Origin of the sequence: Pseudomonas sp. NY15354 (genome assembly GCF_048068075.1) — a bacterium.
GTDB lineage: Bacteria > Pseudomonadota > Gammaproteobacteria > Pseudomonadales > Pseudomonadaceae > Aquipseudomonas > Aquipseudomonas guariconensis_C.
Genome location: NZ_JBLUPV010000013.1, coordinates 1 through 110,641, shown reverse-complemented (window position 1 = coordinate 110,641; position 110,641 = coordinate 1). Strand labels below are relative to the sequence as shown.

Genomic DNA, 110,641 nt, shown 5'->3' with positions numbered 1-110,641 from the left:
CTTGCCAGGTGTTCGTTACCACACCGTTCGCGGCTCTCTGGATACTTCGGGCGTTAAAGGCCGTAACCAGGGTCGTTCGAAGTACGGTACCAAGCGTCCGAAGTAATCGGTCGTTTGCAGACATCCATTTATTTGAGTCGATAAGAGTAAGGTCGGGCAGGGGTCGAAGACCCGCGTCCCGGGCTAACCTGAAGACCGTTTGAGGGCTTATCATGCCAAGACGTCGTGTAGCAGCAAAACGTGAGATTCTGGACGATCCGAAGTACGGATCCCAGATCCTCGCCAAGTTCATGAACCACGTGATGGAAAGCGGCAAGAAGGCTGTAGCCGAGCGCATCGTTTACGGTGCCCTGGATACCGTCAAAGCACGCAAGAACAGCGACCCCCTGGAAATCTTCGAGAAAGCTCTCGACGCCATCGCTCCGCTGGTCGAAGTCAAGTCCCGCCGTGTAGGCGGTGCTACTTACCAGGTTCCGGTTGAAGTTCGTCCATCCCGTCGTAACGCTCTGGCAATGCGCTGGCTCGTAGACTACGCCCGCAAGCGTGGCGAGAAGTCCATGGCTCTGCGCCTGGCCGGTGAACTGCTGGATGCTGCTGAAGGCAAGGGTGCTGCAGTCAAGAAGCGTGAAGACGTGCACCGTATGGCCGAGGCCAACAAGGCATTCTCGCACTACCGCTTCTAATTCAAGCATCAATCTTTTTGCGAGGGCTTTATGGCTCGTACTACAGCAATTAACCGCTACCGTAACATCGGTATCTGCGCGCACGTTGACGCGGGCAAGACTACCACTACCGAGCGGATCCTGTTCTACACAGGTCTGAGCCACAAAATGGGCGAGGTGCATGATGGCGCCGCGACCACCGACTGGATGGTGCAGGAGCAGGAGCGCGGTATCACCATTACCTCCGCTGCCGTTACCACCTTCTGGAAAGGCTCCAAAGGTCAGTACGACAACTACCGCGTAAACGTCATCGATACCCCCGGCCACGTTGACTTCACCATTGAAGTAGAGCGTTCGCTGCGTGTGCTCGACGGCGCGGTCGTCGTATTCTGCGGTACCTCTGGCGTTGAGCCTCAGTCTGAAACCGTATGGCGTCAGGCTAACAAGTACGGCGTTCCACGTGTTGTCTACGTGAACAAGATGGACCGTGCTGGTGCCAACTTCCTGCGTGTAGTTGGTCAGATCAAGAACCGTCTGGGTCATACCCCGGTTCCGATCCAGCTGGCTATCGGCGCTGAAGACGACTTCCAGGGTCAGGTCGACCTGATCAAGATGAAAGCCATCTACTGGAACGAAGACGACAAGGGCACCAGCTACCGCGAGGAAGAGATTCCTGCTGAGCTGGTCGACCTGGCCAACGAATGGCGCAACAACATGGTTGAGGCTGCTGCCGAGGCCAGCGAAGAGCTGATGAACAAGTACCTTGAAGAAGGTGAATTGTCCGTCGAAGAGATCAAGGCTGGTCTGCGCGCCCGTACCCTGGCGAGCGAGATCGTTCCTGCGGTCTGCGGCTCTTCCTTCAAGAACAAGGGTGTTCCCCTGGTTCTCGACGCCGTTATCGACTTCCTGCCAGCTCCAACCGAGATTCCAGCGATCAAGGGTATCCACCCTGACCTGGCTGAGACTCCGAAGGACGAGATCACCGAAGAGCAGTTCGATGAGCGTCACGCCGACGACAACGAGCCGTTCTCCGCTCTGGCATTCAAGATCGCTACCGACCCGTTCGTAGGTACTCTGACCTTCGTTCGTGTCTACTCGGGCGTTCTGAACTCCGGCGACTCGGTTATCAACTCGGTCAAAGGCAAGAAAGAGCGCGTTGGTCGTATGGTGCAGATGCACGCGAACCAGCGTGAAGAGATCAAGGAAGTTCGCGCTGGCGACATCGCGGCCCTGATCGGCATGAAAGACGTCACCACTGGTGAAACCCTGTGCGACGCCGACAAGCCAATCATTCTTGAGCGTATGGACTTCCCGGAGCCGGTTATTTCGGTAGCTGTTGAGCCGAAGACCAAGCAAGACCAGGAAAAGATGGGTATCGCACTGGGCAAACTGGCCCAGGAAGACCCGTCGTTCCGCGTCAAGACCGACGAAGAAACCGGCCAGACCATCATCTCCGGTATGGGTGAGCTGCACCTGGACATCATCGTTGACCGCATGAAGCGCGAGTTCAACGTTGAAGCCAACATCGGCAAGCCGCAGGTTTCGTACCGCGAGAAGATCACCAAGTCCAACGTCGAGATCGAAGGTAAGTTCGTACGTCAGTCGGGTGGTCGTGGTCAGTTCGGTCACTGCTGGGTTCGCTTCTCCGAGCCGGACGTGGACGCACAGGGCAACATCACTGAAGGCCTGGTGTTCTCGAACGAAGTCGTTGGTGGTGTGATTCCGAAGGAATACATCCCTGCGATCCAGAAGGGTATCGAAGAGCAGATGAAGAACGGCGTTGTTGCCGGCTATCCGCTGATCGGTCTGAAGGCCGCGGTATTCGACGGTTCGTACCACGACGTCGACTCCAACGAAATGGCGTTCAAGATCGCTGCTTCGATGGCAACCAAGCAACTGGCCCAGAAGGGTGGTGGCGTGGTCCTCGAGCCGATCATGAAGGTCGAAGTTGTAACTCCGGAAGACTACCTGGGTGACGTGATGGGTGACCTGAACCGTCGTCGTGGTCTGGTCCAGGGTATGGAAGATTCGGTCTCTGGCCGTGTCGTCCGTGCTGAAGTTCCGCTCGGAGAGATGTTCGGTTACGCAACCGACGTTCGTTCCATGTCTCAGGGTCGCGCAAGCTACTCCATGGAATTCTCCAAATACGCCGAAGCTCCGTCGAACATCGTCGAAGCACTCGTTAAAAAACAAGGCTAATCCCCTTTAGGCAAGAGGTTCACTGTCGTGGCTAAAGAAAAATTTGATCGTTCCCTTCCCCACGTTAACGTCGGCACCATCGGCCACGTTGACCACGGTAAGACCACTCTGACTGCAGCTCTGACTCGCGTCTGCTCCGAAGTTTTCGGTTCGGCCGTCGTTGAGTTCGATAAGATCGACTCGGCTCCAGAAGAAAAAGCACGCGGTATCACCATCAACACCGCTCACGTCGAGTACAACTCGAACATTCGTCACTACGCTCACGTTGACTGCCCAGGTCACGCTGACTACGTGAAGAACATGATCACCGGTGCTGCCCAGATGGACGGCGCGATCCTGGTTTGCTCGGCCGCCGATGGTCCGATGCCACAAACCCGTGAGCACATCCTGCTGTCCCGTCAGGTTGGCGTTCCGTACATCGTGGTCTTCCTGAACAAGGCTGACCTGGTAGACGACGCTGAGCTGCTGGAACTGGTCGAGATGGAAGTTCGCGACCTGCTGTCCACCTACGACTTCCCAGGCGACGACACCCCGATCATCATCGGTTCGGCTCGTATGGCTCTGGAAGGCAAAGACGACAACGAAATGGGTACCAGCGCTGTTAAGAAGCTGGTTGAAACTCTGGATGCCTACATCCCTGAGCCAGTTCGTGCCGTTGACCAGCCGTTCCTGATGCCGATCGAAGACGTCTTCTCGATCTCGGGTCGTGGTACCGTTGTTACCGGTCGTATCGAGCGTGGTATCGTCCGCGTTCAAGACGCTCTGGAAATCGTTGGTCTGCGTCCAACCACCACCACCACCTGCACCGGCGTTGAGATGTTCCGCAAGCTGCTGGACGAAGGTCGTGCTGGCGAGAACTGCGGCGTCCTGCTGCGTGGCACCAAGCGTGACGAAGTTGAGCGTGGCCAGGTTCTGGTCAAGCCAGGTTCGGTCAAGCCGCACACCAAGTTCACCGCAGAAGTCTACGTTCTGTCGAAGGAAGAAGGCGGTCGTCACACTCCGTTCTTCAAAGGCTACCGTCCTCAGTTCTACTTCCGTACCACTGACGTGACCGGTAACTGCGAACTGCCGGAAGGCGTTGAAATGGTGATGCCAGGTGACAACATTCAGATGACTGTCACCCTGATCAAGACCATCGCAATGGAAGACGGTCTGCGCTTCGCTATCCGTGAAGGCGGTCGTACCGTCGGTGCCGGCGTCGTAGCCAAAATCATCGAGTAATCACTCGGTCGATTGAAAAAGCCCCCGCTCAGCGGGGGCTTTTTTTATTGGGTTGACACTAAATTGGGGCGTCTATAGAATCACGCCTCCTTTTAACGGGCGTAGTGCGCCCGATGGGAACAGCCTGGAGTCTGAAATCCAATGCAAAATCAGCAAATCCGTATCAGGTTGAAGGCTTTTGACCATCGCCTGATCGACCAATCCACCCAGGAAATCGTGGAAACCGCGAAACGTACTGGTGCACAAGTGCGTGGTCCAATTCCACTGCCAACCCGCAAAGAGCGTTTCACCGTTCTGGTTTCCCCGCACGTCAACAAAGACGCGCGTGACCAGTACGAGATCCGCACTCATAAGCGTGTTCTGGACATCGTCCAGCCAACGGATAAAACCGTTGACGCGCTGATGAAGCTTGACCTTGCGGCAGGCGTGGAAGTACAGATCAGCCTCGGCTAAGACTTCGGTCTGAGTCGTGTAACGCTCTGAAATGGGCGGCCATAGCGGGTGAAAGCCCCGTACACTCATGAGGTTTACAACATGACTATTGGTGTAGTCGGTCGCAAGTGCGGTATGACCCGCATTTTCACCGAAGAAGGTGTCTCCATTCCGGTCACGGTCATCGAGATCGAGCCGAATCGTGTCACCCAGTTCAAAACTGAAGAAACCGATGGCTACCGTGCAGTGCAAGTCACTGTCGGCGAGCGTCGTGCTTCGCGTGTGACTGCCGCTCAGGCAGGTCACTTCGCCAAGGCTAACGTTGCCGCTGGTCGCGGTGTTTGGGAGTTCCGTCTTGAAGAAGGCGATTTCCAGGCTGGCGATCTGATCAAAGCTGAACTCTTCACTGCAGGCCAGCTGGTAGACGTAACCGGTCAGTCCAAAGGTAAAGGCTTCGCCGGTACCATCAAGCGTTGGAACTTCCGTGGTCAAGACAACACCCACGGTAACTCCGTATCGCACCGTGTCCCTGGCTCCATCGGCCAGTGCCAGACTCCTGGTCGTGTATTCAAGGGCAAGAAGATGTCCGGTCACATGGGCGCCGAGCGCGTGACTGTTCAGTCCCTGGAAGTAGTACGCGTAGACGCAGAACGCAACCTGCTGCTGATCAAGGGTGCCGTTCCAGGCGCTACTGGCGGCGACGTGGTTGTGCGTCCAGCTGTCAAGGCTCGCGGTTAAGGGGAAACTGACATGCAACTTAATGTAAATGACGCTCAGGCGATCGAAGTTTCCGAACTGACTTTCGGTGGCGAATTCAACGAGACGCTGGTACACCAAGCAGTCGTGGCCTACATGGCCGGCGGCCGTCAGGGCACCAAGCAGCAGAAGACCCGTTCCGACGTAGCAGGTGGCGGCAAGCGCCCGTGGCGTCAGAAAGGCACCGGCCGCGCTCGTGCCGGTACCACTCGCGGCCCGATCTGGCGCGGCGGTGGTGTCACCTTCGCAGCTCGTCCACAGGACCACTCGCAGAAGCTCAACAAGAAGATGTATCGCGCAGCTCTGCGCTCCATCCTCTCCGAGCTGGTACGTAGCGAGCGTCTGGTCGTAGTTCAGGACTTCGCTGTTGAAGCCCCGAAGACCAAAGACCTGCTGAACAAGCTGAACGGCATGGGTCTGAACGACGTACTGATCGTTTCCGACGCCGTTGATCAGAACCTGTACCTGGCTGCTCGTAACCTGCCGCACGTCGACGTACGTGACGTTCAGGGTTCCGATCCGGTCAGTCTGATCGCATACGAGAAAGTGTTGATCACTGTCTCGGCCGTGAAGAAATTCGAGGAGCTGCTGGGATGAACCAGGAACGCGTATTTAAAGTCCTCCTTGGCCCGCACGTTTCCGAGAAGGCTACCGTTCTGGCTGAGAAGAAAGGCCAGTTCGTATTCAAGGTTGCTACTGATGCAACCAAGCTGGAAATCAAGAAAGCTGTCGAAGGCCTGTTCAACGTAAAAGTTGAAAACGTGTCGACCGTTAACGTTCTGGGTAAAACCAAGCGTACCGCACGTGGTCTGGGCAAGCGTAATGACTGGAAGAAGGCGATCGTCTCCCTTCAGCCAGGCCAAGATCTCGATTTCAGCAGCAGTGCTGAGTAAGGAAGGGGTGCATCATGGCAATCGTTAAATGCAAACCGACTTCCCCTGGCCGCCGTTTCGTGGTCAAGGTGGTCAACAAGGAGCTGCACAAAGGCGCTCCTCACGCACCGCTGATCGAGAAGAAATCGAAGTCTGGTGGTCGTAACAACAATGGCCGCATTACCACTCGTCACGTTGGTGGTGGTCATAAGCAGCATTACCGTCTGGTTGACTTCCGTCGCAACGACAAAGATGGCATTCCTGCCACCGTCGAGCGTATTGAATACGACCCGAACCGTACTGCTCACATCGCCCTGCTGTGCTACGCAGACGGCGAGCGTCGCTACATCATCGCCCCTAAAGGCGTTGCTGCTGGCGACCAGCTGATCGCAGGTGCTCTGGCCCCAATCAAGGCCGGTAACTCCCTGCAACTGCGCAACATCCCAGTAGGTAGCACCATTCACGGCATCGAACTGAAGCCGGGTAAAGGTGCTCAGATCGCTCGTTCCGCTGGTGCTTCGGCTCAGCTGATCGCTCGCGAAGGCGCTTACGTGACCCTGCGTCTGCGCTCTGGTGAAATGCGTAAAGTCCTGGCTGAGTGCCGTGCGACCCTGGGCGAAGTCTCGAACTCCGAGCACAGCCTGCGTTCGCTGGGTAAAGCTGGTGCCAAACGCTGGCGCGGCGTTCGCCCAACCGTTCGTGGTGTTGCCATGAACCCGGTTGACCACCCGCATGGTGGTGGTGAAGGTCGTACCTCCGGTGGTCGTCATCCGGTATCGCCATGGGGCTTCCCGACCAAGGGTGCGAAGACCCGTGGTAATAAGCGTACCGACAATATGATCGTCCGTCGTCGCAAGTAACTAGAGGGATACGACAGTGCCACGTTCTCTGAAAAAAGGTCCTTTTATCGATCTTCACCTTCTGAAGAAGATCGAAGTGGCGGTGGAGAAGAACGATCGCAAGCCAGTTAAAACCTGGTCGCGCCGTTCGATGATCCTGCCACAAATGGTCGGTCTGACCATCGCGGTACACAACGGTCGTCAGCATGTTCCAGTTCTCGTGAACGAAGACATGGTCGGCCACAAACTGGGCGAGTTCGCCGGTACCCGCACCTATCGCGGGCACGTGGCTGACAAGAAAGCCAAGCGTTAAGGGGTAAGGAAATGGAAGTAGCCGCTAAGTTGTCGGGCGCTCGAATCTCCGCCCAGAAAGCCCGCTTGGTCGCCGACCAGATCCGCGGGAAGAAGGTGGGCGAAGCGCTCAACCTGTTGGCCTTCAGCAGCAAAAAAGCCGCTGAAATCATGAAGAAAGTCCTCGAGTCGGCCGTTGCCAACGCCGAACACAACGAAGGCGCAGACGTTGATGACCTGAAAGTCTCCACCGTCTTCGTCAACGAAGGGCGTTCGCTGAAGCGCATCATGCCGCGTGCCAAAGGCCGCGCTGATCGCATCGTCAAGCGGTCTTGCCATATCACTGTCAAGGTTGCGGACAAGTAACGGAGTCGATCAGATGGGTCAGAAAGTACATCCCACTGGCATTCGCCTGGGAATCGTCAAGGAGCACACCTCCGTCTGGTATGCAGACGGCGCTACTTACGCAGATTACCTGTTGAAGGATCTGAAAACGCGTGAGTACCTCCAAGACAAACTAAAAAGCGCGTCCGTAAGCCGTATCGATATTCATCGTCCGGCTCAAACTGCACGCATCACCATCCACACCGCTCGTCCCGGTATCGTTATCGGCAAGAAGGGTGAGGACGTTGAGAAGCTGCGTCAGGACCTGACCAAGCAGATGGGTGTGCCTGTGCACATCAACATCGAAGAGATCCGCAAGCCGGAACTCGACGCAATGCTGGTTGCCCAGAGCGTAGCTCAGCAGCTGGAGCGCCGCGTAATGTTCCGTCGCGCCATGAAGCGCGCCGTGCAGAACGCCATGCGTATTGGTGCCAAGGGCATCAAGATCCAGGTTAGCGGTCGTCTCGGCGGCGCCGAGATCGCTCGTACTGAGTGGTATCGCGAAGGTCGTGTGCCTCTGCACACCCTGCGTGCCGATATCGACTACAACACCTACGAAGCTCACACCACCTACGGTGTGATCGGTGTGAAGGTTTGGATCTTCAAAGGCGAAGTTATTGGTGGTCGCCAGGAAGAGCTGAAGCCTCAAGCACCAGCGCCTCGTAAAAAAGCTGCTAAGTAAGGGGTACGCCAAATGTTGCAACCAAAGCGTACAAAATTCCGTAAGCAGATGACCGGCCACAACCGTGGTCTGGCACTGCGCGGTAGCAAGGTCAGCTTCGGCGAATTCGCCCTGAAGGCTGTTGCTCGCGGTCGTCTCACCGCCCGTCAGATCGAGTCGGCACGTCGTGCCCTGACCCGTCACGTAAAACGTGGCGGCAAGATCTGGATCCGTGTCTTCCCGGACAAGCCGGTTACCAAGAAGCCTCTCGAGGTTCGTATGGGTAAAGGTAAAGGTTCCGTGGAATACTGGGTTGCCCAGATTCAGCCAGGCAAAGTCCTGTACGAGATCGAGGGTGTTTCTGAAGAGCTGGCGCGCGAGGCCTTCGCCCTGGCTGCTGCAAAGCTGCCACTCGCCACCTCCTTTGTTAAGCGGACGGTGATGTGATGAAAGCGAATGAACTTCGTGAAAAATCGGCACAGCAGCTGAATGAGCAACTGCTCGGCTTGCTGCGCGACCAGTTCAATCTGCGTATGCAGAAGGCAACTGGCCAGTTGGGGCAGTCGCACCTGCTCTCGCAAGTTAAGCGTGACATCGCTCGCGTGAAAACTGTGCTCAACCAGCAGGCAGGTAAGTGATCATGGCTGAAGCTGAAAAAACCGTCCGTACGCTGACTGGCCGTGTCGTCAGCGACAAAATGGACAAGACCATCACCGTTCTGATCGAGCGTCGCGTCAAGCACCCGATCTACGGTAAATACGTTAAGCGTTCGACTAAGCTGCACGCGCACGACGAGACCAATCAGTGCAAGATCGGCGACAAGGTTTCCATCCGTGAAACCCGTCCGCTGGCCAAGACCAAGTCCTGGGCACTGGTTGAAGTCATCGAACGCGCTGTTGAAGTCTAAGGGCGAAGGGTCGGAGAAATTTTATGATTCAGACTCAATCCATGCTCGATGTGGCCGATAACAGCGGCGCTCGTCGCGTCATGTGCATCAAGGTGCTCGGCGGTTCCCACCGCCGTTACGCCGGTATCGGTGACATCATCAAAGTTACCGTCAAGGAAGCAATTCCGCGCGGTAAGGTCAAAAAAGGCCAGGTGATGACTGCCGTTGTCGTTCGTACCCGTCATGGTGTACGTCGCGCTGACGGTTCCATCATTCGTTTCGACGGCAACGCTGCTGTTCTGCTGAACACCAAGCAAGAGCCGATCGGCACTCGCATCTTCGGGCCAGTGACCCGTGAACTTCGTACCGAGAAGTTCATGAAGATCGTCTCGCTCGCCCCTGAAGTGCTCTAAGGAGATCCGACATGCAAAAGATTCGTCGTGACGACGAGATCATCGTGATCGCCGGCAAGGACAAAGGTAAGCGCGGTAAGGTGCTGAAGGTTCTCGCTGACAACCGTCTGGTTGTTGGTGGTGTCAACCTGGTCAAGCGTCATACCAAGCCTAACCCGATGGCGGGCGTCCAGGGCGGTATCGTCGAGAAAGAAGCGCCTCTGCACGCTTCCAACGTTGCCATTTTCAATGGTGAAACCAACAAGGCTGACCGCGTTGGCTTCAAGGTTGAAGACGGCAAGAAAATTCGTGTCTTCAAGTCGACCCAGAAAGCGGTTGATGCTTGAACACTGCTAGGTAGAAGACAATGGCACGACTGAAAGAGATTTACCGGAACGAAATCGCTCCCAAGCTTAAGGAAGAACTTAAGCTGGCGAACGTGATGGAAGTTCCTCGCGTAACCAAGATCACCCTGAACATGGGTCTGGGCGAAGCGGTCGGTGACAAGAAAGTCATCGAGAACGCCGTTGCCGACCTGGAAAAGATCACCGGCCAAAAAGCCGTTGTGACTTTCGCTCGCAAGTCGATTGCGGGTTTCAAGGTTCGTGAAGGTTGGCCGATTGGCGTCAAGGTAACCCTGCGCCGTGATCGTATGTACGAATTCCTGGACCGCCTGCTGGCGATCTCCCTGCCTCGGGTTCGCGACTTCCGCGGCCTGAATGCCAAGTCCTTCGATGGTCGTGGCAACTACAGCATGGGCGTGAAAGAGCAGATCATCTTCCCGGAAATCGACTACGACAAGATCGATGCTCTGCGCGGTCTGGACATCACCCTGACCACCACTGCTCGTACGGATGACGAAGGTCGCGCCCTGCTGCGTGCTTTCAAATTCCCGTTCCGCAACTGATTGGAGTAGGAAAATGGCCAAGAAGAGCATGAAGAACCGCGAGCTGAAGCGTCAGCTCACGGTAGCTAAGTACGCTAAGAAGCGTGCAGAGCTGAAAGCGACCATCGTCAACCTGAACGCCTCTCCTGAAGAGCGTTTCGCTGCCGTAGTCGCTCTGCAGAAGCAGCCACGTGACGCCAGCGCCTCGCGCCTGCGTAACCGTTGCCGCCTGACCGGTCGTCCTCACGGTGTATACCGTAAGTTCGGCCTGGGCCGTAACATGCTGCGTCAAGCTGCAATGCGTGGTGATGTTCCAGGTCTGGTCAAGGCCTCCTGGTAATCGCTGCAGGTGTAGAACCGGCGGAAGGGGAGAGATCTTCCGACCGTCGGTAACCTCGCCAACGAACAAGCCCCTTCATGGGGCTTGTTTCGTTTCTGCCTTGTGTCTAGAATGACCGGCTCACCTGAGCCTGGGTTTTTTACCCTGCCCGCTCGGGTGGTTGTGATAGCCGCAAGGCTAATAATTCTTGTATCAGGAGCATCTAGCCCATGAGTATGCAGGACCCGTTAGCGGACATGCTAACTCGCATCCGTAATGCCCAGATGGCTGAAAAGTCCGTCGTAAGCATGCCTTCCTCCACCCTGAAGGTCGCGGTTGCCAAAGTTCTGAAGGACGAAGGTTACATCGCTGGCTACCAGGTAACTGGTGAGGCCAAGCCTTCCCTGTCGATCGAACTGAAGTACTTCGAAGGCCGTCCGGTCATCGAGGAACTGAAGCGCTCCAGCCGTCCAGGCCTGCGCCAGTACAAGTCCGTCGCAGAGCTGCCGAAAGTACGTGGCGGCCTGGGCGTGTCTATCGTCTCCACCAACAAAGGTGTGATGACTGATCGCGCTGCGCGCGCTGCCGGTGTCGGCGGCGAAGTTCTGTGCACAGTGTTCTAAGGGGAGATAGGCATGTCTCGCGTCGCTAAGAACCCCGTTAAGCTGCCAGCTGGCGTCGAAGTCAAATTCGCCGGCCAACAGCTTTCGGTTAAGGGTGCCAAAGGCACTCTCGAACTGAACGTTCACTCGTCTGTTGAAGTTACCGAAGAGTCTGGTGAGCTGCGTTTCGCCGCTCGCAACGGTGACCAGCAAGCCCGCGCCATGGCCGGTACCACCCGTGCTCTGGTCAACAACATGGTTCAGGGCGTAAGCCAAGGCTTCGAGCGCAAGCTCCAGCTGATCGGTGTTGGTTACAAAGCACAGGCCAAAGGCACCGTCCTGAACCTGGCTCTGGGCTTCTCGCACCCAGTGGACTACGAACTGCCAGCCGGCATCACCGCTGAAACTCCCAGCCAGACCGACATCCTGATCAAGGGTATCGACAAGCAGCTGGTTGGTCAGGTGGCCGCTGAAATCCGCGACTTCCGTCCGCCAGAGCCTTACAAAGGCAAGGGTGTGCGTTACGCGGACGAAGTAGTCCGTCGTAAAGAAGCCAAGAAGAAGTAGGGCCTAGCAAATGACCGACAAAAAAGTTACTCGACTGCGTCGCGCTCGCAAAGCACGCCTGAAAATGCACGAGCTCGAAGCCGTGCGTCTCTGCGTGTTCCGCTCCTCGCAGCACATCTACGCCCAGGTCATTTCGGCCGACGGCAGCAAGGTTCTGGCAAGCGCCTCGACCTTGGACAAAGAACTGCGTGATGGCGCCACCGGCAACATCGACGCGGCCACTAAGGTTGGCAAGCTGGTAGCTGAGCGCGCGAAAGCCGCCGGCGTTTCTCAAGTTGCTTTCGACCGTTCTGGCTTCAAGTACCACGGCCGCGTCAAGGCGCTGGCTGATGCTGCTCGTGAAGGCGGGCTGGAGTTCTAAGTTATGGCAAATAACGACCAAAAGCGCGACGAAGGCTACATCGAGAAGCTGGTTCAAGTTAACCGCGTTGCAAAAACCGTCAAAGGCGGCCGTATCTTCACCTTCACCGCGCTGACCGTGGTAGGTGATGGTAAGGGCCGTGTCGGCTTCGGCCGTGGCAAGTCGCGCGAAGTACCAGCCGCGATTCAGAAAGCCATGGAAGCTGCCCGTCGCAACATGATTCAGGTAGACCTGAAGGGCACCACCCTGCAGTACGCCACCAAGGCAGCCCACGGCGCCTCGAAGGTTTACATGCAGCCTGCCTCGGAAGGTACCGGTATCATCGCCGGCGGCGCAATGCGTGCTGTCCTGGAAGTTGCTGGTGTCCAGAACGTTCTGGCCAAGTGCTACGGTTCGACCAACCCAGTGAACGTGGTTTACGCCACCTTCAAGGGTCTGAAAGCCATGCAATCTCCTGAGTCCATTGCTGCCAAGCGCGGCAAGAGCGTTGAGGAGATCATCTGATTATGGCAACCGTAAAAGTAACGCTGATCAAAAGCACCGCCGGCCGCCTGCCTAACCACAAACTGTGCGTTAAGGGTCTGGGTCTGCGTCGCATCGGTCACACTGTAGAAGTCCAGGATACTCCCGAGAACCGCGGGATGATCAACAAGGCTTACTACATGCTGCGCGTCGAGGGTTAATCGATGAAACTCAATGATCTGAGTCCAGCGCCGGGTTCCCGTCGCGAGAAGCATCGTCCGGGTCGTGGTATCGGTAGCGGTTTGGGCAAGACCGGTGGCCGCGGCCACAAAGGTCAGACCTCCCGTTCCGGTGGTTCGATCGCTCCGGGCTTCGAAGGCGGTCAACAGCCGCTGCACCGTCGTCTGCCGAAATTCGGCTTCGTTTCCCTGAAAGCCATGGACCGCGCTGAAGTGCGTCTGTCCGAGCTGGCCAAAGTGGAAGGCGACGTGGTCTCCGTGCAATCCCTGAAGGATGCCAACGTGATCGGCCAGAACGTACAGCGTGTGAAAATCATGCTGTCGGGCGAAGTCACTCGCGCAGTCACCATCAAGGGTATCGCAGCCACCAAGGGTGCGCGTGCGGCTATCGAAGCAGCTGGCGGCAAGTTCGAGGAATAAATGGCTAAGCAAGGTGCTCTCTCTTCGCTCGGTAAGGGCGGGATGTCGGAACTCTGGGCTCGTCTGCGCTTTCTGTTCATGGCGATCATCGTCTATCGGATCGGCGCGCATATCCCGGTGCCTGGCATCAATCCGGACCGTCTGGCGGATCTGTTTCGGCAGAATGAGGGGACCATTCTTAGCTTGTTCAACATGTTTTCCGGTGGTGCGCTGGAGCGCATGAGTATCTTTGCACTGGGGATCATGCCGTACATCTCGGCATCGATCATCATGCAGCTCATGACCGCGGTCAGCCCACAACTGGAGCAGTTGAAGAAGGAAGGTGAAGCTGGCCGTCGCAAGATCAGCCAGTACACCCGCTACGGCACCGTTATCCTGGCACTGGTTCAAGCCATTGGCATGTCCATTGGCCTGGCCAACCAGGGCGTGGCGTTTTCTGTTGGTCTGAGCTTCTATGTTGTCGCCGTTGCCACTTTCGTGGCCGGCGCGATGTTCATGATGTGGCTGGGCGAGCAGATCACCGAGCGCGGTGTGGGCAACGGTATCTCGATGTTGATCTTCGCAGGTATCGTTGCCGGTCTTCCGAGAGCAATCGGGCAGTCTTTCGAGTCTGCGCGTACAGGCGATATCAACATTTTCGCCCTGGTCGCTATCGGTTTGCTGGCAGTAGCGATTATCGGCTTTGTGGTGTTCATTGAGCGTGGTCAGCGTCGTATCGCCGTTCACTACGCCAAGCGTCAGCAGGGCCGTAAGGTCTTTGCTGCGCAGACCAGCCACTTGCCGCTCAAGGTGAACATGGCAGGGGTCATCCCGGCTATTTTCGCCAGCAGCATTTTGCTGTTCCCGGCTTCGCTGGGTGCCTGGTTCGGTCAGTCCGAGGGTATGGGCTGGCTGCAGGACATCTCGCAGTCGATCGCTCCTGGTCAGCCGTTGAACATTCTGCTGTTTAGTGCAGGGGTCATTTTCTTCTGCTTCTTCTATACAGCGTTGATGTTCAACCCGAAAGACGTAGCGGAAAACCTGAAGAAGTCCGGTGCCTTTATTCCGGGTATCCGTCCTGGTGAGCAGTCGGCGCGCTATATCGATGGCGTTCTGACTCGTCTGACCATGTTCGGTGCTCTTTACATGATGGCCGTCTGCCTTCTGCCCCAGTTCCTGGTGGTGGCAGCAAACGTGCCGTTCTACCTTGGCGGGACCTCGTTGCTGATTGTGGTAGTGGTTGTGATGGACTTCATGTCCCAAGTACAATCGCACCTCGTTTCGCACCAGTACGAATCCCTGATGAAGAAAGCCAACCTGAAAGGCTACGGTGGCAGCGGTCTGCTGCGCTGATAGTCCCCTAAGGTTCGAGGAGTCGGTAATGAAAGTTCGTGCATCGGTGAAAAAGCTGTGCCGCAACTGCAAGATCATTCGTCGCGAAGGTATCGTGCGCGTGATCTGCAGCGCGGAACCGCGTCACAAGCAGCGCCAAGGCTGAGTGTGATCCGCGCTTCAAACCCAGCAGCTAGTGTGCTGCTGGGTTGATTATTCGTTTCTACAGCGATATTATCTCGCGCCCTATTTCTTGGCTTCCGGGGCGTAGGTAGCTGTCAATTGGAGTCCCACTGAATGGCCCGTATTGCAGGCGTCAACATTCCAGATAACAAGCACACTGTTATCTCGCTGACCTACATCTATGGTGTCGGTCGCACAACTGCACAGAAGATCTGTGCAGACGCTGGTGTAAATCCAGCCGCTAAGATCAAGGATCTGAGCGACGAGCAAATCGAAACCCTGCGTGGCGAAGTCGCGAAGTTCACCACTGAAGGTGACCTGCGCCGTGACATCAACATGAAGATCAAGCGCTTGATGGACCTGGGTTGCTACCGCGGCCTGCGTCATCGTAAAGGTCTGCCGGTTCGCGGTCAGCGCACCAAGACCAACGCACGCACCCGTAAGGGCCCGCGTAAGCCGATCCGCAAGTAATCGCCCAGGAATATAGACATGGCAAAACCTGCTGCTCGTCCTCGTAAGAAAGTCAAAAAGACAGTGGTTGATGGCATCGCCCACATCCATGCGTCTTTCAACAACACCATCGTGACCATCACCGACCGTCAGGGCAACGCATTGTCCTGGGCTACTTCCGGTGGTTCGGGTTTCCGTGGTTCGCGCAAATCCACCCCGTTCGCAGCCCAGATCGCTGCTGAGCGTGCTGGTCAAGCTGCGCTGGAATATGGCCTGAAGAACCTCGACGTCAACGTCAAGGGTCCAGGTCCAGGTCGTGAGTCCGCCGTTCGTGCACTGAACAGCTGCGGCTACAAGATCGCCAGCATCACCGACGTGACGCCAATCCCGCACAACGGGTGCCGTCCGCCGAAGAAGCGTCGCGTGTAATCAGGAGACAGATAAATGGCACGTTACATTGGTCCAAAATGCAAACTGTCTCGTCGTGAAGGCACCGACCTGTTCCTGAAGAGCGGCGTTCGCGCTCTGGAATCGAAGTGCAACATCGAAGCAGCCCCAGGTATCCACGGCCAGCGCCGTGGCCGTCAGTCCGACTACGGTACCCAGCTGCGCGAGAAGCAAAAAGTTCGTCGTATCTACGGTGTACTGGAGCGTCAGTTCCGCGGTTACTACCAGGCTGCCGCCTCGAAAAAAGGCGCTACCGGTGAAAACCTGCTGCAACTGCTCGAGTGCCGTCTGGATAACGTTGTCTACCGTATGGGCTTCGGTTCCACTCGTTCGGAATCGCGTCAGCTGGTTTCGCACAAGGCAATCAGCGTCAACGGCAAGACCGTAAACATTCCATCCTACCAAGTTCGTCCGGGTGACGTGGTCGCGGTTCGCGAGAAGTCGCAGAACCAGCTGCGCATTGTTCAAGCCCTTGAACTGTGCGCCCAGCGTGGCCGCGTTGAGTGGGTTGACGTGGATGCTGCCAAGAAGTCGGGCGTTTTCAAGAACGTTCCTGCTCGCAGCGACCTGTCCGCCGACATCAACGAAAACCTGATTGTCGAGCTCTACTCCAAGTAAGGGCTAGAAAATAGGTGCATCCATGCAGATTTCGGTAAATGAGTTCCTGACACCCCGCCACATTGATGTGCAGGTTGTCAGTCCGACCCGCGCCAAGATCACGCTCGAGCCTCTCGAGCGTGGTTTCGGCCATACCCTGGGCAACGCGCTGCGCCGCATCCTGTTGTCCTCCATGCCTGGCTGTGCAGTAGTCGAGGCCGAGATCGATGGCGTACTCCACGAGTACTCCGCGATCGAAGGTGTACAGGAAGACGTCATTGAAATCCTGTTGAACCTCAAAGGCCTGGCTATCAAACTGCACGGTCGTGACGAAGTTACGCTGACCTTGTCGAAAAAGGGTTCGGGGGTGGTTACCGCTGCCGATATTCAGCTGGATCACGATGTCGAGATCGTCAATCCCGATCACGTAATCGCGAACCTGGCGTCCAACGGCGCCCTGAACATGAAGCTCACCGTAGCTCGTGGTCGCGGTTACGAGCCGGCCGACTCCCGTCAAACCGACGAAGACGAAAGCCGCAGCATCGGCCGTCTGCAGTTGGACGCTTCGTTCAGCCCGGTGCGTCGTATCGCCTATGTGGTCGAGAACGCCCGTGTTGAACAGCGTACCAACTTGGACAAGCTGGTCATCGATCTGGAAACCAACGGTACCCTGGACCCTGAAGAGGCTATCCGCCGCGCCGCGACCATCCTGCAACAGCAGTTGGCCGCGTTCGTCGACCTCAAAGGTGACAGCGAGCCTGTTGTAGTCGAGCAGGAAGACGAGATCGATCCGATCCTGCTGCGTCCGGTTGACGATCTGGAACTGACCGTACGTTCGGCCAACTGCCTCAAGGCGGAGAACATCTACTACATCGGCGACCTGATTCAGCGTACCGAAGTAGAGCTGTTGAAGACTCCTAACCTGGGCAAGAAGTCCCTGACTGAAATCAAGGACGTCCTGGCCTCTCGTGGTCTGTCTCTCGGCATGCGCCTCGACAACTGGCCGCCTGCAAGTCTTAAGAAAGACGACAAGGCGACCGCCTGATCGTCGTAATCACCGAACGTAGTGTTTGGTAAGGAATGAATCATGCGTCATCGTAAAAGTGGACGTCACCTGAGCCGTACCAGCTCTCACCGCAAGGCTATGTTCCAGAACATGGCAGTGTCGCTGATCGAGCACGAGCTGATCAAAACCACCCTGCCGAAAGCCAAGGAACTGCGCCGCGTTGCCGAGCCGCTGATCACCCTGGCCAAGGAAGACAGCGTCGCCAACCGTCGTCTGGCTTTCGACCGTACCCGTTCGAAAGCTGCCGTTGGCAAGCTGTTCAACGACCTGGGCAAGCGTTACGCCACCCGTCAGGGCGGCTACCTGCGCATCCTGAAGTGCGGTTTCCGCGCTGGCGACAACGCGCCTATGGCGTACGTCGAGCTGGTTGATCGTCCGGTCGGTGGTGCTGTAGAAGCCGCCGAGTAAGACGTCAGTCTGCTACAAAGAACCGGGCCTAGTGCCCGGTTTTTTGTGTCCGGATGAATTGTTAATTTCTATTGATATGAGTCAATCAATGAATTAGTTCTTGTCATCAAGGTCGCCGATACTTGTCAGCACGCCGATCAGCGGCAGCCAAAGACTGATAAGGAGAGCCCATGAGCAAGATTCTCACCACCGCCAGCGGTGCCCCGGTAGCAGATAACCAGAACTCCCGTTCGGCCGGCCCTCGTGGCCCGTTGTTGCTCGATGACTTCCACTTGATCGAGAAGCTTGCCCATTTCAATCGGGAGAACATCCCGGAGCGCCGTGTACACGCCAAGGGTTCTGGCGCCTACGGCACCTTCACCGTCACCCGCGACATCACTCAGTACACCAGCGCCAAGCTGTTCGAGCGTATTGGCAAGGAAACCGAGACCTTCTTGCGCTTCTCTACCGTAGGCGGTGAACGCGGTTCTGCGGATACCGAGCGAGACCCGCGTGGCTTTGCGGTGAAGTTCTATACCGAGGAGGGCAACTGGGACATCGTTGGCAACAACACGCCAGTATTCTTCATTCGCGACCCGCTGAAGTTCCCGGACTTCATCCATACCCAGAAGCGCCACCCTCAGTCCAATCTGAAGAATGCCCAGATGATGTGGGACTTCTGGTCCCATTCGCCGGAGGCGCTGCACCAAGTCACCATCCTGTTCTCTGATCGGGGCATTCCGGATGGCTACCGGCACATGCACGGCTTTGGTAGCCACACCTACAGCCTGATCAACGCCAAGGGTGAGCGTACTTGGGTCAAATGGCACTTCAAGACCCAGCAGGGCATCAAGAACCTGGCGCCTGCCGAAGCCGCTCGCCTGGCTGGCACGGATCCGGACTACGCTCAACGTGACCTGTTCGAGGCCATCGAGCGGGGTGACTACCCGCGCTGGAGTGTTTGCATCCAGGTGATGAGTGAGGCCGAAGCGGCAGGTCGCGAAGAGAACCCCTTCGATGTGACCAAGACCTGGTCGCAGAAGGACTATCCGCTGATCGAGGTTGGGGTCCTGGAACTCAACCGCAACCCGCTCAACTATTTCGCTGAAGTCGAGCAGGCTGCCTTTGGGCCGAGCAACATGGTGCCGGGTGTTGGCCTCTCGCCGGACCGGATGCTGCAAGGTCGCGTGTTCGCCTATGCCGATGCTCACCGCTATCGCGTTGGCACCAACCACCAGCAGTTGCCGGTCAACGCGCCGCGTTGCCCTGTGCACAGTTATCAGCGTGATGGTGCGATGGCCTCCGGCAGCTATGGCGGCGCGCCGAACTACGAGCCCAACAGCTACAGCGATGCGCCCAAGCAGTCGCCGCGTCACGCCGAGCCGGCGCTGGCCCTGCAAGGTGCCGCCGATCGCTATGACCACCGCGAAGATAGCGACTACTACAGTCACGCCGGTGCGCTGTTTCGCTTGATGAGTGCAGAACAAAAAGCGCTGCTGATCAGCAACATCGCTGGGGCGATGGCAGGTGTCAGCGATGATGTGGTGCAGCGCCAGTTGCAGTACTTCTTCAAGGCGGATCCGGCCTATGGCGAGGGTGTCGCAAAGGCCTTGGGCGTGAATCTCGCCTAAGTCGAAGTGATAAGAAGAACCGCCCTCATTTGGGCGGTTTTTCAATGAATATCACTACTGTTTAACCGATTTTTTGCTTCTAATTGCGCCTTTGTCCGTGACCGCGAGCAAAACCTGGTTCACACTAGGAGCCATAAGCCGTTTTCACAGGGAGAAGCAGGGCGATGCAAGGTCACCCGGACGTAATCAACTACCTCGTCACGTTGCTGAAGGGCGAACTGGCAGCACGCGATCAGTACTTCATTCATTCGCGCATGTATGAAGACTGGGGCCTGTCCAAGCTCTACGAACGTATCAACCACGAGATGGAAGAGGAGACGCAGCACGCCGATGCCCTGATGCGTCGCATCCTGATGCTCGAAGGCACCCCGGACATGCGCGCCGACGATCTGGAAGTCGGCAGCACCGTGCCAGAGATGATCGAGGCCGACCTGAAGCTCGAGTACAAGGTGCGCGCCGCGCTGTGCAAAGGCATCGAGTTGTGCGAGCTGCACAAGGACTACATCAGCCGCGACATTCTGCGTGCGCAGCTGGCTGACACCGAAGAAGATCACACCTACTGGCTGGAGAAGCAGCAAGGTTTGATCAAGGCAATCGGCCTGGAGAACTACCTGCAGTCGCAAATGTAATTGCTCCACACCCTCCGCGAGGAGGTGGTGCCAAACAAAAAGCCCCTGGCATTTGCATGCCAGGGGCTTTTTTCATCACGCTCGATCGCGCTCCAGCAGCGGCTTGAGGTAATGACCGGTATAGGACTGTTTCATCTCGGCCAACTCCTCAGGTGTACCGCAGGCGATGATCTGGCCACCCTTCGAACCGCCCTCCGGCCCAAGGTCCACAAGCCAGTCGGCGGTCTTGATCACGTCCAGGTTATGCTCGATCACCACCACGGTGTTGCCGTGGTCGCGCAGGCGATGCAGCACATCGAGCAGTTGCTGAATGTCGGCGAAATGCAGGCCCGTGGTCGGCTCGTCGAGGATATAGAGCGTCTTGCCGGTATCGCGCTTGGACAGCTCGCGGGACAGCTTGACCCGCTGCGCTTCGCCGCCTGATAGGGTTGTGGCCGATTGCCCGAGCTTGATGTAGGAAAGCCCCACATCCATCAGCGTTTGCAGCTTGCGCGCCAGGGCCGGGACTGGGTCGAAGAATTCCCGGGCATCCTCGATGGTCATCTCCAGGATCTCGTGGATGTTCTTGCCCTTGTATTTGATCTCCAGGGTCTCGCGGTTGTAACGCTTACTCTTGCACACGTCGCACGGCACGTAGATATCCGGCAGGAAGTGCATCTCTACCTTGATCAGGCCATCGCCCTGGCAGGCTTCGCAGCGACCGCCCTTGACGTTGAACGAGAAACGCCCCGGGCCATAACCACGGGCGCGCGACTCCGGCACGCCAGCGAACAGCTCACGGATCGGTGTGAAGATGCCGGTGTAGGTCGCCGGGTTGGAGCGGGGCGTGCGGCCGATCGGGCTCTGATCGATGTCGACCACCTTGTCCAGGTGCTGCAGGCCGTCGAGGCTTGTGTGCGCGGCGGCCTCCAGGCTGCTGGCGCCATTGAGGGCTGTAGCGGCCAGGGGGAACAGGGTGTTGTTGATCAGGGTCGATTTACCCGAACCGGAAACCCCGGTGACGCAGGTCAGCAAGCCGATCGGTACCTCGAGGTCGACGCTCTGCAGGTTGTTCCCGCGGGCGCCTTTGAGCTTGAGTGCAAGTTTCTTGTTACGCGGCGTGCGTTTGGCCGGCACGGCGATCTTCTTGCGCCCGGACAGGTACTTGCCGGTGAGCGAGTCGGGGTGGGCCATGACCTCCTCGGGCGAGCCCTCGGCGACGATCTGCCCACCATGCACGCCGGCGCCAGGGCCGATGTCCACGACATAATCGGCCAGGCGGATAGCATCCTCGTCGTGCTCCACCACGATCACGGTGTTGCCCAGGTCTCGCAGGTGATTGAGCGTGGCGAGCAAGCGGTCGTTGTCGCGCTGGTGCAGGCCGATGGAGGGCTCGTCGAGAATGTACATCACCCCCACCAGGCCGGCGCCGATCTGGCTGGCCAGGCGGATGCGCTGGGCTTCGCCACCGGAGAGCGTTTCGGCGCTGCGATCCAGGGTCAGGTAGTCGAGGCCGACGTTGACCAGGAACTGCAGGCGCTCGCAGATTTCCTTGAGGATCTTCGCCGCGATTTCGCCGCGCCGGCCGGTCAGGGTCAGGTCGCTGAAATAGTCACTGGCTTCGCCGATCGGCAGATTGGTGACGGCCGGCAAGGTCTTCTCGCCCACCCAAACGTGGCGCGCCTCGCGGCGCAGGCGTGTGCCGCGGCAATCGGGGCAGGGTTGGGTACCCAGGTATTTGGCCAGTTCCTCGCGCACGGTGGCCGATTCGGTCTCGCGGTAGCGCCGCTCCAGGTTGGGCACGATGCCCTCGAACGGGTGCGAGCGCTTGACGATGTCGCCACGGTCATTGAGGTACTTGAAGTCGACGCTTTGCTTGCCGCTGCCGTGCAGGATGACCTTCTGGTGCTCGGCCGACAGCTCACCGAATGGCAGCTCGAGACTGAAGCCATAATGTGCCGCGAGCGAGCCGAGCATCTGGAAGTAATAGACGTTGCGCCGGTCCCAGCCACGAATGGCGCCCTCGGCCAGGGTCAGCTCATTGTTGACCAGGCGCTTGGTATCGAAGAACTGCTTGACCCCCAGGCCGTCGCAGGTGGGGCAGGCGCCGGCTGGGTTGTTGAAGGAGAACAGTTTCGGTTCGAGCTCGCTGATGGCATGTCCGCACACCGGGCAGGCGAAGCGCGCGGAGAAGATCATCTCTTCGCCGGTCTCGTCGTCCATCGGCGCTACCAAGGCAATGCCATCGGCCAGCTTCAGCGCCGTCTCGAACGATTCCGCCAGGCGCTGCTGCAAGTCTTCACGTACCTTGAAGCGGTCCACCACCACATCGATGCTGTGCTTTTTCTGTTTATCCAGTTTGGGCAGCTCGTCCAGTTCGTAGAGCTTGCCGTTGACCCGGGCGCGTACGAAGCCCTGGGCCCGCAGTTCATCGAACACCGCCAGGTGCTCGCCCTTGCGTTCACGCACCACCGGCGCCAGCAGCATCAGCTTGCTGCCTTCGGGGCGCTCGAGGACCAGGTCGACCATCTGGCTGATCGTTTGCGCCTCCAGCGGAATGTCGTGGTCCGGGCAGCGTGGCGTGCCGACGCGGGCATAGAGCAGGCGCAGGTAGTCGTAGATTTCGGTGATGGTGCCGACCGTGGAGCGCGGATTGTGGGAGGTCGACTTCTGTTCGATGGAGATGGCTGGCGACAGACCTTCGATGGTATCGACGTCAGGTTTTTCCATCATCGACAGGAACTGTCGGGCATAGGCCGACAGGGATTCCACATAGCGCCGCTGGCCCTCGGCATAGAGGGTATCGAACGCCAGGGACGACTTGCCGGAGCCGGACAAGCCGGTGATCACGATCAGCTTGTCCCGGGGCAGGGTCAGGTCGATGTTCTTCAGGTTGTGGGTGCGTGCCCCACGAATCAGGATCTTGTCCACTGCGGCCTCGCTCGGCGGGCATAAACAAGGGAGTATAAGGCGCGCTGCCAGTACGCGGCAAAGCGTCGCGTAGATGCCGTTACGCTGTCGGACTGATAGAATCGCCGCCGGTTCACACGAGGTTATTCCATGCACGACACGCACAACGAGCGCATGAGTGGTAGCGAAACCCGCGCCGCTGGCGGCCTGGCCCTGGTCTTTGCCTTTCGTATGCTGGGCATGTTCATGGTCCTGCCGGTGCTGGCGACCTACGGCATGGACCTGGCCGGCGCCACACCGGCGTTGATTGGCCTCGCCATTGGCGCCTATGGCCTGACTCAGGCTGTCCTGCAGATCCCGTTCGGGATGATTTCCGACCGCATCGGGCGCCGTCCGGTCATTTATCTCGGGCTGGTGGTATTCGCCCTCGGCAGCTTGTTGGCGGCTCAGGCGGACTCGATCTGGGGCGTGATCGCCGGCCGCATCTTGCAAGGCGCCGGTGCAATCTCGGCCGCCGTCATGGCGCTGCTGTCCGACCTGACCCGTGAACAGCATCGTACCAAGGCCATGGCCATGATTGGCATGAGCATCGGGCTGTCGTTCGCGGTGGCCATGGTCGTCGGTCCACTGCTGACCCGTGCCTTCGGCCTGTCAGGGTTGTTCCTTGCCACGGCAGGACTCGCCCTAGTGGGGATCGCGCTCATCGCCTTCGTAGTGCCCAGCGCCCACAGTGCGTTGCAGCACCGCGAATCGGGCGTCGCCCGCAAGGCCCTTGGCCCGACCCTTCGTCATCCGGACCTTTTGCGCCTGGATGTGGGTATCTTCATCCTCCATGCCATCCTCATGGCCAGCTTCGTCGCATTGCCCTTGGCCTTCGTCGAACGTGGCGGCCTGCCGAAAGAACAGCACTGGTGGGTATACCTGACCGCCTTGCTGATTTCATTTTTTGCAATGATCCCGTTCATCATCTACGGCGAGAAGAAGCGCAAGATGAAACGGGTGTTGCTCGGCGCGGTCAGTGTGCTGCTGGTGGTCGAGGTGTTCTTCTGGCAATGGGCTGACAACTTGCGCGGACTGGTGATCGGCACCGTGGTATTCTTTACCGCATTCAACCTGCTGGAGGCATCGCTGCCTTCGCTGGTGAGCAAAGTGTCGCCTGCTGGCGGTAAAGGGACGGCCATGGGGGTATATTCCACCAGTCAGTTCCTGGGTGCCGCTCTTGGAGGAATCATCGGTGGCTGGTTGTTCCAGCACGGTGGCCTTGGCATGGTGTTCCTCGGATGCGCAGGGTTGTGCGCCATCTGGCTGGGCACTGCATTGAGCATGAACGAGCCGCCCTATGTGACCAGCCTGCGCATGCCGCTGTCGCCCGAAGGCGTCCGGGAAGCCGGGCTGACCGAGCGTCTGTTGGCCGTGCCGGGTGTGACCGACGCCGTAGTGGTAGCAGAAGAAGCCGCCATCTATATCAAACTGGATACGAAAATTTTGGACCGTGCGACCCTCGAGCGTCTGGTGAACCCAGCCTCTTCGGCGTGCGAAGCCTAGGAGAACGTTATGGCCCGTGGGGTTAACAAAGTCATTCTGGTCGGTACTTGCGGTCAGGATCCCGAAGTCCGCTACCTGCCCAACGGTAACGCCGTGACCAACCTGAGCCTGGCCACCAGCGAGCAGTGGACCGACAAGCAGTCCGGCCAGAAGGTCGAGCGCACCGAGTGGCACCGTGTTGCCATGTTCGGCAAGGTCGCCGAGATCGCAGGCGAATACCTGCGCAAAGGTTCCCAGGTGTATATCGAGGGCAAGCTGCAGACCCGCGAGTGGGAAAAAGACGGCATCAAGCGCTACACCACCGAGATCATCGTCGACATGCAGGGCACCATGCAGCTGCTGGGCGGTCGTCCGCAAAACCAGCAACAGGGCGGCGATCCGTACAACCAGGGTGGTGGCAACTACAACCAAGGTGGCGGCCAGCAGCAATACAACCAGGCGCCACGCCAGCAGGCTCCGCGTCCACAGCAGGCGCCACAGCGCCCTGCACCGCAGCAGCCAGCTCCGCAACCGGCCGCTGACTTCGACAGCTTCGACGACGATATTCCGTTCTAGGATATAGCTGAGACATTTTTGTAAAGTTTTTTCTCCGAAAGCCCCAGGTGCTAGGCCCCTGGGGCTTTTTCTATGCCCAAAAATAAGTAAAAATTAGACGGTCATAATTGGCCGGGAGGATAGTTAGTCATGGTTGTAAAGAATTTAACAGTCACACCGGCCAGGGTGGCGAAGGTCAAAAACTTCACCTTCAGGGAGGGGGAGCGGTCCTGCGTCGTTATCGATGGAAAGGGGATGCCTCTCTACTATCCCAATCTGTATCTCACGACCCAGGTGAGGAACAGCAGCCGCTCGTCTTCAACGCTCACGAACTCCGCAGGTCACCTTTGTGCATTCCTCCAAGCCATGGACGAAGCAGGTGTGGACCTATTGGCTCGCATGTCGGCAGGGTACGTCCTGGAACCGTTTGAGGTAGAGGCGCTCAGAGGGACATTCCAGCGTCGATTGCTTGATCAGCCTGAAAAGAAGCATGGGATCTCTTTCTTCTCCAGTCGAGCACCGGTGTCGAAGGAGGTCATGCACGCCAGGGTTGGTGTGACTACCAAATACCTCGACTGGCTAGCGAAGCAATATCTGCGTGCACCCCGCGATCCAGATGAGCTGGCTCGTATCCTTCAGGCCTTGAAGGAACTCCGCCCAATCAATAAAAAACGGAACACTGTAAAAAGGAAAAGGGGTCTCAGTGATGTGGGTGTAGCGGCAGTAATCGAACTGCTTCGCCCTGGCTCAAGACTCAACATTTGGGAAGATCCTGCCACGCAGGTCAGGAACCGCCTCCTGTTCTCAGTCATGTACGAGCTTGGAATACGGCGAGGTGAGTTGCTGAATCTGAAAATTGAAGATCTGGACTTCGGCGCGAACCAACTCTCCGTAATGCGGCGTGCGGACGAGAAAGACGATCCTAGGCCCGATCAGCCACTGGTAAAAACCAATGATCGACTACTGCCTGTAAAGACCGTGCTGATGAATGAATTGCGTCGCTACATTACCGATTATCGACGCCACGTGCCGGGTGCCAAAAGACATGGTTTCGTCTTTGTGACGCATAAATCCGGGCCTACGCAGGGGCAGCCTCTTTCAATTGTAAATTATAAAAATATCGTCAACAGCTTGCGCGAGGCGGTCCCCCCACTTGCAGATTTCAGTGGTCACGATTTGAGGCATTACTGGAATGAGAGATTCTCCAGGCTTATGGAGACAGCCGGTGTGAGTGAGCCAGAAGAAGAACTCATGCGCTCCCAATTAATGGGATGGAAGTTTGGCAGTGGAAGCGCGAAACACTATATTCAAAGATACGTAGAGAAAAAGGCCAGCGAGCATAGCTTGAAGATGCAAGAAGAAAATATGAAGATTCCGGAGTTCAAATCATGATGCCAGTTGTCGCCACATCTGGCGTGAAAGAATCTCAAGCGGAACAGCAATCATTTTATGATCTGATTGCAAGTGAACGGACTACTCTTCGATCTGTTATGGACTGGGAGTTTTCCCCAAGCGCGCCTAGCTGGCAGCTCAGTAAAGACCATACGCTAAATTTAGACTTGATTATGAGTAGGACACCGCTGGAATATAGGGTGGCTGTCCGTAAAATGATGGCTCATTACGCCGCTACCTTTTCTGCTGCATCCACGATGGCAGTGGCAAACGCTTTATGGAAGTACTTCGAGTCTACTAATGGTCAGATTAATACTTCTCAGCTAATAAATTTCAAATCAGCACTTGGGGATAATCAAGAACATCTGCAAATGCTTCGCCCTTTCTTTAGGCGATGGCATACCTTTGGGATTCCCGGCGTAACGAAAGATGTCGTTACGATGATGGATGGCTGGAGGCTTCGCGGGCGCGAAAAGGGCTTGGCGATTAAGTCTATGGACCCTGAAAAAGGGGCGCTTTCAGATTTTGAATTTGCTGAATTCAATGATCGCCTGGTTTTTGGATATGAATCAGGCGCAATTGATCTTTATGACCTCTGTGTTTGTCTGATCCTTGCCTGCACAGGTCGCCGCCCAACACAGCTCACACATTTGAAGTGTGGGGATCTGATTTCCGTGCCTCTCGATGATGGAGGCCAAGACTACTTTCTCCACATTCCTAGGGCAAAGCAGGAGGGTGGGTCATTCCGGGACGAGTTTAAAACATATCAGCTAACAAGGTCCATGTGGGAGCTTCTGGAAAGCCATAAGCAAAAAGTCTGGCAGAGATTTGAAACGGCTGGATTCATGCTGACCGTTGAACAGCAGAAAATGCTTCCTTTATTCCCCACCAAGCGTGTACTGCCGGTTGCCACGAATGACGAACTGATTAGGGCCCTTCCTACAGATGTCTTGCATATTCGAACTCAAGTTTTTACTCAAACGCTTACCGCGACCGTAGAGAGTCTGGGTGTTATTTCGGAGCGAACTAATGATGCGCTGCATATTTTCGCTAAACGATTCAGGTATACGCTTGGCACTCGCGCAGCTCGCGAAGGTGTGAGTAAATATGTCATTGCTGAGCTTCTTGACCATAGCGACACGCAGCATGTTGATGTATACACCGAGAATGTCCCTGAACATCTTAAGAAAATTGATGAAGCTTTGGGGTTCCAGCTTGCGGTCTATGCTCAAGCCTTCGCTGGCACATTAGTGGATTCTGAGCTTGATGCTTTGCGTGGTTCAGATCCTTCGAGCCGAATTAAACATAAGAAGTGCGGGGTAGGCACGTGTGGTAATTTTTCCTATTGCGGAATGAATGCCCCCCGCCCGTGCTACACCTGTGTCAATTTTCAACCTTGGCTGGATGGGCCTCACGAAGAACTTTATATAGAGCTGATCGAAGAACGTGAGCAAATTCTTGCTGAGACGGGTGATTTAACTGTTGCTGCTGTGCTGGATCGCACGATCGTGGCAATTGCGGAAGTAATTCGTAAGTGTGACGAACGTAAAAGGTCTAAAGAAAATGAGTAATTTGTTTTATTTCACAAGCAAGGCGGAGCTTAGTGCTCAAGAAAATCTAAAGGAATTCATCAATAAATGCCGGGATGAATTAACGGTGTTTGGGAAGGAGTTGGATTTCGACGCTTGGCTATGGCCGAAGGCTGCTAATTTTACCAAATTAGGCTCCGGCTCTCGGTCTACGAGCATCGAAGACAAGATGGGGGAACCATTCATTTCCTTTGCCAAAGCCTATTTCAGGTATCAGCAAGGTCATAACCCAACCGGCACTAAAAATGAGAGCAAGGCACTTAAGGTATTAGAGAAGGTACTGACCGACTTGCACGGTCAGCCCGATATTTTAAAGTTAAATAGCTCTGTGCTTGATCAAGCTGCTCTAGTCGCAAGGGAGTATTACGTAGCTGCTGCGTACCAGTGTGGCCGTGAGCTTCAGCGACTAGCAAAATTTGTAAGCGATAACGATTTGGTTCCTACGTCTTGCTCAACGTGGGTGAACCCAATCCCCCGGCCTGAGGGCTCAGAGAAGACAGGAAAAAAGGCTGCTGAGGCAAGGGATAAAAAGCTTCCTCATCCTGATGCCGTGCTAGCGCTCGCGGACATTTTTGCCAATATAGGTGACGACCCAAGGGACATATTCACCACCAGTGTTTTTGCATTGCTGATGAGCGGTAGCGTTCGCATTTCTGAGGTTTTGCGTCTGCCGAATCGTTGCGAGCATCACGATGTTGATAAGTATGGTGATCCGGTTTATCGAATAGGCTACTTTTCTGGTAAAGGGTTCGGCGTAAACTTAAAACCTGTACCTACCGTTATGGTGCCAATTGTTCAAGAAGCTCTGAGACGCATTAGGACAATTACCGAAGAAGGCAGGGCTTTAGGTAAATGGCTAGAGGCAAATCCTGGCCAAATGTTTATTCATCCTGATTCCAGGCATAAAGATCGAACCAAGATCCTGAGTGAAGTGGAAGCCTGCGAAGCTCTGGGGTTCGGATTGCCAGCACATGAAGCTAAGCAGCGGATGTATCATCTCTATGGCTTTAAGAAAGGTGATGTTATTACGCTAGATACGCTGTGGGATAAGCTTAAGGATCGAGTTGATGAAAAATTCCCGGTGGTAAGTAAAAAGGCAGGCGTTAATTACGGCGATGCTCTTTTTGCTATGCAGCAGAACCGGCTGCACGCTCAGCGCGGAACGCTGCGGGTATTGCCCTGGCTGCCAAGTGTGAACATCGTAAATAACGATCTGTCTCCGCGAGAAAGCTTAGAGGAAGGGCAGCACACAAGTATCTTCGCTCGGTATGGATTCCGTCATTCAGATGGTTCGGAGATGAAGATCACGACGCACCAGATGCGCCATATGATCGACACGATGGGGCATCGGGGTGGCCTTTCGGAAGACGATATCGCTCGATTCGCAGGACGTGCTGATCCCAAACAGAACCGTGTCTACAATCACCTCACGCCGAAGGAGTTAGCTGCCAAATACGAGGCGGTGCAGCTTGCCGCTGGTTATGATCAGTCGGTCTTGATCCATTGTGAGCCGGTAAGCCGGGAAGCGTACGAATTAGCTCCGAAAGGGCCTGTGCATAGGTCGCGCTATGGATTCTGCCTTCATGACTTTGCAGCAGCCCCGTGCGGTCAATTCCGAGATTGCTTAAACTGCAATGAGCATCTATGTGAAAAACGGCCAGATACTAAAGAGGAGATTGAATCGCAATTGGCTGACATTGAGGAGCAGCTAGCTGCTTCGGAGGCCGCTATGCAGGAAGGGCATTACGGTGCTGATCGGTGGTTCGAACATCATAGCTTGTCTGCTGCGAGGATGCGGGAATTGGTCGGGATTTTAAAAGACGAAAGTGTGCCTGAAGGGTCTTTCATCAGGCTACGTCGAGAAAATCAGCCAAGTCATTCTGCACGTGCGCTTCGTGCACGTGGTGACATGCATACGAAATCGATTTCGGAAGAACCGAGTAACCGTTTGGCAAGTTTGATGGAGATGATGTAAATGGCCAAGCACCTGACCAAGGACGATATTCGCGCAATCGCTGACACCTTGTTGAGCTGGGAAGGTGCTTTAAATTGGGAGTTGCTTTGCGACAAAGTGGCTGGGCTGGTAGGGAAGCGTCCCACGCGCCAGTCACTCTCCTCTCATCTTGAAATTAAACGCGCTTTTGCCCAGGCAAAGAAGACAGCGACTGAAGAGGTCGTTCGAATTCCTACGCCTTCAAGTTTAAAAATCGCGGGGGACCGAATTGCCCGTTTGGAATCGGAAATCCAGGCGTTGAAGGCTGAGAACTCTCAACTGCTGGAAAAATTTCTAACGTGGCAATACAACGCATCAATTGCAGGCTTACATGAGTCGCAGCTGAACCGTCCGTTGCCACTCATAGATCGTGAGCGTTCTGATGCCCCAATACGCGCGAGGCCGAAGGTAGTGAGGTCGAAGAAATCATGAGCGTCGCCTACGGGCGGCCTTCTGAATATTTCTGCGTGATAGACCTGCTCCTAGAGCAGGAGGAGCCGAGCGGTGGGGTCTTCATGGCGGGAGCCTCGTCACTCCTCAGGTAACTGCCTGTGCAATGCTGAACTGAGGTTCCTCACTACAATTCACCTCAGTTTCTCGATCTAGAGGGTCTGTATGTGAAGTATGAACCTACCCAGCCTGGCAACCCCCACCGATTCACGATCAATCAGCATGTCTTCCCCAAAGCCAGTATCCAACGATTTGCAGGCATGGACGGCTCTGTGGAGGTTTTCTTAATCCCGCGCCAGAAGGTCATGCGACTCAAACCCAACAATCCGATTTTCTGTGCCCAGCGCGTGTGGGATCAGCGAACTGAGGCTGTGATAGGAAAGCGCATTGAGGACCGATTCCAAGCACTGGCTGATGCCATCGAGTGTGGGAGGGTGACCAAAATAGGGATTTGGGAAAAGCGAGTTGTTGAGGAATTTTTCTCTCTCTGGCGGACGCGTCAACGATTCCGGAATGAGGGTCTAGACGATGTGACACTCAACGGTGTGACCAGCGAGACACTGACGAAGGCTGAGCAAGAGGCGCTGGAGAGCAATCATACCCTGTACGCATCCGATGGAGTGATGAAGGGGCGGTTCTTGGCCGGCATCCATGTCTTCGGCTACCAGGACAACTTCATACAGGCGAACGAATCGATGCAGTGGGGAATCGTAAGGTCTCCCGTCCACCATTTTTTAGTACCGGATAGCTTCGAGGATATGATGATCGTCCCCGTGTCCCCTCAGGTGGCTATCGTCGCCGACATGCCTGATTGCGTGCTCACAGATGACGAGGTAGCGGTGATCAATCAAACCGCGATCACCCGTTCTACAAATTTCTACTTTGCTCGACAGCTCGCAAAGGCACCCATTATTCGCCGATCTGTTGTGTCCCCCTTCGGGAGCTTACTGCGCAGGCCATGACGCTGAGCGGGAATGCTGGAATGGGACGTAGCGATACCCGCTCCTGGAGCGGGATCATCCAGGGGTGGGTTTGGGGGCATGGATCGACTCGCCTGACCCGGACTGATCAACGTACGCCAGCCGTCATTCAGCACGATGAGCGGGACACGCCGGAGAGACGGAGAGTGCAACGCGAGGTCCGCTTGGTCATTGGGGCTGGCTGATCACATAGCCTAGCGTCCGAGGAACCAGAGCTACACCCAAGGGGAGCAACCTGCCGCTGGGTTCATTCGGCCTAAGGCCGGTGAACTGTGACAAGGCGTGTGGGGCCGCCCAAAGGACGGATGCAGGGAAGCATGGTGCAAAATCTGCACATTGCTCACTTGAGGCCAGTGAGTCCTCTGGCGCGGCACATCGTGATTGAGGCTTTCGTGGCTCAGTATCCACGGGCGCTCACAGCCGGGCTCGGCCCACGCATGCAGGGGCAGTCTGCCTAACAGGTCTTCAGGTCAGGTCTTGAGCAATGAGCGGAGATGGGAAATTGCACCTGACTTGACCAAGCGTTTGCGTTCCACTTGGCCGCCTGTTTGCATTCAGCTTGACCAGCCATTTGTATCGGATGTTACCAGTGCGCGAGTACGTTTTGATCGGCAGGTATCGATCCTAAGCTGCCGTTCGCTAACGGCAGAAATCGGCCATAAGCAGTCATCGGGCGTAGTGTTAGCGCTGCTGTTTATGCGAGCCGTTTAGACAGTGGAGCTAATTCGTGATAGGAATTGCCTCCCGGTCCGAGGCTAGCCACCTAGCGCAGGCGCAGAGTAATCGATGAGTTCTCGGATCGCGGTAATGCGCCCAATGGGTGTTGCGTCTTAAACAATTTCGCGGATGGGGTTAAGCAATGAAAGGGATGATCAGCCTTGTGGACTTCATCAAGGAGGTTAAACAGGAACTCCGTGCCGCTGTGGATAAAGAAGATCCATTTTTCGAAATGGGAGATGTGGAACTAGAGGTCACCTTCGCCTTAGACGCAACAGCTAAGGCAGGTGCAAAGTTGTTTGTCGTTGACATCGGCGGAGAGACCAAAGCCACCCAAACGCATAAGGTCAAGGTCATGCTTCATCCCTTTGTAGAGGATGATGCCCCCCAACAGATTCCGGCGCAGCACGCCAAAAAACGGTCTGAATTGGTAACTTCATATAAGAGTTCAAAGCAGAGAAAGGGTAAAACGACTGAACCACACTCGACTAGAGCACGTGTAGCACCTACAGCGCACAAGCCAAGCGTCCCTGCGACTCCCACCCCCGTTGCGCGACGTAGGCCCCCTGCTGGCTAATTTTATTGATCATCAACTCGAATTCATTGTTGTACTGCAAATATTCGACTAATAGAGCGGGTTCACCGGTCTGGTGGGCTAGCGACTCCACCAGCTCTGTATCGATTGCGGTTAGATGTGACAGGCAGAATAGGCCAAAAGCAGTCATTCGAGCGCGTCTATAAAATGCGGGGCGACTCAGTCGATAGCTACATGCCATACGAATAGGCTTCGCCCATCACGCCACTTGCACAAAGGATTTGAAATGCGCCGCTGCCGCCTTGCCTTGTCTCTGATGATCAGTCTCGCGATACCCGGCTTCGCCTCTGCCGCAACTGCCAAGAAGGGCACAACGAAGACTGAACTGCCTGATTGTTCAGCCGTAACGTTCGATGGGTCCAATCTCACAGAAGAAGAGAACGACTACTTTTTCTCTAACCAGAAGGATATTTCGACAGCACAGATTCTGCGCTTCGCACTTGGTAGAGATGCGATTTTGGCCGACTTCTACGCACGCCGGAAAGGCGCAGGCTTCAATGCCGATGTTCTGAAAATCAAGGATCTAGCTAAGCAGAAAGGGCTTGCATTGCAGATGGCCCATGACCTTACCGTAGCTGAAAATGCGCGCGTTGAGCAGAACAAGAACCATAAGTGGACCAAGGACACCGCCGATACTCTCTTCTGCCGTATAGACGCCATTGGCGACACCGCGACGAACAGCTACAACATCTATGCCACAAGCTACCTCAAAGGGCTTAAAGCGAAGCAGGAAGCCATGCATGGTCAAGTAGGCTACTTCGATGTGACGGTTAATGACTGCACCATCAGCAAATCTATCGACACCGGCAACCGCTACTCCGCCGTGAAGCCAGATCCTGATGCGCGATTCCTCACCGTGAACGCGACCTTCAAGAACACTGACAGCGAAGGTCGGCTACCACTCGAAGGCAGCTTGTTCATCAGAAAGGATGACAAAGATTTCAAGTTCGATACGACTGAAACCATCATGAGCGATGGCTATGGAATCCGTTTGCGGTCGCTGAACCCTCTCATCAAGCTCAACACGAAGCTCGTCTATAAGGTGCCTAACGAGTTGTCTGGCGAGGTTTATTGGAAGCCCGGTAGGAATGCCGAGGATAAGAAGCTCTGGTGTACCTACCTCCCGTCAACCTGATTCGTACCATAGCCAGCCATCTGTTGGTTACGGATTTATGTTTTCAATTTGGCAGGCTGCCGCTGGACGTGAGGGGCTACTCCGGGTCGAAAGCGGTCGCTCCTGATTACTCAAAGTTGTCCTTGGCGGGGCAGCTCGCGGCCAAAAACGGGCACCATTCACAGAACACAAAACAGGGAAATATTGAGCATATGACTGTGCCTGAGAAGTCTGAATGGCGCTGGCTAGAGACGGTGAAAGACCTGCTTAAAGAGTTGACCTCGCGAGTCCAGGACAGTGACTCAACAGCACTGTGTGATACATTCCCTTTCTTAGACTCGGCCAATGAGTCCCTAGAAACTCTAGAATGGCTCGTTAGTCACATGCGGCTGCGCGACGCATATGTGATATCGCGAGTGATTTACGAGACACTTCTTAACGCATGCTTCATCACTACTGACCGTCAAGTCCTAGGATTAAGAGCGCACACGCACGCTCAACAGAAAGCTCTTCGAGGACTAGTGCGGGCCATTGAAATTTCTGGCGAAAAAATATTTGAGCACAAGCCTGACGGCGTAGAGGAAATAATGAACATGCCATTGCATAAAAAATGGCTAGACGAGTTCACATCAAGATCTGGAAGAGAAGTAACCTCTTGGACTCCAGAAAATGTATCAAAGCGCTTGGAGGTAATTCACGAGGCGTTCGGTCTAAATAAAAGCCGGGGCTTTGCATTTGGCCTTTTGCTGTATAGGTACTCATCAGAAATAGCTCACGGCACTTTATTCGGAACAATGTTTTCATGGGGTGCGATGGAGATTGGAAAACCTTTATCTGGCCCAAAAGACATGGCTGTATTTAGAAAAAAGGAATTGCAGCACTTGATGAAGTTGCTTGCATACTCTATTGAGTCCGCGATAAAGATAATTTCAGCACTTCTTGGTGATGAAACCTTGTCTGACAGAGCAATACAAGCACGAGCCGACTTCTACGGTTCCCGAGAAGAAAAAAGCAGCTAAGCGAGTGGGACCTTTGGCTTGTGGATTCAACTGTCCGCCTCTAGCGCCCACTCGCTGGAGGGGGTTATGGCCATTGGAGCCCGTGCGAGAGGCTGCTTTGGGTCGAATCGCGACGGTCATACCTCGACCGTCGCAGGACGCTGTCAGACCTCCGTCTGCTCAGCCATCTCCAATGCGTCATCGACTTCAATGCCCAGGTATCGCACCGTGCTTTCAAGCTTTGTATGGCCGAGCAGGAGCTGAACTGCTCTCAGGTTCTTTGTCCTGCGATAGATCAGCGATGCCTTCGTACGTCTCATCGTGTGGGTGCCGTACATAGCTGGATCTAGCCCAATAGACTTTATCCACGCTTTGACGATTCGGGCGTACTGCCGGGTGGAGAGATGCACTGATGCGTGTAACCGGCTTGGAAAAAGACAATCCTCGCTGTGGAGCTGGGCTTGATGTATCCAGGCCTGTAAGGTCAGACGCGTTTGCTCTGTAATTTCAAACTGCACGGGCCGTTGGGTTTTCTGCTGCATCACTATTGCTCGCGATGACACGTGCTCCCCATGAGCAACGTCGCGTACGCGAAGCTTGGTCAGGTCGCAGGCTCGTAGCTTGCTGTCGATGGCCAGATCGAAGAGGGCTAAATCACGAATTTCCTCCGCGATTTGGAGCCTTACCCGAATGGCCCAGATATCTTTCAGTCGGAGCGGAGCTTTCTGCCCGACCAATTTTCCTTTATTCCAAGGCTGATGGCTGCTGGTTGTAATGGCGTTCATGGCTTGTCCTCCTTGTGAGGGAGGACAAGGATGGTCATCCCGACCCAGAGGCGCCAACCGACCCAAAGCGGACGGTGGCTGCTCGCAGCACAGCCTGGTAAATAACCTGCGCAATTGCTAATCGGGTGGCTATTGCGCCCTTTTTGGCGTGGTGCCATCATCGCGTTTTCATCCGTAAACCTGACTTGATGCCGCTTTAGCGGCTCAGCGTAGGACAATGGCAAGGGACTAGTTATGCAAGTTGCGACGGTAAGAACGAAGGAAGAGTTGACGACGGCACGATCAGGGGGCTATGACCAAATCGTGGTGGAAGGCGAACTGGCCGACAAGCTAAAACGCTCAAAGAAAGTGGCGCTCGCGGGCACGGTGACTCTGGGGATCTTGGGAGCTGCACTTGCTGCGGTCCCGTTTACCGGCGGTCTATCAATGGCCGCCGCCGTGCCCGTCGCTACGTTGACCGGGCTCGAAATCGCAGCAATCATCGCGGCTGCCTCAGTGGGGGTTGCCCTTATCGTCGCAGTATTCAAAGACTATGAGGAAATCTCTTACGGGAGCGGAAAAATGGTACTTAGAAAGAAACGGTCATGAGCAAATTTGTGCCTGGGCCGCCATACTTCTTCAAATGCAAAAGTTGCGATCACCGCTTTAATAAATCGGTAAAAATTGGTTTCATGTGCCCAAAGTGCAAATCAATTTGTGTCGTCCGTGATGATTCGGTTCGGAAATAGCTCCGGCGATACTCCAGACTGACCCACCGAGAGCTGATCTTGCATTAGTCCTGGAGAAGTTCTCAAAATGTTATGGAGGCTCTTCATGCCTGGCGTTGGACATGGCCTATAACCGACCGCTTCTGGCCGATTGCTGCCCTTCACAAGCGTCCGCTTTGGGTCGAAAGCAGTCTTTCATGACAGGCAGAGATAGACGGGATGGCAGCCTTGCCAAGACACTCGTATCCTTACCGGGCAAAGGATGGAGCTTAGCGATGAATGTCCACAGAGAGACGGCCAGCACATCGGCTAGCCCGAAATGCTGTACAACCTCGTAGCCAAGCCCAGCAAATGAGAAACATTATCTTTACTGCATCGTGAGCTGCCATGCAGGACGCTATCCACTCTTCCTCAGTAGGGCAGTTGTACCAGCAACATCACAGCTGGTTTCAAGGGTGGTTACATCGTCGGCCAGCCATTGCTCAGGTGCGATCAGATGATCTCTCCTTCACTACTAAGCACTCTTGCAAACAAGCTCAAAACCCAAATCGCAGGCAACAAGAAAGCCCCGAAGGGCTTTCTTACAACGCAGTTAGCTTCATCACTGGAGAAGCTTTTTCCTTGCATCGTTGAATTCTTGCTCAGTGATGTGACCATCCTCTTTCAGCTTTGCCCATTTGATCAGTTCATCAGCGACGGAGAACGTGCGAAGCCGCTCGCCTTTGATGATGTCAACGTCACTGTTCTCAGGAACGGTTTTCGCTTTGCCGGAGAAGATACCGTTGGCTTCAATCCATTGTGCGTGAGCACGTAGAGGGCTGAGGAACAGGACATTTAGGAGGATGATGTAAAGCAGTGCGATGACAGTCAAGGTTGCTGAGGCGATGAACTCGCTCACCTGGCGGTCCCATCTTTCAGCGGCCCCAAGCGTCGTGGCGAAGTACAGGGCGAACAGGACACAGCCAGTCAACGCTATGTACACGTAGCCCTTGTAGTTCCTCGCTGCGGTCTCAATGTGGCTGAAATCGCTGTTTTTCTTCATCATCACCAAGCCGAAAATCAGAAAAATGGCTGGGATGATTCCTACCAAGAAAAATAGAGACGGCAGTAGCAGAAGCACGAAAATCAGCAGCTTGCTCTGCTCGGCGCTGGATAAAGGTGTGTTAGTCATGGTCGCTTCCGCGTTTGTCGGATTGGATTAAGAGGCTTCGATTAATGCTTTATGAAGAGTTTCACGGCTTCAATAGCAATAATCAAAATTGCCCAGCCGATGAAAATTCTGCGGCGCGTAGAGTTGTTGCGTTTTGATTTGAAGAAGGAAGCAATACCCATGTGAATCAGAGGTATGAAAATGCTTCCGCCGATAGCTCTAGAAATGTAACTCTGGAACATGACTGGCTCTCGGACAATATCCATGACAGGGGATACGCTAAAGTCGTGCTTCACCGTGGCATAGAAAACGATGCAAAAGCTAATCGCTGAGAGAGCAATCGCAAGAGCTAATGAGGTAGGTTTTTTCGTGGATGCGTCAGTTTCGCTTTGACCTTTCACTTCTTTTTCTGGCGCTGATACTTCCATGTCCCTTCCTTAGTCATAATCGTGGCTACGCGGCTATGGCGAACCTATCGTGCATGGCATAGTAGCATCACTGCTGATTTGACCAAAAGGGAGGGGCTAAGTATGGACTATTTTCTGGACAAGTCAGATGAGCTGCACGCCGAAATTCTGCGGTTGCTGGACGGTGTACCAGCGTATCCCGGCGTACGTCATGAGATTGCTTTGGTAGCCTGTGGCATGGCACTGGAACACGCTTTGAGCCTACGGTTGTTGGTGAGAGCGCAGTGCTACACTTCGGCGTTGTCCATGATGAGACTGCAATACGAAGCCCTAACCCGAAGCGTCTGGTTGCTCTATGGAGCTACGGATATGCAGGTCGAGACGCTGGCGTCACCACTGACACTAGACGCAGAGCACGCAGCCAAGAAAATGCCCATGTTCGCTGCCATGCTTGAACAAATCGGGAAGACAGCTCCAGAGCAGGCGTCGAGGATGCTGCTTAGTTTCAAACAGACGAATTACCACGCGATGAATTCGTTCGTGCATAGCGGGATTCACCCTCTACGCCGCCATGCAGAAGGCTACCCAGTGAAGCTGATTCAGGAGGTGCTGAGGAACAGCAATGGGCTGAACGTGATGACCCTCCAAATGGGCGTGATTCTGAGCGGCGAACCGCGTTTCAATGGCGCCATCAGGGCTGTGCAGGAAGGATATCAACAGATCCTGCCGGGCTAGCTCCATCAAATTTAAGGTACGAAGGCACATGAGTAAGTCGAGCGAGTGGGCATCGCAGCTTAGCCCAGGGAAGACAGTACAAGTTACACAGCGCAGCTAGTGAATGAATCGCGCGCAAAGCAGCTTGTTGGATGGCATGCTCGATACAGATCTTGCAAAGATCGAGGCCGAGCTGAAACAGCTTCTTCCTGCGACTGCTCAAGGCGCCGCCGAACTAATTATTCTTTGCGACAAGGCCGAGATCATCGGCGAAACCCTGGCTATCCTCACTGAAAAGATTTTGCGTTCGCCGCTCCTGTTTGAGATAAGCCAATGTTTGGAAGAAGCAATGCTTACAAAGGTGTAGTTCATAGCGCCCCCCATCATGGGCTGTGTCATTGTCCCAGTGTGCTTGTAGGGTGCCGAACTGATGCTTGCCAGTATCCAAGCGGGTTGAGCAACGGCATACGTCGCACACGACGTCAGTAGCGCTCTCCATCTCGACGCTTCCGGTTATTTTCATCGCTGACTCCTGCAAACGCCTCTGACTTTCGCTTTCAGCATACAGGCTCCGGGACGGAGCGTAGGCTTGCCATTGAGGTATCCTGCGGACGTACCCACGGTCGATCTCTGCGGGTGGTGATCATGAAATCTGATGGTCAGCTCCATGCAAATGACCGGTCATATCGAATGCAATTGGGTGGTCGAGTCTGCGCAATATCCCAACCACTCATGACGGTTGTTGGACCGCTTACGATGGCTGAATGCCTGAGCCTGGTCCGTCCTAGTGGCAGGGAGACGGAGATTGCCACCGGGACTCGATCAGGGGTCGCTCTAGCCTAGAGACTAGGGAACCAGAGCGCATCCAGTGAGAGAAGAACCTGCCGCTGGATACATTCGGCCGAAGGCCGGTTGTCTGCGGGACGTAGAGTTGTCCCGCCTCCAAGGGCCGATGCAGGAAAGCAAGGTGCAGAATCTGCACATTGCTCCCTTGAGCCAGTGAGTCCTCCATGCGCAGCACATCTTGATTGTGGCTTTCGGGGCTCAGTATGGACGGGCGGTGGTAGTCGGGCTCGGAGCCACGCGTGCAGGGGCGGTCTGCCTAGTAGGTCTTCAGGTCAGGTCTTGTGCAATGAGCGGAGAGAGATAAGGGCCGACTGAGCCCCGCATTTCATGCGGCTTATAGGACTTTATAGGCGACTATAGATCGATTATAGAACCGCTATGAGCGGCTCTTACGCTAATCCGCGCCACGACTGGAGGGAGGGCTTACTCGTCGACCTCTCTCAGCTCCTTCGCTGCTTCATTGAGCAGAAGCCTGGCTTCCCCACCGATGAATTCGGCTTCGACCAAGCAGGCCAGCGTCACCGGAGAGATCTCCAAAACATCGCATAGCGCACGAAAAGTGCTGAGCGACGGCGAGTATTCGCCCTTTTCGAGATTCCTCACATAACGGGCCGTCGCCGCAGGTTCGAATTGCTCTTGGGTCAGCTCCCTCTCAAGGCGAAGTCGCCGGAAGACGGCCCCAAATGCCGATTTATAGTTCATAGCGCTTAGATGGCTAAAAGGAAGCATTGAACCTATTGCCAGCTCGTAGGAACAGGCAGTATCCTGCCGGTTGCTGAATTTTCGGCTTTTTCGACTTTTTCCGAATCTTGGACGTGCTCAATCTACTGAGCTTCCGGGACGGCGACCTGCATCCAAATTTTAGTAACTGGAGAGTGTAAATATGATAAACGCCGGTGAAGACTTTATTAAAAATTATCCCATGATTTTTGCCCAGTCCCGAGAAAACCCATTGGGAGTCCATTACTGGGGGATAGAGTGCGGGAGCGGATGGTTTGGGCTGTTGGAAGTACTATGCGAGCGTGTTCAGGCTCACGTCGATCACCAGAAAATCGAGCAAGTAGTTTTTAAGCAGGTGAAAGAAAAATTTGGTGATCTCCGCATTTACTATTCGGGTGGCGACGAATACATCAGTGCGGTAATTGATATGGCGGAGGCTTTTTCTGCAATTTTGTGTGAGAACTGTGGTGCTCCGGGGGTAAAGCAGCGCTTGAAGGGCGGGTGGGTTAAAACAGTATGTCAGGCGTGCAGCAGAGAGTTTGAGTCGAGAGTTTAATTCTGGGGGTTAGTATGTTTCATACAATGATGGGTGCTCGCGTTATGAGCCTATTTGAGGAGCATGAAGCGCCAGAGTGGAGGTTTGTGTTTCACTCGCTCAATATCGAATGGTTTTATATTACGAAGGTTGAGTGGCAGGATGATGAGCCAGTTGGTGAGCACATGCTGTTGATCGGTGATGTCGCTGAACTTCAGCTCTTACTTTCTGCAAAGCTTCAATCAACCTCGATCTCAAGCATCTACCTGAATACGCCAGGGCACATGAATCTTAGCGAGCGCCGTGAACAGCATTTGCTTTTGAAGATAGAGGAAGTAGCCGATGTGTATCCTGGCTGCGCGAATATCAATCACATCTACACTATCTGGAGAAATGGGCCTGTAGAAGTCTATTCCGATGAACCTGGAGACTGGATCAGCAATGAAAGGGTCGTCCTCTATGACGTAGGTGGAGATTACCTTAAGTCTGTCGAAGCTGAACAGCTGGAATCCGCGAAACGTCAGGCATCTATCATGCAGGTCGCAGCTCGCATCCATAAAAATGATGCGAGTGCGTCGAATTTGTGGCTGCTCACTAGCATCGTGGAATTGGGTGCACGGCGGCCAATCGATATGACTTCGCCGATGGAATATGATTGGCTTCGAAGCTATATCAGCAAAAAATATGCTTTATAAGCATAGGGGAGACTGAAGCATGTTTCGTATCATGGCTGTTACAGATGAACACCTGCTTGATAAGATCAAGGTTTTGCTGGCGGAAAGGTCCAGGATTAAATTCGGATACCCAATCTTTCTGCTCCGCTCCATGGTGTCCTCTCCAAGGCTCAAGGATTTGTATGTGAGAGATTTCTCGATTGATGGATTGATCGAGGTCGGGGACAGCTATCTTGATAAATTCACAATGCTTGCTGATCAGCCTCAGAAAACCTACGGGATCAGTATCGCTCAGTGGGAGTCTGTGGAAAGCGGGGCAACATTCGTTGATGAGTTTCATTTTCGTGACACGTCAGTGATTAAGCTTCAGGTCTGGGCTTTTGATCCGCACAGCTTGACAGCGGAGCAGTTGCGGATTGCAGTTGCGGTGAGCTTTACCGAGCTTGAGATTTTTGATGAGCCACGTCTCGGATTAGCGTTGGATGAGCTGCTTGAGGATATACCGGTTACGACTGATTATGAGTACAAGTTCGGCAGGTAGGCGTGGACTCCTCACACCCTCTTGTGTCTCTGGTCTTCAACTTTTCGAAAGGTGTCGCATAAGTCTTAAGATACGCGACGTCCGTACCTAGCCCAAAGTTTCTAGGTTTCTGGTGTCGCGTAAATTAGTCGCAAGTTGTGCTATTCTAAAATCGATAATTGCGACATGCGAGGAGTGATAAATTGAACATTGGCTACGCCAGAGTGTCGACAACAGGCCAGGAACTTGAAATTCAAAGGGAGATGCTAATTTCGGTCGGGTGTTCCCGAATTTTCGAGGAGAAGATCAGTGGAGCTAAGATTGACAGGCCTCAGCTAGTCAGGCTGCTTGATCATCTCCGGGAGGGAGATGTGCTCGTGATCACTCGATTAGACCGCCTTGCGAGATCGACGCTTGATCTTCTTTCAATAGCAGAGCGTTTAAATGAGGTTGGCGCAGGTCTGCGATCCCTTGCTGAGCCCTGGCTAGATACCACGACCTCAGCGGGTCAGATGATCCTGACGATCTTCGCTGGGATCGCTTCATTTGAGCGTTCCCTCATTATTGATCGCACCCGCACGGGCCGAGAGGCGGCGATGCGTAGAGGTGTGAAATTCGGACCCAAGCACTCCCTCAATACCCAGCAGATCGAGCACGCTATGCAACTAGTGGCAGCTGGTAAGCCGGTATCGCAGGTTGCCTCCCTCCTCGGCGTGCATCGAGCGACTCTTTATAGAGCCCTCAATCGTTCGATGCCCGAGCTACCCACCCGGGTTGAGTGCGCGAGAGAGGTTTACGATTAGCCGTTCCGGCTGATCTACCTAGGGTCCACTAGGTGCCTTCCTGTGTTGCATTGAGCCAAGCCTGATGGACCCCTTGGGCCGACTAGGGATTCCAAAGCCTTCAATCGCTCATCCGAAGCGTGCGCCATTCCTGAATGCCAAAGTGCTAGTATCCCGACCAGTACGGTTGCTAGTGGCTCGTGTCTGCAAGGAGATAGGCATGTCATGGAAAATTAAGCTTGAGGATGCTCCCGATGGCTTTGGTGAATGGCTAGAAGTAAGTAGCTCAAAGCCTAACTGGAATGATTTTACCTATAACTATCATGCGACTGTGTATTTCAGTTACGCAGGTGAGTGGATATTCCTCAGCGCGTACCTACTCCCGGTTAATCTCAAGGACATCAAGCCATTCTCTTATCTTTCACATGCCCCAGATGGAGAACTCTATTTCTTTGTAAGCCTTTTGGCAAATCCGGATCAGTATAAGCATCTAGCTAAAAAAATGCCTTTTGATAGGATGAATTACCTGCTCACGGCTCTGCATGATGTGTCGTATGATCGCTATATAGGTGCGGGGAAATATGAGCATGTAATCCAAACAGAGCCTTTTAGGTTGGGCGTTCTCCGAAGTCATAACGCATATCTATCGTTGATAAACGGATATGGCGGCGCATACATACAGCCTCCAATGGGCGACGCCAAGGTTGCGTTCAGTTTCTCGACTGGTCTTCCTGGTGTACTCAACTCTGTAACTCTTGACGTTAGCTATCGCCATCATCAGTACTTTGATGACAGGGTGCACTGTCTTATAGGTGTAAACGGAACAGGAAAGACCAATCTTCTCGCTCGCCTCGTTGTGACGCTAGCGTCTACATGCAATGCGACTAATAGTTGTCCACCGGTTCTCATCTCCGCAGAAAATAAAGTACTTAGCCACTTTGATGGTTCCTCGTTTAATGCCGATGGGGGATTTAGATTCAATCGCGTTGTGTCTTATTTTTCCGACCCTTCATCACCTTTGCCGCGCTTCACTACCATGGGCGCATTCGAGTATCATGCATTTAATACGACAGCCAAAAAAGAGAGTAAGCAGTTTTATCAGAATCTTTCTTATCTCTTAGTTACACTGTTGCGCGATACAGATAGTAAATTTGAACAGTCAAAAAGTAAAATTTTAACTGACGCTCTATCGGGCATCATGCCGATGCATTTGCTAGCAATACCTGTCACGGCAGACTGTCCTGATTACTGCTGTGTAAAAGACGGCGACGGTAGAAATTGGAGCTTTACCAGTCAGATGACTGGGGAGCAGCGCTTCTTAGATATATTGGGAACAATCGATACAGAGCGAGAGCCAAGTTTTTTAACTCTAGATACAAAGCTGGTAATAGAGCTGAGCAGCGGTCAGCGCAGCATGTTTAACTTTGCCCTGCATTTTCTAACTTTGGCGGGGTATGGAACTTTGCTGCTGATTGATGAGCCGGAGACCTATCTGCATCCTAATCTTGTATCTGACTATATGATGTTTCTTTACAAGATATTAGAGCGAACTTCATCGCTCGCAATTGTTGCGACTCATTCGGCGTATGTTGTGCGCGAAGTCCCTACTCACTGCGTACATATTCTGGAGCGTACCGGTCAAACAGCCTCTATCAGTAGGCCATATCTTCAAACGCTAGGGGCAAATGTAGCGGAGATTTCTTTGGCCGTATTTGGTGACAGCACCGTTGATGCTTATCATCGAAAAGTCACAGAGACAATCGCTAAAACTAATATGCCCTTTGAGCAGGTTGTCGCGGCCTACCAAGACATTTTCAATATTGATATGTTGATGGAAATAAAAGATCGCATGAGCAAACCTAGGGAGTTTGATTGACTATGCGTTCGTTCAGTCACCCTGTTCTTATTGACGATTTGGCCACTCTCGACGCATTGACTACAGGTATACCCTTTCTGTACGGGTGCTTTCCAGTTATTGAAAATGCTTATAAGGCCTATGTGAACTGCGCCGGATCTCCGCAGTTAAAGGCGGTGGGATTGTCTTTAGGGCAGACGGTTTGCTTGCATAAGGCATACGATGGTGGGGCAAAAAAATATGGGCTCGATTGGATTCCGAAACTCAGGGATGTCTTGATTTGGTCTTGTCCGATGTGTGGGAGTTCAATGGTCGGGACGGTAGAGCACTATCTGCCAAAAATGCCTTTTCCTGAATTTTCTGTGTTTAGCTGGAATCTAATACCATCGTGCAGCTCGTGCAATCAAAGGCGAGGAAGTAAACACGTGAATGGAGTAGGTCACCAACTTTTGCATCCAATGTTTGATAATGTGATATTAGGGAAATTGGAACTCGTAACCCGATTCGCTACTGCGGGCTCGGTGACGCAGTTCGAACTTGGTTTTAATGAGTCAGCGTTCAGTGTTCCCGAACAGAGGCGCATCTCTGCCCATATAAAAATGTGTGTGGATGCGCGAGCCTTCAAACTTGCTACTCAAGTGCAGATCAGTACCGTGGCCGTCCGTGTATCAACGAAGAAGCTGGTGGATTGGAAAACGGTGATACAAACCGAGCTGGAAATTATGGAGTCGGCTAATCAGGGATATGGTTGGGCAGCGTCTTGCCTGAGGGGACTGCTTGAGGTCAGCGAGATACAGCTGAGTAGCATTCTCACACCGAAGATCGTGAAGTAATCCTGGGCACCTCGGGGGAAGGCTAGGGAGTGTGCAATCTGTAAGCACCATTTCGTAGGTGCTGAAGACCAGCAGCAGAAGCTGCTGGATTTGCCCAGCGGGTGCCGGGTTCTTGGGTGCGCTCTCTCGGCAAGGTGATGTTAGAGTGAGCGTACCCCATGAGGGTTGTGTTTTTCGTACAGCCCAGCAATTCCCACTCGTTGAGTAAATAATGACCTGTTTCTCTTTTCGTGCAGATGCCATCCAAGACGTCTTTGAATTCGTGCTGGCTCCAGGTATGCGGCCTCTCCAGCGGCTGACCATTCTGCCAGACCAGCACTTCCCGGATGTCGAAGTGGAAATCGAGACGAATATGCTGGAGGGGGAATTGAGGCTCATCATCGCCGGTCTAGAGGATTGCCACGTCATCGCAGATACTTTCCTGTCATGTGCTCTGAAATCGAACCCGCTCCAAAGAGGTGAAGATCCAGATCCACTCCCTGTCCAGCCAGAGTTTTAAGCGAATGGTAAAGAGCTACGTTCTTGAAGCAGCGCGGTTCCTCGATTATTACTTGGACGACGCGGTCGAGGCTGAATATGCCGTAATGCTGAGCGCTCCGTGGGGGGCGGGAAAGACTCACTTCATTAAGAAGTATCTTGAGGAGCGTTCCCGGAGGGCCTCCAGCGACGAAGGTGTGTGTTACTTGTACGCAAGCCTTTACGGCATCACGTCCACTTCCGCGATCAATGATCAGTTCTTTGCGCAGCTTCACCCCCACCTGACCTCAAAGGCCTCGCGGCTCATAGGCACCATCGCAGGCAGCCTGGCGGAGAAATTCGCCGGGGCGAAGAATAGTGGCCAGATTTTTCAGGATCTGGTTTTGAAGCTGGAAGGCAAGGTTCTGGTCATTGATGATCTGGAGCGGTGTTCTATGAAGATTCCCGATGTGATGGGATTCATTAACACACTTGTCGAGCATGAGCGCCTCAAAGTCATCATTTTGGTCAACGAGGAAGAAATACCCGCTGGCCAGCGTGACGAGTACGCAAGGCAGAAAGAAAAGCTGATAGGCAAGACGATCACGGTCAAGGCTGATCCGGGGGAGGTCCTGGAAAAACTCCGAGCAGGTCTGAGTTCGAGCACTGCTCGGGAGGTTGTTGAGCGTGAGCAGTCGGCGTTGCTGAGCACATTCACTGCTTCGGGTAAGCCGAATTTTCGAAATCTGCGTGCCGTGCTTGGTGACTATGAGCGCCTGATCGAGGCCGTTGACCCGCGCTTAAAGGGGAAGCCTGAGGCTCTGAAGCAGCTTTTGCTGTATATGATCGCCACGGGTAGTGAATCGCGAACCGGCACATTAACCAAGGAAACCCTTCAAGGTCTTCCGACTACCCGATTTGCCGTGGCACGCATTGGCGCTCAAGGTGCAAAAGGGGCGGGGGAGCAGCCGTTTGAGCTGCTGGCGAGTCGATATCCTGATGTGCAATGGACGGACCCTATCGTCGGTCCGCATCACCTTAGCGAACTGTTCTTTACCGGAAATATAGAGGTGTCGGAGATAAATGACATCCTTGCCCGCCATCCGGAGGTAGTTGGTCATGCTGAGGTTCCTGCGTGGAGGCTGCTATGGAATTGGACTCAGCTCTCAAAATCGGAGTACGACATTGCCGCTCCTGCGCTGGTAAGAGCGTTGGCCGAGGGAAGGTATACCCATCCTGGTGAGATCCTGCACAGCGCAGGCATCATCCTGACGTTGCGAGAATATGGCGATCTGCTGCTTGGCCAAGGAGTGGAGGTCGTGTCCTATTTCGCTGGCTACGTTTCTAAGCAGCTTGAGCAAAATACCCTGAAGCCCAACAAAGGCGCGTTTGGGTTCGATGGCACGGGCGCAGCCGGGCTGGGCTATTCGTCGTTCAGCAGCCCAGAATTCCAAGCGATTTACTCGGTGGTCAAGCTTGCGTGCGAGGAAATGGGGCGTAGGCGCATGGCACAGGTTGCAGGTTGTTATGTTGCTCGCTTGAGAGATGATCCCAGTAGCTACCCCTCGCTGTACGAATACGGCTTGGAGGATGGTAATTACGGCGGTATCGCCTTCCTTCAGCACACTGAGGCCGCCGACTTCGCTAACCTGCTCATAATAGATTCATGTTCGAACGACCATCTGTTTGCGAGTCTGATTAAACGTTTCGAGCACGATCACCCTGTTCGAAACGCACTTTTGGACGAATATGAATGGACTGAAGAATTAAGAAAGCAGCTTTTGGTGATAGTTGATGCAGAGGTCGCTCCCTTTGGGGAGATGCTACGACAGCGGATCAATTACTACTTTAGGAAGATAGCTGAGGGGATTGGCCGGCCCTTGCCAAGCGATTGAGTCCCGCTGGGTAATTCAGGCGAACTTTAGGTTCGCCTCTCGCGCAAGCGGCTCCGCTTCTTAGGGGGCGATTCAGTTGGAGTAAGGATACGCCGTTTTCATGTTCGACACAGTGCCAATTATATATTGGTCAAACGTCTCGCGTTTAGTGGTGAGGGCACGATGGCCTGAGACACGATAGTTAAAATAAAATTATCCTGATCCCGTGGTTCGTTTCATCACTGTCAAGATATTAGAATAGTTTGTTAGTAAGTGGTTACGTTTTATTTTTAGTTGCTATTTCTGTATGAGAGTGTGGAATTTAACAATTGACTATGGTATGATATAGCTATACATGAGAGGTTTTATATGAGCCCGGAACTTGATAGTATTCAGCGCTTTCTAATAGTGCAGCATCGAGAGCTTTTCGAGGAGAGTCCGTCTCCTATGAAGCTCCAAAAGCTTTGCTATTACGCGCAAGGGTATTTGCTTGCCCAGGGGCATGAGCTTTTTTCTGAAGACTTCCAAGCTTGGCAGCATGGGCCCGTTATTCCTGCGCTGTATGCAGAATACAAAGAGTATGGGTGGAGAAGTATCTCGCGAGAAATCGCTGATGTTAGCGGCTCGATCTCCGACAATATTGCTAACGAGTTGAAAGATATTGTTTCGGCCTATGGTCGCTATGATGGAGCTGCATTGAGCACCATGACTCATCGGGAGAGTCCATGGATTGATGCACGTGGCGGAATCCCTGAGGATGAGGGAAGCCGAGAGGTAATTTCTAAAAAATCCTTGAGGGCTTACTTCACTAAAGTTCTTAGCGCCAATGACGTCGAATAAATATGCTGGGCATGCTGCCGCCGCACATGCCAGTGCCTCCGCAGAAAAATTATCGATCTCATTCGAGTATTTAGATCTCACGATGCCTGAATATTTTGTGCATGGCCTAGAGGCTGCGCACTATCAGAAGCTTTTTGAGTGTCTCCACACTATTAGCTGTGCGACCGAGGATCAAATTACTCAACAGACGCATCCCTCGCTAGTTCCAAAATCCATTTTCAACCAGATTGGCACTCATGATCGTTTTCCCGAAGAAATTGAACGACGGATTGCTATGAAAATCAAAGGGGAAAAACGTGCGGGTGGTGCCCAGGAGAAAGGCTCTGGAGGGAAGTCACTAACTGATGAGGAGCTTACCGCTGTATCGGCAGTTGAAGCTAAGCGAGTAGTATCTAAGGCGTTTGAGGTCCGAATCTCAAAGGCATACGGCAGATTACATGGAATTGTTTGGAATAAAGCATTTCACGTGATTTGGATTGATCCCGCTCACAATTTATATCCGCTTTCGACCTACGGGGTGCGATTACATCATCGATATGCGACTGTTCAAGGGTATGGCCCTGAAAATGTTGCAGCTCTACAGGCGGAAAATCGGTCACTTACTGACCGGTTTAACAAGCTTCAGGTCGAACATGACGAGCTTTTTGAAGCGTATGCAGAAGGTAATGCGGTTTCTGTTGGTGCTAATTAGCGCTGTGGTGCCCACAGCGCCAGTATTCTGGATAGACGTTATTTCATGGGATATTAATTGCCATTAATATCCAGTTCCTTCCTTGATTCTTCGAGAGGGTTCGATAGTTGCACTCCGTATGGCATGTCAATATCGAAGCTTGCTGTGTCAAGAAGTTTGTCTTGATAGAAAATCATCGTTTCTATAGGGATGATTTTTTCAAAGGTTCGTTCAACCAAGGTTTCTAGGACGAACGGGTAGCTATCATCCTCGTGATCGAATGGGCTGCGATCATAGTCTTTTATGGTTTCGACAGTATCAATTATTACGTTGTACTCTATTTCATATAAGCATTGATCGCTCTCTACATAGACAAGATTAGCTCTTACAAAGTCGATGCTTCGGATGGTGATTTCTTCTAGTTCGGCGTCCCAATCGCTAGACTTGATTTCGTAGTCGACCTCTGGCAGGCGACTCTCTACCACGCTCATGACATCATCTCTGATTTTGGCGAGGGCTTCTGCTGCGAAGGCTGCGGGTTCGATTGAAACACTTACGTTTACCGCGTCTATAAATGCATCCACGGACTCACTCAATAACAATCCGTTGTCCTCGGCACAGAATTTTTGCAGGTCCTTGTCAGTGCTAATAACATGGATCGGGTGGTGCCGTTCCTTGGCGAAGTCTGCTAGACGCTCCAGTACAAATGCATCAGCGAACTCTTTCTCTTTGCCGCCAGCGGCAAAAGGGGAAGTAACTGAGAAATATCGAGTAAAGACTCGGCTTGGAGCGACTGTATCTACGCTAATTCGCTCGACTCCAGGGCCATCCAAAAAGAGTTCCCAATTATCGATCAGGTGCTGCTTAATCTGTTCCGCAGTGATATTCGTAAATATTCCATGGACAGGCGTTTCCGGTAAGTTCCGGATTACCATCGCCTCTTTTTTAACATGTTTTAAAGCGGAAGCGGCTTTGGCCGACTCCGCACATATGTGAGATCTGACCTCTGAGTCTGTGACATCAGGGACGATCAACAGGATTTCCTCTGCTTCTCGTAGCTTCTTAATGGAGCCCAAGCTATGTGTGAGAAATTGATAGTTCTTGGATATATAAACATTTGTATCGAGAAAGACTATTCGTGACTCAAGCTTCACTGCCGTCGCTCCCCAGCATAGATGCGCAAACTATAGCCAACAGATGGCCATTGGCCAATGTGGCTTTTTTGTGGTCCTTGCCCGTTTCCCTGGTTCGCCTGACTCAATCTCCGAAGCGCCCCTCGCTAACTAAGAATCGGGAGTGACTACGGCAGGAGCCAACAACCCATAGCTCCTTCGCGGCACGCGGTCCGTAAGCGTCCAGCGAATACACCTTCCTCTGGATCGTGGAATCTCTGATGGCGAGTTGAATGTTGAGGGCTTGGTCAACGGCTTAAGCCGCTTGTGTCGTGACCGTAACCCCTTACAGCTTGAGAATCCTTGGCTACCAGCTTCAGCAGCTCAGCCGTTAACTCCAGGGCTCTGAGCCGGTAGTAATCGCGTCGTTTAAATACAGTGGCTCTGCCATACGAAAGCATCGGGAACGAGGCGGGCTCCAAGCCATCTTTAAGCGCTTTTGGATGCCACCCTGTAGGGTAGGTGCCCTGGTGGCAGTTCGCTAGCTGATGGCTCTTGCTGGGCCTTCTGGAGCCATGGCTATGCCACATCTCTTCTTCCCATCTCTCAGAGATGGAGGAAACGACTAGATTTAAAAAAATCCTTATTTTTCATTGATTTAACTTGACAGCCTTTTTATAATGCATTTGATCTTAAGTCCGCTGGAGGCGGTGAGGCGAACACCTAACTCTGGTTCTCTTCCCAGCGTAAGCTGGGGTATAGCTTTTTTGATTTCAAATAAAAAACGCGCGCGTGAAAAAATTTCCATCGCGGCAGAGTTCCGTACAGGCCGGTAGGCGCTCAACGCTCAGTAGCCTGGTCGAACATTTCCTACACCCAGCCTCGACTGGGCTTATACGCGAGCCAGAGCGAGCGATACTCCTTCCTACCAGCTACTCCGTTCTCGTCGAGTGGCTGCGTGTCATCAAAAAAATGAGGTCTCAATGAGCACTAATTCTCTTGAGGAAGAGATGCGTCGTGCGCTCTTCGGCGGCTCCAGCACGATAGCCGAATCGCCCAAGTCGATGGCCCAAGCTTCCCGGCAGAAGCCGCCTTCGGGGTATTCCTCCAAGCTCCGCGTAGAGCTTCACGTCACAAACATTTTTGAAGGCGATTACGAGGTGGTGCATTACGAATCGCCAGTGTTGAGCGCACTGGTAGCCGAAATGGAAGCGCGGAAGAAGTACGGCAAAAAGTACCGTTATGTGACGGTGATTTCTACGACGCGGATTTAGTTTGGATCAGCAGCCATCTGCTCTCAACTCGCGTATGTGTCTGATGGAACATTTAGCTTCGGGCCGCTAGCCATGCATGAACCCCGTATAGGGCTCAATTGGCGGAGAGGTTTGAGGCGGAGGGGGTGGTGCCTCTACAGCGGGAGCCTTTGACCTGTTCTTCGCTTTCTCGGCTTTACGCCTCTGGCGTTTTTGAGCCTCTTCAAATTCCTGCATCGGGTGCGTCACAAAATGCTGGCGGTAAGTCTTCAGAAGGCCAGCTTCGTTGCTGGATACCGCTTGAGCCAGGACATAGTCAGCATCTCGCAGCTGGATTTCGATTCTGGGGTTCTTTATTTGTGCATCCTTGACCATCGCAATTGCGTTTTCGGACAGCTTGCCGCTCGTCCATAGCTCGTATCTTTGGGAGACGTTCGTCCACTCCGAATGCGCCTTCACAAAGCCCCTGATGACAGGTATGCGTTTGTTTATCCATCTCTCCACCTCATCGTCACTAAGGGTACTGATCGGATGTATCCCTTTGCATTCGATGAAGATGACCTCATGGTTCGGTCGGTGAGCCAGAACGTCGATTTCTGCCTCAGCACCGATAGAATCTCGGACGATCCTATTCATCTCCTGGGGATATCCCAAGAACGTAGACCTCGCGATTTGGGCTACCGCAAACTCGAACAGGCTTCCGCGTAGTGTTGATGCGGCGCCCTCAATTCGGGAAAGGTCGTTGAAGATCTTGTCCAGAGCTTCAGGGTTCTGGGTGAGCTTCGCTGTGTCGCTCAGTACCGTGCAGAGATTCTTCAGCGCCAATGCCACATCACGGCCAAAAAGGCTTTCAGTTGTTGCTGGAATGATTCCTTTTTCTTTGAGAAGCGCGAATGCCTCGCTTTCATAGCTTTCGGCGACAAACACCTGTAGGCATTTACCTACTTTTTTAAGATTTCGCAGCGTGACGCATTTGTTGACGAAACCGGCCAGTTGATCCGCTGTCACCCTGCCGTTCAGGGCGAGGTCGCATACAAAGAAGCCAGGCTTGATGGTGGTGCTGGTGTACTCTCGCATCGGAAATAGATACGAGGGGCCCGCTAAATCCCAATTAAAGGTCCCAACCTTGGGCAGCCCTTTCAAGCCATCGTCTTCACGGGTTGCCACCGAGTCGTAGCTGACCATTCCCAAATTGCGCGACCAATCCTTCACCGCCAGAAGCGTAACCTTCTCGGCGATCAGTCTGCCTTTCATCTTTGCCCATAAGGACGTCACTTCGAGCATTTGGTGGTGATCACATCGGACCACGCAACATTCCCCACCAGGAAGATTTACCTCCTTAACGAGGGTCGCCTTAACCAATCGCTCCAGCAGGCTTTCGGCTGCGATGTGCTTTTTCTGGGCGACAGGGGCACCACAGGCGATCAGAAAATGCGCTCGGGGCATCACGTTTCCTCGAAGCGCGAGAGCCTGTAATGCGGAGAAGTAGGTGCTCCGTGTTTTCTTCAGGGCCCCCATCAAGCTATCGAAGAAAAATGGAGAGCCGTAGTCCTCGCACAGATAGCTGAAGCGTGCTCGATGAGGGAAGACAATGTGGTTGAGTCGTGTCATGCCAACACAGCCGCGTTCGACTCGTTTCCTGGCCGCTTCAGGGGTGAGCCCACAGCTGGTTTCAAGCAGCTTGGATAGATCGCTGCTTAGCATGGGACCATTTTTCTTCAAAAGGTCGATGAGCGCATTGTCAGCCATGATCGTTCTCGATGAATGTCACACAGCGCTATTTATACTCCTTGTAAACAAGGTGCGGTACGTTCTTCGAGCGCGTACGCCTCAGACTAGGGAATTCGGGGGTTTCAGAGGCGCAGGGGCTGCTTTTTTGTTGAAAATGTCACAATAGCCGCTCAACACTCATCGTAGATCAGAGAACGAAGGTGGTTGTGTACGCGCTCTGTGCCGTTCAGCGGACTTCTCCGTATCGAGCCGATGCCAGACATCCGCTGGGCTCCTCCCGGCATAGCCGGGTAAGCGATAGCTAGATCGTAGGTCACCCATCTCTACGTCATTACCGGCTGTCTCAAACATTCCGGTCTCGTCCTGCGGCTCATAACAGCTAGCTAAACTTAAGCAGGCTAAATCTGGGGAAACCGGCCATGGACACGGACGACTCGGGGCTAAAGGCGTTACGGCGTATCATCCTTGCGGCAAATCCTTTGCTTGCGGACCGCATAGATTCCGTAAGCAATGCTGAACTTCGTATCCTGGCGAAGCTAGCAATCGACTTGAGTATTGAGGTCGATGCAGATTCCGTTGATGTAGAAGCAATGCGAGGAATGCTGAGAGAGCTTATCGCTGATGAGACGATCACCGACGAAAAGTAGGTAATCTGTTGGGTACGTAGACGGTTGGTTAGCCGTTCACTCTCGGGCTATGAAATCAAATTCGACTCGTATTCCCCATCAGATGCTCGAACTACTCACCATCCCTTTCGACGCTCCGGGTGCTCGCCAAGCTGGTAGGAATTCGTGCCGTTTCGATGGTGGCACTGGTTGAGACTCGGACCATGCCGCATTGGTGACGAAGCAGGAGTAGGCTGTGGAGGTGGAACTGTTCGACTCTACAGATAGTTCACAAATTTGTAGAGGTCAGTTTGAACACTCCTCAGTTTGTAAAGTTTTCCGATGGGTGGAGTGATTTTCTTTACATTTTAGGGTGTTATGTTACAATGATTTCACAGCCGGCCCTTGTGGTGTAAGGCGAAAAAATTTACAGAGCGTCTCTCAGGAATCCTTTCCCGTTCTGACGGATCGCTGCTCGACAGCACTCGAAAAAAAGCCGCAGCCAGGCAACTGGCTGCGGCTTTTTCATGCCCGCTCGAAAACCAGGTCAATAGAACAACCGGGGCTCCGGCGAGGCCAGCAAGCTGGCCAGTTTGGTGAGGGCAAAGGCAAGTTCGTCCCGGCTTGGCGCCATCAGTGCGATACGCACGCCATTGGGCGCGTCGCTGCGCTGAGGCAGGAACTGGCTGCCGCTGACCACGGTCACGCCGTTGCTGCGCGCCAGGTTGGCGAACTCATCGCCGGTCCAGGGGGCGGGCAGTTCGAGCCAGATATGGAAGCTGTGAGGTTGGCTGCGGATCGGGTACTGGCCGAGGATGTCTTTGGCCATCTGCTGGCGCGCGGCGGCTTCGTTCTGCTGGATCCTTACCAACTCGTCCGCCATGCCGCTGTTGATCAAGTTGCTGGCGAGCTGGGCCATCAAGGGTGAGGGCATCCATACGCTGCTGCGCACCATCGAGGACAAGCGCGACAGCATGTGCGGCGGTGCATACAGATAGCCGATACGCAGCGCCGGCAATACGCTCTTGGACAGGCTGGTCAGGTAAATGGAGCGCTCCGGCGCATAGGCGGCCAGGGGTTTGTAGCTGGGAGCCGGTTCCAGGAAGCCATAGATGTCGTCGTCGATGATGACCAGGTCGAACTCGCGAGCAATTGCAGCGATGGCTTCACGCCGGGCATGAGGCATGATCGAGTTGGTCGGGTTCTGGTGCGTGGTCACGCAGACCAGCAGGGTAGGGCGATGCTCCAGGCAGGCGGCGCGCAGGGCCTCGGGAATCAGACCGTGCTCGTCCATGGCCACGCCCTGAAGACGTCGGCCCAAGCTGTGGGCCAGGGAAATGATGCCGGGGTAACAGAAGGATTCGCAGAGAATCACATCATCGGCTTTCGACAGGCTGCTGATGGCCACCAGCAGGCCGTGCTGGGCGCCGGAGGTCAAGACCACCTGCTGCCAGCTCGCGTCCGGCAGCCAGCGTCTGATCCAGGTCGCGCCAGCCTCCTTGTGAATGGCATGACCGCCATCGGTGACGTAATCGAGCGCCTGGATCAGGTCGGCGGAGTCGGCCAGGTCGTGGAGCGAACCGCGCAACCATTGCGTCATGTGGGCGTCGTTGGGCTTGATGATCGACAGATCGATCTGGCCGTTCTCATTGCTGATGCCCGCGCTGCGAGGTGCTGGGGCAGCAACGGCTTTCGGGGGGCGCACAAAGGTGCCGCGTCCTACCTCGCCGACCACCAGGCCACGTTTGGCCGCCTCGTCATAGGCCCGGCCAATGGTGCCTGGCGTCACGCTCAAGCGCTCGGCCAGGTCCTTCAGTGTCGGCAGTCGATCGCCGGCTACCAACTTCCCGCTGGCAATGTCCTGTTCAAGGGCATCGGCGATCATCAGGTAAACCGGTTGCGTCAGGGCGCTGTACTGAGGAACCCACATGAAATGGCACCAGTGTCGGAACGAGCGCGCAAGCCTAACATGAAAGCAATAGGGGGTGTAATCAGACCGGATTACACCCATTGATTGTGGTTGAAAGTGCTGGCTTGTCAGGCGTTAATTCGCTATTTCATTAATAATCAATAAGTTATATGGGCTTTAGAAACGAGGTGAATAAATTCATTGAATCGATGATATTTTCCTGATTACCATCATTGAATCGACTCAATGTTGCCGTGCCACGCACCTGACCTGCTTTCAACCCTTGGAGAGACTATGAAAACCGCATTTGTAACCGGCGCTTCCGCAGGCTTTGGCCGCGCCATCTGCCGCACGCTGGTCGCCGAGGGCTACCGGGTTATCGGTGGCGCTCGGCGCATGGACAAACTCAAGGCGCTGGAGAGTGAGCTGGGCGACTCGTTCATCCCGCTGGCGCTGGATGTCACCGATCCAGCCTCCTTGGATGCGGCTGTCGAATGGATCGGCAAGGCCTCGTTGAACATCGATGTGCTGGTCAACAACGCCGGGCTGGCGCTGGGCATCGACCGGGCCCAGCAGGCCAGTGCCGAGAACTGGCAGCGGATGATCGACACCAATGTCACCGGCCTGACGATGGTCACCCACAAGATCCTGCCCCAGATGGTTGCGGCCGACAGCGGCCTGATCATCAACATCGGCTCCATCGCCGGCACCTATCCGTACCCGGGGGGCAATGTGTATGGCGCCAGCAAGGCGTTCGTCCGTCAGTTCAGCCTCAACCTGCGCGCCGACCTCGCCGGCACCCGGGTGCGGGTGAGCAATATCGAGCCAGGCCTGTGCTCGGGCACCGACTTCTCGGTGGTTCGCCTCAAGGGGGATCTGGACGCTGTGGAAGCGCTGTACCGCGACGTCGAGGCGCTTCTGCCCGAAGACATCGCCGCCACCGTGGCCTGGATCGCGGCTCAACCTGCGCATGTGAACATCAACACGATCGAGATCATGCCGGTGGCGCAAAGCAGTGCGGGGCTGAATGTGGTGCGCAATCTGCCCCGTACCGCGAAGGCGTGAGGGGCAACAGCTGTTTCACGAATGAAACAGTCCCTTGAGCCATGTCATCGCGCATTCAGGATTCTTGACTAGAGTTAGGGGTGGTGGCCACCCGTTGGCCGCCACCGTGAAGTCCTCGAGGCGTCGGCGATGTCCCGACGTCCAGAACCTGATCAGGAGTGCACGATGGACCTCAACCGTCGGCAGTTCTTCAAGGTCGCCGCCATCGGCCTTGGAGGCTCGAGCCTCGCGGCGTTGGGCATGGCCCCGACCCCCGCGTTCGCCGAGCAGGTGCGCCACTTCAAGTTGGCGCACACCAAAGAGACCCGCAACACCTGCCCTTACTGCTCGGTCGGCTGCGGCCTGATCATGTACAGCCAGGGCGATGCGGGCAAGAACGTCAAACAGAACATCATCCACATCGAGGGCGATGCGGACCATCCGGTCAACCGCGGGACCTTGTGCCCGAAAGGCGCCGGCCTGCTCGATTTCATCCACAGCCCGAACCGCCTGCAGTACCCCGAGGTACGCAAGCCGGGCAGCAAGGAGTGGACCCGAATCAGCTGGGACGAGGCGCTCGATCGCGTCGCCGATCTGGTGAAAAAGGATCGCGATGCCAACTTCATCGAGAAGAACGCCCAGGGGCAGACGGTCAACCGTTGGCTCTCCGTGGGCTTTCTCGCAGCGTCCGCCGCTTCCAGCGAAGCGGGCTACCTGACGCACAAGGTCATCCGCTCGCTGGGTGTACTGGGGTTCGATAACCAAGCGCGTGTCTGACACGGCCCGACGGTGGCAAGTCTTGCCCCGACGTATGGCCGTGGTGCCATGACCAACCACTGGTCCGATATCGCCAACGCGAATCTGGTCCTGGTGATGGGTGGCAACGCAGCAGAAGCGCACCCGTGCGGCTTCAAGTGGGTGACCGAGGCCAAGGCGCACAACAAGGCGCGGCTGATCGTGGTCGACCCGCGGTTCACGCGTACCGCCTCGGTGGCGGATTACTACGCGCCGATCCGTACCGGTACCGACATCGCCTTCATGGGCGGGTTGATCAATTACTTGCTGAGCAACGACAAGATCCAGCACGAGTACGTGCGCAACTACACCGACGTGTCGTTCATCGTCAAAGAAGGCTATGGCTTCGAGGACGGGCTGTTCAGTGGCTATGACGCGGACAAGCGCATCTATGCCGACAGATCCGGCTGGGGCTATGAGCTGGGCGAGGATGGTTTTGCCAAGGTCGATCCGACCCTGCAGCACCCGCGTTGCGTCTACCAGTTGATGAAGCAGCACTACAGCCGCTACACCCCGGAAGTGGCCAGTCTGACCTGTGGCATGCCCCAGGACGCCATGATGAAGGTGTGGGAAGAGATCGCCACCTGCTCGCAGCCGGGCAAGACCATGACGATCCTCTACGCGCTGGGCTGGACACAGCACTCGATCGGCGCGCAGATCATCCGCAGTGCGGCCATGGTCCAGTTGCTGCTGGGCAACGTCGGCATGCCGGGTGGCGGGGTCAACGCCCTGCGCGGTCACTCCAACATCCAGGGCCTGACCGACCTGGGGCTGTTGTCCAACTCGCTGCCGGGTTACCTGACCCTGGCCGGCGATGCCGAACAGGACTACGCCACCTTCATCGACAAGCGCGCCTCCAAGCCGCTGCGCCCGGGGCAATTGTCCTACTGGCAAAACTACGGCAAGTTCCACGTCAGCCTCATGAAGGCCTGGTACGGCCCCAACGCCACCGCCGAGAACCACTGGGGCTATGACTGGCTGCCCAAGCTCGATGTCGGTTCCTATGACGTGCTGCGCATGTTCGAGATGATGGGCGAGGGCAAGGTCAACGGCTACTTCTGCCAGGGCTTCAACCCGATCGCCGCGTTGCCGGACAAAAACCGTGTCACCGCCGCGCTGGCCAAGCTCAAGTGGCTGGTGGTCATGGATCCGCTGGCCACCGAGACGTCCGAGTTCTGGCGCAACGCCGGCCCGTTCAATGACGTCGATACCGCCAACATCCAGACCGAGGTGATCCGCCTGCCCACCACCTGCTTCGCCGAGGAGGATGGCTCGCTGGTCAACAGCAGCCGCTGGCTGCAGTGGCACTGGAAGGGCGCCGACGGCCCGGGCGAGACCCGTACCGACGTGCAGATCATGAGCGAACTGTTCCTGCGCCTGCGTCATCGCTACAAGGCCGAGGGCGGTGCGTACCCGGATCCGATGCTCAACATCAACTGGCCGTACAAGATCCCCGAAGAGCCTTCGCCCGAGGAGTTGGCCAAGGAAATGAACGGCTGGGCGGTCAGCGACTTCACCGACCCGACCGGTGCCACGCTCAAGGCCGGTCAGCAGTTGGCAGGCTTCGGCCAGCTCAAGGACGACGGCAGCACGGCGTCCGGCTGCTGGATCTTCGCCGGCAGTTGGACCGAGCAGGGTAACCAGATGGCCCGGCGCGACAACAGTGACCCCTACGGCATGCACCAGGTGCAGAACTGGGCCTGGGCGTGGCCGGCCAACCGCCGCATCCTCTACAACCGCGCCTCCAGCGACCCACAGGGCAAACCTTGGGACCCGGAGAAAAAACGCCTGGTGTGGTGGAACGGCAAGGCCTGGACGGGTACCGACGTGCCGGACTTCAAGGTCGACTCGCCACCGGAAGCGGGGATGAATCCGTTCATCATGAACCCCGAAGGTGTGGCGCGGTTCTTCGCCATCGACAAGATGGCCGAGGGGCCGTTCCCCGAGCATTACGAGCCGTTCGAGACGCCCATCGGCATCAATCCACTCAACCCGCAGAACAAGAAGGCCATCAGCAATCCGGCAGGGCGCGTGTTCGACTCGGTGTGGGACACCTTGGGCAAGGCCAACGAGTTCCCCTATGCGGCGACCACCTACCGGCTGACCGAGCACTTCCATTTCTGGAGCAAGCATTGTCGTCTCAACGCCATTGCCCAGCCCGAGCAGTTCGTCGAGATCGGCGAGGCGCTGGCCAACGAGAAAGGCATCAAGGCTGGCGATCGGGTGCGGGTCAGCTCCAAGCGGGGGCATATCGAGGCGGTGGCGGTGGTGACCAAGCGGATCCGTCCGCTGAAGGTGAACAACCAGACCGTTCACCACGTCGGCATTCCGCTGCACTGGGGCTTCACCGGCATCACCCGGCATGGCTACCTGACCAACACCTTGGTGCCGTTCCTGGGTGATGGCAACACCCAGACGCCGGAGTCCAAGTCGTTCCTCGTCAACGTGGAGAAAATCTAATGGCCCAGCAAGACATTATCGCCCGCTCGGCCACCACGACCGTACCGTCTTCGGTGCGCCAGCAGCAGGAAGTCGCCAAGCTGATCGACACCACCAAGTGCATCGGCTGCAAGGCCTGCCAGGTGGCGTGTTCGGAGTGGAACGAACTGCGTGACGAGGTCGGCCACAACCACGGCACCTACGACAACCCCCAGGACCTGACCGCCGAAACCTGGACCCTGATGCGCTTCACCGAGCACGAGCGCGACGATGGCAACCTGGAGTGGCTGATCCGCAAGGACGGCTGCATGCACTGCGCCGAGCCCGGTTGCCTGAAGGCCTGTCCAAGTCCGGGGGCGATCATCAAGCACGCCAACGGCATCGTCGATTTCAACCAGGATCACTGCATCGGCTGCGGTTATTGCATCACCGGCTGCCCGTTCAACATCCCACGGATCTCGCAGAAGGATCACAAGGCTTACAAGTGCAGCCTGTGTTCCGACCGCGTGGCCGTGGGCCTGGAGCCAGCCTGCGTGAAGACCTGCCCGACCGGGGCGATCGTCTTCGGCAGCAAGGATGAAATGAAGGTGCATGCCGCCGAGCGCATCGTCGACCTGAAGTCCCGGGGCTTCGACAAGGCCGGGTTGTACGACCCGGACGGCGTCGGCGGTACCCACGTGATGTATGTGCTGCACCACGCCGATACGCCCAAGTTGTACGCCGGACTGCCGGATCAACCAGTGATCAGTCCGCTGGTGGGGCTGTGGAAAGGCATCAGCAAGCCACTGGCGTTGCTGGCGATGGGTGCGGCTGTGCTGGCTGGGTTCTTCCACTATGTACGGGTCGGCCCGCAGCGGGTCGAGGAGGACGATGCCTTGGCACCTGCCGATGACAGCGTGCATCAGGTCGACCCGTCGGTGCATGTCTATGATCCGACCAAGCCCGGCGGGCAAGGGGGGCCGCGGCCATGAACGACAACAAACCGATCCTGCGCTACAACGCCAACGAGCGCAGCAACCACTGGATCGTCGCGATCCTGTTCGTGATGGCCGGGCTGTCGGGTCTGGCGCTGTTCCATCCGGCATTGTTCTGGCTCAGTCATCTGTTCGGTGGCGGACCCTGGACGCGTATCCTGCATCCGTTCCTGGGCGTGGCGATGTTCGTGTTCTTCCTCGGATTGGTGCTGCGTTTCTGGCGCGCCAATTTCATCACCGCCAACGATCGCCTGTGGCTGCGCCGCGTCGACCGGGTGATGCGCAACGAGGAGGAGGGCGTGCCGCCGATCGGCAAGTACAACGCCGGGCAGAAGCTGCTGTTCTGGACCTTGCTGCTGTGCATGCTGGTGCTGCTGATCAGTGGCGTGGTGATCTGGCGCGCGTGGTTCAGCCAGTACTTCGACATCGGCGCCATTCGCCTGGCGACCTTGCTCCATGCGCTGGCGGCGTTCGTGCTGATCCTCAGCATCATCGTGCACATCTATGCCGGCATCTGGATCAAAGGCTCGGTAGGCGCCATGCTGCATGGCTCGGTCAGTCGGGCCTGGGCACGCAAGCACCATGAGTTGTGGTACCGCGAAGTGACCGGCGACAAGACGCCGGGCAATCACGGGCGAAAAGAAGGATGAGCGCTTGAGCACGATACTCGAACCCGGGCAGATCGAAGCGTCGGCCGTGACGCCGCCATTTCTGAACCTGCCGCCTGCCAACCTGTTCGAACGGCGCGCCGAGCGCCTGGAGCAACTGGCCGAGGGCAATGCCCTTGGCCAGTACCTGATGCTGATCGCGCGGCTGTGCCGTATCCAGCAGCAGCTTGTGGATAACCCGCCCAGTGCCCTGCCGGTGGCAGGCGAACGCCAGCGCCTGTGCATAAGTCATGGCTTGCCACCGCTGGCGGCGGACAGCCTGGTGCGCGAGGGGCCTTGGTTAGCCTGGTTGCAGGCGCTGCTCGAACACTTCGATGGCGTGTCCGACGGGGCGCTGGGTGAGGCCCTGCGCACATTGCGAGAGAGCGACGACAGCCAGCGCAAAGGCTGGGCCATTGCCCTGCTGGCCGGCCAGTACGATGCCGTGCCGGCGGCGCTGGTGCCCTTCATTGGCGCGGCGCTGCAAGCGGCTTGGTCCCATTGGCTGCTGACGCTGCCCGAACCTGAACTCAAGCCCGCCGACAGCCTGGCCCAGTGTCCGGCCTGTGGATCACCGGCCATGGCTGGGGTGGTGCGCAACCGTGGCAAGCACAACGGCCTGCGATACCTGGTCTGTTCGTTGTGCGCGTGCGAGTGGCATGTGGTGCGGGTCAAATGCGTGTACTGCGAGTCGAGCAAGGACCTGCGCTACAGCAACCTCGAGGATGACCGGCACGCGCCGGGAAAGGCGCCGTTGCGCGCCGAATGTTGTCCAGGGTGTCAGAGCTACCTAAAGCAGAGTTACTTGGAGAACGACGCCGCGGCCGAGCCGCTGGCCGATGACCTGGCCAGCCTGGCGCTGGATATGCGTCTGGATGAGGAGGGCTTCCAGCGGCTGGCGCCTAACCTGATGCTGGCGCCCGGCTAGGGGGAAGTGTCTACACTGAAACACCGAGTTGCCTCATTCGCGGGTAAGCCGGCTCCCACAACGGTTGCACTGCCCTTGTGGGAGCGGGGTTACCCGCGAAAGACCCCAATCGACAACGGATCAGTTGAAGGTAGTACCGCATGTCTTCGAGCCCCGCCAGCGACACCCCACGCCTGCCCTCCATCGACACCTTGTTACGCCACCCGACCTGCGAGCCGTTGATCGAACGCCATGGCCGTGACGCCGTGCTGGCTACCCTTCGCCACTTGCTCGATGACCTGCGTGAGCCTGCTCGCCTTGGCCAGATGAGCGCGGTCGAGCTGGCGCCGGAAGTTCTCAATGGCCGCGCCGGCGAACGCCTGGCCATCCAGCAGCGCAGCCAGGTACGCCGTGTGTTCAACCTCACCGGCACGGTGTTGCACACCAACCTGGGCCGTGCGCTGTTGCCCGAGGAGGCGGTGGAGGCCATGCAGGTCGCCGCCCGTCATCCGCTGAACCTGGAGTTCGACCTGGCCACCGGCAAGCGCGGTGACCGCGACGACCTGATCGAAGGCCTGATCCGCGAGCTCACCGGGGCCGAGGCGGTGACGGTGGTCAACAACAACGCCGCTGCCGTGCTGCTGGCGCTCAACAGCCTGGGCGCGCGCAAGGAGGGGGTCATCTCACGAGGCGAACTGATCGAGATCGGCGGCGCCTTCCGTATTCCCGACATCATGGCCCGCGCGGGTGTCCGCCTGCATGAAGTCGGCACCACCAATCGCACCCACGCCCGCGACTACGAAGGCGCGATCAACCCGCGAACGGGCTTGCTGATGCGTGTGCATTGCAGCAACTACAGCATTCAGGGCTTCACCACCCAGGTACCCACCGCCGAGCTGGCCGCCATTGCCCACGCCCATGGTTTGCCGCTGCTGGAGGACCTGGGCAGCGGCAGCCTGCTCGACCTCACCCGTTGGGGGCTGCCGGCCGAACCCACCGTACGCCAGGCCCTGGCTGACGGCGCCGACATCGTCACCTTCAGCGGCGACAAGCTGCTCGGCGGCCCCCAGGCCGGCATCATCGTCGGGCGCAAGGAGCTGATCGCCAAGATCAAGAAGAACCCTCTCAAGCGTGCCCTGCGGGTCGACAAGATCACCTTGGCCGCGCTGGAAGCCGTGCTGGCGCTGTACCGCAATCCGGATCGGCTCGCCGAGCGCCTGCCCAGCCTGCGCCTGTTGACCCGCCCTCAGGATGAGATAGCGGCCCAAGCCGAGCGCCTGGCCCCGGCGCTCGCGGCCTGCCTGGGGGCGCAATGGGCTGTAAGCGTCGAGCCGGCCCTGGGCATGATCGGCAGTGGCAGCCAGCCTGTGGCGCGCCTGCCCAGCGCCGCCCTGTGCCTGCGCCCGCAGGTGTCGAAGAAGCTGCGCGGACGCAGTTTGCACGTGCTCGAGCGCGCCTTGCGCGACCTGCCGGTGCCGGTGCTCGGGCGCATCGATGACGACGCCCTGTGGCTCGACCTGCGCCAGCTCGACGACGAGGCCCACTGGCTGGCGCAACTGCCAGCACTGCGTCTGGGGCCGGTCCAGTGATCGTCGGCACCGCCGGCCATATCGACCATGGCAAGACCGCACTGCTCCAGGCCCTGACCGGCCAGGCTGGCGATCATCGCCAGGAAGAACGCGCCCGGGGCATGACCATCGATCTCGGCTACCGCTATGCCGCGCTGGCCGAGGGTGCGCCGTTGACCGGTTTCATCGACGTGCCCGGGCACGAGCGCTTCATCCACAATATGTTGGCCGGCGCCCATGGCATCGACCTGGTCTTGCTGGTGGTGGCGGCAGATGACGGCGTCATGCCACAGACCCGCGAGCACCTGGCGATCATCGAGCTGCTGGGCATCCCCCAGGCGGTGGTGGCGATCAGCAAGTGCGACCGGGTCGAGCCGCAGAGGGTTGCGCAGGTCCTGGCGCAAGTTACAGCACTGCTGGCGCCGGGCCCTTACGCGCAGGCGAAGCAGTTTCCGTTGTCCAGCGTCACTGGGGAGGGCATCGAAGCGCTGCGCCAGGCGTTGCTGACCGCTGGAGACACGGTAGGTCAACGCAGCGCACGCGGTGGTTTCCGTCTGGCCGTCGACCGGGCGTTCGCCGTGGCCGGCGCTGGTATCGTGGTCACCGGCACCGCCTTGGCCGGGCAGGTCAGCGCCGGCGACACCTTGCTGTTGGGCAAGGCCGGTAAGCCGGTACGGGTGCGGGGGTTGCATGCGCAGAACCAGGCTGCGTTGGTGGCCCAGGCCGGCCAGCGAGTGGCGCTGAATCTGCACGCCGAGCGCCTGGCGCTGGAGCAGATCCACCGGGGCGACTGGCTGGTGCCTGACTGGCTGCATGCGCCCAGCACGCGGGTGGATATCGAGCTCACGTTATTGCCCAGCGAGACGCGAACCTTCGAGCATTTCAGCGCCGTGCACGTGCACCTGGGTACCCAGGACGTCACGGCGCGTGTGGCGCTGCTCGAGGGCGAGACATTGCAGGCGGGGCAGCGGATGTTCGCCCAACTGCTGCTCAACGCGCCCTTGCAGGCAGTGCATGGCGATCGGCTGGTGCTCAGGGACCAACGGGCCCAACGCACCCTGGGCGGTGGCCGTGTACTCGACCCCTTTGCCCCGAGCCGGCAACGACGAAGTGAAACGCGTCTGCGGCAACTGCAGGCCCTCAGCGAGGCCGAGGCCTTGGAGCAGGCTTTGCCGGCCTTGCTCGATGCCGCGCCTGGCGGGCTGGATCCCCAGCGCCTCGAGCGTCAGTTCAATCGACTGCGCGACACCTGGAGGTTACCTGAGGCTGTGCAGGTGATCGCGACGCGACAAGGGCAACTGCTGTTCGCCAGGCATCGCTGGCAGGCGCTGAAGCAGCAGGTCACGGCGCAGTTGGCGCAGTTCCATGAGCAGGAGCCAGACCAGCTGGGGCCGGACCGCGACCGCCTGCGCAGGTTCATGGCCTTGCCCATGGAGCGCCCGGCGTTCGTCAGTCTGCTGGAGGCGTTGCTCGAAGCCGGCGACGTCGTCAGTAGCGGCCCCTGGCTGCATTTGCCGGCGCACAAGGTGCAGTTGAGCGACGCCGATGCTGCCTTGTGGGCGCTGCTGGAGCCTGAGTTGGCGAGAGGCGAGTACGATCCGCCCTGGGTTCGGACGCTGGCTGCAGCGCAAGGGCGTGACGAAGCCGACGTGCGCCTGCTGCTGCGCAAGCTGGCCCGGCTGGGACTGGTGCACCAGGTGGTGCGCGATCTGTTCTATCCGGAGGCGACTGTCCGGCGCATGGCCGACATGCTGTTGCAGCTTTCGGCCAGTACACCGATAGTGCAGGTGGCGGCGTTTCGCGATATGTTGGGCATCGGTCGCAAACGCAGCGTTCAGATTCTTGAATATTTCGATCGAATCGGTCTGACCCGGAGGGTGGCCGACCAGCGTTACATCCGAGCCGACAGCGCCCTGGCCGAGCAGCAGCCAAGGCACTGACTACAAGGAAGGCAATCGCGCCCGGTGGCGCGGCCGGGCTTCAAACCCGGTTGGGGACGGCATCCGTTCCCGGGCAGGTTCGACTCCCGCTGCCTTCCGCCACTTCTCCCCAAAGCACCTGAGTCCACCTGGGCGCATAGACCCCGGTGGAGCCCACACTATGTGCACCGGCCTATTCGCGGGTAAACCCGGTCCTACAGGTGCCGCAGTGTGTTTGAGTGCAACACAGAACCTATGGGACCGGGTTTATCGAGGCGTCGAACCGCCGCGAATGCGTCAGTCTGGGCGACCTTCAGGCCCGCTCACCGCACAGGTCCAGGGCAAACCAATGCTCTGCCGCCTGCACATCCAGCCCTGCACCCAGCAGTGCGAACAGCTTGCCCAGCGCCGCTTCGCGGGTCATCCCGCCGCCACTGACCAAGCCGGTATCGCGCAGGCGGCTGCCGGCGGCATAGGTGTCGAACACCACCGAACCCTCCGGACACTGGCTGATCGCAACGATCATCACTCCACCCTTGCGGGCTTCGTGCAATGCGTCCAGCAGCGTCTGGTCATCCGAGGGGCCAGTGCCGCTGCCGTAGCATTCCAGCACCAAGCCTTGCACGCCGGCGGCGAGCATTGCCTGCACGAAGCTGGCCTGCAGGCCGGGTACCACCGGCAGCACCGCAAGACGCACCGGATGGCGGCGTTGGCGATAGTCCAGCGTTGGCGGGATGGCCGTGGCGCGCTCGCCCTCACGATGGCGGGGCAGCGCCACGAAGGCATCGAAGGCCTCACTGCGCAGTTTCGATGCCCGGCAGCCATGCAACAGTTGGCCATGGAAATACAACTGCACACCCTCCGCCAGGCCGCTTTCGAACAGGCGCAAGGCCCCGAGCAGGTTGTCCCAGGCGTCGCTGTCCGGGGCCCCGGCTGGCAACATGGAGCCGGTCAGCAGCACCGGTACCGGCAAGCCCAGCAGCAGGAACGACAAGGCCGCCGCGCTGTAGGCCAGGGTGTCGGTGCCATGCAGCACCAGCACACCGTCATGGCCGCCGTGCTCCACTGCGTCGACGATGGCATCGCGCATGGCCAGCCAGTTGGCCTGTTGCATGTTGGCGCTGTCGATCAGTGGGTCGAGCTCGCGCAGCGACCATTGAAGGCGCGGCGCATCGGCCAGCAGCGCCAGGTGTTCGCGCATCCGCGCCTCGAAGCCGCTGGCCGGTGCCAGGCCCTCGGGCGTTTGCAGCATGCCGATGGTGCCACCGGTATAGAGGACGAGAAGATTCTTGACTGCACGCATGGAAAACTTCCGTAGCGATGAGCGGAGAAGGGAGCCGCCCCGGACGGGGCGGCTGGGCAGCAGAGGATATCAGCGCTGTGGCTGGACTTGGGCGGCAGCTTTGTCAGCGGCGGTTTCAGCCTGTGGGTTGGCTGGCCAGGCATCGCGATCCAGGTCCAGGTCGGCGAACTTGCTGGAGTCGAATACCGGCTGGTCGATGCCGGCGCGGCGCTGGTCGTCGTAGTCGCGCATTACGCGCAGGCCGACCTTGAACAGCAGGGCCAGGGCGATCAGGTTGACGAATGCCAGGCAGGTCATGGTGATGTCGGCAAAGGCGAACACGGTCGACAGGTCCTGCATCGAACCCCAGATCACCAGCGCCAGTACCAGGCCACGGAAGCTCATCAGCACGACACGGTTGCGGCTGAGGAACTGCAGGCTGTTCTCGCCCAAGTAGTAGTTGTAGAGGATGCAGGTGAAGACGAACAGCGACAGGGCGACGCTGACGAACACACGGCCCCAGTCACCGACCACGGCGGCCAGCGAGTTCTGGGTCAGGACGATGCCGTCACCTTCGAAGCCCGGGGTGTAGAAGCCCGACAGCAGGATCAGCAGCGCGGTGCAGGTGCAGATCACGAAGGTGTCGAGGAACACGCTGAAGGCCTGGACCACGCCCTGGGCGCCCGGGTGTTTCACGGCGGCCACGGCGGCGACGTTCGGCGCGCTGCCCAGACCCGCTTCGTTGGCGAACACGCCACGCTTCACGCCCATGACGATGGCGCTGCCGAGCAGGCCGCCGAACGCGGGGTCGAGGCCGAAGGCGCTCTTGAAGATGGTTTCCAGCATGGCTGGCACGTGCTCGATCTGGGTGCCGATCACGTACAGGGTCACGCCGATGTAGGCCAGGGTCTTGACCGGTACCAGCAGGTCCGACACTGCAGCGATACGCTTGATACCACCGATGAAGGTGATGGCCAGCAGCACGGCCAGGACGATACCGGTGTGTTTTGGATCGAAGGCAAAGGCGTTCTGCAGCGAGTGGGTCACGGTGTACGACTGCAGGCCAATGAAGGCGAAGCCGTAGGTGACCAGCAGCAGGATCGAGAACACGATCGCCATGCTTTTCAGCTTCAGGCCGTGCTGGATGTAATACGCTGGGCCGCCGCGGTACAGGCCGTCGCCATCGGCGCGCTTGTAGACCTGGGCCAGGGTGCATTCGAAGAAGCTGCTGGCCATACCCACCAGTGCGGTGACCCACATCCAGAACACGGCGCCTGGGCCACCGAGGGTCACGGCGATGCCGACGCCCGCGATGTTACCGGCGCCGACGCGGCCGGCAAGGCTCAACATCAGGGCCTGGAACGAGCTCAGCTGGCCTGCCTGGCCGCGCAGGGATTCCTTGAAGACCGCGAACATGTGGCCGAAATGACGGAACTGGACGAACCGAGAGCGGATGGTGAAGTAACCGCCGAGTCCGACGATCAGCACGATGAGGAGTTTCCCGGAAAGGAAATCGTTGAGTGCTTCGAGCATTGAAAAATGACCTCGATTCTTATTGTTCGTGTGGAAAGACCAGCGGGCGGCAGGCGCACCGCTATTCAGTGGGGGCGCATGGTTGGCCATGACAACAACGGTTACAATTTCGCGTGTTGCTCTGATTTGATGCGACTTGATGCTAAACTTGCACCACTCGCATCATCTGGATCCTGCTCATGGGCGATCATTTCGCTATCAATCTCAAATTGGCTTGCAGCCATTACCGCTCTATTTCAGAGGTTTGCCGACAGCTCTCGATCAACCGCGCGCAATTCAACAAGTACCTCAGCGGCCAGAGCCGTCCGACGGCTTACAACCTCAAGCGCATCGGTGATTTCTTCGGTGTCGAGGAATACGAGCTGGGCCTGCCGCCCGAGCAGTTCGCCCGCCTGATCGGGGCGCGCAATCTGTCGGCCGAGTCTGGACCGCAGAACGACCCCATTAGCGAGCTGTTCAAACCGCTGCATGCCCATGCAGGCAATCTGTCGCGCTATTGCGGCTACTACTTCGAATACTCCAACTGCATGTCGGTCCCGGGCTCGATCCTGGTGTCGCTGGTGCATTTGTGGGAGGAGCGCGGCAGCTTCCTGTTCGAGCGTCAGGAGCGACAGGAGCGCTCCAGTGCCACGGATCTGCATGCAGAGGTGCGTTGCCGCTATCTGGGCGCGGCCTTCCAACTGCAGGACCGGGTCTTTCTGATCGACTACGAGTCACTGACGCTCAACGAGATGAGCCAGACCGTGCTCATCCCCAGCTTCAAAAGCCGTATCACCCGTCTGAACGGCTTGAAGACCGGCGTCTCCAGTGGGGACCGGCGCAACCCGGCCTGTACCCGTGTGGTCTGGGAGTACCTGGGCGAGGAGATCAACCGCATCAACGCCTACCGCCAGGTCAAGCTGTACCGCCCGGACGACCCTCGCATCGATGACGACGTGCGCGAGCGTCTGAAGGCAGGGCCGATCAGCAACGGCTTGTTCGAGATCGAGTGAGCCCTGCCTCGCGACGCACTGCTTGGTAATTCGTCATCGACGCCGAATATCCTGTCGCGCCCAGGCATGTGCTGTGGTTGGACTTCCCCGAGAGGAACCCGCAAAATGTCCGCTTCCTTCTATCAACCTGTTCGGATCTGCTGACTCTATGCGTATGCGCCTGATGCTGTTGGGTGGTGGCAATGCCCTCGGGCAAGCGCTGATTCGTCTCGGGGCCGAGGAGGACATCGGATTCCTGGCGCCGCGCCCGCCGGAGAACGGCTGGGGGCCGGCCAGTCTTACGCAACTGCTTGACGATCATCGCCCCGATGTCGTGGTCAACCTGGCTTACTATTTCGACTGGTTCCAGGCCGAGTCGGTCAGCGAACAACGCCTGGTGTTGCAGGAGCGGGCCGTGGAGCGCCTGGCCGAGTTGTGCCAGCACCACCAGATCATTCTCGTGCAGCCCTCGAGCTACCGGGTGTTCGATGGCTCGCGGGCCACGGCCTACAGCGAAAAGGACGAGCCGGTGCCACTGGGTCTGCGTGGCCAGGCGCTCTGGCGCATCGAGCAGAGTGTGCGGGCGACCTGTCCCCAACATGTGCTGCTGCGTTTTGGCTGGGTACTCGACGAAAGCATCGACGGCGTGCTCGGGCGCTTCCTCACCCGCGCCGAACAACCCCAGGAACTGCTGCTGGCCGATGACCGCCGCGGCAACCCGACACCGGTCGACGACGCCGCGCGGGTGATCCTCTCGGTGCTCAAGCAGCTCGATTGCGACGCGCCGCTGTGGGGCACCTACCACTACGCCGGCAATGAGGCGACCACGCCGCTGGCGCTGGGTCAGGCAATTCTCGGCGAGGCGGCGCAGTGGCACAGGCTGGCCGTGCAGGCGCCTACGCCCCAGGCCCATGCCGCGCGTCCCGACGCCAGCGAGGAGCCACAGAACGCGGTGCTGGCCTGCAAAAAGATTCTTCACACCTTCGGCATCAAGCCGCGCGCCTGGCGCGCCGGCTTGCCGCCCCTACTGGACCGGTTCTACCGACATGGCTGACGCCCCCATCCTGATCACCGGCGGTGCCGGCTTCATTGGCTCCCACCTGTGCGATGCGTTGCTGGACAAAGGCTATGCGGTACGGGTGCTCGATGACCTCTCCACCGGCAAGCGCGCCAACCTGCGCCTGGACCATCCCGGCCTGGAACTGATCGAAGGCGATGTGGCCGATGCCGAGCTGGTACGTCGTGCCACGGCAGGCTGTCGTGCCGTGGTGCACTTGGCCGCGGTCGCCTCGGTGCAGGCGTCGGTCGAAGACCCGGTGCGTACCCACCAGAGCAACTTCATCGGTACCCTGAATGTCTGTGAAGCCATGCGCCTGGAAGGCGTGCGGCGCGTGTTGTTCGCTTCCAGCGCAGCGGTCTATGGCAACAACGGCGAAGGTCAGTCGATCGCCGAGGACACGCCCAAGGCGCCCTTGACCCCCTATGCGGTGGACAAGCTCGCCAGCGAGCAGTACCTGGACTTCTATCGTCGCCAGCACGATCTGGAGCCGGTGGTGTTTCGCTTCTTCAACATCTTCGGGCCGCGCCAGGACCCTTCCTCGCCGTATTCCGGCGTGATCAGCATCTTCTGCGAACGCGCGACCCAAGGCCTGCCGATCACGGTATTTGGCGATGGCGAGCAAACGCGAGACTTTCTGTATGTGGGCGACCTGGTTCAGGTGATGGTCCAGGCGCTGGAGCTTGAGCTCGTCGAGGAAGGGGCGGTGAACATCGGCCTGAACCAGGCGACCTCGCTGAACCAGCTGCTGGCGGCACTGGAGAAGGTGATCGGCAGTCTGCCTGCCATCGATCACGGCCCGGCGCGTTCGGGCGACATCCGTCATTCGCGGGCGGACAACACCCGCTTGCTGGCGCGTTTCGACTTCCCGCAGCCGACCTCGATGGTCGATGGGTTGGCGCGCCTGCTGGGTAAAGCCTGACGCTTTCTCATCGGTTTTGCGCGTCTATTCACGCGTAAACCCACTCCCACAGCTAGGCAGCGCCAGGCCTGTAGGAGCGGGTTTACCCGCGAAGATCATATTGTCTGGTCAGACCTGACATGGCAGCCAGAGCCGCCATGCCGGGTGGGGATCAGAACTTGTAGCCCAGACCCACCATGTAGACCCATGGGTCCACGTCCACGTCGACCTTGGTCTTGCCCACGGTCAGCTCGCTCGGGCCGTCCACGGTGGCCTTGGTGTCGATGTCGATGTACCAGACCGAGGCGTTGACCAGCAGGTTGTCGGTGAGCATGTAGTCCATGCCCAGCTGGGCGGCCAGGCCCACCGAGTCTTGCAGCTTCAGATTGCTGAAGCCCTGCTTCTTGCGGGAGCTGCTAAGGTCTTCGTCGAAGAAGGTGGTGTAGTTGATGCCCACGCCCGCGTAAGGCTGGAACTTCGAGGAAGGCTCCATCGGGTAGTACTGCAGCGACAGCGTCGGTGGCAGTTGCTTGATGTCGGCCAGCTTGCCGTCCAGCCCAGGGCCAAGGCCTTTGACGGCCACGGTGTGGTTGAATGGCGTAGCGGCCAACAGCTCCAGGCCGATGTGGTCGGTGAGCATGTAGGCGAAGGTCAGGCCCAGCTGGGTGTCGCTGTCCAGGGTCGCCTTGGTGCCCGACACCTTGGTGCCGTCGAGCTTGAGATCGCTGCTGTCTTCGTTCGGCGCTACGGTGATGGCGCCGGCACGCAGGATGATGTCACCGGCCTGGTGGGCCTGGGCGACAGGGGCGGCGAGTGCCAGGGCAATGAGTGAGGCGCCGAGCAAGGACTTGTTCATGGAAGCTCCCAAAGGACGTAAGTAATCGAGTAGTCCAATGGTAAGGAGCCGGCCGAAACGAACTGTTGATTCAGCTCAACGAAGCCGCGTCACAACGCCTGAGCAGCGCTCATTGCAGCTCATAGGCGTAGATTTTTTCTGCTTCCATCTGGTAACCGGCATCGGCCAGTTCGCTGCTGGTGGCTTTTACCTGCATCCGGCCCTCGATCCAGTAGGGCTGGTAGAGGTCTTCGATGCGCACCCCCATCTCGCTGACGATATGCACGATCTGGTTCGCCGGCGGCGGTGGTACGTGGATGCAGGCGCCGTAGTAGGGCACCAGGAGGAACTCGGTGGTGCGGCCTTCCTCGCTCACCTCCAGCGGCACGATGTAACCGGGCAGCCTGACCCACTGGCCATCCAGCGCCTTGACCACCGGCGCCTGGGGCGCCTGCTGGCACGCGGCGGGCGCTGACTCGGCCAGCGCGCTGCCCAGTTGCGACAGGTCATGCAGCGGGGCCCGCTGTGGCGGGATCACGGGCGCACCCTGGGGGATCAGAGCGGGCCAGTCCAGAGTGCGAGGCTCGGCGGCCCAGGTGGGTGTCAAGACGAGCAGCAACAGCAGTGCGAGGGCATGACGCATGGCGGGTTCTCAGAGGTGGATCGACAGGCCGTCGGCCAGCGACTGACGATAGGCGCGCCACGCCGGCACGCTGCCCATCAGCAGCGCGGCACCCAGGATGATCGCCAGCAGCGTCCACTCATGGACGCTCGGCCAGGCCAGGGGCAGGTAGAGGCCATAGTTGGCTTGCACATAGCCCTGGGCCAGGGCTATGCCCGCGTACAGCAGGCCCAGTCCAGCGGCGATACCGGCCAGCGCCAGGGCCAGCGCTTCGAGCACCAACAGCCCGGCGATGTGCCAGGGCCGCGCGCCCACCGAACGCAGGATGGCCATCTCCCGGCGACGCTCGTTCAGGCTGGTGAGGATCGCGGTGAGCATGCCGATCAAGCCGGTCAGCACCACGAACAGCGATACCACGAACAACGCTTGTTCGGCGGTGCCCATCAGGCTCCAGAGCTCCTGCAGGGCGACCCCTGGGAGAATTGCCAGCAGCGGCTCGCTACGGAATTCGTTGATCTCCCGCTGCAGACTGAAGGTGGCGATCTTGTTGTTCAGACCCAGCATGAACGCTGTGATGGCGGCCGGTTGCAGGTCCATGACGCGCGCCTGTTCGGCACTGATGCGCCCGGCGCCACGGGCTGGAACGCCGTTGTGCCAATCGACATGGATAGCCTCCATGCCGGCCAGGCTGATGTGAAGGGTGCGGTCCACTGGTGTGCCGGTGCGTTCGAGGATGCCGACGACGGTAAAGGGCTTGTCGTCGTGCTTGACCAGGCTGATGGCCGCCACGCCGTGGGCCAGCACCAGCTTGTCACCGAGCTTGTAGTGCAGCGCTTGGGCCACTTCGGCGCCCAGCACCACTTCGAACGGGTCGTCTGCGAAAGGCCGGCCCTGGCTCAGGGCCAGGTGTTGCTGGCGCCCGAACTGATAATGGTCGAAGTAAGCGCCTGTGGTGCCCATCACCCGATAGCCGCGATGGGAGTCGCCGAGGGAAATCGGGATCGCCCACTTCACCCGTGGGTCCTTGGCGTAGTGTTCGAAACTGTCCCAGCGGATGTTGTTGGTGGCATTGCCGATGCGAAACACCGAGTACAGCAGCAGATTCACCGACCCCGAGCGGGCGCCGACGATCAGGTCGGTGCCGCTGATGGTGCTGGCGAAGCTGGCGCGGGCCTCGGTGCGCACGCGCTCCACGGCCAGTAACAAGCACACCGACAAGGCAATGGCGAAGGCTGTCAGGAACGCGGTGAAGCGGCGGTTGGCCAGGCTGGCCAGTGCAAGGCGGAGCAAATACATCAGGCCTCCTGGGGCTTGGCCGCGCGATTGAGTTCGGCCAGGGACAGATGACGGTCGAACAGCGGTGCCAGGCTCTGGTCATGGCTGACGAACAGCAGGCTTGACCCCGCTGCGCGGCATTCATCGAACAACAGGCGGATGAACGCCTCGCGAGTGTCGGCATCCAGCGCTGAGGTGGGTTCGTCGGCGATCACCAGTTCGGGCTGGCCGATCAGCGCCCTGGCCGCGGCGACCCGCTGCTGCTGGCCGATCGACAGGCTGTCGGCGCGACGGGCAAGTAGCCGTGGGTCATCCAGCCCCAGGTGTGCCAGCAGCGTCGCGGCTGCCTGGTCGATGCTGCCATGGCGCTGGATCGCCCGTTCGGCGCGGCTGCGCGAAAAGCGGCAGGGCAACTCGACGTTCTCCCGTACCGAAAGAAACGGCAGCAGGTTGAACTGCTGGAAGATATAGCCCGTGTGGTCGACCCGAAAACGATCACGGGCGCCCTGGCCCAGGGTTGCGAGGTCCTGGCCGAGCAGCTGGATGCGGCCTTGATCGGGGCGGTTCACCCCACCCAGCAGGCCGAGCAAGGTGGTCTTGCCGCTGCCACTGGGGCCCTTGAGGAACAGCGCCTCGCCTGCCTCCAGGCGAAACGCAGGGATGTCCAGCAATGGGGGCTGGCCGGGCCAGGCGAAGCGCAGCCCTTGCAGGTCGATCAGTGGCTGGCTCATTCAGAACGCGACCCTGCTGTTGGCTGGGGAGGCTGATACGCCTTTCTGACCGTTCGGGCCGATCAGTTGCACGTTGATCTTTTGGGTTGCCGGGAAGGCCTTGAACAGCGGGGCAAGGTCGATCTCGGCGAGCTTGCCAGGCGCCGCGCAGTTGAATTGATAGTGGGCGTTGACGTCAGCATGGTCATGTCCGTGTTCGTCGTCATCGCCGTCGTGGGCGTGCGGCGCATCGCCAAACAGCGGGCTGTCGAGCGGTTGGGCGTCATCCGTGCAACCGGCGGCCTGGGTCAGCCCGAACAGTTTCAGCGGTTGCTCCAGTTGCTGGCGTGCGGCGGCGACCTTGGCCTTGTCGGCATCGCTGGTGGCCGCATGTTCGAAACCGACCAGGTTCATGGCCGGGCTGTCCAGTTCCAGCTCCAGGGTGTTGCCCTCGAGCACCGCATTGAGTGTGGCCACGCCATGTTCATGGGCGCCGAGGCTGCCATGGGCGTGATCGTGATCATCGTGGGCCTGGGCCGCAACCAAGGGGAGCAGGGCGAAGGGCAGGGCGAGGAGCGAGCGGCGCATGGATGACTCCGGGTGTCGGACATTGATTTCGTAATGTTATAACAAGTTTTTCTGTCCCTGCCAGCCTGCCTGGCGCAGGTTTCATGTTCATGGGAGCATGACCACATCGACCCTCGATTTAAGGAAGGCAGTGTGAGAATTCGTGGACAGATCGGCGACTGGCCGGTGGACCTGACCCTCGAGCTGGAGCCTGCGGAGTGGGCGCAGTTGGGGCGTCAGCTGGAGGTGCCGGCCGTTGTCGAGGCGGCCGCGACGCCCGCAGCCACCACCTCGCGCCAGGATGATGGGCAGTGGTTGGCTGCCTGTGAGCTGCTGCGCCAGGCCGGGCAGATCAGCGGGCCGGAATTGCTGGGCCGTCTGGAAGGGCTCGCCGGCAGCACGGCGGCGGGCAAGCGGCTGCTGGTGCGTTTGCGCCACAGCAGTGAGGTGAAGGTGGAAAGCGGGCCGGACGCGCCGGTGTATCACTGGGTGGGATGAGTGAGGGCCGCTGTGCGGCCCCATCGCAGGCGTCGTCAGTTCCTACAGGCACCCCGCCGTTCAGTACCCGCGGAGCAGACAACGCGGTGCATGGCACCGACGTCGTCGTACTTGCCGGTGACTCGGCGTAAGGTCACCAAAACCGATCAGAACATCGCGGCCGACAGCTTGCGCCGGTAAACGCTCACCAGCGGATGGTCATTGCCCAGCAGTTCGAATACCTGCAGCAGCGCCTTCTGCGGCAAACCGTCGGCGTAGCCGCGGTTGCGCTGGAACAGCTTGAGCAGGCCATCGAGCGCCGGCTCGTACTGCTGGCGCGCCAACTGCTGGATGCACAGCTGATAGGTCGCCTCGTCATCTTGTGGGTTTTGCGCCAGGCGGCTCTTGAGCTCGGCAACTTCCGGCAGGCTGGCGGCCTGGCGCAGGAAGGTCAATTGGGCCTTGGCGCCGGCCAGGGCGGCCTTGTGCTCATCGGTCTTGACCGCGTCCAGCACCACCTGGGCTTCGCCCAGCTCGCCCCGTTCTGCCAGGCAGCGGGCATAGAGGATCAGCCCCTCGACATTGCTGTTGTCTTCGCTCAGCAGTGTCTGGAGCAGCGCTTCGGCTTCGCTGAAGCGGCTTTCCGCGAACAGCGCCTTGGCCTGTTCCAGCGGCGAGGCGGTCGGAGCGGCAGGCATCTGCACATGGGGTTCGAGCATCGCACGGATGGCCGACTCAGGCTGGGCGCCGGCAAAGCCGTCGACCGGCTGGCCGTCCTTGAACAGCACCACGGTCGGCAGGCTGCGGATACCGAACTGGGCGACGATCTGCTGCTCCACGTCGCAGTTGACCTTGGCCAGCAGCAACTCGCCCTGGTAACCCTCGGCGATCTTGGCCAGCAGTGGCATCAGCGCCTTGCAGGGTGCGCACCATTCGGCCCAGAAATCCACCAGCACAGGCTTGTGGAAGGAATTCTCGATGACCAGTTGCTGGAAGGTGGCATCGCTGGCATCGAAAATGTACGGCGTGTCTTGGTTCATCGCGACTCTCGCAAATCCTTGAATGGCACCACTATAAAGGCTCGCGGCTGGCGTGGTACAGGCTGACCCGGCGGAATTCGTGTGGCTCGGTCAGGTCCGGCAGAGTCAGTGCCTCGAGCACGCCAAGCGCCTGATAGCGTGGGTGATCGAAGTTGCGCACCCGGGAGTCGGCCACCAGGGCCTGGCGACCGCGGCTCAAGAACTCATCGAGCAGCGGCAGGTTGGCGCGGTCGTAGAGCACGTCGGCGACCAGGATCAGGTCGAAGCGGTCGGCCTCGGTGAAGAAATCGCTGCTGTAGCCCAGCTCCACGCCATTGAGCGCAGCATTGGCGCGACAGGCGTCCAGCGCCAGTGGGTCGAGGTCGCAGGCCACCACTTCCAGCGCGCCTGCCCGTGCGGCAGCGATACCGGCGATGCCGGAGCCTGCGCCGAAATCCAGCACACGCTTGCCGCGCACCCAGTGCGGCTGCTCGGCCAGGTAACGGGCCATGGCCAGGCCACTGGCCCAGCAGAAGCTCCAATAGGGCGGTTCATCGAGGATGCGCCGGGTTTCCTCGGGGCTGAATGCGCGGTCCATGTTGTCGGCGTCGATCAGCCACAGTTTCAGTTCGCAGTCGGGCAGGTCGCTCACGACCAGACGCGCCTCGCCGATCAGGCCGCTCAGGGCCTGCTGCAAATGCAGTGGAGGCATCTAGGGCGCCTTCTCGAAGCGCAGCGGGCCGGTGGCTTGGGTAGTGGCCTGGGCGATACGCAGGGGAGGCAGGTGCAGGATCAGTTGCCCGGAGCGGCTGGCGCGGCCGCGCAGTTCCACGCGAGCACCGGCGGGGAAGGCCTCGGGGCTGAAACGCAGGCGATAGGGCAGGTCCTGGCCGGTGCCGATGAGGTTGCTGCTGGCCAACAGGCGTTGCGGGCGGCCTCGCTCATCGATGACCAGCAATGCCAGCTCCACCTCGGCGCCGGCCGGTATTTGCAGCAAGGTGCCGCTCAGTTCGCGCTGGTAGGCCGGCAGCGGCCCCAGGTCGTCGCCTTTTTTCTTGGCGACCTTGGCCGGCGGTGCGGTGACGGTTTGCTCGGGCTTGGGTTGATCGCTGCCGCAGGCGGCGAGCAGGCCGGTGAGGCACAGCACGACGAGCGCTCGGTAATGCATGGGGTAATCCTTCGCAGGCAGAATTCCATGGATGGTAACCCCTTTGGCTTGTCTTGCCAGTGGGATGCGCTACCATGGCCCTCCCTTTTTTTGTTGCCTGCCACCATGCACTGTCCCTTTTGCGGTGCCAACGACACCAAGGTCATCGACTCGCGCCTGGTCGCCGAGGGCGAACAGGTGCGTCGCCGCCGTGAGTGCGTCGCCTGCGGCGAGCGCTTCACCACCTTCGAGACCGCCGAGCTGGTCCTGCCACGGCTGATCAAGCAAGACGGCACCCGCCAGCCTTTCGATGAAGAAAAACTGCGTGCGGGCATGCAGCGGGCGCTGGAAAAACGCCCGGTCAGTGTCGAGCGCCTGGAAGCGGCGTTGGCGCACATCAAGCACAAGTTGCGCGCCACCGGTGAGCGCGAGGTCAAGTCGTTGGTGGTCGGCGAACTGGTGATGGCCGAGCTGCGCAAGCTCGACGAAGTCGCCTATATCCGTTTCGCATCGGTCTACCGGCGTTTCCAGGACCTCGACGAGTTCCGCGAAGAAATCGACCGCCTGGCCCGAGAGCCCGCCAAAGAATGACCATGCCCAGCCCAACCGCCATTCTCGATGCCCACTACATGGCGCGAGCCCTGGAACTCGCCCGCAAAGGCCTGTACAGCACTCACCCCAACCCCCGCGTGGGTTGCGTGATCGTGCGGGACGGCGAGGTGGTCGGCGAAGGTTGGCACGTGCGCGCCGGTGAACCTCACGCCGAGGTCCATGCCCTGCGTCAGGCCGGCGAGCGCGCCCGAGGTGCCTGTGCCTACGTGACGCTCGAGCCCTGTAGCCACCATGGCCGCACCCCGCCGTGCGCCGAGGCGTTGGTGCAGGCTGGAGTGGCCCGGGTAGTTGCGGCCATGCAGGACCCCAATCCGCAGGTGGCAGGCAAAGGTCTGCGCCGCTTGGCTGAGGTCGGCATCGAGGTCAGCAGTGGCGTGCTCGAGGCCGAGGCCCGGGCGCTCAATCCGGGCTTTCTCAAGCGCATGGAGCATGGCCTGCCGTTCGTGCGGGCCAAGTTGGCCATGAGCCTGGATGGCCGCACTGCCATGGCCAGCGGCGAGAGCCAATGGATCACCGGCCCCGCTGCGCGCGCCGCGGTACAGCGCCTGCGCGCCCGCTCCAGCGTCGTGCTGACCAGTGCCGAAAGCGTGCTGGCCGACAACGCCCGCATGACCGTGCGCGGCGCCGAACTGGGCCTGGACCCGGACTCCACCGCCTTGGCCCTGGCCCGCCCGCCACTGCGCGTGCTCGTCGACGGGCGCCTGCGTCTGCCGCTGGACGCTCCGTTCTTCCAGGCCGGCCCAGCCCTGGTGGTGACCGCGGTCGCCGACGACCCTCGCTACGCCCAGGCCGGACACGAGCTGCTGAGCCTGCCGGGCGAGCACGGGCGGGTCGACCTTCCTGCCTTGTTGAGTGCCCTGGCGGCCCGTGGTGTCAACGAAATCCTGCTGGAGGCCGGCGCTGGCCTGGTCGGCGCCTTCGCGCGCCTGGGGCTTATCGATGAGTTCCAGCTGTTCGTCGCCGGCACCTTCCTGGGCAGTAGCGCCCGCCCGCTGCTGGACTGGCCGCTGGCGCAGATGAGCGAGGCCCCGCGTCTGAAGATCACCGAGGTGCGCGCAGTCGGCGATGACTGGCGGATCACGGCCATACCCTTGCCGGCGTCCGGCGTATAATGCCTGGCTTGCCACGCGCAGCCCTGTTCCCGAGGAGGACACCATGTTCACCGGCATCATCGAATCCATCGGCACCATCCGCAGCCTGACCCCCAAGGGCGGTGACGTGCGCGTCTATGTAGAGACCGGCAAGCTCGACCTGGGCGACGTCAAGCTCGGCGACAGCATCGCCGTCAACGGCGTCTGCCTGACGGCCGTGGAACTGCCGGGTGACGGCTTCTGGGCCGATGTCAGCGTCGAAACGCTCAAGCGTACCGCCATGGTCGACCTCAAGAGCGGCAGCCGGGTCAACCTGGAAAAAGCCCTGACCCCCACCACCCGCTTGGGCGGACACCTGGTCAGCGGCCATGTCGACGGCGTCGGGGAGATCATTTCGCGCAGCGATAACGCGCGCGCCATCCAGTTCCGCGTGCGTGCGCCCAAGGAGCTGGCCAAGTACATCGCCCATAAAGGGTCGATCACCGTCGACGGCACCAGCCTGACGGTCAACGAGGTCGATGGCGCTGAGTTCGAGCTGACCATCGTCCCGCACACCCTGTCTGAAACCATCATGGCCGACTACCGCGCAGGTCGTCGGGTCAACCTTGAGGTCGACCTGTTGGCTCGTTACCTGGAGCGTCTGCTGCTGGGCGACAAGGCTGCCGAGTCGAGCAAGGGCAGTGGCATCACCGAAAGCTTCCTGGCCGCCAACGGCTACCTGAAATCCTGATTGAGAAGGGGGTGCCGAGTGGCGCTCAACAGCATCGAAGAGCTGGTGGAAGACATCCGCCAGGGCAAAATGGTCATTCTCATGGACGACGAAGACCGTGAGAACGAAGGCGACATCATCATGGCCGCCGAGTGCTGCCAGGCCGAGCACATCAACTTCATGGCCAAGCACGCCCGCGGCCTGATCTGCATGCCGATGACCCGCGAGCGCTGCGAAACGCTCAAGCTGCCGCTGATGGCACCGCGCAACGGCTCAGGCTTCGGCACCAAGTTCACTGTGTCGATCGAAGCGGCCGAAGGCGTCACCACCGGCATCTCCGCCGCTGACCGCGCACGCACCGTGCAAGTGGCCGCCGCTCGCGATGCCAAAGCCGACGATATCGTCAGCCCAGGTCATATCTTCCCGCTGATGGCCCAGGCCGGCGGCACCTTGGCTCGCGCCGGGCACACCGAAGCGGCCTGTGACCTGGCGCGCATGGCCGGGTTCGAGCCCAGTGGCGTGATCTGCGAAGTGATGAACGACGACGGCACCATGGCCCGTCGCCCGGAGCTCGAGGCCTTCGCCGCCGAGCACGGCCTGAAGATCGGCACCATCGCCGACCTGATCCACTACCGCATGATCCACGAGCGCACCGTGCAGCGCATCGCCGAGCAGCCGCTGGACAGCGAGCTGGGCCAGTTCAACCTGGTCACCTACCGCGACGCGGTGGAAGGCGACGTGCACATGGCCCTGACCCTGGGCACCATCTGCGCCGAAGAACCGACCCTGGTACGCGTGCACAACATGGACCCGCTGCGTGACCTGCTGATGGTCAAGCAGCCGGGCCGCTGGAGTTTGCGCGCGGCGATGAACGCCGTGGCCGAAGCCGGCAGTGGCGTGGTGCTGCTGCTGGGCCACCCGTTGGACGGCGACGTGCTGCTGGCGCACATCCGTGAAAGCGCCGGGGACGCCCACCCCAAGGCTCCGACCACCTACAGCACCGTCGGTGCCGGTTCGCAGATCCTGCGTGACCTGGGCGTGCGCAAGATGCGCCTGATGAGCTCGCCGATGAAGTTCAACGCGATATCCGGATTCGATCTGGAAGTTGTAGAATACGTGCCCTCCGAGTGACACAGGCGTAACTGTCGTCCTGCCGCTCGTGTCCAAACCCTCCCGCAGGCCGCGTGTGCGCGGCCTCGCTCTTTAAGATGAGAACACCGGAATGACCCTGAAGACCATCGAAGGTACCTTCATCGCCCCCAAAGGTCGCTATGCTTTGGTGGTTGGCCGCTTCAACAGCTTCGTCGTCGAAAGCCTGGTGAGCGGTGCCGTTGATGCCCTGGTACGCCATGGCGTCAGCGAAAGCGACATCACCATCATCCGTGCCCCGGGCGCCTTCGAAATCCCGCTGGTTGCACAGAAAGTCGCTCAACAAGGCGAATATGACGCGATCGTCGCCCTGGGCGCGGTGATCCGTGGTGGTACCCCGCACTTCGAATACGTGGCGGGCGAGTGCACCAAGGGCCTGGCCCAGGTGTCCATGGAGTTCGGTGTTCCGGTGGCCTTCGGCGTTCTGACCGTCGACTCCATCGAGCAAGCCATCGAGCGTTCCGGCACCAAGGCCGGCAACAAAGGTGCCGAAGCTGCCCTGTCCGCCCTGGAAATGGTCAGCCTGCTGGCGCAGTTGGAGGCCAAGTGATTAGCGACGAAAGCGATCGTTTCAACCCGCGCGAGCCACGCGCGGCGGATGCCGGCAAGCCCTCGAAGAGCGCCAAGCGCCGCGAAGCCCGCAAGCTCGCGACCCAGGCGCTGTACCAGTGGCACATGGCCCAGCATTCGCTGAACGAAATTGAGGCTCAGTTCCGGGTCGACAACGATTTCTCCGATATCGATGGCGCCTATTTCCGCGAGATCCTGCATGGGGTTCCGGCAATCAAGGGCGAGATCGACAAGGCCTTGGCCCCGTGCCTGGACCTGCCGCTGGAGGAGCTCGACCCGGTCGAGCTCGCGGTGCTGCGCCTGTCCACCTGGGAGTTCATCAAGCGCGTCGACGTGCCGTACCGCGTGGTGATCAACGAAGGTGTGGAACTGGCCAAGGTCTTCGGTGCCACCGATGGCCACAAGTTCGTCAACGGTGTGCTGGACAAGCTGGCTCCGACGCTGCGTGACGCGGAAGTCAAGGCGAACAAGCGCTGATCGTGGCGCTTTCCGACCATGGGTGAGTTCGAGCTGATCCGCCATTACTTCGCCGCTGCGTCCTGTGCGCAGGGTGGCGAAGGCGTGGTCCTCGGCATCGGTGACGACTGCGCCCTGCTGGAACTGCCGGCCGGTGAGCAGTTGGCGGTGTCCACCGACACCCTGGTCGAGGGCGTGCATTTTCCTGCGGCCTGCGACCCGCTGCTGCTGGGCCAACGTTCCCTGGCGGTGGCCGTCAGCGACCTCGCGGCGATGGGCGCCGACCCGATCGGCGTCACACTGGCCCTGACCTTGCCTGAGGTCGGCGCAGAATGGCTCAGGCAGTACGCCGACGGCCTCAACCGCATGGCCCACCGTTGTGGCGTGAGCCTGATCGGTGGCGACACCACCCGCGGTCCCTTGAGCCTCACCGTCACCGTGTTCGGCAAAGTGCCGGCTGGCCAAGCCCTGCGCCGCAGTGGCGCTCGGCCAGGCGATCTGCTGTGCGTCGGCGGTCACTTGGGCAATGCCGCAGGTGCCTTGCCGCTGGTGTTGGGCCAACGCCAGGCGCCGGTCGAGGTCGCCGAGCCGCTGCTTGCCCATTACTGGTCGCCGCTGCCTCAGCTCACCTTGGGCCGACAGTTGCGCGGTCGGGCCACGGCAGCGCTGGATATTTCCGATGGTCTGCTGGCCGACTGCGGCCACATCGCCAAGGCTTCGGGCGTCGCCCTTGAGGTGGACGCCGAGCGGGTGCCCGTCTCGGCGGCCCTGGAGGCTTTCCTGGGGCGCGAGGCGGCCCTGCATGCCGCGCTCACCGGCGGTGACGACTATGTGCTGGCGTTCACCCTGCCTGAAGCACACCTTTCATCCCTGCCTGAACCTGGCGTCATCCATGTCATCGGCCGTGTGCGCGAAGGGCAGGGGGTGAGCCTGCGTGACCGGCAGGGCCAGGACATCACCCCGACGCAACGGGGCTATCAACATTTTAGGGAGACACCGTGACCGATCACCCCAACCAGGTGCCTGCGGAGTTCGTTCCGCCTTCGGTCTGGCGCAACCCCTGGCACTTCATTGCCTTTGGCTTCGGTTCAGGCACCTTGCCCAAGGCGCCTGGTACCTGGGGTTCGCTGGTCGCCCTGCCGTTCATCCCGCTCTGGCAGATGCTGCCGGACTGGGGTTACTGGTTGTTGCTGGGCGTCACCATGCTGTTTGGCTTCTGGCTGTGCGGCAAAGTCGCCAATGACTTGCGTGTGCACGACCATGAGGGCATTGTCTGGGACGAGATGGTCGGGATGTGGATCACCCTGTGGCTGGTGCCAGAAGGCTGGCAATGGCTATTGGCGGGGTTCTTGATGTTCCGCTTCTTCGACATCCTCAAACCGTGGCCGATCCGTTGGATCGACCGTCACGTGCACGGCGGTGTCGGGATCATGCTCGACGACATTCTGGCTGGGGTATTCGCCTGGCTGGGCATGCAGGTGCTGGTATGGGTGGTTGCCTGACTTAAGGAGCGGGTCATGGGCATAAGGAGTGTGCTGCTGGCAATGGTGTTGCTGCTTGCCCCTGGCGCGAGCGAGGTCATGGCCGAAGGCCTGCCCAAGCAGATCCACCTGGTCAGCGAGGAGTGGCTCGACTACACCAACGCCGATGGCACCGGCGTCGCCTGGGATGTGCTGCGCAAGGTCTTCGAGCCGGCAGGCGTGAAGGTGGTGACCCAGAGTGCGCCGTACAGCCGGGCGGTGGGGCTGGTCAAGCGCGGCGAAGCCGATGCCTGGGTCGGCTCCTACAAAGAAGAAAACGACGACAACGTCTACCCGCGCTGGCATTTCGATGTGGATCATATCTATGCCTTGGGCCTGGTCAGCAAGCCCGTTCCGACGCCGGAGAACATCGGTCAATACCGGCTGGCCTGGGTGCGCGGCTATGAGTTCCAGGACTACCTGCCCCACGTCAAGAGCTACCGTGAGGTCCAACGCCGCGAAGGTATCCTGCCGATGCTCGAGCATGATCGCGTGGATTTCTACATCGATGCCCAGACCGAGGTCGACTATGTCCTGGGCCAGGCGGCTCGTCCTGATCGCTGGCGTCGTACCCATGTCGCCGAGCTGCCGCTGTACCTGGCCTTCGGTCGCAACGACAAAGCCAAGGCGCTGAGCGAGTTGTTCGACCAGCGTATGCAAAAACTAGTACGCAGCGGCGAGCTCAAGCCGATCTTCGAACACTGGCAACAGCCGTACCCGTTCACGGCAGACAGTCAGCCCCATTGAATGTTGTTTTGCAGAGCGCATTGGGCCAGGCGATCTGATCATCGAACTTTTCGATCTTAAGCGGCAATATTCAGCCTGCGCACGCTCGGCAGCCTGCTGATACAATCGGGCCATTGAAAATTGCCTACTTTTAGGAGCACAACGTGCCCGTCGTCTTTGTCGCCGCCTCGAAACTCCCGACTCCCTTCGCGATCTTCACCATGCATGGCTTTCTCGACGAAGCCACGGGGCGCGAGCACGTGGTGCTCAGCCTGGGTGATATCGCCGATGGTCAGCCGGTACTGGGGCGCCTGCATTCCGAATGCCTGACCGGCGATGCGCTGTTCAGTCAGCGCTGCGACTGCGGCTCGCAACTGGAGGCCGCCTTGCAAGCCATCGCCCGTGAAGGCCGTGGCGTGCTGCTGTACCTGCGCCAGGAAGGACGCGGCATTGGCCTGTTGAACAAGATCCGTGCCTATGAACTCCAGGATGGTGGCGCCGATACCGTCGAAGCCAACGAACGTCTGGGCTTCGCCGCCGACCAGCGCGACTACGCAATGTGCCTGCCGATGCTCGAGCACCTGGGCGTGCAGTCGCTGCGCCTGATGACCAACAACCCGCGCAAGGTCAAAGCCCTGACCGACATGGGCATCAAGGTTGCCGAGCGCGTGCCGCTGCACACTGGTCATAACCCGCACAACCGTCACTACCTGGCCACCAAGGCCGGCAAGCTCGGCCACATGATGGGCAACGAGCACCAGGGCGAGCCCCAGGCGTGACCCGCGGCCAGGTGAAGCGGCGCCTGGCGCTGGCCTGGTGGCAATACCTGGCGGTGGGCCTGGTGCCGCTGCCGGTGATGGCTTGGGCGTTCGGTGGCGGCGATGCCTTGATCCCCGTCCTGGCGATGCCGCTGTTCATCGCCGGTGCGGCGACTATGTTCCTCAGCCTGCCCCGCTTTGGCGCGTACAAGCGTGCCTTGATCGCTACGTCGAAGGCCCTGGGCTCGCCCGAAGAGCCGCAGGCCTGGATCAATCTGGCCCAGGTGCGACGCATGGCCATGCTGTTCGCCTGCTTCCCGGCCTGGGTGGCGGCGCTTTCGGTGCTGGTAGGCCTGGAAACGGTGCCCCAGGTGCTGCTGGCGCTTTCCACGGTAGTGCTGCTCTACCTCTACCGCATCCCTCGCCAGCTGGGCTGATGCGCCTGCTTCTCTGCCTGTTGGTCTTGCTGGCCGTCGGCGCCCGGGCCGAAGGCGGGCCAAGGGTGATCAGCCTGGCGCCCTCGATGAGCGAAATCATGCTCGAGCTGCACGCCGACGACTTGCTGGTGGGTGTACTCGATGGCGGTGAGCGGCCTGCGGCGTTGGCAGGCCTGCCCTCGGTGGGGCGCCAAGGGCAGCTCGACATGGAGCGCCTGCTCAGCCTCCAGCCCGACCTGTTGCTGCTGTGGCCCGACAGCGTAGCCCCGGCCCAGCGCGACCAGCTCAGGCGCCTGGGGATCGCGACGTTCGTCGGCGAACCCAAGGACATCGACCAACTGATCGAGCAGATCGAAGCCATCGGCCAGCGCGTCGGGCGAGCAGAGCAAGCCCGGCAGTACGCGGCGGCCCTGCGAGAGCGGCTGCGCAGCTTGCGCGAGCAATACCGGCGCGAACGACCGCTGCGGGTGTTCTATCAGGTCTGGGACAGGCCGCTCTATACCCTCGGGGGGCAGCAGATCGTCAGCGACGCCCTGAAGGTCTGCGGCGCCAGCAATCTGTTCGCCGACCTTCCCCAGCCCGCGCCACAGGTGAATGTGGAAACCGTATTGCTGCGCGATCCTGACGTGATCCTGGCCGCAAATGCCGCGCAGCTGGCGAGCTGGAAGGCCTGGCGCACGCTCAGTGCCGTGAAGGCCGATCGCCTGCTGGTGGTGCCCGAAAAAGGCCTGGAGCGCCCCAGTGGCCAGATGATCGAGGCCACGGCGCGTTTGTGTGAGTTGCTGGACGCTAGAGCGCCGGCGTCCAGGTGACGCTCAGCAGCCAGGTGCGACCCTCTTCGCGATAGCCGTAGTTGTCGCCCTGATAACTGTAGTGGGTGCGGCTGTACTGCTTGTCCAGCAGGTTATCCAGCTTCAGGTCGAACTTCACTTCACTGCTGGCTGACCAATTGCCGCGCAGCCCCAGCAGGCCATAGCCGCCAATGGTGTCGGTGTTGGCTTCGTCGTTGTAGCTGCTGCTGATCGCTTGCCAACTGGCGCCTAGGGCAAAACGTTCGAATTGGCGATCGAGGTCCAGGCTCAGCGTACGACGGGCGCGGCGGGAGAGGGTATGGCCGCTGTCACGGTCGCGCGGGTCGATCAGCGAGAGCCCCAGTTGGGATGTCCAGCCGCTCCAGTCCTGGCTCAGGGCCATCTCGAAGCCATTGATGCGTGCGGAGTCGACATTCTCGGGGCGTACGCTGTAGTTGATAGCGTCCTGTAGGTCGGTGCGATACAGCGAGGTTTCCAGCTTGCTGTGTTCGGTCAGTTGGCTGCGCCATTGCAGCTCGTAGCTCTTGGAGCGTTCAGGCTTGAGGTCGGGATTGTTGTAGCCGGGGAAGTACAGATCGTTGAAGGTCGGGGCCCGAAACCCTTCGCTGTAGGACAGCAGCACATCGTTGTTCGCGTTGAGCGGGACCGTCAGGCTGCCGCTCCAGCTGGTCTGGCCACCGAACTGCTGGTTTTTGTCGTGGCGTACGCCAAGCTCGGTGGAAAAGTGCTCGCCACGGAACCGGTGCTGGGCGAAGGCTGCGCGGTTCCAGCGGCTGTCTTCGGTGAAGTCGGCGCTGGCGTGGACACGGTCCTCGTACCAATCGCTCCCTAGCAACAGGCTGTTGCGTTCGTCCAGGATCAGATTGTTCTGCCAGGTGGCTTGGTCGCGGTAGGTATTGAACGGGTAGCGGGTCCCGGCGAGTTTGTCGCGGCTCTCATCGCGGTTTTCGCTGTGGGCCAATTCCAGCCGGGCATTCCACCTCTCGCTGACCTGGGCGTCGAAATAGCTGCCGACACTGCTGAGGGCAAAGTTCGAATAGGGCTCCTGCGCGCTGAAGCCACGAGGCTCGTCGTACTCGTGGCGTCCACGGCTATCCAGCACGTTCAGCCCGGCCTCGAAACGTTCGTCGAAGGTATGGCTCAGGCTCAGGTTGAACGAGCTGTTGCGGTAGGCGTCATGATCCGCGTCGCTGGCGAAGGATGGCCCGGTCGAGTCGATGCCCGCTGTCTCGTCGAGGCTGGCGCCGAGGTTGAAGCGGGTTGCCTCATTGCCGCCGGAGAGCCCCAGGCTGCGCTGGAAGCTCTGGTTGCTGCCCGCTGCCAGGCGCAGGCGTGGCTGAAGGCCTGGGCCTGTGCCGCGTCGGGTGAAGATCTGGATGACCCCGCCAATGGCGTCGCTGCCGTAGATCGCCGAGCGCGACCCGCGCAGCACTTCGACCCGCTCAATCTGGTCGATGTCGAGAAACTGCAGGGCGCTGTCGCCGGAGGTGGCATTGGCGATGCGCACGCCGTCGACCAGCACCAGGGTCTGGGCAGCCTTGGTGCCGCGGATGAAGATTCCCGGCAGGCTGCCGCGTCCTCCGGTGGGCGCCACCTGGACTCCCGGCACGCGGGCCAGCAGATCGGTGACATTGGAGGGTTGCAGGCGATCGATGTCGCTACGGGTGAATACGGTGTTCGCGGCGCTGGTGGCGCTGCGCGACTCGACCTGACGACTGGCACTGATCAGCACGTCGGGGAGCTTGAGGGCGTTGTCACGGTCCGGTTCGGCGGCCAGCAGGGCGGAGGGTAGGCAGAGCAGGGCAGTGGTGAGGGGCGAGATCTTCATCGGCAGTTCCATAGCATTCGCGGGCAAGCCCGCTTCCACAGGGGCTGCGTACAACCCTGCGCAAGTGAGACTTGCCCGCGAATGCGTCAATCAGGCGGCGTAAAGGCTTACAGACCGAGCTTGGCCATCCGGGCTTTCACCGAGGCTTCGATACCGGCGGCATCGAGCCCGCACTCGGCCAGCATTTGCGCAGGCTTGGCATGCTCGACGTAGATGTCCGGCAGGCCCAGGTGCAGCAGTGGCTTAAGCACGGCTTCTTGGGTCAGGAACTCGCTGACCGCAGCACCGGCGCCGCCCATGATGGCGTTCTCTTCGATGGTCACCAGCAGGTCGTGGTGGGCGGCCAGCTCCAGTACCAAGGCTTCGTCCAATGGCTTGACGAAGCGCATGTCGACCACGGTAGCGTTAAGGGTCTCGACGACTTTCATGGCTTCGGCCAATTGCACACCGAACACCAGCAGGGCGATTTTCTCGCCTTTACGGCGGACCACGCCCTTGCCGATTTGAAGCGGCTCCAGATCGCCGCTGATCGGCGCGTTGGGGCCGGTGCCACGAGGGTAGCGTACCGCCGCCGGGCCGTTGTACAGGTGACCGGTGCTGAGCATCTTGCGCAGTTCGTTCTCGTCGCTCGGGGTCATCACCAGCATGCCGGGTATGCAACGCAGGTACGAGAGGTCGAAGCTGCCCGCGTGCGTCGGGCCGTCTTCGCCGACCAGGCCTGCGCGGTCGATGGCGAACAGCACGTCGAGGTTCTGTACAGCCACATCGTGGATCAGCTGGTCATAGGCGCGCTGCAGGAAGGTGGAGTAGATCGCCACCACCGGCTTTGCGCCCTCGCAGGCCATGCCTGCGGCCAGGGTGACGGCGTGCTGCTCGGCGATCGCCACGTCGAAGTAGCGCTCCGGATAGCGCTCGCTGAAGGCCACCAGGTCCGAGCCTTCCTTCATCGCCGGGGTGATACCCACCAGGCGATTGTCGGCGGCGGCCATGTCGCACAGCCACTGGCCGAACACTGCCGAGTACTTCGGTCCGCTGACTTTCTTCGGTGCGACGGGCTTGTCGGCCGGCTCGAGCTTGGTGATGGCGTGGTAGCCGATCGGGTCCACTTCGGCCGGGGCGAAGCCTTTGCCTTTCTTGGTGATCACATGCAGGAACTGCGGGCCCTTGAGGTCACGCATGTTGCGCAGGGTGGCGATCAGGGTCGGCAGGTCATGGCCGTCGATGGGGCCGATGTAGTTCCAGCCGAGCTCTTCGAACAAGGTGCCAGGCACCAGCATGCCCTTGGCGTATTCCTCGGTGCGGCGGGCGATCTCCCAAGCGCCAGGCAGGCGCGACAGGACCTTCTTGCTACCCTCGCGCATGCTCGCGTAGGTGCGGCTGGAGAGGATCTTGGCCAGGTAGTTGGACAGGCCGCCGACATTGCGCGAGATCGACATGTCGTTGTCGTTGAGGATCACCAGCATGTCGGCGTCGACTTCCTGGGCGTGGTTCAACGCCTCGAAGGCCATGCCGGCAGTCAGCGCGCCGTCACCGATGACTGCGATCGACTTGCGTGGCTCGTTCTGCAGCCGGGCGGCGATGGCCATGCCCAGCGCGGCACTGATCGAGGTGCTGGAGTGACCGACGCCGAAGGTGTCGTACTCACTCTCGCTGCGCCGCGGGAAGGCGGCGATACCGTCCTTCTGGCGCAGGCTGAGCATGCGCTGGCGGCGACCTGTGAGGATCTTGTGCGGATAGGCCTGATGACCCACGTCCCAGACCAGACGGTCGTCCGGTGTGTCGAAGACGTAGTGCAGGGCGATCGTCAGCTCGATGACGCCCAGGCCGGCGCCGAAATGCCCACCAGTCTGACCAACGGTATAGAGCAGCTCCTGGCGCAGCTCGTCGGCCAGGGTCTCCAGGTCGGCTTCAGCCAACCGGCGCAGGCCGGCAGGCGTGTCGGCGCGGTCCAGCAGCGGCGTGACCGGGCGTTCGCGGGGGATCTCTTGAAACGTCGTGGGCATCAGGCGAGTCGTTATAGGTGTGAAGAGGCGGCAGTTTACCCCATTGTAGGAATTACTGCCCATTCAGACGCAGGATTGCATGCACCCTGTGGGGGCGGGTGAGCCCGCTCCCACAGGGTTTGGCGTCAGGGTTCAGTGGCGGCGTTCGACGATATAGCGGGCCAGGGCGCGCAGGGGTTCTGCGCTGTCACCGAAGCCTTCGAGTGCTGCCAGTGCCTGGTCGCGCAGCTCGAGCGCATAGGCCTTGGCCGCCTCCAGACCGAGCAGGGCCGGGTAGGTCGGTTTGTCGCGGGCGATATCGGCGCCCTGGCGTTTGCCGAGGGTGGCGGTATCGCTCTCCACATCGAGGATGTCGTCCTGCACCTGGAAGGCCAGGCCGATGGCCTGTGCATAACGTTGCAGAGCCTCGAGCTGCGCCTGGCTGGCGCGGGCGCTGGCCAGGGCGCCGAGGCGCACGCTGGCTTCGATCAGGGCGCCGGTCTTGTGCCGGTGCATGTACTCCAGGGCGCGCTGGTCGAGCTTCAGGCCCACCGAGCCCAGGTCGATGGCCTGGCCACCGACCATGCCGGCCGGGCCCGCGGCCTTGGCCAAGGCCTGGACCATGGCCAGGCGAATGGCATCGTCCTGGGGGCTCAGGCGTGTATCGAGCAGGGCGCTGAAGGCCAGGCTCTGCAAGCCATCGCCGGCGAGAATGGCGCAGGCCTCGTCGAAGGCTTTATGGGTGGTGGGCTGGCCACGGCGCAGGTCGTCGTCGTCCATGGCGGGGAGGTCGTCATGCACTAGCGAATAGGCGTGGATCAGCTCCACGGCGCAGGCGGCGCCATTGGCGTGCTCGGCCGGGGCACCGAAGGCCTCGCAGGCGGCGTAGGCCAGCAGCGGGCGTACGCGCTTGCCGCCGTTCATCACGCTGTAGCGCATGGCGGCGTAAAGGCGCTCGAGCTCTTTGGAGGGCGCCTGGAACAGCGGTTCGAGCGCAGCGTCGACACGCGCCTGGCAACTGGCCTGGTAGGTGGCGATCATGCTTCCGGCTCCGCGTCGAAGGGCTGGGCCGCCAGCTCGCCATCGCGCTCGAGCAGGATCTGCACCTTCTGTTCAGCTTGGGCCAGGGCACCCTGGCAATCGCGGGTCAAGGCAATGCCCTGTTCGAAGGCAGCCAGCGACTCTTCCAGCGACAGCTCGCCGTTCTCCAGGCGCTCGACCAAGGCTTGCAGGTCAGCGAGGGATTGCTCGAAATCGATGGAAGCTTTTTTGCGGGCCATGGCGACTGTCTCGGTGGCATTCAGAACGGCGCGACACTAGCAGAGCAGGGCAGGGGGAGCAAACCGGCGAGGGCAATCATTCGTCGCATTTTGTTGCATTTGTGTCGGAGGAGGCGGCTTGCAATTTGCGAGGTCGTTGGATTGTGAGGGTTTTGGCCCTCTGCCATAATCCCGCGCGCTCTGCGCCGCGTCCTACAAGCTGTCGGCGTCCCTCCTACTCGATGTCACGTAACGGATTACGTTGTGAGCTTCCTTTCGATCGAATTCGGCCTCTGTTTCACGCTGTTCTTCATTGTGTATTGGAGCCTGTGCTGGAGCGTACGCCTGCAAAACGTACTGCTGCTGGCGGCCAGCTATGGGCTGGTGGCGAGCTTCAGCCTGCAGTCGCTCTACATCCTGCTGGGCTACAGCGCGTTGGTGTACCTGCTCGGGTTGCTGGCGGCGCGTTACCCGGGGCGCTGGTTCTGCCGGGCGTTGTTGCTCGGGCTGGTGCTGGGCTGCTTCTACCTGTTCAAGTACCAGGCGTTCTTCGTCGAGGGCGTGCAGGCTGCCCTGGCCCTGTCGGGGTGGGTGGTGTCCTTGCCGGTGCTGGAAGTGCTGGTGCCGATTGGAATGTCGTTCTACATCTTCCATTCGGTGAGCTACCTGGTGTCGATCAACCGGCGCGAACTGGCGCCAGCCGCGCCACTGGACCTGGCGTTGTACCTGGCGTTCTTCCCAAGCTTGGTGGCTGGCCCGGTCAATCGTGCGCTGGACATGTTGCCCCAGATCCGCCCGACAACGATTCGCCAGGTGCTCGAGCCGCAGCGGGCCTTGGGGCTGATCGCCCTGGCGGTCGTCAAATTGTTTCTGCTTGGCGGCTGGCTGGCCAGCGAGTGGGTGGATCCGGTGTTCGACACGCCTGGCAGCTTTACCCCGGAGCAGGTGTTGCTGAGCGTGTATGGCTACAGCTTCCTGATCTACTTCAATTTCAGTGGCTACACCAATCTGGTAACCGGCATCGCCTTGTTGCTGGGCTTTCGCCTGCCGGAGAACTTCAATGCGCCCTATGCCGCGCACAACCTCAAGGCGTTCTGGGGGCGTTGGCATATCAGCCTGTCGCGCTTCATCCGTGATTACGTCTACATCCCCCTGGGCGGCAATCGTCAAGGCATGTGGCGCGGCAACCTGAACATGTTGCTGGCCATGCTGGTGTCTGGCCTTTGGCACGGAGCGAGCCTGAACTTCATTCTCTGGGGCGCGCTGCATGGTGTGGGGCTGGCGGTCTACAAGCTGTTCGACCAACTGCTGCCCGGGGCCAAGGCGCTGCCGGGGGCAGGGCTGGCTGCACGCTTGCTGACCTTCCACTACGTGGCGTTCGCCTGGGTGTTCTTCCGCAGCACGACGCTCGATGGCGCCTGGGAAATGCTCGCAGGCATCGCCCAGGTGAGCATGGCCGGGCTGTCCTCGTCCACCGGCTTGGCGGTGCTTGGCTGCGTGCTCGGCGTGGCGACTTATCCACAATGGCTGGCGATTCTGCGCCAGGGTTTTGCCGCCAGCCAGCGCTTGCCTTGGCCGTTGTATCCGGTACCGCTGGCGGTGTTCGTGTCACTGGTGATCTTTGCGTCGCAATCGGGCGTGCCGGGGTTCATCTATGCCAGTTTCTGATACCCGGCAGTTGTTCCAGGCGCAGTTGGGCGCTGCTCGGGCGCTCTATGCATTGGTCATCGCCACGCTGTTGCTGTGCTGGTTGAACCAGGACTCGATCAAGCTGTATTGCCAGCAGAAGTATCACCAAGGTTGCGATCTGCCGGTGATCGGCCAAGCACCTGCCTGGCGCCTGGGCGCTAATCTCACCTTGGCTTTGGAGGATGCCCGCGACAGCTTTGTCGACAGTCTGCGGCGCAGCTCGCAGGTGGCTACGACGCCAGCGCCGGTCGTCCTGCCACCGACCATGCCGGTGGTGACGGTCGACCTGCAACCGGCAGCCCCAGCTGCCACGCCACGGCCACCGGCTCCGGCACCCAAGCCGGTGGCGCAGCCGCTGCCGGCCAAGGCTCCAGTGCCCGTCGCGAAGCCTCTTGGCACCCTGGCGAGCCTGGCCACTGGCGATGAGGTCTTTCTGGTGGGGGACTCGCTGATGCAGGGCGTGGCGCCGCACCTGGCCAACAGCCTGCGCAAGCGCTACCAGATCAGGACAGTCAACCTCAGCAGGCAGAGCACCGGCCTGGCCTACCCCGGCTTCTTCAATTGGCCCAAGACCGTGACCGATACCCTGGCCGCCAATCCGAACATTCGCCTGATGGTCGTGTTCATGGGGCCGAACGATCCCTGGGACATGCCCCAGGGCAAGGGTAAGCCGTTCCTGCGTTTCAAGACGCCTGAGTGGGAGGCGATCTACCGTTCACGGATCGACGCTATCCTCGAGCAGGCTCGCCAGCACAACGTCCAGGTGATCTGGGTCGGCCCGCCGAACATGGAAAAGCCCCGGCTGTCCACGGCCATGGCCTACCTCAGCGGCCTGTACCAGGAGCGTACGGCGTTGTTCGGTCAGCACTATGTCTCGGCCAATCCGTTCCTTGGCTACCCTGACGAGCAGTTCGCCTATGCGGTGCAGATGCCCGACGGGCAGCGCGTCAAGGTGCGGGGGGACGACGGCATCCATTTCACCATCACGGGCCAGAAGATGATCGCAGCACAGGTGCTGTCGCTGATCGCTTTCCCTGGCCTGACCGTTACAGGACATTGAGATGCGCCAATGGCATCACTTGCTGGGCCTGGCCCTGTTGATCGGCGCCCTGCCAGGCTGCAGCAACGGTGCGGGAGTTGCCGCGCAGGCACAGCCTGCGGCCAGAACGATTCCCGCACAGCCGGCGCGTCAGGATGGCAACGTCGCGCTGCTGGCGAACAAACTGCGCGGTGCCAATCGGACTGGGGTCTCCATCGTCCAGCTGGGCGATTCGCATACTGCCGCCGACCTGTTCAGCGGCGAGCTGCGCCGGTTGTTGCAGCAGCGCTATGGTGATGGGGGCATTGGCCTGGTGCCGGCGTCATCCGTGCCGGGCATCCGGAACGACCGGGTGATCATCGCCAGCGAGCGGCAGCAGTGGGAACTGGTGTCGGCGCGCAATCAGCAGAGCAGCCAGTTTCCTCTGGGGGGGTACCTGTCGCGGCCGACAGTGGCAAACGCCAGCGTGACGCTTCAGGCCCGCGACCCCGATGCGCAGCGCTACCGGATCTCGGCGTTGTACCAGGCATCAGGCAACAGCACCTTGGTGGCCAATGGCAGCCAGCGGCGCATGCTGCCGGCCAGCAATGGCCAGTGGCGCTTCAGCCCGGCGTTCACCAACCTGGGTTTGCCTGTGCGGCTCGGCGTGGAGGGCAGTCAGGGCGTGGTGCTCGGTGGCTGGTACATCCAGGGCCAGAAGAACACCGGCGTGACCTATTCGTCCTTGGGCATCAACGGTGCTCGGCTGGAGGTGGTGAACAAATGGCAGCCGGGCTGGCAGGAAAGCCTCAAGGTCCTGCGACCGGACCTGGTGATTCTCGCCTACGGCACCAATGAAGCGTTCGACGACACCCTGGACCTGAGCCTCTACCAATCGCAACTGGACGCGACCCTCACTGCCCTGCGCCAGGCTTTGCCGCGTGCGGCGATTCTGCTGGTAGGGCCTCCCGACTCGATCAAGCAGCGCAAGGCGCGTACCTGTGCGACGCGCCAGCCACAGCCGTTGGCGGCGGTGATTCGCCTCCAGCGGCAGGCCGCGCAGAAGCACAAGGCGCTGTTCTGGGACTGGCAGGGATACATGGGCGGGCCCTGCTCGATCGCGGCCTGGCAGGCAAGTGGGCTGGCTCGTCCGGATCTTGTGCACCTGACGGCCGAGGGGTATCGCAAAAGCGCGGCGGGGCTGTATCAATTTTTGAAAGGGCCGCTGCAACTGCGCTGACAGGGGCGGCCTGATTGCGCAGGTTCAGCGATGCCTTTCGGATCGACGCGAGCGCTGTGGGAGCGGGTTTACCCGCGAACACCGGCGCAGCCGGTGCCATTCACCGAGGCGTTTGCTTCGCGGGTAAACCCGCTCCCACAGGTTCTCCGGTGTTCTCAACAACACCGCTGTGCCCGTGGGAAGTGCGCCAGGGCTGGTATTTGCACGGCTGAAAAGTGTCAAGGGATAGCAACCGAAGGCGATTCAAGCTTGTCCGGCACCATAGAATCTCCTACAGATGCATCACCGCTGCAACCTGTAGTACCGGGCTTGCCCGCGAAGAAGGCGCTGCGGAGCAAGCCTCTCGCTCCGGCAGCCCTTCCTGTGCCTTAGGCCGGCACGGCTTCACGCTCGGCCATCGCCTCGCGATAGCGCGCCAGCTCCTCGATGGTCAGTACCGGCAAGTTGTACTGGCGGGCATAGACGGCCACCTGCTCACCCCGGGCCATGCTGCCGTCGGGGTTCATCAGCTCGCACAGCACCGCCGCTGGGCGTAGGCCAGCCAGGCGCGCCAGGTCCACCGAGCCTTCGGTGTGGCCACGGCGAGCCAGGACGCCGCCATTGCGCGCGCGCAACGGAAAGACATGCCCAGGGCTGACGATATGGCGCTGCTCGGCGGTCGAGCGCAGCGCGGCTTCGATGGTGGTGATGCGGTCCTGGGCCGACACGCCGGTGCTGACGCCTTCTGCCGCCTCGATGCTGACGGTGAAGCCGGTGCCGTGGCGAGCCTGGTTGTTCTGCACCATCGGCGCCAACTGCAGGGCGTCGACGGTAGCTTCGTCCAGGCACAGGCAGACGATGCCGCTGCAATCGCGGATCATCATGGCCATGGTCTGCAGCGAGATGTTCTCGGCGGCGGCGATGATGTCCGCTTCGTCCTCGCGGTCGTCATCGTCGAGCAGCAGCACAGGGCGCCCGGCCTGGAAGGCGGCGATGGCAGCGGTGACATTGGGGAACTTGGGGTGATGCGTGGTGGACATGAAACGCTCCTCGTAAATGATCGATGAACGTCTCGGGGCGAACAAAACGCGCGCGCAGGAGCACCCGATGGCCCCCGCCTGACGCCTTCTTTCATCCGGACTATGACCGTCGGCCCTGGAATCTCACCAGATCTGCTGACCTCCGGCATGGCCGGAGCGCTCGCGGGCTCATCTTTCGATTTACCGCCGGTGGGGACTTTCACCCCGCCCTGAAGACCCGGCAAGCATACCCCACTGTGCCACCCCGCTGGCAAGCCGACGGTGTAAGACCTTCGGCGGTATCATGGCCAGCATGGCTTTTGTGAGGCAGTACATCATAAACATTCTCGACGTCATCGGCGGCAAGCCGATCAAGCTGTGGACCGATGGCGTGCCGGTGGAGGATGACGCCCGCAAGCAACTGATGAACACCGCGCGGATGCCGTTCATCTTCAAGCACCTGGCGGTGATGCCGGACGTGCACCTGGGCAAGGGCTCGACCATCGGCAGCGTCATCCCCTCCGTCGGAGCGATCATCCCGGCCGCAGTGGGTGTGGACATCGGCTGCGGCATGATCGCCGCGCGCACCTCGCTGCACGCCCGCGACCTGCCGGACAACCTGCACGGCCTGCGCAGTGCCATCGAAAAAGCCGTGCCCCATGGCAAGACCTTCGGGCGCCGCGACCAAGGTGCCTGGGATGACGTGCCAGCGCACGCCGACCAGGCATGGCGTGGCCTGGCCGCGCGCTTCAAGGCGATCACCGACAAGTACCCGCGTCTGGAGAAGACCAACAACCGCCACCATCTGGGCACCCTGGGTGGCGGCAACCATTTCATCGAGGTTTGCCTCGATGAGGCCGATCGCGTGTGGTTCATGCTGCACAGTGGCTCGCGCGGTGTGGGCAATGCCATCGGCAACTTGTTCATCGAACTGGCCCAGGCCGACATGCGTCAGCACCTGGCGAACCTGCCCGACAAGGACTTGGCCTACTTCGAAGAAGGCAGCCGGCACTTTGCCGACTACGTGGAGGCAGTCGAGTGGGCCCAGGACTTCGCCCGGCACAACCGCGAGCTGATGATGCAGGCGGTGATCGTCGCCACGCGCAGGGTCCTGGGCAAGCCGTTCGAGGCGAATCTTGAGGCGGTCAATTGCCACCACAACTACGTCCAGCGTGAGCAGCACTTCGGTCGTGAGGTGCTGGTCACCCGCAAAGGGGCGGTGTCGGCGCAAAAAGGCCAGTTGGGCATCATCCCTGGCTCCATGGGCGCCAAGAGTTTCATCGTGCGCGGTCTGGGCAATGAAGAATCGTTCTGCTCCTGCAGCCATGGCGCTGGCCGGGTAATGAGCCGCACCAAAGCCAAGAGCCGTTTCACCGTCGAGGATCAACGGCGGGCCACGGCCCATGTGGAGTGTCGCAAGGACAAGGACGTGATCGATGAGATCCCGATGGCGTACAAAGACATCGATGCGGTGATGCACGCCCAGCGAGAACTGGTGGAAGTGGTACACACCTTACGCCAGGTGGTGTGCGTCAAAGGTTGAGATCCTACAGGGAAGAAAAATCCACGTTTAAGAACTTCAAGACATTAAAAAGCCGGCTTGTGGCCGGCTTCTCGGGGACGGTCTTGGCTAATTTTTGGTAAGCCGCAACCGCCTTAAACGGGATGGCCACGAAGGCCTGAAAAGAGATGGCGGACGGCTGTGTGAGGCGTCGCCAGGCCCTCTGGATCGCGGCTTGCGCCGGCCGGGGCAGAATGTGCGGCGTAGCATACTAGGGCCGGGGCGGGTTGCCCAGCAAAAAGTGGCACCGAGTGTTTCAACAAGGGCGGCGCAGGCTGAAGCAGGACCAATGGAACACCCAGCCGAGGATCTGCATGCCCTGGGCCTGGCGCTGCCTGGGGGTATAGCGCTCGGTGGGTTCGTGGCCGTGCAGGTAAAGGTTGTCCAGTCGATCTCGGCTCAGCCGATGAACCCTCAGCCGGCCGTTGTGCGCCAGCACGTAGGTTTCGCCATCCACGACCCACGTCAGGCTGCGGTCGATGACCAGGGTGGCCTCCGTGGGGATGATTGAGGCGATGCCGGTCATGGGCATCGGAATGCAGGCGGCATCCTCCAGGGCGACGCCCAGCGTTTGCAGCATCTGTTCGGAAAATGACAGGTACTTGCCTTCGTCGGGCTGGAGCTTTCCGTTGCGCAGCACATGGACCGGAAGTCGGGTAAAGGCCCCTTCGTGATTGGCTGGCTGCGTCATGTTGAGGTGCGAGGGGTACTGGCTCGCAAGCGGATTGACATGCTTGGGCCCTTCGCCCGTGCGCAGCCAGCGCCGATGCACGCAGAACAGTTCGGCGATATCGTCCAGACGAGCCAAGGGCACGCCGCGCCTGAACCAATTGTTGACGTGCTGAGGTGTGACACCGCGGTGGATGGCAAAGTCGGAAGGGGTCAGGTGGCACTCCTGGAGGAGGGCCCTGAGGCGGTCACCGGAAGTATTCATGGGGCCGAGTCTAACGAGTCGGCGCAGGAGCGGGAATGAACGGGAAGTTGATGCGTTTTGTAGGAAATGAATGCAAATGTCCGAGCTTTGCCTAGGACTAAGTAGGTTTTTTCGCGCGCAGCGTGCCGTGTATTTCAATCAGGCGAAAAAAACCCTGCCGAAGCAGGGCTTTTCTTCAATCCGGTCTTAGCCCTTGTAGGCGGCAACCGATTTGGTGATCTCGGCGCGGGCGGCGTCAGCACCTTCCCAGCCCTTGATCTTGACCCACTTGCCCTTCTCCAGATTCTTGTAGTTCTCGAAGAAGTGCTTGATCTGCTCCAGCAGCAGGGCTGGCAGGTCGGTGTATTCCTTCACGTCGACGTACAGCTGGCTCAGCTTGTCGTGAGGAACGGCCAGGACCTTGGCATCGCCACCGCTCTCGTCGTCCATGTGCAGGACGCCGACCGGACGGGCGCGGATGACCGAACCTGGAGCGACCGGGTACGGGGTCACGACCAGCACGTCCAGCGGATCACCGTCATCGGCCAGGGTGTTCGGGATGTAGCCGTAGTTGGCCGGGTAGAACATCGGGGTGGCCATGAAACGGTCGACGAACAGGGTGTCGCTGTCCTTGTCGATCTCGTACTTGATCGGCGCGTGGTTAGCCGGGATTTCGATGGCGACGTAGATGTCGTTCGGCAGGTCTTTGCCCGCCGGAATCTTGCTGTAGCTCATTGGGCAGTGCCCCCGTGTTTGACCAAAAAGTGGCGGCGATTATAGGCACATTCCTAGCGGGCATGCCACGCCCGGCCGGATGTGCGGCCCCGTCAGGCCTGGGTTTCGCGATACAGGGGATGCTCGGCCTGCAATCGGTCCAGGCGTGCGAGCGGGTCCTGGCGATAGAACAGCGCGAGTTGTTGATACACCAGTGGATATACCTGGTGCAGCAGGTCGGGCGCGCTGAAGAAGTACTCGCTGGTGACGGCGAAGAATTCCGCTGGGTTTTCGGCGGCGTACGGGTCGATGGCGGTCTCGGCGTCCGGGTTGGCATCCAGTTGCCGGTTCATGTCGTCATAGGCCTGCTGCATGGCGCTCGCCCAGGCCTCCACGCGCATGTCGTTGTGCAGCGGCGGCAGGCCATTGGCATCGCCATTGAGCATGTCGAGCTTGTGCGCCAGTTCGTGGATCACCAGGTTGTAGGCTTCCCAGCCGCCGCTGGCCAGCACTCCGGGCCAGGCCAGGATCACCGGGCCCTGTTGCCAGGCTTCGCCGCTGTGTTCGGCATCCCAGGTATGTTCGACACCGCTGGCGTCGCGGTGGCGTTGTGGGCTGAGGAAGTCGTCGGGGTAGAGGATGATCTCGTGGAAGCCCTGGTACCAGTTCAGGTCGCCCAAGTGCAGCAGCGGCAGTTGGGCCTGGGCGGCGAGGAACAGACGCTGTTCGTCGTCCAGTTCCACACCGGGCAAGGCGGTCAGGTGCTTGTCGCGCAGGAACAGTACGCAGGCTTCGCGCAGGGTACGGTCTTCTTCGTCACTGATGCCGTCGAGCAGGGGCAGGCGCTCGCGAACCACCTGCCACAGCTGTGGTTCGACGGGGTATCGGGCCAGGGTACGTCGGCGACGCCAGGCGCGCAGCGACCACATGACCGGTCAGTGGGCCTTCGCCGTGCGGCCCAGGCGGCCACGCAGCAGACCCAGGATCATTGGCACCAGCGACAGGATGATGATGCCGACGACCATCAGCGACAGGTGTTGCTTGATGAACGGGACGTTGCCGAAGAAGTAGCCCAGGGTTACCAGGCCGCCGACCCACAGCAGCGAGCCTGTGACGCTGAACGCCAGAAAGCGCGGGTAGTGCATGTGCGCGATACCTGCGACGAAAGGCGCGAAGGTCCGCAGGATCGGCAGGAAGCGCGCCATGGTCACGGTCTTGCCGCCGTGGCGCTCGTAGAAGTCGTGGGTGCGCTGCAGGTAGTCGCGACGGAAGATCTTTGAGTTGGGGTTGCGGAACAGCCGCTCGCCCGTGGTCCGGCCGATGACGTAGTTGGTGCTGTCGCCCAGGATCGCCGCGGCCATGAGCAGGCCGGCCAGCAGTACCGGGTCCATGCCACCGCCTGCGGCGACGGCACCGGCGATGAACAGCAAGGAGTCGCCCGGCAGGAAGGGCATCACCACCAGGCCGGTCTCGCAGAAGATCACCGCGAAGAGAATGGCGTAGATCCAGGGGCCGTAGTTGGTGACCAGCAGATCGAGGTAAGCATCGAGATGCAGGATAAGGTCCAGCGGGTTGAATTCCATGTACAACACCTGTGTTCTTGACCCGCAGCTACGGGCGCACGATGACGGACTGTGCCAAGGGCGTAGGCTTTTTTACCTGCGGGCGGGTAAATTTTCACACATGACAGGAAGGGCATTATACGGCGATGGTGAGAATGTGCCTGTGGAGTTTGTAGCGGCGGATGTCGGGTGGTCTTGTGTCGAGATCGAAACGATTTCACTGACCTGTGGGAGCGGGTTTACCCGCGAAGCAGACGACGCGGTGCAGGGCACCGGTTGCGCCGCTGGTCGCGGGTAAACATGCTCCCACAGGGCGGTGGTCAGTCCTGGGTGATCGGCAAAATGTAGTTTTCGAACTCGGTGTCTTTGCGAAAGCCGATTGATTCGTAGGTCTTGCGTGCCACGTCGTTGTCACTGCTGGTGGAGACCCGTATGCGCACGGCGTTGGTGTCCTTGGCCATTTTCTTGGCTTCACGCATCAGGTGGTCGGCCACCAGCATGCGTCGGGAATCTTCGGCCACATAGATGTCGTTAAGGATCCAAACGCGCTTGAGCGACAGGGAGGAGAAGCTTGGGTAGAGCTGGCAGAAACCAAGCAGACGCCCCTCCTCGTCATCCGGCAGGGCCAGGTAGATCACCGATTCGCCACGCTTGAGGCGTTTTTCCAGGAAGCTGCGCGAGCTGTCCGGATACGGTAGCTGCCCATAGAACTCGCGATATTTCACGAACAAGGGGGTCAGCAGGTCGAGGTGTTCCAGGGTTGCCTTGATGATGCGCATGTGCGGCCCTCAGTGTCCATTTGGGGATACGGCGGATTGCCAGCAGCTTTCAATCGCATGCTGCCCAAAGCAGGTTAGAAGCGCAATCCGCCTTCCATTACATGTTTTTTACTGTTCTCCCAGCAGGAAGTTACCGTTTTTGCCTGACGCTGTGTCGCTTTCGATGCTGTGCACCTCGGCTTCGTCCTTCAGGTTCACGCCGGAAAGCTGGCGTCGGCAGGCCTCGCGCATCAAGTACAGCAGACGGTGAGCCGCCATGCCGTAGCTCAGGCCCTCCAGGCGCACATTGGAGATGCAGTTGCGGTAGGCATCGGTGAGGCCGACCTTGGGCGCATAGGTGAAGTACAGGCCCAGGCTGTCGGGTGAGCTCAGGCCAGGGCGTTCTCCGATCAGCATGACCGTCATGCGCGCACCGAGCAGCTCACCGACTTCATCGGCCACCGCCACACGGCCTTGTTCCACCAGCACGACGGGCGCGCAGCGCCAGCCGTCGGCAGCGGCCTGCTCTTCGAAGCGGGCCAGGAAGGGCAGGGTATGGCGGTGCACGGCCAGGGCCGAGAGGCCGTCGGCAACCACGATCGCAAGATCGACGCCGCCCGGGTTGGCCTGGGCATATTCGCGCAGATGTTGGGCGGACGCCTCGTCCAGGCGCCGGCCCAGGTCGGGGCGCTGCAGGTACTGGTGGCGGTCGCTGGCCGCGCTGTGCACCAGCAGGCTTTCGCGACCACGCGCGTCGAGTTGCTCGCGCAGGCCCGCGTGGTCGAAGGGCAGGTGCACGGCATCGCGGGCCTGGGCATGGGCGAACTGGAAGTCCAGCTGCGCACCGGTCGGCAGGCTGGTGCCGGTGCGGCCCAGGGCGATGCGTGCCGGGGTCAGGTTGCGCAGAGCCAGCCAGGGATTCTCGGGAGTGGGTGTCTGTCGGTCCATGGTCATCCCTATGCAAGCTGTGTCAGTGCCTGGCGGAAGGCCGGCGGTAGAGTGTCACCGAAGCGTACCCGGCCATCGGCCTGGGTGAAGATTCCGGTGCGTTCCAGCCACGCCTCGAACTCAGGCCCAGGTTTGAGGCCCAGGGTCTGGCGCGCATAGAGCGCGTCATGGAAGGAGGTGGTCTGGTAGTTGAGCATGATGTCGTCGGAGCCGGGAATGCCCATGATGAAGTTGATCCCGGCCACGCCCAGCAGGGTCAACAGCGTGTCCATGTCGTCCTGGTCGGCTTCGGCATGGTTGGTGTAGCAGATGTCGCAGCCCATGGGCACGCCCAGGAGCTTGCCGCAGAAGTGATCCTCCAGGCCCGCGCGGATGATCTGCTTGCCGTTGTACAGGTACTCCGGGCCAATGAAACCGACCACCGTGTTGACCAGGAACGGGTTGAAATGACGCGCCACGGCGTAAGCACGGGTTTCGCAGGTTTGCTGATCCACGCCATGGTGGGCGTTGGCCGACAGCGCGCTGCCCTGGCCGGTCTCGAAGTACATCAGGTTCTGGCCGACGGTACCGCGCTTGAGCGACAGGCCGGCTTCATAGCCTTCCTTGAGCACGTTGAGGTTGATGCCGAAGCCGGCGTTGGCGGCCTCGGTGCCGGCGATGGATTGGAACACCAGGTCCAGTGGCACGCCACGGTTGATCGCTTCGATCGAGGTGGTGACGTGGGTCAGCACGCAGGATTGGGTCGGAATCTGGTAGCGCTGGATGATCGCATCGAGCATTTCCAGCAGGGTGCAGATAGAGGCGATGCTGTCGGTGGCCGGGTTGATGCCGATCATGGCATCGCCGTTGCCGTACAGCAGGCCGTCGAGGATGCTTGCCGCGATGCCCGCCGGCTCGTCGGTGGGGTGGTTGGGCTGCAGGCGGGTCGAGAGGCGCCCGCGCAGGCCCATGGTGCCGCGAAACTTCGTCACCACGCGGATTTTCTGCGCGACCAGCACCAGGTCCTGGACGCGCATGATCTTCGACACCGCCGCGGCCATTTCCGGGGTCAGGCCGGGGGCGAGGGCGCGCAGGCTCTGTTCGTCGGCGGCCTCGCTGAGCAGCCAGTCGCGAAACCCGCCGACGGTGAGGTGGCTGACGGGGGCGAAGGCTTGCTTGTCATGGGTGTCGATGATCAGCCGGGTGACTTCGTCCGCCTCGTAGGGAATCAACGCTTCGTTGAGAAAATGCGTGAGGGGAATATCGGCCAGGGCCATTTGCGCGGCGACACGCTCGCCATCGTTGCTGGCCGCGACGCCTGCCAGGTAGTCGCCCGAGCGGGCCGGGCTGGCCTTGGCCAAGACGTCCTTGAGGCTGTCGAAGCGATAGGTCTGAGCACCTACGCTGTGGGAAAATTGGGCCATCTCAGTCTCCGTTCCAACGGTGTAGGGGCGTTGCCGAATGCTGGTGGATCATCAGGATGCCACCTTCTTCAGCAGGTTTTCCAGGCGGTTGCCGGCAGCCCGGTGATGGAGGATGGCAAAGGCCTTCTCCGCCACCACGCTGCCGCCTTCCAGCGGAGGCAGGCCGCCGCTGTAGATGTTCGAGATCACGGTGTATTCGTAGCGAATGTCCGGGTTGCCGCTGAACTGCGCGGCGGCCTGGCGCGCCTTGTCGTCCGGCAGGCGGTAGCCGAGGTAGGCGGACATGCTGCGTGAGGCCAGGGCATCGCCACCAGGACGTTCGCCGATCAGCACGATGATCAGTTGCGGTTGCAGGGCCTGGCCCACCGATTCGGCCAGTTTGACCCGGCCGTAGGGCGCCAGGATCGGTTGGCCGATGCTCAGCTCGTGGCTGCGCAGGCCGTCCATGAGCACCGGCAGCAGTTCGGGAATGTTGTGGTGGATGGCTTCGGCGCTCAGGCCATCGGAAATCACGATCTGCACGTCGTTGTATTCCGGTTGCAGGTAGCGCAGCACGTCTTCGGTCAGCCGTGCTCCAAGTTCCGGGTCCTGCAGGTGGGCCAGCTTGTCGGGGGCTGCGGTGCGCAGCTCGCGCAGGGGCACTTCACCGATTTCGGCGGGACGCAGGTCGACGTAGATCGCCTCACGGGCGACCGCCAGGTTGGCCCGCACGGTACGAGAGACTTCGTTGGCCGGACGGGGTCCGGCGTTGTCGAAGCCGTAGGTGGCCGGCGTGGACTCCAGCAGTCGCTGGAAATCGATGTCCGACTCACAGAAGATCCTCGGATTGCCCCAGTTCGGCCCGCGCTCCACGTTGCCGTGGGCGTCCTCCTGGAAGATCCCCTTGCTCAAGGCCCAGCGCAGGTACTCCGGTGCCGGCGCCAGGTCGTGGACTTCGCGCAGGGTCTGGTCGTCGTGGGCGCTGGTGTCGAAGTACGCGAGCATGCGGTCGGTGCTCAGGTACACATCCATGAAGAAGTTGGCGCCGGCTGCGGTCAGCAACTCGGTGGCCATCTGCTGGCCTTCGAGGGTTACCTGGGAGTGCAGGGTGTAGCAGGGCGCCATGCCCATGGGCAGGCCCATCAGCTTGCCCATGAACTGGTCCTGCAGACAGGCATAGGTCATCTCGAAGTTGTCCAGGTGGGTCTCGGGGCCGATGAAACCGGTGACGTTGTTCACCATGAACGGCCGATAGCGGCGTGCCAGGCCGTAGCACAGGGCTTCGCAGGTGGTCATGTCGATGCCTTCGTGCTTGCCGTAGGTCAGCTCGCTGCCCTGGCCGGTCTCGAAGTACATGAAGTTCTCGGCCACCTCGCGCAGCGGGCCGCGTTCGGCCATGGTCCGCCAGGCCTGGTCGAGCAGCTGCACGGTGACGTCGAACTCGTCGGTCAGGGTGCGCTCGGTGCCGGCCAGGCTCTGGAACATGATCTCCACTGGCGCGCCCTGGTCCAGGCAGGTCAGTTGGGTCTTGATGTGCGACAGCACGCAGATCTGCGTGGGGGCGCCGGTCTTGCGGCGCAGCTTGTCCAGGTGGCGCAGGGTGGCACTGATGTTGTCCACGGTGTCGATGGCCGGGTTGAGGCCGATCAGCGCATCCCCTGAGCCCATGCTCAGCCCGGTGTACACCAGCAAGGTGATGCCGCTGAGGTTGTCGGTGGGGTGGTTGGGTTGCAGGCGCGACGACAGGGTGCCGGGCAACCCCACCAGGGTACGGGCCTTGGCCGCCGCGCCGCTCTTGAGCTTCTTCGACAGCAGGATGAGTTCGTGCACGTCCAGCAGCTTGGCCAGGGCGGCCACCATCACCCCGGTCATGGCCGTGCCGATGCGCCGGATGACCGTGCCGTGGCTGCGCAGCAGGCGATCCTTGAGGATGCCCAGGGGCAGGTCGGCGATTTCCTTGAACACCTCATGGTCGATGTCGTAGTTCACTTGCATGACGCTGTCGATGCGTCCGTGCCGGTCGGTCAACGGGTGGTCGAAGTAATGGCGCAGGGTCAGCTCCGAGAGCACCTTGCGTGCGGCCTCGCGGGTGATCTCGTCGGCGGCCGCAAGCCCGGCCACGCGGTCCCCGGCCTTGCTGATGTCGGCAGCGCCGAGCACGGCCTTGAGGTTGGCGAAGCGGATTTCGCGATCCAGCACACGGGTGCTGTAGGCGCGCTCGGCGGGGACCTCGGGAAGGCGGATGTGCTGGAGTGCAGTCAGTTCCATGGCAGGCTCTCTTCTGTTCGCATCTGTTCGCATCGCCCTAGTGCACGCCATAGAAGGCGACGGGCACGATGTGCTGATGGGGTTTTCCCAGGTTGATGAAGTGCGCCGAGCGTTCGCGCACCTCGTCGATGACGATCAGGTTGCAGGCATTGCGGCCCCAGTTCGTGGCGTAGTTGCCCAAGGCCTTGCCGATGTTGCTTTCGAGCAACAGCACCAGCGGCCATTGGGGCGGCGGGGCGGCGACCGCCAGGGCCTGGGACAGGCGTGCGCCCAGTTGGCGGACCGCCTCCAGGCGCGGTGTCTGGCCGCCGTCGAGCACCTGCACGCAGGCGCCCTCGTGGCTGCCCAGGGCCAGGCTCAGGGCGTCGCCCAGCTGTCGTTCGCTGGCATCGATGGGCAGGCGCGCGACGATGGGCAGGTCCTTGAGCGGCAGCGCGTCCGGTTGGGGCAAGAACAGCGTGCTGCCGGAGATTTCAGTGTTGTGCAGGGTCAGGCCGTAGACGGTCGCCCGGCCGCGGTTTTCCGGTACCAGCCAGGTGGTGTCTTGGACCAGCCGAGGCTGGCGTGCGATGGCCAGGGCCAGGTCGATACCCAGGTCGCCGTAGTGGGTGGTGTCCGGCAAGGGTTCGCCTTGCAGGTGGCGATAGAGCAGCTCGCCAACACCGCCGGAAAACGTCAGGGCGGCGGCCCGACGGGATTCGGGAAGCTGCAAGGGCAATTGTTCGGTCAGGCGCCCCAGCGCATGGCTGGCAAAGAAGCCCTGGTCGCCGTCGACGATGGCCAGCAGCGCATCGATGTACCAGCCCAGCATTGCCTCCCGTTCGACGGGGGCGAGGCTTTGCCCTGGTCTTTTGGTGATTCCCAGGAACCTGAGCAGTGCCTGGCCGAACTCCGAGATCTCCGTCAACTGGTAGGTGCCTGGCTGGAACTGCACATGCCGGGCGCCGATGAAGTGGCAGCCCGTGGCCTGGACGTTGCCAGCCAGGCCCCAGGCGGCATTGGTGGTGCCGCCGCCGATGTCCAGGTTGAGCATTGGCTGCTGGTCATGGAAGCGGCTCAGGGGCGAGCAACTGCCCATGAACGCCAGCCACGACTCCAGGCCGCCGTCATCGGCGCGGGTGACCAGCGCATTGCCGATCAATTGTCCCACCAGTTGCGCCAAGGCCTGGGCATTGTGCCGCCGCGCCGCCAGGCCGGTGATGATCACACCCCCGGAAAACAACTGTTGCGGCTGGACTCCGGCCTGGCGCAGCCAGGTTCCGATCAGCTCCCGGACGGCGGTCTCGTCGATGGTTTCGTCCTTGAACGGCGTGAACACCGGGTCGCCACGAAACAGTACCTGAGGCTCGTTCAGGGCCATGCGCCCGGTGACGCAGTGGCTGCTGAGGCTGGCTTGGGCGATCAGCGCGCTGCTGGTGGTGGATCCGAAGTCCAACCCCAGCAGCAACACCGGTACGCCGCCTGTGATGGCTTGCATGCAGGCGCTCCTCGCCGCGCCGGGTCAGGCCGGGGCCTTCTGCCCGGCAGGTGCCGGAGACTCCAGCGCGCTGTCGCCCAGGTACTCGCCTTCGGCGATGATCCCGGCAGCCCGGTCCTCGGCCTCCAGTTGCAAGGCCTTGGGCACCGACAGCCAGTAGGCCAGGCCCACCGCGACGAAGCCCGCACCGAGCTTGCCGATCAGGACCGGCAGGATGATGGTCGGCTGGAAGTTGGCGGTGAACGACAGGTGGTCCCCCAGCAGGAAGGCGGCGCACACGCCGAAGGCGATGTTGATCACCTTGTCCTTTGGCGGCATGTAGCGCACCAGGCGGAACATGGCCAGGATGTTGGCGATGGTGGCCAGCATGCCGGCGCTGCCCACGGCGCTCAGGCCGATCTTGCCGCCCAGGCTCTCCAGGGGCTTGCCCAGGTATTTGCGCAGCAGGTAGACCATGGGGAAGGCGCCGGCCAGCATGATGCCGATGTAGCCGGCGGTTTCCAGGGCGCGGGTCTGGTCTTCGGCGTCCGCGATGATGGGGTGGAAGCCCCAACTGCCGAATACCGTGGTGAAGACACCGGTGAAGTGCTGAACGATCGAAGCCACCAGCACCAGCTTGATCACCGCGTCCAGGGTCCGGCCGAAAATGATGAAGCCTTTGATCATCAGGTCGGGCAGGAACCGCAGGCCCAGGGCCAGGGCCACGACGAAGATCAGGATAGGCACCAGGTTGGCGAACAGGCTGCCCACGGCCAGCGCCAGCTGGTAGCTGGATTCGGCGTTGGTGCTCACCAGCTCACGTACCGACGGGTTGCTGAAGGCCAGGATCAGGCTGGCGATCATCACGCCCACCGGAATGGTCAGGATGCCCGACATGATGCCCAAGGCCATGTACTTGTGGTCGCGCTTGTCGAGCATTGCCAGGCCCATGGGGATCGAGAAAACGATGGTCGCGCCACCCATGAAGCCGGTGATCAGTGCCATGACCAGGGCTTCCTTGCTGGCCGCCAGGGCCGATGCCAAGTGATAGCCGCCCATGTCCGAGGCGATGATCATGGTCGCCGCCAGGGCCGGGTCGGCGCCCAGGGAGGCGAAGAACGGCCCGAAGACGGATTCGATCAGGACCGTGAGGTAGGGGATGGCAGCCATGATGCCCGCCGCCGGGACGAAGATGTGGCCGGTGGCATGGATGCCTTCCATGAATTCCTTGCCTAGCCCTCGGTCGCTGTCATAGATGGCGGCAAATGCCCCGAGTACGGCGCAGAGCATGATGAGGTAGAGCACGTAGTTGCCGATCTGGTCCATTTGCTTGGCTCCCTTGTCTTATTGTTTTTCGAGGCACTTGTGTACGAGCCCAGGGCTGTATGCACGTAGCTATCACCTCGCGATGACCGCTAGTGGAAAGAGCGGCAGCGAGTCGATAGCGCTTGAATCAGGCGAAGGTCTCCCGGCGGTTGGCGCCGCCGGGAGGATCGATCAGAAGAAGCCCAGCGGATTGATGTCGTAGCTCACCAGCAGGTTCTTGGTCTGCTGATAGTGGTCGAGCATCATCTTGTGGGTTTCACGGCCGACACCGGACTTCTTGTAGC

Annotated in this window: 119 protein-coding genes, 1 tRNA gene and 1 riboswitch (1 of these 121 cut by a window edge); of the genes, 86 read left to right on the top strand and 34 right to left on the bottom strand. The window is 59.3% G+C overall.

Annotated features, from left to right (window positions below; genetic code table 11):
* From rpsL to bfr, 34 genes are all read left to right on the top strand, one after another.
* On the top strand, positions 1-106 hold the end of the coding sequence (gene rpsL, locus ACNFCH_RS14750; protein WP_003257088.1) for a 30S ribosomal protein S12. It extends 266 nt beyond the left edge of the window; 106 of the gene's 372 nt are visible here — the last part of the coding sequence; its start codon lies off the left edge, out of view; it ends in the stop codon at positions 104-106.
* Between the two features lie 106 nt (positions 107-212).
* A complete protein-coding gene (gene rpsG, locus ACNFCH_RS14745) occupies positions 213-683 on the top strand; it encodes a 30S ribosomal protein S7 (protein WP_003246741.1) in 471 nt (156 codons plus the stop codon).
* Positions 684-713: 30 nt separating this feature from the next.
* The gene (fusA, locus tag ACNFCH_RS14740) at positions 714-2,861 is read left to right on the top strand and encodes an elongation factor G (protein WP_196165008.1); all 2,148 of its coding nucleotides are present in this window, start codon (positions 714-716) and stop codon (positions 2,859-2,861) included.
* Between the two features lie 27 nt (positions 2,862-2,888).
* A complete protein-coding gene (gene tuf, locus ACNFCH_RS14735; RefSeq protein ID WP_099593972.1) occupies positions 2,889-4,082 on the top strand; it encodes an elongation factor Tu in 1,194 nt (397 codons plus the stop codon).
* Between the two features lie 141 nt (positions 4,083-4,223).
* The gene (gene rpsJ / locus ACNFCH_RS14730) at positions 4,224-4,535 is read left to right on the top strand and encodes a 30S ribosomal protein S10 (protein WP_003186070.1); all 312 of its coding nucleotides are present in this window, start codon (positions 4,224-4,226) and stop codon (positions 4,533-4,535) included.
* Between the two features lie 81 nt (positions 4,536-4,616).
* Entirely contained in the window at positions 4,617-5,252 is a 636-nt protein-coding gene (gene rplC / locus ACNFCH_RS14725) for a 50S ribosomal protein L3 (protein ID WP_054893562.1), read from the top strand.
* Between the two features lie 12 nt (positions 5,253-5,264).
* Positions 5,265-5,867, top strand: a complete 603-nt coding sequence (gene rplD / locus ACNFCH_RS14720; RefSeq protein WP_043210315.1) for a 50S ribosomal protein L4 — start codon at positions 5,265-5,267, stop codon at positions 5,865-5,867.
* The gene (rplW, locus tag ACNFCH_RS14715; protein WP_003255484.1) at positions 5,864-6,163 is read left to right on the top strand and encodes a 50S ribosomal protein L23; all 300 of its coding nucleotides are present in this window, start codon (positions 5,864-5,866) and stop codon (positions 6,161-6,163) included. The genes rplD and rplW overlap by 4 nt, the downstream gene beginning before the upstream one ends.
* Positions 6,164-6,177: 14 nt before the next feature.
* Positions 6,178-7,002 carry a 50S ribosomal protein L2 gene (gene rplB / locus ACNFCH_RS14710; RefSeq protein WP_070093899.1) on the top strand — a complete coding sequence of 275 codons (825 nt, stop codon included), beginning with the start codon at positions 6,178-6,180 and terminating at the stop codon, positions 7,000-7,002.
* 16 nt (positions 7,003-7,018) lie between these two features.
* Positions 7,019-7,294, top strand: a complete 276-nt coding sequence (rpsS, locus tag ACNFCH_RS14705; RefSeq protein WP_010486981.1) for a 30S ribosomal protein S19 — start codon at positions 7,019-7,021, stop codon at positions 7,292-7,294.
* An 11-nt stretch (positions 7,295-7,305) separates the two neighbouring features.
* Positions 7,306-7,638, top strand: a complete 333-nt coding sequence (gene rplV, locus ACNFCH_RS14700; RefSeq protein WP_003103908.1) for a 50S ribosomal protein L22 — start codon at positions 7,306-7,308, stop codon at positions 7,636-7,638.
* Between the two features lie 13 nt (positions 7,639-7,651).
* A complete protein-coding gene (rpsC, locus tag ACNFCH_RS14695; protein WP_003255481.1) occupies positions 7,652-8,338 on the top strand; it encodes a 30S ribosomal protein S3 in 687 nt (228 codons plus the stop codon).
* A 12-nt stretch (positions 8,339-8,350) separates the two neighbouring features.
* Positions 8,351-8,764, top strand: a complete 414-nt coding sequence (rplP, locus tag ACNFCH_RS14690) for a 50S ribosomal protein L16 (protein WP_009397508.1) — start codon at positions 8,351-8,353, stop codon at positions 8,762-8,764.
* A complete protein-coding gene (rpmC, locus tag ACNFCH_RS14685; RefSeq protein WP_002555481.1) occupies positions 8,764-8,955 on the top strand; it encodes a 50S ribosomal protein L29 in 192 nt (63 codons plus the stop codon). Before rplP ends, rpmC begins: the two co-directional genes overlap by 1 nt.
* A 2-nt stretch (positions 8,956-8,957) precedes the next feature.
* Entirely contained in the window at positions 8,958-9,224 is a 267-nt protein-coding gene (gene rpsQ, locus ACNFCH_RS14680) for a 30S ribosomal protein S17 (protein WP_043210310.1), read from the top strand.
* A 23-nt stretch (positions 9,225-9,247) separates the two neighbouring features.
* The gene (gene rplN, locus ACNFCH_RS14675) at positions 9,248-9,616 is read left to right on the top strand and encodes a 50S ribosomal protein L14 (RefSeq protein WP_008089810.1); all 369 of its coding nucleotides are present in this window, start codon (positions 9,248-9,250) and stop codon (positions 9,614-9,616) included.
* An 11-nt stretch (positions 9,617-9,627) separates the two neighbouring features.
* On the top strand, positions 9,628-9,942 hold the full coding sequence (gene rplX / locus ACNFCH_RS14670) for a 50S ribosomal protein L24 (protein ID WP_013970637.1): 315 nt from the start codon (positions 9,628-9,630) through the stop codon (positions 9,940-9,942).
* 20 nt (positions 9,943-9,962) lie between these two features.
* Complete coding sequence (gene rplE, locus ACNFCH_RS14665; protein ID WP_043210306.1) at positions 9,963-10,502, top strand: 50S ribosomal protein L5; 540 nt, start codon at positions 9,963-9,965, stop codon at positions 10,500-10,502.
* A 13-nt stretch (positions 10,503-10,515) separates the two neighbouring features.
* The gene (gene rpsN / locus ACNFCH_RS14660) at positions 10,516-10,821 is read left to right on the top strand and encodes a 30S ribosomal protein S14 (RefSeq protein ID WP_013970638.1); all 306 of its coding nucleotides are present in this window, start codon (positions 10,516-10,518) and stop codon (positions 10,819-10,821) included.
* Between the two features lie 209 nt (positions 10,822-11,030).
* Positions 11,031-11,423, top strand: coding sequence for a 30S ribosomal protein S8 (gene rpsH, locus ACNFCH_RS14655; protein WP_009681971.1), 393 nt, complete (start codon positions 11,031-11,033; stop codon positions 11,421-11,423).
* Between the two features lie 12 nt (positions 11,424-11,435).
* Entirely contained in the window at positions 11,436-11,969 is a 534-nt protein-coding gene (gene rplF, locus ACNFCH_RS14650; RefSeq protein WP_070093900.1) for a 50S ribosomal protein L6, read from the top strand.
* A 10-nt stretch (positions 11,970-11,979) separates the two neighbouring features.
* A complete protein-coding gene (gene rplR / locus ACNFCH_RS14645; protein WP_011531893.1) occupies positions 11,980-12,330 on the top strand; it encodes a 50S ribosomal protein L18 in 351 nt (116 codons plus the stop codon).
* A 3-nt stretch (positions 12,331-12,333) separates the two neighbouring features.
* Positions 12,334-12,834 carry a 30S ribosomal protein S5 gene (gene rpsE / locus ACNFCH_RS14640; protein WP_023382626.1) on the top strand — a complete coding sequence of 167 codons (501 nt, stop codon included), beginning with the start codon at positions 12,334-12,336 and terminating at the stop codon, positions 12,832-12,834.
* 2 nt (positions 12,835-12,836) lie between these two features.
* A complete protein-coding gene (gene rpmD, locus ACNFCH_RS14635; protein WP_009397493.1) occupies positions 12,837-13,013 on the top strand; it encodes a 50S ribosomal protein L30 in 177 nt (58 codons plus the stop codon).
* A gap of 3 nt (positions 13,014-13,016) precedes the next feature.
* Positions 13,017-13,451, top strand: a complete 435-nt coding sequence (gene rplO, locus ACNFCH_RS14630; RefSeq protein WP_023382625.1) for a 50S ribosomal protein L15 — start codon at positions 13,017-13,019, stop codon at positions 13,449-13,451.
* Positions 13,452-14,783 (top strand): preprotein translocase subunit SecY, encoded by a 1,332-nt coding sequence (gene secY, locus ACNFCH_RS14625; protein WP_416743030.1) that lies wholly within the window; start codon positions 13,452-13,454, stop codon positions 14,781-14,783.
* 28 nt (positions 14,784-14,811) lie between these two features.
* Positions 14,812-14,928, top strand: a complete 117-nt coding sequence (rpmJ, locus tag ACNFCH_RS14620; protein WP_011531897.1) for a 50S ribosomal protein L36 — start codon at positions 14,812-14,814, stop codon at positions 14,926-14,928.
* Between the two features lie 131 nt (positions 14,929-15,059).
* Positions 15,060-15,416 (top strand): 30S ribosomal protein S13, encoded by a 357-nt coding sequence (gene rpsM / locus ACNFCH_RS14615; RefSeq protein ID WP_003255457.1) that lies wholly within the window; start codon positions 15,060-15,062, stop codon positions 15,414-15,416.
* Positions 15,417-15,434: 18 nt separating this feature from the next.
* The gene (gene rpsK, locus ACNFCH_RS14610; protein ID WP_003255454.1) at positions 15,435-15,824 is read left to right on the top strand and encodes a 30S ribosomal protein S11; all 390 of its coding nucleotides are present in this window, start codon (positions 15,435-15,437) and stop codon (positions 15,822-15,824) included.
* Positions 15,825-15,839: 15 nt separating this feature from the next.
* Positions 15,840-16,460, top strand: a complete 621-nt coding sequence (gene rpsD, locus ACNFCH_RS14605; protein ID WP_196165009.1) for a 30S ribosomal protein S4 — start codon at positions 15,840-15,842, stop codon at positions 16,458-16,460.
* Between the two features lie 22 nt (positions 16,461-16,482).
* Positions 16,483-17,484, top strand: coding sequence for a DNA-directed RNA polymerase subunit alpha (locus tag ACNFCH_RS14600; protein WP_003255452.1), 1,002 nt, complete (start codon positions 16,483-16,485; stop codon positions 17,482-17,484).
* Between the two features lie 42 nt (positions 17,485-17,526).
* Positions 17,527-17,913, top strand: a complete 387-nt coding sequence (gene rplQ, locus ACNFCH_RS14595) for a 50S ribosomal protein L17 (protein ID WP_043210290.1) — start codon at positions 17,527-17,529, stop codon at positions 17,911-17,913.
* Positions 17,914-18,083: 170 nt separating this feature from the next.
* Positions 18,084-19,523, top strand: coding sequence for a catalase (locus tag ACNFCH_RS14590; protein ID WP_337159615.1), 1,440 nt, complete (start codon positions 18,084-18,086; stop codon positions 19,521-19,523).
* A 164-nt stretch (positions 19,524-19,687) separates the two neighbouring features.
* Positions 19,688-20,152: a bacterioferritin gene (bfr, locus tag ACNFCH_RS14585; RefSeq protein ID WP_012316512.1), complete on the top strand. Its 465-nt coding sequence runs from the start codon at positions 19,688-19,690 to the stop codon at positions 20,150-20,152.
* A gap of 75 nt (positions 20,153-20,227) precedes the next feature.
* Here bfr and uvrA read toward each other — a convergent pair whose 3' ends face one another.
* Positions 20,228-23,062, bottom strand: a complete 2,835-nt coding sequence (gene uvrA / locus ACNFCH_RS14580; RefSeq protein WP_196165011.1) for an excinuclease ABC subunit UvrA — start codon at positions 23,060-23,062, stop codon at positions 20,228-20,230.
* 129 nt (positions 23,063-23,191) lie between these two features.
* Here uvrA and ACNFCH_RS14575 point away from each other — a divergent pair, with 129 nt between their 5' ends.
* The 10 genes from ACNFCH_RS14575 (at position 23,192) to ACNFCH_RS14530 (ending at position 34,969) form a co-directional block, all read left to right on the top strand.
* Positions 23,192-24,586, top strand: a complete 1,395-nt coding sequence (locus tag ACNFCH_RS14575) for an MFS transporter (RefSeq protein ID WP_070093905.1) — start codon at positions 23,192-23,194, stop codon at positions 24,584-24,586.
* 9 nt (positions 24,587-24,595) lie between these two features.
* On the top strand, positions 24,596-25,141 hold the full coding sequence (locus ACNFCH_RS14570; RefSeq protein WP_043210277.1) for a single-stranded DNA-binding protein: 546 nt from the start codon (positions 24,596-24,598) through the stop codon (positions 25,139-25,141).
* 129 nt (positions 25,142-25,270) lie between these two features.
* Complete coding sequence (locus ACNFCH_RS14565) at positions 25,271-26,512, top strand: tyrosine-type recombinase/integrase (protein WP_236248550.1); 1,242 nt, start codon at positions 25,271-25,273, stop codon at positions 26,510-26,512.
* On the top strand, positions 26,509-28,083 hold the full coding sequence (locus ACNFCH_RS14560; RefSeq protein ID WP_236248551.1) for a site-specific integrase: 1,575 nt from the start codon (positions 26,509-26,511) through the stop codon (positions 28,081-28,083). Before ACNFCH_RS14565 ends, ACNFCH_RS14560 begins: the two co-directional genes overlap by 4 nt.
* Complete coding sequence (locus ACNFCH_RS14555; protein ID WP_236248552.1) at positions 28,076-30,076, top strand: integrase; 2,001 nt, start codon at positions 28,076-28,078, stop codon at positions 30,074-30,076. The genes ACNFCH_RS14560 and ACNFCH_RS14555 overlap by 8 nt, the downstream gene beginning before the upstream one ends.
* Entirely contained in the window at positions 30,077-30,526 is a 450-nt protein-coding gene (locus tag ACNFCH_RS14550) for a hypothetical protein (protein WP_236248553.1), read from the top strand.
* Between the two features lie 185 nt (positions 30,527-30,711).
* Complete coding sequence (locus ACNFCH_RS14545) at positions 30,712-31,506, top strand: hypothetical protein (RefSeq protein ID WP_236248554.1); 795 nt, start codon at positions 30,712-30,714, stop codon at positions 31,504-31,506.
* An 877-nt stretch (positions 31,507-32,383) separates the two neighbouring features.
* A complete protein-coding gene (locus ACNFCH_RS14540; protein WP_236248555.1) occupies positions 32,384-32,818 on the top strand; it encodes a trypco2 family protein in 435 nt (144 codons plus the stop codon).
* A gap of 244 nt (positions 32,819-33,062) precedes the next feature.
* A complete protein-coding gene (locus ACNFCH_RS14535) occupies positions 33,063-33,971 on the top strand; it encodes a DUF4352 domain-containing protein (RefSeq protein WP_236248556.1) in 909 nt (302 codons plus the stop codon).
* Positions 33,947-34,969, top strand: a complete 1,023-nt coding sequence (locus tag ACNFCH_RS14530; RefSeq protein ID WP_236248557.1) for a DUF5677 domain-containing protein — start codon at positions 33,947-33,949, stop codon at positions 34,967-34,969. The genes ACNFCH_RS14535 and ACNFCH_RS14530 overlap by 25 nt, the downstream gene beginning before the upstream one ends.
* A 143-nt stretch (positions 34,970-35,112) precedes the next feature.
* Here the strand turns inward: ACNFCH_RS14530 and ACNFCH_RS14525 are convergent, their stop codons facing one another.
* A complete protein-coding gene (locus ACNFCH_RS14525; protein ID WP_392525455.1) occupies positions 35,113-35,733 on the bottom strand; it encodes a tyrosine-type recombinase/integrase in 621 nt (206 codons plus the stop codon).
* 234 nt (positions 35,734-35,967) lie between these two features.
* Here ACNFCH_RS14525 and ACNFCH_RS14520 point away from each other — a divergent pair, with 234 nt between their 5' ends.
* Positions 35,968-36,321, top strand: coding sequence for a hypothetical protein (locus tag ACNFCH_RS14520; RefSeq protein WP_236248558.1), 354 nt, complete (start codon positions 35,968-35,970; stop codon positions 36,319-36,321).
* 720 nt (positions 36,322-37,041) lie between these two features.
* On the opposite strand, the gene ACNFCH_RS14515 is transcribed toward ACNFCH_RS14520, so the two are convergent.
* On the bottom strand, positions 37,042-37,611 hold the full coding sequence (locus tag ACNFCH_RS14515) for an SHOCT domain-containing protein (RefSeq protein WP_236248559.1): 570 nt from the start codon (positions 37,609-37,611) through the stop codon (positions 37,042-37,044).
* Between the two features lie 41 nt (positions 37,612-37,652).
* Entirely contained in the window at positions 37,653-38,018 is a 366-nt protein-coding gene (locus ACNFCH_RS14510; protein ID WP_236248560.1) for a hypothetical protein, read from the bottom strand.
* A 102-nt stretch (positions 38,019-38,120) separates the two neighbouring features.
* Between ACNFCH_RS14510 and ACNFCH_RS14505 the strand changes: the two genes are divergently transcribed.
* Together ACNFCH_RS14505 and ACNFCH_RS14500 are read left to right on the top strand one after the other, a co-directional pair.
* A complete protein-coding gene (locus tag ACNFCH_RS14505; RefSeq protein WP_236248561.1) occupies positions 38,121-38,732 on the top strand; it encodes a DUF6988 family protein in 612 nt (203 codons plus the stop codon).
* Positions 38,733-38,835: 103 nt separating this feature from the next.
* Positions 38,836-39,078 carry a hypothetical protein gene (locus ACNFCH_RS14500; RefSeq protein WP_373875716.1) on the top strand — a complete coding sequence of 81 codons (243 nt, stop codon included), beginning with the start codon at positions 38,836-38,838 and terminating at the stop codon, positions 39,076-39,078.
* Positions 39,079-39,980: 902 nt separating this feature from the next.
* Here ACNFCH_RS14500 and ACNFCH_RS14495 read toward each other — a convergent pair.
* Complete coding sequence (locus tag ACNFCH_RS14495) at positions 39,981-40,259, bottom strand: helix-turn-helix domain-containing protein (protein WP_236248563.1); 279 nt, start codon at positions 40,257-40,259, stop codon at positions 39,981-39,983.
* Positions 40,260-40,440: 181 nt separating this feature from the next.
* Here ACNFCH_RS14495 and ACNFCH_RS14490 point away from each other — a divergent pair, with 181 nt between their 5' ends.
* From ACNFCH_RS14490 to ACNFCH_RS14450, 9 genes are all read left to right on the top strand, one after another.
* Positions 40,441-40,833: a hypothetical protein gene (locus ACNFCH_RS14490; RefSeq protein WP_236248564.1), complete on the top strand. Its 393-nt coding sequence runs from the start codon at positions 40,441-40,443 to the stop codon at positions 40,831-40,833.
* A 44-nt stretch (positions 40,834-40,877) separates the two neighbouring features.
* Positions 40,878-41,507, top strand: coding sequence for a hypothetical protein (locus tag ACNFCH_RS14485; RefSeq protein WP_236248565.1), 630 nt, complete (start codon positions 40,878-40,880; stop codon positions 41,505-41,507).
* A gap of 19 nt (positions 41,508-41,526) precedes the next feature.
* A complete protein-coding gene (locus ACNFCH_RS14480; protein ID WP_236248566.1) occupies positions 41,527-42,027 on the top strand; it encodes a hypothetical protein in 501 nt (166 codons plus the stop codon).
* Between the two features lie 182 nt (positions 42,028-42,209).
* The gene (locus ACNFCH_RS14475) at positions 42,210-42,809 is read left to right on the top strand and encodes a recombinase family protein (protein WP_275949729.1); all 600 of its coding nucleotides are present in this window, start codon (positions 42,210-42,212) and stop codon (positions 42,807-42,809) included.
* 199 nt (positions 42,810-43,008) lie between these two features.
* Complete coding sequence (locus ACNFCH_RS14470) at positions 43,009-44,664, top strand: AAA family ATPase (protein WP_236248567.1); 1,656 nt, start codon at positions 43,009-43,011, stop codon at positions 44,662-44,664.
* A 2-nt stretch (positions 44,665-44,666) separates the two neighbouring features.
* Positions 44,667-45,476, top strand: a complete 810-nt coding sequence (locus ACNFCH_RS14465) for a hypothetical protein (protein WP_236248568.1) — start codon at positions 44,667-44,669, stop codon at positions 45,474-45,476.
* Positions 45,477-45,934: 458 nt separating this feature from the next.
* Entirely contained in the window at positions 45,935-47,827 is a 1,893-nt protein-coding gene (locus ACNFCH_RS14460; RefSeq protein WP_416743029.1) for a P-loop NTPase fold protein, read from the top strand.
* 348 nt (positions 47,828-48,175) lie between these two features.
* Positions 48,176-48,646: a Panacea domain-containing protein gene (locus ACNFCH_RS14455; RefSeq protein ID WP_236248571.1), complete on the top strand. Its 471-nt coding sequence runs from the start codon at positions 48,176-48,178 to the stop codon at positions 48,644-48,646.
* Positions 48,633-49,337 carry a hypothetical protein gene (locus tag ACNFCH_RS14450; protein WP_236248572.1) on the top strand — a complete coding sequence of 235 codons (705 nt, stop codon included), beginning with the start codon at positions 48,633-48,635 and terminating at the stop codon, positions 49,335-49,337. The genes ACNFCH_RS14455 and ACNFCH_RS14450 overlap by 14 nt, the downstream gene beginning before the upstream one ends.
* 53 nt (positions 49,338-49,390) lie before the next feature.
* Here the strand turns inward: ACNFCH_RS14450 and ACNFCH_RS14445 are convergent, their stop codons facing one another.
* Positions 49,391-50,470, bottom strand: coding sequence for a PIN domain-containing protein (locus ACNFCH_RS14445; RefSeq protein ID WP_236248573.1), 1,080 nt, complete (start codon positions 50,468-50,470; stop codon positions 49,391-49,393).
* Positions 50,471-51,411: 941 nt separating this feature from the next.
* Here ACNFCH_RS14445 and ACNFCH_RS14440 point away from each other — a divergent pair.
* On the top strand, positions 51,412-51,702 hold the full coding sequence (locus tag ACNFCH_RS14440) for a hypothetical protein (protein WP_212628249.1): 291 nt from the start codon (positions 51,412-51,414) through the stop codon (positions 51,700-51,702).
* Between the two features lie 66 nt (positions 51,703-51,768).
* On the opposite strand, the gene ACNFCH_RS14435 is transcribed toward ACNFCH_RS14440, so the two are convergent.
* Positions 51,769-53,430, bottom strand: a complete 1,662-nt coding sequence (locus ACNFCH_RS14435) for a hypothetical protein (RefSeq protein ID WP_236248574.1) — start codon at positions 53,428-53,430, stop codon at positions 51,769-51,771.
* 401 nt (positions 53,431-53,831) lie between these two features.
* Between ACNFCH_RS14435 and ACNFCH_RS14430 the strand changes: the two genes are divergently transcribed.
* Entirely contained in the window at positions 53,832-54,059 is a 228-nt protein-coding gene (locus tag ACNFCH_RS14430) for a hypothetical protein (protein WP_236248575.1), read from the top strand.
* A gap of 505 nt (positions 54,060-54,564) precedes the next feature.
* Here ACNFCH_RS14430 and ACNFCH_RS14425 read toward each other — a convergent pair.
* Positions 54,565-55,947, bottom strand: coding sequence for a PLP-dependent aminotransferase family protein (locus ACNFCH_RS14425; protein ID WP_416743028.1), 1,383 nt, complete (start codon positions 55,945-55,947; stop codon positions 54,565-54,567).
* 273 nt (positions 55,948-56,220) lie between these two features.
* On the opposite strand from ACNFCH_RS14425, the gene ACNFCH_RS14420 reads away from it, so the two are divergent.
* The 8 genes from ACNFCH_RS14420 (at position 56,221) to ACNFCH_RS14385 (ending at position 66,342) form a co-directional block, all read left to right on the top strand.
* Positions 56,221-56,991, top strand: a complete 771-nt coding sequence (locus ACNFCH_RS14420; protein ID WP_070093908.1) for an SDR family NAD(P)-dependent oxidoreductase — start codon at positions 56,221-56,223, stop codon at positions 56,989-56,991.
* A 165-nt stretch (positions 56,992-57,156) separates the two neighbouring features.
* On the top strand, positions 57,157-60,225 hold the full coding sequence (gene fdnG, locus ACNFCH_RS14415) for a formate dehydrogenase-N subunit alpha (protein WP_337159624.1): 3,069 nt from the start codon (positions 57,157-57,159) through the stop codon (positions 60,223-60,225).
* The gene (fdxH, locus tag ACNFCH_RS14410; protein ID WP_196165017.1) at positions 60,225-61,175 is read left to right on the top strand and encodes a formate dehydrogenase subunit beta; all 951 of its coding nucleotides are present in this window, start codon (positions 60,225-60,227) and stop codon (positions 61,173-61,175) included. Before fdnG ends, fdxH begins: the two co-directional genes overlap by 1 nt.
* Positions 61,172-61,828 carry a formate dehydrogenase subunit gamma gene (locus tag ACNFCH_RS14405; protein WP_196165018.1) on the top strand — a complete coding sequence of 219 codons (657 nt, stop codon included), beginning with the start codon at positions 61,172-61,174 and terminating at the stop codon, positions 61,826-61,828. Before fdxH ends, ACNFCH_RS14405 begins: the two co-directional genes overlap by 4 nt.
* 4 nt (positions 61,829-61,832) lie before the next feature.
* Complete coding sequence (gene fdhE / locus ACNFCH_RS14400) at positions 61,833-62,753, top strand: formate dehydrogenase accessory protein FdhE (protein WP_337159629.1); 921 nt, start codon at positions 61,833-61,835, stop codon at positions 62,751-62,753.
* A gap of 140 nt (positions 62,754-62,893) precedes the next feature.
* Complete coding sequence (gene selA, locus ACNFCH_RS14395) at positions 62,894-64,321, top strand: L-seryl-tRNA(Sec) selenium transferase (protein WP_337159631.1); 1,428 nt, start codon at positions 62,894-62,896, stop codon at positions 64,319-64,321.
* Positions 64,318-66,240, top strand: coding sequence for a selenocysteine-specific translation elongation factor (gene selB, locus ACNFCH_RS14390; protein WP_416743027.1), 1,923 nt, complete (start codon positions 64,318-64,320; stop codon positions 66,238-66,240). Before selA ends, selB begins: the two co-directional genes overlap by 4 nt.
* A 6-nt stretch (positions 66,241-66,246) precedes the next feature.
* A tRNA-Sec gene (locus tag ACNFCH_RS14385) sits at positions 66,247-66,342 on the top strand.
* 190 nt (positions 66,343-66,532) lie between these two features.
* On the opposite strand, the gene ACNFCH_RS14380 is transcribed toward ACNFCH_RS14385, so the two are convergent.
* Complete coding sequence (locus tag ACNFCH_RS14380; protein ID WP_337159635.1) at positions 66,533-67,522, bottom strand: asparaginase; 990 nt, start codon at positions 67,520-67,522, stop codon at positions 66,533-66,535.
* A 69-nt stretch (positions 67,523-67,591) separates the two neighbouring features.
* Positions 67,592-69,034 (bottom strand): sodium:alanine symporter family protein, encoded by a 1,443-nt coding sequence (locus ACNFCH_RS14375; RefSeq protein ID WP_337159636.1) that lies wholly within the window; start codon positions 69,032-69,034, stop codon positions 67,592-67,594.
* A gap of 179 nt (positions 69,035-69,213) precedes the next feature.
* Here ACNFCH_RS14375 and ACNFCH_RS14370 point away from each other — a divergent pair, with 179 nt between their 5' ends.
* The 3 genes from ACNFCH_RS14370 to ACNFCH_RS14360 all read left to right on the top strand — a co-directional run bounded on the left by ACNFCH_RS14370 (position 69,214) and on the right by ACNFCH_RS14360 (position 71,984).
* Positions 69,214-70,026 (top strand): helix-turn-helix domain-containing protein, encoded by an 813-nt coding sequence (locus ACNFCH_RS14370; RefSeq protein WP_196165023.1) that lies wholly within the window; start codon positions 69,214-69,216, stop codon positions 70,024-70,026.
* Between the two features lie 148 nt (positions 70,027-70,174).
* On the top strand, positions 70,175-71,059 hold the full coding sequence (locus tag ACNFCH_RS14365) for a sugar nucleotide-binding protein (RefSeq protein WP_416743026.1): 885 nt from the start codon (positions 70,175-70,177) through the stop codon (positions 71,057-71,059).
* The gene (locus ACNFCH_RS14360; RefSeq protein WP_337159639.1) at positions 71,052-71,984 is read left to right on the top strand and encodes an NAD-dependent epimerase/dehydratase family protein; all 933 of its coding nucleotides are present in this window, start codon (positions 71,052-71,054) and stop codon (positions 71,982-71,984) included. Before ACNFCH_RS14365 ends, ACNFCH_RS14360 begins: the two co-directional genes overlap by 8 nt.
* A 151-nt stretch (positions 71,985-72,135) precedes the next feature.
* Here the strand turns inward: ACNFCH_RS14360 and ACNFCH_RS14355 are convergent, their stop codons facing one another.
* The 5 genes from ACNFCH_RS14355 to ACNFCH_RS14335 all read right to left on the bottom strand — a co-directional run bounded on the left by ACNFCH_RS14355 (position 72,136) and on the right by ACNFCH_RS14335 (position 75,993).
* Positions 72,136-72,819, bottom strand: a complete 684-nt coding sequence (locus ACNFCH_RS14355) for an OmpW/AlkL family protein (protein WP_337159641.1) — start codon at positions 72,817-72,819, stop codon at positions 72,136-72,138.
* 109 nt (positions 72,820-72,928) lie between these two features.
* The gene (locus ACNFCH_RS14350; RefSeq protein ID WP_337159643.1) at positions 72,929-73,441 is read right to left on the bottom strand and encodes a DUF3299 domain-containing protein; all 513 of its coding nucleotides are present in this window, start codon (positions 73,439-73,441) and stop codon (positions 72,929-72,931) included.
* 9 nt (positions 73,442-73,450) lie between these two features.
* On the bottom strand, positions 73,451-74,716 hold the full coding sequence (locus ACNFCH_RS14345; protein ID WP_337159645.1) for an ABC transporter permease: 1,266 nt from the start codon (positions 74,714-74,716) through the stop codon (positions 73,451-73,453).
* Positions 74,716-75,426 (bottom strand): ABC transporter ATP-binding protein, encoded by a 711-nt coding sequence (locus ACNFCH_RS14340; RefSeq protein ID WP_337159647.1) that lies wholly within the window; start codon positions 75,424-75,426, stop codon positions 74,716-74,718. Before ACNFCH_RS14340 ends, ACNFCH_RS14345 begins: the two co-directional genes overlap by 1 nt.
* The gene (locus ACNFCH_RS14335; protein WP_416743025.1) at positions 75,427-75,993 is read right to left on the bottom strand and encodes a DUF2796 domain-containing protein; all 567 of its coding nucleotides are present in this window, start codon (positions 75,991-75,993) and stop codon (positions 75,427-75,429) included.
* Between the two features lie 132 nt (positions 75,994-76,125).
* Between ACNFCH_RS14335 and ACNFCH_RS14330 the strand changes: the two genes are divergently transcribed.
* Complete coding sequence (locus tag ACNFCH_RS14330; RefSeq protein ID WP_337159651.1) at positions 76,126-76,470, top strand: hypothetical protein; 345 nt, start codon at positions 76,126-76,128, stop codon at positions 76,468-76,470.
* Positions 76,471-76,616: 146 nt separating this feature from the next.
* Here the strand turns inward: ACNFCH_RS14330 and trxA are convergent, their stop codons facing one another.
* From trxA to ACNFCH_RS14315, 3 genes are read right to left on the bottom strand one after another with little or no spacing between them, the layout of a single operon-like run.
* Complete coding sequence (gene trxA / locus ACNFCH_RS14325; RefSeq protein ID WP_070093927.1) at positions 76,617-77,489, bottom strand: thioredoxin; 873 nt, start codon at positions 77,487-77,489, stop codon at positions 76,617-76,619.
* 31 nt (positions 77,490-77,520) lie between these two features.
* Positions 77,521-78,180: a class I SAM-dependent methyltransferase gene (locus ACNFCH_RS14320; RefSeq protein WP_416743024.1), complete on the bottom strand. Its 660-nt coding sequence runs from the start codon at positions 78,178-78,180 to the stop codon at positions 77,521-77,523.
* Complete coding sequence (locus tag ACNFCH_RS14315) at positions 78,181-78,636, bottom strand: hypothetical protein (protein ID WP_416743023.1); 456 nt, start codon at positions 78,634-78,636, stop codon at positions 78,181-78,183.
* A gap of 105 nt (positions 78,637-78,741) precedes the next feature.
* Here ACNFCH_RS14315 and nrdR point away from each other — a divergent pair, with 105 nt between their 5' ends.
* The 12 genes from nrdR to ACNFCH_RS14255 all read left to right on the top strand — a co-directional run bounded on the left by nrdR (position 78,742) and on the right by ACNFCH_RS14255 (position 87,455).
* Positions 78,742-79,206 carry a transcriptional regulator NrdR gene (gene nrdR / locus ACNFCH_RS14310; RefSeq protein WP_043210325.1) on the top strand — a complete coding sequence of 155 codons (465 nt, stop codon included), beginning with the start codon at positions 78,742-78,744 and terminating at the stop codon, positions 79,204-79,206.
* Positions 79,207-79,208: 2 nt separating this feature from the next.
* Complete coding sequence (gene ribD, locus ACNFCH_RS14305; protein ID WP_337159657.1) at positions 79,209-80,339, top strand: bifunctional diaminohydroxyphosphoribosylaminopyrimidine deaminase/5-amino-6-(5-phosphoribosylamino)uracil reductase RibD; 1,131 nt, start codon at positions 79,209-79,211, stop codon at positions 80,337-80,339.
* Between the two features lie 43 nt (positions 80,340-80,382).
* Positions 80,383-81,048 (top strand): riboflavin synthase, encoded by a 666-nt coding sequence (locus tag ACNFCH_RS14300; RefSeq protein ID WP_070093931.1) that lies wholly within the window; start codon positions 80,383-80,385, stop codon positions 81,046-81,048.
* A gap of 18 nt (positions 81,049-81,066) precedes the next feature.
* The gene (gene ribBA, locus ACNFCH_RS14295) at positions 81,067-82,158 is read left to right on the top strand and encodes a bifunctional 3,4-dihydroxy-2-butanone-4-phosphate synthase/GTP cyclohydrolase II (protein ID WP_196165035.1); all 1,092 of its coding nucleotides are present in this window, start codon (positions 81,067-81,069) and stop codon (positions 82,156-82,158) included.
* A 91-nt stretch (positions 82,159-82,249) separates the two neighbouring features.
* A complete protein-coding gene (gene ribE, locus ACNFCH_RS14290; RefSeq protein ID WP_043210219.1) occupies positions 82,250-82,726 on the top strand; it encodes a 6,7-dimethyl-8-ribityllumazine synthase in 477 nt (158 codons plus the stop codon).
* Positions 82,723-83,223 carry a transcription antitermination factor NusB gene (nusB, locus tag ACNFCH_RS14285; protein WP_043210218.1) on the top strand — a complete coding sequence of 167 codons (501 nt, stop codon included), beginning with the start codon at positions 82,723-82,725 and terminating at the stop codon, positions 83,221-83,223. The genes ribE and nusB overlap by 4 nt, the downstream gene beginning before the upstream one ends.
* Before the next feature lie 18 nt (positions 83,224-83,241).
* Positions 83,242-84,204 carry a thiamine-phosphate kinase gene (gene thiL / locus ACNFCH_RS14280; protein ID WP_337159663.1) on the top strand — a complete coding sequence of 321 codons (963 nt, stop codon included), beginning with the start codon at positions 83,242-83,244 and terminating at the stop codon, positions 84,202-84,204.
* Positions 84,201-84,704, top strand: coding sequence for a phosphatidylglycerophosphatase A (locus ACNFCH_RS14275; protein WP_337159665.1), 504 nt, complete (start codon positions 84,201-84,203; stop codon positions 84,702-84,704). Before thiL ends, ACNFCH_RS14275 begins: the two co-directional genes overlap by 4 nt.
* A 15-nt stretch (positions 84,705-84,719) precedes the next feature.
* The gene (locus ACNFCH_RS14270) at positions 84,720-85,469 is read left to right on the top strand and encodes a substrate-binding periplasmic protein (protein WP_416743022.1); all 750 of its coding nucleotides are present in this window, start codon (positions 84,720-84,722) and stop codon (positions 85,467-85,469) included.
* Between the two features lie 143 nt (positions 85,470-85,612).
* Positions 85,613-86,227, top strand: coding sequence for a GTP cyclohydrolase II (gene ribA / locus ACNFCH_RS14265; RefSeq protein ID WP_043210209.1), 615 nt, complete (start codon positions 85,613-85,615; stop codon positions 86,225-86,227).
* The gene (locus tag ACNFCH_RS14260) at positions 86,224-86,643 is read left to right on the top strand and encodes an MFS transporter (protein WP_196165040.1); all 420 of its coding nucleotides are present in this window, start codon (positions 86,224-86,226) and stop codon (positions 86,641-86,643) included. Before ribA ends, ACNFCH_RS14260 begins: the two co-directional genes overlap by 4 nt.
* Positions 86,643-87,455: a cobalamin-binding protein gene (locus ACNFCH_RS14255; RefSeq protein ID WP_416743021.1), complete on the top strand. Its 813-nt coding sequence runs from the start codon at positions 86,643-86,645 to the stop codon at positions 87,453-87,455. Before ACNFCH_RS14260 ends, ACNFCH_RS14255 begins: the two co-directional genes overlap by 1 nt.
* Here ACNFCH_RS14255 and ACNFCH_RS14250 read toward each other — a convergent pair.
* From ACNFCH_RS14250 to ACNFCH_RS14235, 4 genes are all read right to left on the bottom strand, one after another.
* Positions 87,433-89,283, bottom strand: coding sequence for a TonB-dependent receptor plug domain-containing protein (locus ACNFCH_RS14250; protein WP_416743020.1), 1,851 nt, complete (start codon positions 89,281-89,283; stop codon positions 87,433-87,435). The genes ACNFCH_RS14255 and ACNFCH_RS14250 overlap by 23 nt on opposite strands.
* A gap of 107 nt (positions 89,284-89,390) precedes the next feature.
* Entirely contained in the window at positions 89,391-91,286 is a 1,896-nt protein-coding gene (dxs, locus tag ACNFCH_RS14245; protein ID WP_416743019.1) for a 1-deoxy-D-xylulose-5-phosphate synthase, read from the bottom strand.
* A gap of 132 nt (positions 91,287-91,418) precedes the next feature.
* Positions 91,419-92,306, bottom strand: coding sequence for a (2E,6E)-farnesyl diphosphate synthase (gene ispA / locus ACNFCH_RS14240; protein WP_337159675.1), 888 nt, complete (start codon positions 92,304-92,306; stop codon positions 91,419-91,421).
* Positions 92,303-92,545 carry an exodeoxyribonuclease VII small subunit gene (locus ACNFCH_RS14235; RefSeq protein ID WP_011531978.1) on the bottom strand — a complete coding sequence of 81 codons (243 nt, stop codon included), beginning with the start codon at positions 92,543-92,545 and terminating at the stop codon, positions 92,303-92,305. The genes ispA and ACNFCH_RS14235 overlap by 4 nt, the downstream gene beginning before the upstream one ends.
* 243 nt (positions 92,546-92,788) lie before the next feature.
* Here ACNFCH_RS14235 and ACNFCH_RS14230 point away from each other — a divergent pair, with 243 nt between their 5' ends.
* From ACNFCH_RS14230 to ACNFCH_RS14220, 3 genes are read left to right on the top strand one after another with little or no spacing between them, the layout of a single operon-like run.
* Positions 92,789-94,192 carry an MBOAT family O-acyltransferase gene (locus ACNFCH_RS14230; protein WP_416743018.1) on the top strand — a complete coding sequence of 468 codons (1,404 nt, stop codon included), beginning with the start codon at positions 92,789-92,791 and terminating at the stop codon, positions 94,190-94,192.
* Positions 94,179-95,273 carry a DUF459 domain-containing protein gene (locus ACNFCH_RS14225; RefSeq protein ID WP_416743016.1) on the top strand — a complete coding sequence of 365 codons (1,095 nt, stop codon included), beginning with the start codon at positions 94,179-94,181 and terminating at the stop codon, positions 95,271-95,273. The genes ACNFCH_RS14230 and ACNFCH_RS14225 overlap by 14 nt, the downstream gene beginning before the upstream one ends.
* A 1-nt stretch (position 95,274) precedes the next feature.
* Complete coding sequence (locus tag ACNFCH_RS14220) at positions 95,275-96,471, top strand: SGNH/GDSL hydrolase family protein (protein ID WP_416743015.1); 1,197 nt, start codon at positions 95,275-95,277, stop codon at positions 96,469-96,471.
* Between the two features lie 368 nt (positions 96,472-96,839).
* Here ACNFCH_RS14220 and ribB read toward each other — a convergent pair whose 3' ends face one another.
* Positions 96,840-97,490, bottom strand: a complete 651-nt coding sequence (gene ribB / locus ACNFCH_RS14215) for a 3,4-dihydroxy-2-butanone-4-phosphate synthase (RefSeq protein WP_416743014.1) — start codon at positions 97,488-97,490, stop codon at positions 96,840-96,842.
* Between the two features lie 79 nt (positions 97,491-97,569).
* Positions 97,570-97,711: riboswitch (FMN riboswitch) on the bottom strand.
* A gap of 95 nt (positions 97,712-97,806) precedes the next feature.
* Between ribB and ACNFCH_RS14210 the strand changes: the two genes are divergently transcribed.
* Positions 97,807-99,012 carry an RtcB family protein gene (locus ACNFCH_RS14210; protein WP_337159686.1) on the top strand — a complete coding sequence of 402 codons (1,206 nt, stop codon included), beginning with the start codon at positions 97,807-97,809 and terminating at the stop codon, positions 99,010-99,012.
* 274 nt (positions 99,013-99,286) lie between these two features.
* Here the strand turns inward: ACNFCH_RS14210 and ACNFCH_RS14205 are convergent, their stop codons facing one another.
* The 11 genes from ACNFCH_RS14205 to ACNFCH_RS14155 all read right to left on the bottom strand — a co-directional run.
* Positions 99,287-99,964: an XRE family transcriptional regulator gene (locus tag ACNFCH_RS14205; RefSeq protein WP_337159688.1), complete on the bottom strand. Its 678-nt coding sequence runs from the start codon at positions 99,962-99,964 to the stop codon at positions 99,287-99,289.
* Positions 99,965-100,150: 186 nt separating this feature from the next.
* Entirely contained in the window at positions 100,151-100,678 is a 528-nt protein-coding gene (ppa, locus tag ACNFCH_RS14200) for an inorganic diphosphatase (RefSeq protein ID WP_416743013.1), read from the bottom strand.
* A gap of 92 nt (positions 100,679-100,770) precedes the next feature.
* Positions 100,771-101,586, bottom strand: a complete 816-nt coding sequence (locus ACNFCH_RS14195) for a zinc-dependent peptidase (protein ID WP_416743012.1) — start codon at positions 101,584-101,586, stop codon at positions 100,771-100,773.
* Positions 101,587-101,592: 6 nt separating this feature from the next.
* On the bottom strand, positions 101,593-102,240 hold the full coding sequence (locus ACNFCH_RS14190) for a DedA family protein (protein ID WP_337159693.1): 648 nt from the start codon (positions 102,238-102,240) through the stop codon (positions 101,593-101,595).
* 299 nt (positions 102,241-102,539) lie between these two features.
* The gene (locus ACNFCH_RS14185; RefSeq protein ID WP_416743011.1) at positions 102,540-102,998 is read right to left on the bottom strand and encodes a GNAT family N-acetyltransferase; all 459 of its coding nucleotides are present in this window, start codon (positions 102,996-102,998) and stop codon (positions 102,540-102,542) included.
* Between the two features lie 108 nt (positions 102,999-103,106).
* Positions 103,107-103,925, bottom strand: a complete 819-nt coding sequence (eutC, locus tag ACNFCH_RS14180) for an ethanolamine ammonia-lyase subunit EutC (protein ID WP_337159696.1) — start codon at positions 103,923-103,925, stop codon at positions 103,107-103,109.
* A gap of 8 nt (positions 103,926-103,933) precedes the next feature.
* Complete coding sequence (locus ACNFCH_RS14175; protein ID WP_337159698.1) at positions 103,934-105,328, bottom strand: ethanolamine ammonia-lyase subunit EutB; 1,395 nt, start codon at positions 105,326-105,328, stop codon at positions 103,934-103,936.
* 51 nt (positions 105,329-105,379) lie between these two features.
* Positions 105,380-107,575, bottom strand: a complete 2,196-nt coding sequence (locus tag ACNFCH_RS14170) for an ethanolamine ammonia-lyase (protein WP_337159700.1) — start codon at positions 107,573-107,575, stop codon at positions 105,380-105,382.
* 37 nt (positions 107,576-107,612) lie between these two features.
* Positions 107,613-109,052, bottom strand: coding sequence for an ethanolamine ammonia-lyase reactivating factor EutA (locus tag ACNFCH_RS14165; protein ID WP_416743010.1), 1,440 nt, complete (start codon positions 109,050-109,052; stop codon positions 107,613-107,615).
* Positions 109,053-109,076: 24 nt separating this feature from the next.
* The gene (eutH, locus tag ACNFCH_RS14160; protein WP_337159704.1) at positions 109,077-110,357 is read right to left on the bottom strand and encodes an ethanolamine utilization protein EutH; all 1,281 of its coding nucleotides are present in this window, start codon (positions 110,355-110,357) and stop codon (positions 109,077-109,079) included.
* Between the two features lie 171 nt (positions 110,358-110,528).
* A partial coding sequence (locus ACNFCH_RS14155) for a hypothetical protein (protein WP_223685201.1) occupies positions 110,529-110,641 on the bottom strand: 113 nt, incomplete at its 5' end.

What these genes read in the sequence shown, in the direction of transcription:
- eutH (WP_337159704.1), bottom strand. Translation starts at nt 110,357, where the DNA reads ATGGACCAGATCGGCAACTACGTGCTCTACCTCATCATGCTCTGCGCC.
- ACNFCH_RS14600 (WP_003255452.1), top strand. Translation starts at nt 16,483, where the DNA reads ATGCAGATTTCGGTAAATGAGTTCCTGACACCCCGCCACATTGATGTG.
- rplD (WP_043210315.1), top strand. Translation starts at nt 5,265, where the DNA reads ATGCAACTTAATGTAAATGACGCTCAGGCGATCGAAGTTTCCGAACTG.
- fusA (WP_196165008.1), top strand. Translation starts at nt 714, where the DNA reads ATGGCTCGTACTACAGCAATTAACCGCTACCGTAACATCGGTATCTGC.
- ACNFCH_RS14485 (WP_236248565.1), top strand. Translation starts at nt 40,878, where the DNA reads ATGAGCCTATTTGAGGAGCATGAAGCGCCAGAGTGGAGGTTTGTGTTT.
- ppa (WP_416743013.1), bottom strand. Translation starts at nt 100,678, where the DNA reads ATGAGCTACAGCAAGATTCCGGCGGGCAAAGACCTGCCGAACGACATC.
- ACNFCH_RS14480 (WP_236248566.1), top strand. Translation starts at nt 41,527, where the DNA reads ATGTTTCGTATCATGGCTGTTACAGATGAACACCTGCTTGATAAGATC.
- ACNFCH_RS14355 (WP_337159641.1), bottom strand. Translation starts at nt 72,819, where the DNA reads ATGAACAAGTCCTTGCTCGGCGCCTCACTCATTGCCCTGGCACTCGCC.
- ACNFCH_RS14370 (WP_196165023.1), top strand. Translation starts at nt 69,214, where the DNA reads ATGGGCGATCATTTCGCTATCAATCTCAAATTGGCTTGCAGCCATTAC.
- ACNFCH_RS14225 (WP_416743016.1), top strand. Translation starts at nt 94,179, where the DNA reads ATGCCAGTTTCTGATACCCGGCAGTTGTTCCAGGCGCAGTTGGGCGCT.
- rpmC (WP_002555481.1), top strand. Translation starts at nt 8,764, where the DNA reads ATGAAAGCGAATGAACTTCGTGAAAAATCGGCACAGCAGCTGAATGAG.
- nrdR (WP_043210325.1), top strand. Translation starts at nt 78,742, where the DNA reads ATGCACTGTCCCTTTTGCGGTGCCAACGACACCAAGGTCATCGACTCG.
- ACNFCH_RS14365 (WP_416743026.1), top strand. Translation starts at nt 70,175, where the DNA reads ATGCGTATGCGCCTGATGCTGTTGGGTGGTGGCAATGCCCTCGGGCAA.
- ACNFCH_RS14435 (WP_236248574.1), bottom strand. Translation starts at nt 53,430, where the DNA reads ATGGCTGACAATGCGCTCATCGACCTTTTGAAGAAAAATGGTCCCATG.
- rpsM (WP_003255457.1), top strand. Translation starts at nt 15,060, where the DNA reads ATGGCCCGTATTGCAGGCGTCAACATTCCAGATAACAAGCACACTGTT.
- rpsD (WP_196165009.1), top strand. Translation starts at nt 15,840, where the DNA reads ATGGCACGTTACATTGGTCCAAAATGCAAACTGTCTCGTCGTGAAGGC.
- rplV (WP_003103908.1), top strand. Translation starts at nt 7,306, where the DNA reads ATGGAAGTAGCCGCTAAGTTGTCGGGCGCTCGAATCTCCGCCCAGAAA.
- ACNFCH_RS14235 (WP_011531978.1), bottom strand. Translation starts at nt 92,545, where the DNA reads ATGGCCCGCAAAAAAGCTTCCATCGATTTCGAGCAATCCCTCGCTGAC.
- ribE (WP_043210219.1), top strand. Translation starts at nt 82,250, where the DNA reads ATGACCCTGAAGACCATCGAAGGTACCTTCATCGCCCCCAAAGGTCGC.
- ribD (WP_337159657.1), top strand. Translation starts at nt 79,209, where the DNA reads ATGCCCAGCCCAACCGCCATTCTCGATGCCCACTACATGGCGCGAGCC.
- selA (WP_337159631.1), top strand. Translation starts at nt 62,894, where the DNA reads ATGTCTTCGAGCCCCGCCAGCGACACCCCACGCCTGCCCTCCATCGAC.
- ACNFCH_RS14190 (WP_337159693.1), bottom strand. Translation starts at nt 102,240, where the DNA reads ATGGAATTCAACCCGCTGGACCTTATCCTGCATCTCGATGCTTACCTC.
- rpmJ (WP_011531897.1), top strand. Translation starts at nt 14,812, where the DNA reads ATGAAAGTTCGTGCATCGGTGAAAAAGCTGTGCCGCAACTGCAAGATC.
- ACNFCH_RS14375 (WP_337159636.1), bottom strand. Translation starts at nt 69,034, where the DNA reads ATGCTCGAAGCACTCAACGATTTCCTTTCCGGGAAACTCCTCATCGTG.
- ACNFCH_RS14550 (WP_236248553.1), top strand. Translation starts at nt 30,077, where the DNA reads ATGGCCAAGCACCTGACCAAGGACGATATTCGCGCAATCGCTGACACC.
- rplE (WP_043210306.1), top strand. Translation starts at nt 9,963, where the DNA reads ATGGCACGACTGAAAGAGATTTACCGGAACGAAATCGCTCCCAAGCTT.
- rpsG (WP_003246741.1), top strand. Translation starts at nt 213, where the DNA reads ATGCCAAGACGTCGTGTAGCAGCAAAACGTGAGATTCTGGACGATCCG.
- ACNFCH_RS14570 (WP_043210277.1), top strand. Translation starts at nt 24,596, where the DNA reads ATGGCCCGTGGGGTTAACAAAGTCATTCTGGTCGGTACTTGCGGTCAG.
- ACNFCH_RS14165 (WP_416743010.1), bottom strand. Translation starts at nt 109,052, where the DNA reads ATGCAAGCCATCACAGGCGGCGTACCGGTGTTGCTGCTGGGGTTGGAC.
- ACNFCH_RS14420 (WP_070093908.1), top strand. Translation starts at nt 56,221, where the DNA reads ATGAAAACCGCATTTGTAACCGGCGCTTCCGCAGGCTTTGGCCGCGCC.
- ACNFCH_RS14425 (WP_416743028.1), bottom strand. Translation starts at nt 55,947, where the DNA reads ATGTGGGTTCCTCAGTACAGCGCCCTGACGCAACCGGTTTACCTGATG.
- rpsC (WP_003255481.1), top strand. Translation starts at nt 7,652, where the DNA reads ATGGGTCAGAAAGTACATCCCACTGGCATTCGCCTGGGAATCGTCAAG.
- ACNFCH_RS14185 (WP_416743011.1), bottom strand. Translation starts at nt 102,998, where the DNA reads ATGCGCATCATCAAGGCAACCCTGGAACACCTCGACCTGCTGACCCCC.
- rplQ (WP_043210290.1), top strand. Translation starts at nt 17,527, where the DNA reads ATGCGTCATCGTAAAAGTGGACGTCACCTGAGCCGTACCAGCTCTCAC.
- rpsH (WP_009681971.1), top strand. Translation starts at nt 11,031, where the DNA reads ATGAGTATGCAGGACCCGTTAGCGGACATGCTAACTCGCATCCGTAAT.
- ACNFCH_RS14315 (WP_416743023.1), bottom strand. Translation starts at nt 78,636, where the DNA reads ATGCATTACCGAGCGCTCGTCGTGCTGTGCCTCACCGGCCTGCTCGCC.
- ACNFCH_RS14430 (WP_236248575.1), top strand. Translation starts at nt 53,832, where the DNA reads ATGGACACGGACGACTCGGGGCTAAAGGCGTTACGGCGTATCATCCTT.
- rpsJ (WP_003186070.1), top strand. Translation starts at nt 4,224, where the DNA reads ATGCAAAATCAGCAAATCCGTATCAGGTTGAAGGCTTTTGACCATCGC.
- rpsQ (WP_043210310.1), top strand. Translation starts at nt 8,958, where the DNA reads ATGGCTGAAGCTGAAAAAACCGTCCGTACGCTGACTGGCCGTGTCGTC.
- ACNFCH_RS14555 (WP_236248552.1), top strand. Translation starts at nt 28,076, where the DNA reads ATGAGTAATTTGTTTTATTTCACAAGCAAGGCGGAGCTTAGTGCTCAA.
- ACNFCH_RS14220 (WP_416743015.1), top strand. Translation starts at nt 95,275, where the DNA reads ATGCGCCAATGGCATCACTTGCTGGGCCTGGCCCTGTTGATCGGCGCC.
- ribB (WP_416743014.1), bottom strand. Translation starts at nt 97,490, where the DNA reads ATGTCCACCACGCATCACCCCAAGTTCCCCAATGTCACCGCTGCCATC.
- ACNFCH_RS14540 (WP_236248555.1), top strand. Translation starts at nt 32,384, where the DNA reads ATGAAAGGGATGATCAGCCTTGTGGACTTCATCAAGGAGGTTAAACAG.
- ACNFCH_RS14205 (WP_337159688.1), bottom strand. Translation starts at nt 99,964, where the DNA reads ATGAATACTTCCGGTGACCGCCTCAGGGCCCTCCTCCAGGAGTGCCAC.
- ACNFCH_RS14455 (WP_236248571.1), top strand. Translation starts at nt 48,176, where the DNA reads ATGAGCCCGGAACTTGATAGTATTCAGCGCTTTCTAATAGTGCAGCAT.
- ACNFCH_RS14320 (WP_416743024.1), bottom strand. Translation starts at nt 78,180, where the DNA reads ATGCCTCCACTGCATTTGCAGCAGGCCCTGAGCGGCCTGATCGGCGAG.
- ACNFCH_RS14560 (WP_236248551.1), top strand. Translation starts at nt 26,509, where the DNA reads ATGATGCCAGTTGTCGCCACATCTGGCGTGAAAGAATCTCAAGCGGAA.
- ACNFCH_RS14450 (WP_236248572.1), top strand. Translation starts at nt 48,633, where the DNA reads ATGACGTCGAATAAATATGCTGGGCATGCTGCCGCCGCACATGCCAGT.
- bfr (WP_012316512.1), top strand. Translation starts at nt 19,688, where the DNA reads ATGCAAGGTCACCCGGACGTAATCAACTACCTCGTCACGTTGCTGAAG.
- ACNFCH_RS14510 (WP_236248560.1), bottom strand. Translation starts at nt 38,018, where the DNA reads ATGGAAGTATCAGCGCCAGAAAAAGAAGTGAAAGGTCAAAGCGAAACT.
- rplP (WP_009397508.1), top strand. Translation starts at nt 8,351, where the DNA reads ATGTTGCAACCAAAGCGTACAAAATTCCGTAAGCAGATGACCGGCCAC.
- rplO (WP_023382625.1), top strand. Translation starts at nt 13,017, where the DNA reads ATGAAACTCAATGATCTGAGTCCAGCGCCGGGTTCCCGTCGCGAGAAG.
- ACNFCH_RS14465 (WP_236248568.1), top strand. Translation starts at nt 44,667, where the DNA reads ATGCGTTCGTTCAGTCACCCTGTTCTTATTGACGATTTGGCCACTCTC.
- ACNFCH_RS14505 (WP_236248561.1), top strand. Translation starts at nt 38,121, where the DNA reads ATGGACTATTTTCTGGACAAGTCAGATGAGCTGCACGCCGAAATTCTG.
- ACNFCH_RS14350 (WP_337159643.1), bottom strand. Translation starts at nt 73,441, where the DNA reads ATGCGTCATGCCCTCGCACTGCTGTTGCTGCTCGTCTTGACACCCACC.
- ACNFCH_RS14590 (WP_337159615.1), top strand. Translation starts at nt 18,084, where the DNA reads ATGAGCAAGATTCTCACCACCGCCAGCGGTGCCCCGGTAGCAGATAAC.
- ACNFCH_RS14565 (WP_236248550.1), top strand. Translation starts at nt 25,271, where the DNA reads ATGGTTGTAAAGAATTTAACAGTCACACCGGCCAGGGTGGCGAAGGTC.
- ispA (WP_337159675.1), bottom strand. Translation starts at nt 92,306, where the DNA reads ATGATCGCCACCTACCAGGCCAGTTGCCAGGCGCGTGTCGACGCTGCG.
- ACNFCH_RS14515 (WP_236248559.1), bottom strand. Translation starts at nt 37,611, where the DNA reads ATGACTAACACACCTTTATCCAGCGCCGAGCAGAGCAAGCTGCTGATT.
- ACNFCH_RS14195 (WP_416743012.1), bottom strand. Translation starts at nt 101,586, where the DNA reads ATGTGGTCGCTGCGCGCCTGGCGTCGCCGACGTACCCTGGCCCGATAC.
- ACNFCH_RS14300 (WP_070093931.1), top strand. Translation starts at nt 80,383, where the DNA reads ATGTTCACCGGCATCATCGAATCCATCGGCACCATCCGCAGCCTGACC.
- ACNFCH_RS14360 (WP_337159639.1), top strand. Translation starts at nt 71,052, where the DNA reads ATGGCTGACGCCCCCATCCTGATCACCGGCGGTGCCGGCTTCATTGGC.
- ACNFCH_RS14405 (WP_196165018.1), top strand. Translation starts at nt 61,172, where the DNA reads ATGAACGACAACAAACCGATCCTGCGCTACAACGCCAACGAGCGCAGC.
- ACNFCH_RS14175 (WP_337159698.1), bottom strand. Translation starts at nt 105,328, where the DNA reads ATGGCCCAATTTTCCCACAGCGTAGGTGCTCAGACCTATCGCTTCGAC.
- rpmD (WP_009397493.1), top strand. Translation starts at nt 12,837, where the DNA reads ATGGCAACCGTAAAAGTAACGCTGATCAAAAGCACCGCCGGCCGCCTG.
- rplR (WP_011531893.1), top strand. Translation starts at nt 11,980, where the DNA reads ATGACCGACAAAAAAGTTACTCGACTGCGTCGCGCTCGCAAAGCACGC.
- dxs (WP_416743019.1), bottom strand. Translation starts at nt 91,286, where the DNA reads ATGCCCACGACGTTTCAAGAGATCCCCCGCGAACGCCCGGTCACGCCG.
- ACNFCH_RS14345 (WP_337159645.1), bottom strand. Translation starts at nt 74,716, where the DNA reads ATGTATTTGCTCCGCCTTGCACTGGCCAGCCTGGCCAACCGCCGCTTC.
- ACNFCH_RS14535 (WP_236248556.1), top strand. Translation starts at nt 33,063, where the DNA reads ATGCGCCGCTGCCGCCTTGCCTTGTCTCTGATGATCAGTCTCGCGATA.
- secY (WP_416743030.1), top strand. Translation starts at nt 13,452, where the DNA reads ATGGCTAAGCAAGGTGCTCTCTCTTCGCTCGGTAAGGGCGGGATGTCG.
- ACNFCH_RS14340 (WP_337159647.1), bottom strand. Translation starts at nt 75,426, where the DNA reads ATGAGCCAGCCACTGATCGACCTGCAAGGGCTGCGCTTCGCCTGGCCC.
- rplF (WP_070093900.1), top strand. Translation starts at nt 11,436, where the DNA reads ATGTCTCGCGTCGCTAAGAACCCCGTTAAGCTGCCAGCTGGCGTCGAA.
- rpsE (WP_023382626.1), top strand. Translation starts at nt 12,334, where the DNA reads ATGGCAAATAACGACCAAAAGCGCGACGAAGGCTACATCGAGAAGCTG.
- ACNFCH_RS14250 (WP_416743020.1), bottom strand. Translation starts at nt 89,283, where the DNA reads ATGAAGATCTCGCCCCTCACCACTGCCCTGCTCTGCCTACCCTCCGCC.
- ACNFCH_RS14495 (WP_236248563.1), bottom strand. Translation starts at nt 40,259, where the DNA reads ATGAACTATAAATCGGCATTTGGGGCCGTCTTCCGGCGACTTCGCCTT.
- rpsK (WP_003255454.1), top strand. Translation starts at nt 15,435, where the DNA reads ATGGCAAAACCTGCTGCTCGTCCTCGTAAGAAAGTCAAAAAGACAGTG.
- eutC (WP_337159696.1), bottom strand. Translation starts at nt 103,925, where the DNA reads ATGGACCGACAGACACCCACTCCCGAGAATCCCTGGCTGGCTCTGCGC.
- ACNFCH_RS14170 (WP_337159700.1), bottom strand. Translation starts at nt 107,575, where the DNA reads ATGGAACTGACTGCACTCCAGCACATCCGCCTTCCCGAGGTCCCCGCC.
- rplX (WP_013970637.1), top strand. Translation starts at nt 9,628, where the DNA reads ATGCAAAAGATTCGTCGTGACGACGAGATCATCGTGATCGCCGGCAAG.
- rplB (WP_070093899.1), top strand. Translation starts at nt 6,178, where the DNA reads ATGGCAATCGTTAAATGCAAACCGACTTCCCCTGGCCGCCGTTTCGTG.
- rplN (WP_008089810.1), top strand. Translation starts at nt 9,248, where the DNA reads ATGATTCAGACTCAATCCATGCTCGATGTGGCCGATAACAGCGGCGCT.
- ACNFCH_RS14335 (WP_416743025.1), bottom strand. Translation starts at nt 75,993, where the DNA reads ATGCGCCGCTCGCTCCTCGCCCTGCCCTTCGCCCTGCTCCCCTTGGTT.
- ACNFCH_RS14255 (WP_416743021.1), top strand. Translation starts at nt 86,643, where the DNA reads ATGCGCCTGCTTCTCTGCCTGTTGGTCTTGCTGGCCGTCGGCGCCCGG.
- trxA (WP_070093927.1), bottom strand. Translation starts at nt 77,489, where the DNA reads ATGAACCAAGACACGCCGTACATTTTCGATGCCAGCGATGCCACCTTC.
- ACNFCH_RS14380 (WP_337159635.1), bottom strand. Translation starts at nt 67,522, where the DNA reads ATGCGTGCAGTCAAGAATCTTCTCGTCCTCTATACCGGTGGCACCATC.
- rplW (WP_003255484.1), top strand. Translation starts at nt 5,864, where the DNA reads ATGAACCAGGAACGCGTATTTAAAGTCCTCCTTGGCCCGCACGTTTCC.
- rpsN (WP_013970638.1), top strand. Translation starts at nt 10,516, where the DNA reads ATGGCCAAGAAGAGCATGAAGAACCGCGAGCTGAAGCGTCAGCTCACG.
- ACNFCH_RS14470 (WP_236248567.1), top strand. Translation starts at nt 43,009, where the DNA reads ATGTCATGGAAAATTAAGCTTGAGGATGCTCCCGATGGCTTTGGTGAA.
- rplC (WP_054893562.1), top strand. Translation starts at nt 4,617, where the DNA reads ATGACTATTGGTGTAGTCGGTCGCAAGTGCGGTATGACCCGCATTTTC.
- ACNFCH_RS14270 (WP_416743022.1), top strand. Translation starts at nt 84,720, where the DNA reads ATGGGCATAAGGAGTGTGCTGCTGGCAATGGTGTTGCTGCTTGCCCCT.
- fdxH (WP_196165017.1), top strand. Translation starts at nt 60,225, where the DNA reads ATGGCCCAGCAAGACATTATCGCCCGCTCGGCCACCACGACCGTACCG.
- thiL (WP_337159663.1), top strand. Translation starts at nt 83,242, where the DNA reads ATGGGTGAGTTCGAGCTGATCCGCCATTACTTCGCCGCTGCGTCCTGT.
- ACNFCH_RS14525 (WP_392525455.1), bottom strand. Translation starts at nt 35,733, where the DNA reads ATGAACGCCATTACAACCAGCAGCCATCAGCCTTGGAATAAAGGAAAA.
- ACNFCH_RS14490 (WP_236248564.1), top strand. Translation starts at nt 40,441, where the DNA reads ATGATAAACGCCGGTGAAGACTTTATTAAAAATTATCCCATGATTTTT.
- ACNFCH_RS14440 (WP_212628249.1), top strand. Translation starts at nt 51,412, where the DNA reads ATGAGCACTAATTCTCTTGAGGAAGAGATGCGTCGTGCGCTCTTCGGC.
- ACNFCH_RS14575 (WP_070093905.1), top strand. Translation starts at nt 23,192, where the DNA reads ATGCACGACACGCACAACGAGCGCATGAGTGGTAGCGAAACCCGCGCC.
- ACNFCH_RS14500 (WP_373875716.1), top strand. Translation starts at nt 38,836, where the DNA reads ATGAATCGCGCGCAAAGCAGCTTGTTGGATGGCATGCTCGATACAGAT.
- ACNFCH_RS14520 (WP_236248558.1), top strand. Translation starts at nt 35,968, where the DNA reads ATGCAAGTTGCGACGGTAAGAACGAAGGAAGAGTTGACGACGGCACGA.